This window comes from Halobacterium sp. DL1 (assembly GCA_000230955.3).
GTDB lineage: Archaea > Halobacteriota > Halobacteria > Halobacteriales > Halobacteriaceae > Halobacterium.
Window position 1 is genome coordinate 222,519 of sequence record CP007060.1, and the last position, 108,589, is coordinate 331,107.

Here is a 108,589-nt window from a genome sequence, read left to right on the forward strand (position 1 = left end):
TCAAGGAGAACCGCGACGAGATTCTCGACCTCCTCGCCGCCGAGTCCGGGTCGACGCGCACGAAGGGGATGGCGGAGTTCTACACCTCCGTCGGCATCACGGGCGAGGCCGCCTCCTTCCCCACGCGGATGTCCGGCGACCGCCGCGACTCCACGGTCGCGGGCAAGGAGAACATCGTCGTCCGCGAACCGAAGGGCGTCGTCGGCGTCATCTCCCCGTGGAACTTCCCGCTGAACCTCTCCATCCGCGCCGTCGCCCCCGCCATCGCCACCGGCAACAGCGTCGTCCTGAAGCCCGCGACGAACACACCCGTCACGGGCGGCCTGCTGCTCGCCAAACTGTTCGAGGCCGCCGGCCTCCCCGAGGGCGTGCTCAACGTCGTCACCGGCCACGGGTCGGAGGTCGGCGACCGCATCGCCGGCCACCCCGAGGCCGACGTCGTCGCGTTCACTGGCTCCACTGAGGTCGGCAAGCAGGTCGCCGGCACCGCCGCCACGAACCTCGCGACGCCCGCGATGGAGCTCGGCGGCAACAACGTCCACATCGTCACCGAGGACGCAGACCTCGACCGCGCCATCGACGGCGGCGTCTTCGGCTCTTTCCTCCACTCCGGGCAGGTCTGCATCTCCGTCAACCGCCACCTCGTCCACGAGGACGTCTACGACGAGTACGTCCACCGACTCACCGAACGCGCCGAGGAACTCCCGACTGGGACTGCCCACGAACCCCAGACCGTGGTCGGCCCCATCATCGACGAGTCCCAGCGCGACCAGATCCTCGACTTCGTCGAGCAGACGGTCGACGCAGGCGCCACCGTCGAAACCGGCGGCGGCCACGACGGCCTCGTCGTCGAACCCACGGTCCTCTCGGACGCCACCAACGACATGGCCGCCGCGTGCAACGAGCACTTCGGCCCGGTCGCTCCGGTCATCCCGTTCTCGGACGACGACGAGGCCGTCGAGATGGCCAACTCGACTGACTACGGCCTCTCCGGCTCCGTCCACTCGGGCGACGTCGGGCGCGCCCGCGACATCGCCGACCGCATCGACACCGGGATGATTCACATCAACGACCAGCCCATCAACGACGAACCCCACGTCCCCTTCGGCGGCGTCGGCGACTCCGGCATGGGCCGCTACAACGGCGAAGCGGTTCTCGAAGAGTTCACCGAGCAGAAGTGGATCAGCGTGCAGCGCGAGGAGCGGGACTACCCGTTCTGACGCACGTTTTACGCTGCGCTCGGCGGCCTCCGGCCGCCTCACTCGGTAAAACCTGCACTAAAAGCACTCCTCCTTCGGTCCGCTTCGCATCCCTCAGTCGTCGGCCTGCGCTCCCTCGCTTCGCTCGTTCGCGCAGTGAACCGCTTCGCTCGGGTCCGTTGGACCGCTCGCTTGCGGATGCTGGCCGTTGACGGCTGTTCCACCGCCTGGTTCCTGCGCAGGTTCAAGTACGAGAGCGGGACCAACCCGGACTATGCACTGAATTCGGCCGCAGGGCGTCAGCGGTAGTGCGACCATCGCCCTGCGAACCGCCGGGTCGCCTGCTCGCTCCTACCGCCTCGAAGCCGGATTCTCCCGGGAAGCGCGTCAGCGTCGCTGCTCGGTCGCTTCGACGGGTTTTTGAATAGCGCCCGACTCGTTTCACGCATGGCTACGTTCCAGGTCGTCGTCGCCGACCCCGAGTCGGGGCGAACCTACCAGCGCGAGGTAGACGGACAGGACGCGAACCGCTTCCTCGGTCTCGACATCGGTGACGAGGTCGACGGCGAGGCAGTCGGCCTCGACGGCTACACCGTCGAGATCACCGGCGGCAGCGACGCCGCCGGCCGACCGATGCGCCCGGACGTCGACGGCGCCGGACTGCAGGACGTCCTGCTGTCGGGGGGCCCCGGCTTCAAGCCGACCACCGACGGCGAGCGCAAGCGCGTCAGCGTCCGCGGGAAGGAAGTCTCCGACGCCACCGTCCAGCTCAACGTCGCCGTCGCCGAGCGCGGCGACGAGTCCGTCGCCTCCCTCTACGGTGAGGGCGAGGACGAGGAGGCCGACGAGGAAGCGGCCGAAGCCTGAGTAACGCCACGCTTTTTCGCGGCGGTCGCGTACCCGGTGTCGTGAGCGACTACGACGCCTATCTCGCCGGCGACCGAACCGACCACGTCGCGCTCTACCTCTCCGAATCCTACGTCTCAGACGTCGACTCACTCGCCGACCGTGACGACGCCGAGCGCGTCGGGGAGGGCGTCATCCTCGTCGTCGACGGTGAACGCGGCCGCAGCGTCTTCCAGACGATCACGGGGATGGCCGCGATGGAGTTCGGCTCGACAGCGATGGACAACCCCGGCCAGGTCGACGCGGACCTCGTCGGCGGGGACTGCCCGGCGGCCGACGACGACTCCGAGGACCATCACGCCGAGTTCGTCTTCTCCTTCGCGGAGGCCCAGAACGATGAGGTCGGCGGACTCTACGCCGAGGGCGACGTCATCCACGCCTACGTCTACTGTTCCTGTGGCACCGCGTACTCCGAGAAGTGGGTGGCCGGGGAGCGCTGATGGCCACCGTCGTCGCCGTCGGGAGCGCGGTGCTCGACCGCGTCTACGGCCTCTCGAATCTCCCGGAACCCGACGGCGGCGCGTTCGTCCGCGACTACGAAGAGCGCGCAGGCGGCGTGGCCGCGAACGTCGCCTGCGCGCTCTCGGCGCTCGACCACGACGCGAGCGTCGTCTCCCGGGTCGGTGACGACGACGCGGCCGACCGCGTGTTCGCTTCGCTGGCCGATTGGGGCGTCGACGTGTCGGGCGTCCGCCGAGGCGACGACGAGTCCTCGTACTGCCTGATTCTCCGCGGTCCTGACGGCGACCGGATGATCGTCGCGGGCGGCGACAGCGTCCCGCAACTCCGACTCACGGACGCCGACCGAGAGCGCTGTCGAGACGCAGACTGCGTGTTCACGAGCGCATACGCCCCCGACGTGGTCGTCCGTGATCTTGTAGAGATGCGACAGACCGGCGAGATTGCGGCGCTCGCGTTCGACCTCGCCGGCCCGATTTCGGAACTCGAAGGCCGGGGCGCGACCCGCGAGACCATCGACGCAGCGGCGACGGCCGCGGACCTGTTCGTCACGAACGAGGTGGCCGCGCGCTCCTATCTGGACTGCGACCCGAGCGCGGCCGTCGAGTCGCTGTCCCGTGCGGGCGCCGACCGGGTCGCTGTGACTGTGGGAAGTGACGGCGCGTACCTCGGCGACGGCGAGGTGGTCCAGGTCGACGCCCACGAGCGCGCCGTCGTGGACACCACCGGCGCCGGCGACGCGTTCACCGCGGCGCTGATTCACGCGTGGCTGCTCGGCGACAGACCGGCAGAAGCAGCGGGAGAAACGGCCGCCGCGGCCGCCGCGCAGAACTGTACTGCGGCGGGCGCACGGGGTGCGCTCGCTGTCCGTGACGACCTCCCCGACTAGCGGGCTTCCTCGACGAGGCGCCGGACGCGCTGCTCGTCGACGGATGCGGTCGTCTCCTCGTTCTCCTTCAGCGCCGTGCCGACGATGACGCAATCCGCGACGTCCAGTGCCTCGCCGACCGTCTCCCTTGTCACGCCGCTGCCGACGAACACCGAGGCGTCCGTGTCGAGTTCGTCGCGGGCCGCCACCACGTTCCGGAGGTGGTCGAGGCTCGTCGCGTGGCCGGTGCCGCTGCCGCTGGCGACGAGGCCGTCGGCCCAGCCGCGCTCGACTAATTCCGCGACCTCCTCGGAGAGCGGTCGCTCCGCGAGTGGGGCGGAGTGTTTCACGTCGACGTCGGCGAGAATCGAGACATCCGCGCCGAGGCGCTCGCGGAGGCGGACCGTCTCGGCCGCCGCGCCGGTGACGATGCCCTGGTCGGTGAGGCGCGCGGCGGCGTGGACGTTCACGCGCACGAACTGCGCGCCGGCCGCGGCCGCGACGGAGACGGCGGCGTCGGCGTCGTTCCGGAGTACGTTGACGCCGAGGGGGAGATTCGTCTCGCGGCGCAGGTCGGCGGCGAGCGCGGCCATCGACGCCACGACGTGTTTGGGGACGTCGTCGGCGTAGAACGGCGCGTCGCCGAAGTTCTCCAGCATGAGAGCGTCCACGCCGCCCGATTCGAGGCGACGTGCGTCCCGCAGCATGGCATCCCTGATGGCTTCCCGGTCGCCGTCGAACCCCGGGGCGCCGGGGAGCGCGTCGAGGTGGACCATCCCGACGACGGGACGGCCAGCATCGAAGTCGAGGCTCATACCCCGGGCGACGGCTGGTGTCCGGATAAACGCGGCGGGCTAGTCGTCGGCCGGTTCGTCCTCGAGGTTGCGGAACGCGTCGAGGATGACCTGCTTGGTCGTCGCGCCCTGGGAGGTCCAGTGGTTCGCGTAGTCCATCATGTCCTCGTAGATGTCGGGCTTGCAGCCCGCGGCCTTCGGGTGACCGCCGCCGTTGACCTGGCGGGCGACCTCGTGGGCGCGCTCGAAGCCCTCGGTGCCGCGAATGCTCGCGCTCCCGGAGGGCTTGACGACGACAGCGGCGTCGGCGCCCTGCTCGCGGAGCGCCTCGGCAACCTCGTTCTGCGAGCAGCGGCCGTACGTGACGCCGACCGTCCACTCGTCGATCTCCTTCATCGCCGCGCGGGCGACCGCCCGGTCGATGAGGTCGTTCTTCTCGACGCGGCGCTCCGCGAGGAACTCCAGGACGTCCTCGGGGAGGTCGGCGCCGTGTTCCTGGACGGTGTCCATGTACTCCTCGGCGTCCGTCCAGTAGGAGTAGTCCGCCAGATCGTCGCTGCGGGGGTCCTCCTTCAGCCAGAGGTCGTGGTCACGGGTGACGACGGCGAGTTCACGGAGGTACTCCGGGACGTCCCCGTCGAGGCTCCGGACCGCGACGTCGGCGGTGCACTCCTCCTCGGAGTCGCCGACGACGAGGTCGACGCCCGCATCGCGGACGGCGTCGGCCGTCTCCTCGGTCCACTGGTGGTGGTCGAACCACCGGACCTCACTGGCGTGCTCGACGGCGTACGCGAGTTCGTCGTCGACGTACCGGAACTTGTCCGGGCAGAGGTCGCAGACGAAGATGCGACAATCGTCGGCGCCGAACTCAGCAGCGCGGCGCAGGCCGTCCTCGATCTCGTGGGGGCCGGCGGGCACGAGCGCCGCCTCGCCGTACACCTCGCGGATGGTGGCCGCACACGCCAGGCCGTCGGCGTCGGGGTCCGCCACCACGACGACGTTCGCGCCCTCGATGCGCTCTCTGATCTCCCGGTCCTTCTGCTCCTCGCGGACGTCGTCCGGGACGAAAAAGCCCTTTCCGGGCAGCAGTGACTTGCGTTCGAGCGGCAAGCCCTCGTCCTCGATGACCCAGTCTTCCATACCGGCAGGTGGGCCGGACGCGCAAAGAACCCCGCGATTGGGGGCGAACAGTCGCCGCTCAGGTTCCGAGGTGCCACTCGCCGCGACCCGTCCCGCCACCGTAGTGGCGGTCGGCACCGAGCAGGTCGTCGCGCTTCCACTGGAAACTGGTCCGGTGGTCGTAGGCGATGCTCCCCTCCGTCTGCAGGCCGCCACAGCCGGTGAGCGCGCTCCTTGCACGCGCGTTCTTAGGCGTCAACTCGATTTCGAACGTGCTCCGGGTCGTGTCCGAGACGTTCGCGACCTGCACGCCGTTTCGCGTGTGCGCGTTCGGGAAGACGTCGTGGAGGCGCTGGTCGTCCGGGAAGTCCGCCTCCCTCACGCCATCCTCGACGGCGAACCCGTCGTTCGCCTCGGCGTGCAGCGTCGTCCGCAGGCGGACGTACTGGCCGGTGTCCTGGTGGCTGACCGACGCGACCGTCCGGGACGCGTAGGCCTCCCCCTCGTCGAGGCGACCGACGACGTTCGTGGCACCCGCGTAGTCGTACAGCTCGTCCGCCGATGACTCCGGGACGAACGTCTCGCACTCGGGGACGCGCCCGACGAGCGCCCAGCCGAGCGGGTCGAGGACCGGGTCGTCCCAGCCGCCCTCGTCGACGAACGTGTACGTCTCGACGGTCTCGTTCCCCGGTACCGCCACGACCACGCTGACGGGGCGTGCCCGGACCGCCTCGACGCCGAACGTGTACTCCTGGCGGACGCTCTCAAGCAGCCCCACCATCGCGTCGAAGCCACTCCCCGTCGCGAACGCCACGGGCCTGTGCGTGCGGAACGCCTGTACGAGGGTCGCCCGGTCCGCACTCGGGGTGGCGAGCACGGCGTCCGCGTCTTCGAGGGTCTCTGCGATGTTCGGTGGGGTCGGCAGGTCGTCGGTGTCGCCCGCGAGGTAGACGGCGTCGTTCTCGAGGGCCTGGCTCGTGTCCTCGCTCAGGCCACTCCCGGTGTTCACCTCGGGGTGGCCGCTCCCCAGCGCGTTACAGCCGGCGAGTGCGGCGACGCTGGCGGCACCCGCGGTCGCGAGAAAGCGGCGTCGGTTCGTGGAGGGCATCGTCGCAGAACTCTTCGCGGAACCGGAATAAATCTCCTGTTAGGTCTCTGCCTCGAGTTGGCGGACCGTCAGCACGGGAACCGGGCAGGTCCGAACGACGCGCTCGGCGACGCTCCCGATGAAGAAGCGGTTCTCGCCGTGCCGGCCCCGGGTCCCGGTGGCGACCACGTCCGCGTCCACGTCCCGGGCGTACTGGCTAATCTCCGCGGGTGGCCGCCCCTCGCGGACCGCCGTCGTGACGTTCTTCTCTGCCGCCTCGGCCACCTTCGCCACCGCGTCCTCGCCGCGCTCCGCGAGGGCCGCGTGCATCTCGTCGCGGACCGCCTCGGGCGCGGTCTCCACCTCGCTCTCCTCGAGGACGTAGAGGGCGTGGACCGCGGCGTCGAACCGCGTGGCGACGTCGAGGGCCACGTCCACCGCGCGCCCGACGCTCTCGGAGCCGTCGGTCGCGATGACAACCGTCTCTATCATAGGTGGTCGTTCCGGGCCGGACACCTTAAAGCCACACGCGGAGCGCTTTAGTAGCCCCGCGGCGCAGTCCAATCCATGAGCCTCGAAGTGGACACCGTCCTCGTCCCGGTGGACGGCACGGAGGCCTCCGCCACGGCCGTCGAGTACGCCGTCGCCGTCGCGGAGCGCTACGGCGCCGACGTGCACGCGCTGTACGTCCTCGGCGAGACCGTCACGCGGAGCATCGACGCCGGCAACGTCGCCGAGGAAGAGGTCGTCGAGGACACGAACACGTTCCTCGCGGAGATAGCGTCGTTCGCGCCCGAGGAGGTCAGCGTGGACTCCTCCATCGCGTACGGCTTCTCCACGTCTCGGAAGCTTCAGCACCCGGGGAGCGTCATCCTCGACTGCGCGGACGACGTGGACGCGGACTTCCTCGCCATCCCCCGCGAGGGGCTGCGCGGCGACGCGGGCGACGTTCTCGAGAAGGCCGCCGAGTACGTCCTGCTGTACGCCAGCCAGCCCGTCCTGTCAGTTTAGTTTAGACGAATCGACATCTCCATCTCGAAGCTCTCCGCGGACGCCGTCTCGAAGCCCACCTTCTCGTACAGCGCGACCGCCGGCCGGTTCCACCGCTCGACGGTGAGCCAGACGTACTCCACGCCGTGTTCCTGACCGTGACCGAGCAGCGCCTCGATGAGTCGCGTGCCGACGCCCGCGCCCTGGTAATCCTGGTGGACGAAGATGGCGAGCTCGTACGTCGACGCCGAGTCCGGCACGAGCGTCGCGTGGCCGGCCACGATGTCGCCGTTCCACGCCAGCACGTCGAAGCCCTCCCGCGCGAGCAGCGTGTCGAGCCACTCCCGGATGCGCGTCTCGCCGACCGGTGGCACGCCCTGGGCGCGGTCCGCCGGGTCGAAGGTGGCGTACATCTCCACGACCGCCTCGAACGCCCTCTCCGCCGGTGGTGGATCGCTCTCGTCGTGCGCCGGTGCCGCGCCCGGGGGGACCGGTTGCTCGTACGCCCCCACCTCGACCGCACGCCCCTCGCCGTCGGTGAACGAGACGGGTGGTCGCGGGAACTCGGCGGCGACCGTCTCGGGGTAGACGCGTTCGCCCACCATCTTATCGCACCAGTTTCACGGACACCCGGGAGTTCAACAGCACGAACTCCGAGATGTGACCGAGTCGTATCTTCCCCATCGGACTCCGCTGGCCGCCGCCCAGCACGACCTGGTCGAACCCCTCGGACTCCGCGAGTTCCACGATGGCGCTCCCCGGGTCTCCGGAGAGGCGGCGGACGTCCACCGGGAGCCCCGCGTCCTCGAGTGCGGCCCTGGCGGCGTCCACCAGCTCCTCGGGGACGCGGTCGCTCTCGGGGTTCTCCACGACCGCGACCATGAGGTCGTCGCCCGCGTCCACGGCGCGCGCGACGGTCTCGTCGAGGGCGTCCAGGGAGTCGTCGGCGCCCCCGATTCCCAGCAGCACGTTCATGCTCGGAGTGTCACCACCGTCGGGCAAAAGCGTTCGGTAGCAAGCCGCCTACTCGCTGCCCGCTCCCCGCTCGTCGCCCGACTGCTCCACTGCGGGCGGGCGGACCGCGATGATGCCGTAGCTGTGGACGGTCAGCGTACAGCCGGCGTACTCGAAGGAGACGTGGACGTCGCTCGCCGAGGCGGAGCGGTCTCGCCGCTCGACCAGGTTGTCGAGGGCCTCGGGGTCGATTACGTCGTTGAGCGTCGGTAGCTCCGTCGGCCCGGTCTGCGTGACGACCGCGACCGTCGCGACGACAGCCATGCTCACCGACTCGGTGTTCCCGTCGAAGGACGCTCGATACGTGTCCGTCTCCGGGCTGTAATCGACCGCTTCGCTCCGTTCTATCGAATCGACGTCGAGCTCTGACACATCGGGGGGAGCCGGAGGAGGGTCGTTTGCCACAGCGGGCGTAGGGAGGTTGGGGGGATATACTTTGTTTAGGAGCGATTTGATAGCTTGTGGAATCCGGGGGGCTGCTCTGCTGTTCGCACCGTCCAGTTCGCTCGCTGTCGGCCACTGTGCGTGGGTCACCGGGTCTTCCGTGGTGGGTCTCCCCTATCATCGGGTTGCAGTGGCAAGCAGAACTGACTCCGAAACGTGCGTGGAACTCCTACCCGTGTCTGTAGTGGCGGGTTTCGGAGCGGTCCGTTAGTAGCGCGCAACTCGGGTTCACAGCTATGAGAAACGGTAACCAGGACCGATATCGACGTGGACGGGGCGAGGGTCGGGACCGGGAGGAGCGCCAGCCAGCCCGGGCCCAGCAACGCGCGGAACGGGGACAGGTCCCCCGCCAGAGCGGCCGACGGCACGACGCCCGACGCGGAGCACAGTGGCAGGGCGGCCAGGCAAGCCCGGGCGACGAGCGACGGGAGGGGGGTCGGCGCTGGCACCGCCAGCAAGGCAGTCCACCACAGGCCGGTCAGTCAGGCGGGCAGCAGCCAGGTGCTTCTGGAGGAAACGGACCGCCGACCAACTCGGGCCCACGGGGCCAACCGCGCGGCCAGGGTGTCGCGGGCGGACACTCCCCGCAGGGCCAGCAGCCAGTCGAGCAGGGCGAGTTCCACGGGCAGCGAGGCGACCAGTGGCCCCAGACTGGCGGCGGCCAGCAGCGCGGTGGGGGCGGGCAGCACCCGACAGGAAGCGGCCCGAATCACCAGCAGGGCGGCCCACAGCACGGCCAGCGACAGCGACGACAGCAGCAGTCGGCCCGGCCACCCGCCGACCAGTGGAGCAACACCAATGCGGAGCGAGGCGGTCAGCAGCCCGGGCGGCAGTCCGGCGGTCGAGCAGGAGTCAGCGGCGGCGGAAACCACGTACGGAACCAGCAGCGCGACCAGCCGAGCCAGTTCGTCGACCCCCAGGGCGGCCAGCGGAGCGCTCCCCAGCAGGTCGGTCGGGGGCGCGGCCAGCAGCGGGCCCCCAAGCTCTACCGGGTCCCGTTCGAGAACAACGACGAGGAGGCGGATGGCGACCAGCAGGCGGAAGACAGCCAGACGCCGGCCCGCGACGAGCGGGGCCGGTTCACGAGCAACTGACCGCGAAGGTCGCCGTTCTTGGTTCTCCGCGCCTGACGGCTCGCTTCGCTCGCCGTTCGGACTGGCCGAGGGTCCTCGCGCCTCGCGGGTCGCTTCGCTCACGGCTGGCGCCGTTCGCGTTCTCGTGGCCTCCCGCTGGTCGGCCACGCACTCCCCGCTCGGACAGGCCGAGGATTCTCCCTCTGCTCGAACCCTCGCGCCCGACACGCTTTTGCGACCCCCCCGGCAATCCCCGGGCATGCCCGAACAGCGTGCTCCGCCGGCCGAGTGGGACCTCGCCCCCGCGGTCGAACCGGTCGTCGAGGCGTCCGCCCCCGAACCCGACTCCGACGTGCCGCGGGACGTCCGGGAGTACAAGCGGTTCTCGAAGATGGACGGCGCGCAGTACGACCGCGTCAACGAGTTCCTGCGGGACCGCACGTACATCACCGCCCGCGAGTGGGCCATCGCGCGGCTCTGTGCCGACTTCCGCACGGAGACGGGCGTGGAGATGACGAAGATCGGGGAGAACCTCCCGGAACTCGTCCCGTTCATGACCGACACGTACAGCCCGCAGGCCGTCAACCAGGCGCGGTCTGCGTTCGAGGACAAGGTGCGGAAGGCCGGCGCGACGTTCCTCTACGGCGCGATGTGTGACTTCTTCACGGCGGACGAACTCGACGACCTGATGTACGAGGTGACGGAGGTGGCGAAGTTCCTGCTGGAGGTCGAGGGCGTCGACCTGGCCGTCGAGGAGGAACTGGCCGCCGAGGAACGCATCTCGACGGTGATGCGGGACGTGCGATCGGCGAGCGACGAACTCCGCCACGACGGCACCGAGTGCCCGAACTGCGGGCACGAGTTCGGCGGCGACTGACGCGCGGTCCGCGCCACACTTTCTGCTTACGCTTCGGGGAGGAACAGCGACGGGTCTTCGTGGGTGAACGTGAGCACGCGGCGTTCGTCGAGCGGTCGGACGTGCGTGCGCACCTCGCCCTCTTCCTCGACCATCTCCACGAACTCCTCGTGCTCGGTGGGGCTGAAGTACGCGGGGTAGAGCACGGCCGTCTCCGCCTCCGGGTCCTCGAGCGCGACGACCACGTAGACGGTGCCGGCGGTGTCCGCGCGGAACACCTGGGCGTTGTCGAAGCCGCCGGCCTCGTCGAACGCCTCGACGGCGGGGTCGAACTCGTTGTCCGGCGCGAGCAACTCGATGCCCGTGCGGTCGACGTCGCCCGTCAGGATGGCGACGTCGCCCGGGTGGATCTCGTGAGCGTCCCAGCCGCGCTCGCGGTACTCCGCGGCGGTCGCGGCCATGTCGTCGACGACTTGCTCCCAGCGGGGCATCGCGTCCGCCGCGGGGTTGTCGGGTTCCCCGATGGGGTCGGAGTCGTTGGGCATGCGTCGTGAACCGGCAGCCACCCGCAAAAGCCTTCCTTCTCGGCCGGTGGTGCGGAAGCTATATGCCTCCCGTGTCACCAGTTTGTGGCAATGAGTGGTCTCCTCTCCATCTCGAATCTACGGACGCAGTTCGACACGGACCGCGGGGCAGTGAAGGCGGTCGACGGCCTCGACCTCGACATCGAGGAAGGCCAGACGGTCGGCCTGGTCGGCGAGAGCGGCTCCGGGAAGAGCGTCACCGCGCTCTCCGCGATGAAACTCGTCGACGACCCGGGAAGCGTCGTCGGCGGCGAGATGACGCTGAACGACCCCGGCCTGGCCGCCGAACTCGCGGCGGACCACGCCGGCGCCGTCGCTACCTACCCTTACGACCTCGTGGCTGCGTGCCGGGAACTCGCCGGTGACCTGCGCGGGGACGCCGAAGTCGGGTCGATGCCGGCCGAACTCCGTGGCATCGCCGAGGACCTGGCGGCCCGCGACGACCCGAACGACCTCGCGGCGGACCTCCGCGAGTTCGCCGACCGGCTGGACGACGGCGACGACCCCGACGAGGTCGGCGCCGAACTCGACCACGCCGTCGCCGACGCCCTCGACGGCTTCATCTTCGTCGAGGACGCCCGGGTCGCGTCCGTGCCGGACAGCGACGTCGACCCGTCGGCCGACCCGTGGGACGTCCTTCGGAACCGCGAGAACGGCCCCGAGAACGTCTGCCTGGAGGGCGCCCGCATCGACCTCACGACAGCGCCCGAGCACGTGATGCGTGACATCCGGGGCGGGGAGATGAGCATGATCTTCCAGGACCCGATGACGTCGCTCAACCCCGCGCTCACCGTCGGCGAGCAGATCGCCGAGAGCCTGCGTCTCCACCGCCACGGCGGGAAGAAGAAGGACTCGTGGCTCAACGGCATCCGCGAGGCGCTCTCCAGGGGTGACACCGACGAGGAGATCGTCCAGGAGACCGTCGACATTCTCGACGAGGTCGGCATCCCCGAACCCGAGGCACGCCTCGACGAGTATCCCCACGAGTTCTCCGGGGGGATGCGCCAGCGCGTCCTCATCGCCATCGCGCTCGCCTGCCGCCCGAAAATCCTCATCGCGGACGAGCCGACCACCGCACTGGACGTCACCATCCAGGCCCAGATTCTCGACCTCATCAACGACCTCCAGGACGAGTTCGGGATGAGCGTCCTGTTCATCACCCACGACCTCGGCGTCGTCGCGGAGACCTGCGACCGCGTCGCCGTGATGTACGCCGGCGAGGTCGTCGAGGAGGGGCCGGTGGACGACATCTTCCACGACCCCAGCCACCCGTACACGTACGCGCTCCTGGAGTCCATCCCGCGGGAGGACACCGAGCGCCTCCAGCCCATCGAGGGCAACGTCCCGGACCTCATCGACCTCCCCGACGGCTGCCACTTCGCGCCCCGCTGTCCGTGGGCCCACGAGGAGTGCACCGAGGGCGAGATTCCGTACCTCCAGCACGGCCCGGAGGACGTCGACCACCGCTCGAAGTGCGTCCTCGAGGAGTTCGACACCACCGAGTACGGCGCCGAGCGGGGGATGGCCGCCGAGTCCGAGACGTTCACCGGCGAACCGCTGATGCACGTCGAGGACCTTCGGAAGTACTTCTCGCGCGCGGACGGCTGGCTCGACCGGTGGCTCGCCGACGAGCCCCAGACCGTGAAGGCCGTCGACGGCGTCGACTTCGACATCTACGAGGGCGAGACGCTCGGCCTCGTCGGCGAGTCCGGCTGCGGGAAGTCGACCACGGGACGATCCATCCTCCGCCTGCTGGAACCGACGGACGGCCGCGTGCTGTACGCGGGCGAGGACGTCGCGGACCTCGACGACGACGAACTCCGCGCGAAGCGCCGGGACATGCAGATGATCTTCCAGGACCCGCTGTCCTCCCTCGACCCCCGGCAGAGCGCGGGACAGACGATCATGGAGCCGCTGAAGATCCACGGCCTCCCGGAGAGCGACCCCGCGGTCACGGCCCGCGCCGACGTGACCGTCGAGGGCATCCAGCGGGACGCGGTCACGGTCGACGTCGCGGACGACGTCGACGCGCTCGTCACCAGCACGGACGGAGAGGCAGTCGTCCCGGTCACTGTCACCGTCACTGGCGACGAGGTGGACGTCGACACCGCGACCTACCTGGACGTCGACACCACCGTCACGCGTGAGGACGGCCGCGTCACGGGCGTCCGCGTCGACGTGGGGGCAGGGGACTCGAAGCGCGCGAAGCGCCGCAATCGGGTCGCCCAGCTCCTGACGGCCGTCGGCCTCGAACCCGCGCAGTACGACCGCTACCCCCACGAGCTCTCGGGCGGGCAGCGCCAGCGCGTCGGCATCGCCCGCGCGCTCGCGGTCGACCCCGACTTCATCGTGGCCGACGAACCGGTGAGCGCGCTCGACGTGAGCGTGCAGGCCCAGATTCTGAATCTGATGGAGGACCTCCAGGAGGAGTTCGACCTCACCTACCTGTTCATCGCCCACGACCTCTCCGTCGTCCGGCACATCTGCGACCGCGTCGCCGTGATGTACCTCGGCAAGGTCGTGGAGACGGCGCCCACCGAACTGCTGTTCGACGACCCGAAACACCCGTACACGAACGCGCTGCTCTCCTCCATCCCCGACCCGGACCCACGGGCCACCAACGAGGACCGCATCCTCCTCGAGGGCGACGTGCCGAGCCCCATCGACCCGCCCTCTGGCTGCCGGTTCCGGACGCGCTGCCCGGAGGTCATCCCGCCCGCGGAGATGGACGTCGACCAGGACGTGTTCCGCGAGGTGATGGACCTCCGGGAGGCCGTCGAGAACCGCGACATCCCGCTCGACGCCGTCTGGGAGGACGCGACGACCGACGGGCCGGACGCCGGCGGCGAACCGGCGGAGGCCCAGGCGGACGGAGGCCGCGAAGCCGACCGCGAGGCGTTCGTCGAGGAACTGTGGGACCGCGAGTTCAGCACCGACCCGTCGGGTGAGGTCCGCGACGTCGTCGACCGGGCGTTCGACGCGCTCGCCACCGAGGACTGGGACGAGGCGGCAGAGATTCTCCAGGAGGCGTTCGAGAGTCCCTGCGAACTAGAGGAACCGCCGCTGGAGGGCGACCAGCAGACGGTCGCCTGCCACCTTTTCGACGACCACGCCGGGTAACCTGGGCCCAGCCGCCCCCTTTTAGCCAGCCCATACCATGTTAATCGTTATCGTATTTAGTCGTTGGTGCTCGTCCAGTATTCTCCGGTATTATTAAGTGAAGGACACCTGCATACCCAAATTGGCAGGCGATAACGTAAGCCGACGAAGCTTCTTGAAGGCAGCGGGGACCGCCACGGTCGCCGCGACATCGACCGCAGGTTGTACCAGTCTCATGGGCGGCGACGGCGGTGGCGGCGGGACACTCGTCTACTCCCGCGGCGACCACCCGAGCAACTACGACCCCCAGCAGACCACCAGCGGCGAGGTGGCGAAGGTCACGAACCAGGTCTTCGACACGACCGTCGACTTCAAGCCGGGCAGCGGTGGCGCGCTCACCGACGGCCTCGCCAAGGAGTGGTCCCTGGACGGGAAGACGGCCACCATCACGCTCAAGGAGGGCGTCAACTTCCACAACGGCGAGGAACTCACGTCCGCGGACGTCCGCGCGACGATTCGCCGCTTCATCGACGAGGACTACAAGTATTTCCTCGGCGAGAACCGCTCGGGCTACTCCTCGGTCACCTTCGGTGACTGGATCGCGAGCATGGAGGAGAGCGGCAAGTACGAGCTCACCATCAACCTGAGCCAGCGCTACGCGCCGTTCGTCCGGAACCTCGCGATGTTCGCAGCCGCCATCCTCTCGAAGGCGCAGATCGAGTCGGTGGGCGAGGGTGCGGACGCCCAGGCCGAACTCGGCACGGACCCGAAGGGCACCGGCCCGTTCGTCTTCGAGGAACTCGACAACGACAACGAGCGCATCCGGTTCACCGCGCACGGCGACTTCTGGGGCAAGGGCCCGAAGGTCGACGAACTCATCATCAAGACGATCAAGTCCAACCAGACGCGCGCCCAGGACCTCATCAACGGTGACAGCCACCTCACCGACAACCTCAGCGCGCAGGCCATCCAGCAGATCGACAACTCCGACTCCGCGTCCTCCAAGCTGAAGGACGGCATCAACGTGGGTTACATGGCGTTCAACCAGTCCCGGAAGGAGGCCTTCCGGAAGCCGAAGGTCCGCCGCGCCATCAGCTACGCAGTGGACACGAAGGCCATCGTGGACTCCATCTACCAGGGCTTCGCGTCGCAGGCCGACCAGCCGCTCCCGCCGAACGTCCTCGGTCACAACGACGACCTGGACCCGTACCCCCACGACCCCGACGAGGCGTCCCAGCTCCTCGAAGAGGCCGGCGAGACGGATCTCACGTTCGAACTCGCGACGTTCTCGAACCCGCGTGGCTACAACCCGAGCCCCGTCGCGACCGCGAACCAGATCAAGTCGAACCTCGAGGAGATCGGTATCACCGTCGAGATCAACCAGTTCTCCTCGTTCGGCCCGTACATCGACTACACGTACGGCGGCAAGCACGACGCGGCGCTGCTCGGCTGGTACACCGACAACGCCGACCCGGACAACTTCCTCTACGTGCTCCTGCACCCCGGCGTGTCCGTCGACGACGTGCCGAGCGGCCAGGACTACGTGAGCTGGGATACGAAGGCCAACGCCTCCAACATCTCCGCGTGGGCGAACACGGACTACATGGAGCTCGTCAACCAGGGTCAGACGACCTACGACGAGGGCGAGCGTGAAGACCTCTACCTCGAGGCGACCAAGCTGGCCCACGAGCAGGCCCCGTGGGTGTACCTCGACTACGCACAGACCACGCGTGGCGTGCACGAGTCGGTGAAGTCCGACACGTTCATCGTGAGTTCCGTCGGTCAGCCGTACCTGGAACTCGTCGAACTGAAGTGAGGTCGCGGGGGTAACCCCGGACTCACCGCCGTCGCGAAGTAACGTTCATACGGCCGGACGTCTCACGTCCGGATACTAACTCATATACATGGTCTCGAAGCGGTTCATCCTGAAACGGCTACTGTTGCTCGTGCCGGTACTGCTCGGCGTAGCGACGTTCGTCTTCGTCATTCTCCACCTCTCCGGTGGTGACCCCGCGCGGGTCATTCTCGGGCAGCGTGCGTCGGACGCACGCGTCCTCGAGTTACGCCAGAACCTCGGCTTGAACGACCCCCTCTACGTCCAGTACGGTCGCTTCCTGCTCGACGCTGCCCAGTTGGACTTCGGCCAGTCCTACAAGGTCGCCCAGGGCCAGTCGGTCCGCAGCGTCCTGGCCTCGCGGCTCCCCATCACCATCGAGCTCGCGCTGTACGGCCAGGTCATCGGCCTGCTGATCGGCCTGCCGCTGGGCGTCATCTCCGCGGTGAAACAGGACTCCATCGTCGACCACCTTGGTCGCGTCGGCGCGCTGTCGGGCATCTCCATCCCCATCTACTGGTCGGGCCCGATGCTCATCCTGCTGTTCTCGACGTTCCTCGGCATCTTCCCGGCGAGCGGCCGCATCGACTCGACGATGTTCCTCGCCGACCACTGGACGCTGTTCGGCACGGAGCTGCCGCTCACCGGCATGGTCACCGTCGACACGCTCCTGCTCGGGCGGCTCGAGGCGTGGTTCTCGGCGGTCCGGCACATGTTCCTGCCGGCGGCCACCATTGGCATCTACTCGCTCGCGCTCATCTCCCGCATGATGCGGTCGTCGATGCTGGAGGTCGTGCGCCAGGACTACATGCGGACGGCGCGCGCGAAGGGCCAGGGCTCGAAGATCACCATCATGAAACACGGCTTCCGGAACGCCCTCATCCCGGTCGTCACCGTCATCGGTATCCAGTTCGGCACGCTGCTCGGCGGCGCGGTCCTCACGGAGACGGTGTTCAGCATCAACGGCATCGGGACGACCATCGTCGCCGCCATCAACGCGACCGACTACCCGCTCGTTCAGGGCGCGGTTCTGACGTTCGCGCTGCTGTTCACGCTCGTGAACCTCGGCGTCGACATCACCTACAGCTACCTCGACCCCCGCATCCAACAGTGAAATGAGCACGGAAACGACCGAAAACCCGACCGAACCGGCGGAGCGCGGCCTGCTTGACCGCCTACGCTCCTCGCAGTTCCTCTCGGAACTGTTCTCGAACCGCATCGCGCTCACCGGCATCGTCATCATCGCCACGATGGTGCTCGTGGCGCTGTACGCGCGCGTCTTCCTCGACGTCGGTGTGCTGGCCGACTCGCGACTCGGCGGCACGATTCCGGACCGCGCACCGCCGGGCTGGGTCGGCCCCGCGCCGGCGGACACGTACCTTTTCGGCACCGACGCGGCCGCCCGCGACATCTTCAAGCGGACGCTGTACGGCGCCTGGATTGCGATGAAGTTCGGCACCATCGCGGTCGGCGTCTCGACGGTCGCCGGCATCGCGCTGGGAACGGTCGCGGCGTACTACAGCGACCTCACCGACAACGTCATCATGCGGACGATGGACGTGCTGCTGGCGTTCCCGTCGCTGCTGCTCGCGCTCGCGCTGGTCTCCATCTTCGGGGCGGGGCTCTGGAAGGCCACCGCCGCGCTCATCCTCGTCTACACGCCGCGGTTCGCCCGCGTCGTGCGCGGCGCCGCGCTGAAAGTGCTCGAGGACGAGTACATCGAGGCGACGGAAGCTCTCGGCGCGACGGACCCGCGGGTCCTCGTTCGGCACGTCGTCCCGAACTCGCTGGCGCCCATCACGGTGCAGTCGACGCTGAACTTCGGGCTCGCCATCATCGACATCGCGGCGCTGTCGTTCCTCGGCTTCGGCGCGCAGGCCGGCATGCCGTCGTGGGGGAAGATGCTCGCGAACGGCGTGTCGAACGGCCTCCTCACCGGGAAGTGGTGGATGTCCGTCTTCCCGGGACTGTTCCTGGCTATCACGGTGCTGGGCTTCAACCTCCTGGGTGACGGGATGCGTGACGCCCTCGACCCCCGGATGCGGGAGACCGTCGACTGACCGATGCAGGAGGGCGTCGAAGCACAGGGCCGCGACTGGGGGTTGCTCGCCCGCTTCGCCGCCGCCGGCTTCGCCGCCGCCTTCCTCCTCTTCTACGCGCTCGTCTTCGCCCTCGGCTACGCGCCGCGGTCAGCCAGTTCGCTGGCGTTCCCTCTCGCCGCGATTCCGTTCGCGTTCGGCCTCCTCGGCTGGTCGGCGGTGCTGCTGTCCGGCGAAGCCGTCGAGAACTACTCCAGGGAACTCGGTCTCAGCGAGGGCTGGACCGTCGAGAGCGGGCGGCAGGCGATGGCCGTGCTTGTCGTCTTCGGACTCGGTGGCATGGTGGGCGCCGCCGTCGCTGGCGCGCCCTACGGCGTCTAACCCCGAGGGACCAGTTCACTCCCGGACGTTTTCGCCGTCGTGGTCCGCGAACGAGTCGCCGTCCCAGACGACCGTTCCCCGGACCATCGTCCACTCCGGGAACACCCCCTGTTCCCCCTCGAACGGCGTCCACTCGCAGTTCGAGTGGAGGTCGGCGCCTCTGATCTCCCGGGAGTCCTCGGGGTCGACGAGCACGAGGTCGGCGTCCCGGCCCGCCTCGACCCTCCCTTTTTGCGGCAGGTCGAAGATAGCGGCGGGGTTCGCGGCGGTCACGTCCCGCACGCGCTCGTGCGTGAGTTCCCCCTCGCTGGCAGCCTGCAACAGCAGCGGAAGCGCCGTCTCGACACCCGGAACGCCCGACGGCGCGTCCCAGATACTCGCCTCCTTCTCCCCGCGGGTGTGGGGCGCGTGGTCGGTCGCGACCACGTCGATTCGGCCGTCGGCCAGTCGCTCGAACAGCGCCTCCTGGCGCTCCTCGCTGCGCAGCGGCGGGTTCATCCGCCCGAACGTTCCGAGTTCGTCGAGGTCATCCCGCGAGAGGAAGAGGTGGTGTGGTGTCGCCTCGCAGGTAGCGCCGCCCGCGTTCGCCGCGTCGACGCCCTCCGGCGTGGAGGTGTGCGCGACGTGGACGGTCGCACCCGCCTCGTTCCCCACCCTCACGGCGCGCTCGACGGCGGCCTCCTCGGCCTCGGCGGTGCGGTAGGCGCTCCAGGCGTCGGCGTCCTCGCGCTCTTTCGCCGTCGTATCGAACAGGTCGGCGTCCTCCGCGTGGACCGTGACGACGACGTCCTCGCTGGCCGCAATACCACAGGCCTCGCGGAACAGTTCGGCCTCGATGCCCATGTCGCCCGTGGAGTCGGCGAGGAACACCTCGCCGAGCGCGAACAGCGGCCGGTCGAACAGCGTCTCGGGGTCCCAGTCGGCCGTCACGCCGCCGTTGATGCCCCAGTCGACGAGTGAGTCGGCGGCGAAGTCGGCCTTCTCGTCGAACGCCGCGCCGGTCACCGTCGCCGGGTCAGTGTTCGGCTGGTCGACGACGGTGGTGACGCCGCCCGCCGCCGCGCTACGCGACCCCGACCCCCACGTCTCCTTGTGGCCGTAGCCCGGCTGCCGGAAGTGGACGTGGACGTCGATCATCCCCGGGAGGAGTAGGTTGCCGGCCGCGTCGACGAACGTCTCACCGTCGAGGCTCTCGCCGACGGCGTCGATGCGTCCGTGGTCGCCGACGCGCACGTCCCGCGTCCGGCCGTCCGCGAGCGTGGCGTTCCGGATAACTTTCATACGCGGACTCTCTCGGCAGCGCGCCTAAGTGCTGCGGACCCACCGAACGTCCGGGTCGGCGTCCCCGACGAGCGCGTCCTCCAGTTCGTCGCGGACGCGTTCGGTGTCGCCGCCGCTGGCCGCGACACTCCCCACGGATTCGGGGTCGAAGGCCACGCCGAGCGCCGGGTAGACGTCTGCGAGCACGCGCGCTATCTCCTCGTGGTCGTCGACGACGAGGACGCCCGAGGTGAGCGCCGCGCCCTTCGTCACGCGCTGGGCGACGCCCGCCAGTTTCCCGTCTGCGGAGACGGAGTGGTCGCCCGGGCAGAACGAGTCCGGTGGTTCGCCCTCGCTAGCGTCGACGCCAACGGCGTCGAGGGCGTCGACGACGTCCGCGACCATCGCGTCGTAGCGCTCGCCCAGCCCTGTCCGGACGTCCGCGACTGGCTCGATGCGCGCGAACGCCAGCGTCGTCTCCGTGTACGCGACGGCCCGCCCGCCGACGCCGCGCTCCTCCGGCGGGAAGCCGTGCTCGCGGGCGGCCGCTCTCGCGTCGTCGTAGCCGTCCTCGTTCGCGTCCCGCCGCCCGAAGGCGAGCTGCCGGCCCGGCGCCCAGACGCGGACCGCGGGCTCCCCGTGCTCGCGCACGAACTCCATGAGGTCCCGGGTCGCCTCCCGGTCGGCTTCGCGGTCAGCGGCACGCCCTCGCAGAACTCGCATTACCCCTCCCTACGGACCGACGCCCGTAACTCTACTCGGTTCCAACCCGGCGCATGGTCACGCTGGACGGCGACGTGCTCCGCCGGTACCCGCGCGTCTCCCGCTACAACTCCCCGTACCCCGCTCACGACGCGGGGTGTGCGGTGGACCTGTATCCGGACCGCGTGGCTGACCAGCGGGAAGCCACGGAATGGGCGAGTAGCGCGGAACGAAGCTCCGCGGACCATTCGAGCGGGCGGAGCCCGCGAGAAGACGGTGAAACCGCGAGCAACGCTGCCGACCGGAGGGAGGCCGCGGAGCGAGCGCCGAGTCCCGTCGCTGGCGATGTCGTCGAAACGCGGACCGTGCGCTGCCCCGAGAAGCCGTACGCCGAGGACACCGACCACCTCGTCGTCGTGGACACGGGCGCGTACCTCGCGCGGATGCTCCACGTCGACCCGGCGGTCGAACCCGGCGACACCCTCGCGGTGGGCGACGACGTCGGCCGCCTCGTACGCTCGGGCTTCTTCGCGCCGTGGGTCGACAACCACATCCATCTCGGGTTCCGCGAGCGCGACCAGAACGCGGTTCGCGCCTCCGGGTCGCTCCCTCTCGACCTCGGGCTGTCAGTCGAGTCGGCTCCCTGGGACGGCCGGGGACGCGTCGTCGAGACGGGGGAGACCTGGGCGCGACTCGACGCCCCCGAGCACCCTGCGCCGGGCGAGACGTTCGCGGGGCTGGCGGCCGACGACGGGGGAGTCCTCGACGGCGGCCTCCCGCACTACGAGGCCGGCGGGGCGACGGGTGAGGCCGACCCCGTCTCGCTGCTCGGCACCGTCGTCGGGGACCGCATCGACGACCGGACCGTGGCGTGGCGGGACGTCACGCCGACCGCGAACGGCGACCCCGTCCGGGGGCTGTCGCTGTGGCTCGGCGCCGAGACTCTCGGCCTGAAACTCGTCTGCCCCGGCCACGATCTCTCGGTCGGCGACCGCGTCGACGTGGGGTTCCGAGACCAGTAATCTCCGCCGGCGGCCTACGCGGTCGCGTCCGTCTCGGCTTTCGCGTCGACGTCTACGTCGTACCCCTCGGTGTGGAACGAGCCGAGGCAGTTGTAGAGACCGCGCTCGTAGATGTCGGGGACCTTGCTGATGCCGAGGTGGGAGCCGATCTTCGCGTCCGCCCAGTAGGCGCTGTGGGGCCCCTCGAAGAGTCGGCGCAGCAGGCGGGGATCGACGTCCATCTTCACCCAACCGTCGTAGTCGTCGGTGTCGACGTCGTGGACGACGTCGTACCCCTCGCCGTTCATCGACAGTTCGAGGCAGGCGTCGTCGACGAGCGGAATCAGCACCGTCGTGTCGCTTTCGAAGCCGATGCTCTCGCGCTTTCCCTCGAGTTTCTCGTAGGCGGGGGGGAAGTAGGCCTCCAGCTCGTCGAGGGTCGGCATCGGGTCCGCCTCGTAGTCGAACGAGCGCTCGGCGAGCACCTCGCCGATGTACTCCTGCCTGGCCTCCTTGTCGAGTGGCTCGAACGGCGCGGACACCTCCCCCGCGTCGAGGTCGACGTACTCGCCGGTGTTCAGGAAGACGCACTCGTGTTCCTCGCTCGTGTGCTCGTCGAAGAACGCCTTCGCCTGCTCGCGGGGCGGGTTCGCGGTGTACTGGTTCAGGTCCGCGAGGTCGCCCGCGAGGACGTACTCACCGGCGAACGGCATGTAGTAGTCCGGTTCGAAGAGGTCGACGAAGTTGAGCGCGAGTTCGTGTTTCTCCTGGATGACCCGGTCGCGCTCGGAGATCATCTCCTCGTGCGTGTAGTTCGTGACCGCCTGCGGGTAGAACTGGGCGGCGCTGTACTGGTGACAGAGCAGGTCGACGCTCCCGTAGTCCTCCTTGACCTGCTCGCAGGTCGATTCGACGAGGGGGTAGGGGCAGTCGTTGGTGTTCACGACGACGTGGTCGCCGTCGTCGATGACCGCCATCGAGTCGACCTGGGTCGACCCCGTCTTCTCGGCCTCCGTGTCGTACCACGTGCAACCGAAGAAGTTCCCGCAGAGCTCCGGGTCGCAGCCGTCCGCCGCGAGCACGTTGATGTGGACGTCGCCCTTCAGTTGCGTGCGGTCGTCGTGGGCCAGTTCGATGACCTCGAAACCGAGGTCCTCGATGGCGTCACGGAGGTAGTCCCAGCGGTAGTCGTGGATGAGGACGGGGATGTCCGTGTCCATCCGGCGGAGCGTCGCGGGGTCGAAGTGGTCCGGGTGGATGTGCGAGATGTAGATGTAGTCGAGGTCGTCGAAGTCCTCGGGCCCCTTCGCCGGTTCCGGGTAGTGGCACCACGATCCGTAGTACGCGCCGTCGACCAGCCACGGGTCACAGAGGATGTCCGCGTCCTCGGTCTCGATGTGGATGGCGGCAGACGACAGGTACGTGACTTGCATACGTCCCGTTGAGGCCGTGTCGGGGCTTTGTTATCACTCGGGTACCACCCGGCAGGCGGAGACAGAACAGCCGTTATCGTCGGGCTTCGATCGGGTAGCGCTCCACTACGAGCGCGGTCCCAGTAGGCCCTCTCTACCGCGAGCTATCGGGGCTACGAGGGCGCTCAGGCGAACTCGACAGTCGCCCGTTCGACGCGCTCCCCGAACAGCCAGTCGGCGTGTTCGACGGCGTACTCGTGGTGGTCGGCTTCGATGAAGCCGACGGCGTCCTCGACGACCACCGGCCGGAAGTCACGGAGGCCGGCGGAGCTGGCGGTGTGGAGCACGCAGACGTTCGCCAGCGTGCCACAGAGCAGCAGGTCGTCGATAGCGTGGGCGTCGAGGTGGCCCTCGAGGTCAGTCTGGTAGAACGCGTCGTAGGTGTGCTTCTCGACGACGTGGTCCTCGTCGCGGACGTCCAGGTCGTCGTGGAGGTCGGCGTCCCACGTCCCCTCGACGACGTGCTCGCCCCAGCGCTCGAACTCGTCGTAGTAGTGGTTGCCGTCGAACTGCTCGGGCGGGTGGACGTCCCGCGTGTAGACGACGCTCGCTCCAGCGTCGCGCGCCCGCGAGACGAGGTCCGTGACGGGGTCGAGGGCTTCCTCGCTGGCGGGTGCGTGGAGGCTGCCGTCCGGGTGGCAGAAGCCGTTCTGCATGTCCACGACGACGACTGCGGTGCTGTCAGGGTCGACGTTCATGTCCGGGCGTTCGTCCGGAGCCACAAAAGCAGTTGTGCGAACCGGTCTCGCTGCGTCCGGTCAGGCGACGGCGTCGCCGAAGTACGCGCTGCCGCCGCCAGCGACGGCCGCACCGACCCCCATCAGGACGCTGTTGACGAGCACCTGCGCGTAGTCCAGGGAGATGGCGGACTGCCCCTCTATGCTCGGCGCCTGGGAGACCGCCAGAACGTCCGTGACGAAGACCAGGAAGACGGTGCCGACGAGCACGCCCGCGGCCGTCGCGATGACGGCCTTCCGCGTCGTCGCCTCGAAGTGGAGGCCGACGAGGATGCCCGCGCCCCCCGCGACGGCCAGCGCCACGTACGGCGCGACGCCGATGGCCGTGTTGACGAGGCCGAGTTTGTACTGCTGGCTGGACATCTGCCCGGAGAGTCCCGCCGTGTTCGGGGCGCTCCCGAACGCACCGAGGAGCACTACCATGACGCCGATGCCGGCACCGACGAAGGCCATCGCGCCGGCCACCGTCCGCACGTACTGCTTCACCGCCGGCTCCTGGAGCACGTCGGTCACCGACTGCTGGTCAACTCCCTGCACGCCCGAGGCGTCAGCCGCAGTCGCGCTCGGGGCCGCGCTGTGCTCGTCCCGTTCGCTCTGTGAGTCTGACATCACCTGCGACACTCTCCTGTCAGGAGTTAAACCCCCGGGTCGGCGGGCAGCGCCGACGCTACACTGCTTCGACTGTGCGCAGGCTTTTACCTCCAGCAGCCCACAGTTGTACGCAATGGCACGCCGCATTCTGGCCGTCGGCCTGGTCCTCCTCGTGGTGCTCGCTGGCTGTCAGTCCGTCTCGTTCTCGGGCGATACCACCACGGACGTGGAGACCACCCAGCAGGCCGACCAACCGACGACCACCGCGACCAACGGGTCGACCGACGAGTCGGAGTTCGACTTCGCGGACCCCGAGTCGGACGTTCTGGGGTGGGAGAACGGTCTCTGGTACAACGAGTCGATAGGCGTCAGCGTCGAGGACGGCCTGAACGACTCCGAGCGGAACGCGACCATCGACCGCGCGATGGCGCGCGTCGAGCAGATCCGCGGCATCGAGTTCGAGAAGCGGGTCCCGGTCGAGGTCATCTCCCGGGACAAGTACCGCGAGCAGTACGCGGACACCGGCGACGCCAGCGACGCGCTGCGGACGTTCGACGACACGAAGTTCGAGGCGCTGTTCCTCGTCGGCGAGAACGAGGACTCCATCGAGGTCCAGGAGTCCAACCGCGGGGAGAACGTCCTCGGCTTCTACACGCCGAGGGACGACCGCATCGTCATCATCTCCGAATCGTCGACGCCGACCATCGAGGAGACGACGCTCGGCCACGAACTGGTCCACGCCCTCCAGTTCCGGAACTTCGACGCGAACTTCTCCTCGCCGACCCGTGACGCGTCGAACGCCCACAACGGCCTCATCGAGGGCGAGGCGCGCTTCGTCGACACCCGGTACAGCAACAACTGCGGGGCCAACTGGAGCTGTGTCAGCCCGCAGGCGGGCGGCGGTGGCGGCGGCGGTGACCTCCACCTCGGCATCTACATCATGAAGTACTTCCCGTACAGCGACGGTCCCGGCTTCGTGGAGCACTTCTACGAGCAGGACGGCTGGTCGGGCGTCGCGGACCTCTACTCGAACCCCGCGAAGACCTCCGAGCAGGTCGCCCAGCCCGAGAAGTACGGCACCGACCAGCCCGCGGACGTCAGGCTCCCCGACCGCTCGTCGGCCGGCTGGGAGCGGGTCACCGTCGACGGCCGGGCACCGTACGGCGAAGTCGGCGTCGGCGGCCTCACGGCCATGCTCGCCTACCCGGCCTACCACGAGGGCCGCCAGGGGGTCGTGCTCAACCCCCAGGAGTTCCTGAACATCGAGGACGGTTCGGTCGACCGGAGCGACCCGTTCGACTACACCACCACGCCCGTCGAGGGCTGGGACGGTGAGCGGATGTGGATCTACGAGAGCGACGACGGCGAGACGGCGTACACGTGGCGCATCGCCTGGGACTCCCAGCGCGACGCCAAGCAGTTCGCGGAGACCTACCGCAACCTCCTCCAGTACTGGGGCGCCGAACAGCGCGACAACGGCGTCTGGCGCATCCCCGAGGGGGAGAGCGAGTTCGCCGACGCGTTCCGCGTCACCGTCTCCGGCGACACGGTGACTATCGTGAACGCGCCGACCGTCGACCAGCTCGGCGACGTCCACGCGAGACAGTAGGCGAGCCTTTTTCGCCCGTGCCGCAGTAGCCCCAGCTATGCACGCTCACAGGGAGGTCCAGTCGTGACCTTCGACATCGTCGGCCCCGACGCCATCGCCGACGGCCGCGCGACCGACGCCTACTTCCAGCGGACCGAGGCCACGCTCGACCACGCCGGAAAGAACCCTCACGTAGTCGCGGAGGTGACCGCCGACCAGTTCCCGACCGGCGAGTTCGAACTGTTCGCGGGCGCGAAGGACGCCGCCCACCTCCTCGAGGGACTTCCCCTGGACGCCGACGCGCTCCCCGAGGGGACGCTGTTCGACGGCGGCCCAGTGATGCGAATCGAGGGCCAGTACCGCGACTTCGCGCGCTACGAGACGTCGCTGCTGGGCTTCCTCTCGCACGCCTCCGGCGTCGCCACCGCCGCTCTCGAAGTCCGGCGCGCCGCTCCCGACTCGCAGGTGTTGAGCTTCGGCGCGCGCCACGTCCACCCCTCCATCGCCGCGATGGTCGAACGCTCCGCGCTGCTGGCCGGTCTCGACGGCTTCTCGCACGTCGCCGCCGGGGAGATTCTCGGGCGGGAGGCCGGCGGCACGATGCCACACGCGCTGCTCATCTGTTTCGGGCGCGGCAACCAGGAGGCCGCGTGGCGGGCCTTCCACGAGGCCGTCCCGGCGGACGTCCCGCGCGTCGCGCTCTGTGACACGTACTCCGACGAGAAGGACGAGGTGCTGCGCGCCGTCGCGGAACTGGGCGACGACCTCGACGCCGTCCGCCTCGACACCACCGGGTCGCGGCGCGGCGACTTCCGGCACATCGTCCGGGAGATACAGTGGGAACTCGACGTGCGCGGCCACGGCGACGTCGACGTCTTCCTCAGTGGCGGCCTCGGCCCCGAGGAGATCCGGCACCTCCGGGACGTCGCGGACGGCTTCGGCGTCGGCAGCCACGTCTCGAACGCCGACCCCGTTGACTTCGCGCTGGACATCGTCGAGGTGGACGGCGAACCAGCCGCCAAGCGCGGGAAGCTCTCGGGGAAGAAGGACGTCTACCGGACGCGGGACGGCGGCCACCACGTCGCGCTCGCAGGCCGGCCGGGCCCGACGGACGGCTCGGCGCTCATGGAACCGCTCGTCCGCGACGGCGAGATCGTCCAGGCGTTCGACGTGGACGCCGCTGCGGCGCGTGCGGTCGACGACGCAGAAACTGTCGGCTTCAGGCAGTGAGCTCTTCGACCGGCTCCTCCTCGGCGTCCGTCTCCCGGAACACCTGCCCCTCGAACAGCGTAACCATCACGTCGTCGTCCTCCCACGCGCCGTTCGGCAGGCCGGCCTTCCGGCACGTCCGGTCGAGATACTCGTAGACGCTCCAGTCGTTCTCCACGGGGAGTGTGGGATACATCCAGCCGTGCTGGCCGTCGCCGTCGATGGCGACGCCGTGGACACCGAGGTCGATGTCCTCGGCCGGGTTGTCGGTCAGCACGAGGTTCGACACCGTGCAGACGGAGACGCGGAGATTCGGCAGTTCGGCGGCCTCCACCTCTGAGCCACACGACGCCTCGCTAGCGGCCTTGATCGACGCCTCGACGATGGCGTGGCCGAGCTGCTGGGAGCCGTTCCCCAGTTCGCGGGCGGAGTCCTGTGCGCCCGCACAGCCGCGGAGGCGCCCACGACCCTGCGTCGACTCGAGGCGGACGAACGCGCTCGTGCGGTTGTAGAACGCGTCCCGCATGCTCCCTGGCTGCTCGCGCTGTCCGTTGCGGACGAACGCCTCGACTGATTCTCTGGCTAGTTCGACTGTCCGAGCGCCGTCCTCGAAGGAGAGTGTTACTGACTGGGCCTCGGCCATTATGCAACGTGTTACGGCAAGGATTAACTTGAACTCTTCCCTTGTCAGCAGACCGCCGCTCGCGTTACGTTCCCGTTATCTGACCGCGCCCCACCCCGAGAAGAACGCAGTACGGGGAGACGAAAGACGTGGCTACCGACTGGCCGGACCAATGATTCCGGGTTAATTGACGTGAACGTTTCTCCGCAGCGTCGAAGAGTGTTTTCGACAGTCCGCGAACCTCGGACGACCGAACCGCTTAACGCGGTCCCGGGGCTAGAGTGGGTGGGCAGAGGGAGCCCGGCTCCCGTGCCGCGAGGCATGAGGAAAGTCCCCCCACCAGTCGGGCGGGCGGCCGGACGCAAGTCCGGGACGGGAGACCGTCGGCACTGGAACAGAGACGACACGTCCCTCCCCGACCGATGAGGCGTGCGACCCGACCCGGAAGGGAAGGAAGCTAACCCGCCGAGGGTCGCGTGGTCGGCTGATGCCGACCACGTTACGAGCGAGCGGCGCCAGCCGCGAGCCACCGTGAACGGCGCAAGCCGTTCACCAGACGGGAGGGGACCGATGGAACGGCCAATCCCCGCCGGTGCAAGTCCGCGTGCGCAAGGTAGCCCGACGCTATCCGAGAGGATGCCGCGCGGACGCTCAGCCGAATGCCGGGCCGAACAGAAGGGGGCTTACTCCCCTCAGCTCGTACTTTTCACCCGTGAGCGACGCTCACGGACAAAAATATACGCTAAAGAGACCGCACAGCGACCGCTATCGCGCCGTGTTGCCCGCGGTGTCCGCGGTAGCGATGGCCGACAGCGGCGACGCGCCGCCGACGATGGCGCCGGCCGTCAGCACCGCAGCGGCCAGCGTCACGAAGTCCGGACTCGGGTCGAGGTTCGCGAGTGCCGCGCCCGCGTCCACGATGAAGATGGTGATGAAGAAGCTCACGACTGCGAGCACGAGCAGGAGTACGACCGCGATGATACTACTGGCGAGTTGACCGAACGAATCGAGAAATCCCATTGTAACTTACCTCGAACGGTGCAAGCCACGCAACCCTGATAAAACGATGTGTAGTCGATACGGGAACAGTGACACGTCGAAGCGTCACTGCTCTCGCCGCAACATCGACGTCAGAACTACGTCTGGAACCCGTCTTCCCACCGGAACGTTCCGTCGCGCTGCACGACTTCTCCGTCGACCTCGATGTACGAGTCCTCGCTCATGTCCGTGATCATGTCGACGTGGACGGCGGAGTCGTTGGCCTCGTCCTCGTGGCCCTCCGGGTAGTTCGACTCGTAGGCGCGGCCGAGCGCGAGGTGGATGGTGTCGCCCATCTTCTCGTCGAAGAGGATGGAGTCGGTGAACTGGTCGATGCCGCGGTTCATCCCGATGCCGAGTTCGCCGAGGCGCCGGGCGCCCGCGTCCGTGTCGAGGATGTCGCCGACCACGCTCTCGTTCTCGGCCGCCGAGTAGTCGACGACTTCGCCGTCTTCGAAGGTCAGGTGGACGTCCTGGACGCGCTCGCCGCGGATGGTCATCGGCACGTCGAAGAACACCTCGCCCTCCGTGGCGGCGGGCGCGGTGAACACCTCGCCCGAGGGGAGGTTGTGGGAGTCGTAGGCGACGGAGGCCGCGGAGTTCACGGCGACGCGGTTCTCGATGCTCATCGTGAGGTCGGTGTCCGCCTTGACAACTCTGACCTCGCTGCCCGCGTCGAGGACGTCCTTCATGTTCGCCATCTCGTCGGCGAGGGACTCCCAGTCCCGCAGGATGGCGTCGTAGGCGAACGCCTGGTACTCCTCGTAGGACATGTTCGCTTGCTGGGCGAGCGACCGCGTCGGGTGGACGGTGCCCACCCAGTCGGTGTCCATGTACGCCTCCCGGATGCCCTGGCGGGCCTTCGACTGGGCTTGCTGGGTCTCCGGGGGGATGTCCGACCCCTCGCTCGCGTTCCGTCCGCCGCCGATGGAGAGCACGACGTCTGCGTTCTCCATGAGCGCGAGCAGGTGGTCGGGGTCCTCCTCGAAGTCGCCGTCGTGGGCCAGCGCGTACGCCCGACCCACCTCGCTGGAGGCGTAGGACGTCTGGAGGTTCGCGCCGCGCTCCCCGACCTTCTCGGCGACGGCGACGGCCAGCTCGTGGCTGTCGGGGCCGACGTTCAGGACGACGTTGTCGCCCTCCTCGACGCGCGCGCTCCACCCTACCAGTACCTCGGCGTGTTCCTCGACGCGGGGGTCCATACCGCAACCGTCGCACGTGGCGGCCAAAAGCTGTCGGATGTCGGTCGGCTACGGGGGCTACTCGCCGCCGGTCACTCGCCGTCCGGGGTCACTCGTAGACGAGGACGGTGCCGAACGACGTCTCGACGACGGCGACCTCCTCGCCGGAGGCCGCGCGGTACTCCTCGTCGACAGTGAGCCACTCGCTGTCGAGGTCGAACGCCTGCCCGTCGGACTCGACCGTGACGGTGTCCCCGGAGTGGATCTGTGCCTGTATCTCCGCGGGGTCGGCGGCGTCGAGGGCCGCCATCACTGCGCCCGCGTCGCTCCGGAACTCGGGGCCGATCTTCGAGTCCTCGCCGTCGACGTCGACGGGGACGAGTTCGATGTCCGGGCGCCCGGAGGCGAGTTTGATGGGCGCGTTGACGGTCTCGCTGAGGTCGTAGGTGTCGAGGTGGCTGTCGTCGCCGTCGAAGTAGAGTTCGATGCGGTCGAGGTCGGCGTTCAGCGGCATCCCCTGCTCGGACTTCCACGCGCGGATCTCGCTGGCCGTCTCCGCGATGCGGCGGCCGGCGACCTCCGCGTCCTCGTCGAGCAGGTCGACATCCGGCCACGCGGCGCTGTAGACGCTCCCCTCGGTGCCGGGGAGGCTCGTCCAGATCTCCTCGGCGGCGTGCGGGCTGAACGGCGAGAGCATCCGCACGACCGCGGTGACGGCGGTGTAGATGGTCTTCTCGGCGGCGTCGCGTTCGCCCGGCCGGCCGTTGTACAGCCGCCCCTTCACGAGTTCGACGTAGTCGTCGGCGAGGTCCTCCCAGACGAACTCCCGGAGGCGGCGGAGCGCGGCGTCGAAGCGGTAGTCCGCCATCTCGCTCTCGACGTCCTCGCTCACGCGGGTCAGCTCCGAGAGCAGCCAGCGGTCGGCGTCCCGGTAGGCGGGGTCCGCGATGTCCGGGGTGTCCTCGTCGAAGTGTCCCTCGGCGAACTTCACGATGTTCCACAGTTTCGTGAGGAACCGGGAGGCGGACTTGACCTCCTTCCACTGGAACTGGACGTCGCTGCCCGGCTGGCCGCCCAGCGCGAGCGCCTGCCGGAGCGCGTCCGCGGAGTACTCCGCGATGGCCTCGTCGGGGGTGACGGCGTCCCCGCTGCTCTTGGACATCTTCTTGCCGTCGGGGTCGAGCACCATCCCGTTGATGAGCGCGTCGTCCCAGGGCTTCTCGTCGGTGAGCGCACCCGTCCGGAGCAGCGTGTAGAACGCCCACGTCCGGATGATGTCGTGGCCCTGCGGCCGCAGGCCGACCGGTTCGAACTCGTCGAGGTCGATCTCCTCGGGCCACCCGGAGATGTGCAGTGGCGTGATGGAGGAGTCCATCCACGTGTCCATGACGTCGCGCTCGCCGGTCCACTCGTCGGCACCGCACTCGGGACAGTCGTCAAGCGCGGGGCCCTCCTCGGTCGGGTCGACGGGGGTCTCCGCTTCGCTCGCGATGTGCCAGTGGCCACAGTCGTTGCACTGCCACGCGGGAATCGGGGTGGCGAAGACGCGCTGCCGGGAGATGACCCAGTCCCACTCCATGCCCTCCGTCCAGTCGACGAGGCGGTCGTGCATGTGCTCGGGAATCCACTCGACCTCAGCGCCCTTCTCGAGGACGAGGTCCTGGTCGACCTCCACGAACCACTGTTCCTTCGAGAGAATCTCGATGGGCGTGTCGCAGCGCCAGCAGGCACCGACGTTCTGCTCGGTGGATTCGGTGTCGCCGAGGCGGCCCGCGTCGTCCAGGGCGTCCGCTATCTCGTCTTTGGCCTCGTCGATGTCGAGGCCCGCGAACTCGCCCGCGAGGTCGTTGAGGTGGCCGTCCTCCGTGAACACCGGTCGGAGGTCGAGGTCGTACTCGGCCCACCAGTCGACGTCCTGCTTGTCGCCGAACGTGCAGATCATCACCGCGCCGGTGCCGAACTCGGGGTCGACGTCGGCGTCGGCGACGAGTTCGACCTCCTGGCCGAACAGCGGCACCTCGAAGGTGTCGCCGATGCGGTCCTCGTAGCGCTCGTCGTCCGGGCTGACTGCCATCCCGACGCAGGCCGCGAGCAGTTCCGGGCGCGTGGTGGCGATCTCGATGTCGTCGTTGCCGACGCCGTCGAACGTGACGTAGTACAGCGTCCCCTGGCGGTCGACGTTCTCGACCTCCGCGTCGGCGATGGCAGTCTCGCACCGCGGACACCAGTTGACCGGGTGTTCGTCCCGGTAGACCATGCCGTCGTCGGCCATCCGGACGAACGACTCCTGGGTCTTCCCCCAGTACTCGGGGTCCATCGTGCGGTACTCCGCGTTCCAGTCCTGGGAGAAGCCGAGTTCCCGCATCGTCTGTTTCATCCCGTCGATGCGCTCCTCGGTGTGCTCGACGCACATCTCGCGGAACTCCTCGCGGGAGACGTCCGTGCGGTGGATGTCGTGGTTCTCCTCGACTTTCACTTCCGTCGGGAGGCCGTGGCAGTCCCAGCCCTGCGGGAAGAGGACGGCGTCGCCCTGGAGGCTGCGGAAGCGGGCGACGAAGTCGATGTACGACCACTGGAGGCCGTGCCCGAGGTGGAGGTTCCCCGTCGGGTACGGCGGCGGCGTGTCCACGATGTAGCTGGTGTCGGCGTCGCTCGGGTCGTACTCGTAGACGTCGCTGCCCTCCCACTCGTCCTGCCACTTCGGTTCGATACGGTCGGGGTCGTAGCTGTCCGGAAGTTCTGTCATGACTGTCTGGGTCGTCGGTCGCCTGGCTCTGTGTGTGAAACGCGTCGTTCGCGAGAAAGGAGCTTACACACGTACTACGGCGATACCGACGCTCATACCTTGTGAGAGCGGCGGGTCGCTGATAAATGTTCCCGTCCCGGGTCGAGCGATTCCGTGCCCTAAGGGCCCCACACCGAGTGGTGTGGAACCTGCCCGTGGTTTAGGCTCGCCAAAAAACCGACGGACTTTTATTATTTAGGTGAGCCTAAACGAGTATGCGACGACGTACGTTCATCAAGACTGGCGGTGCAGCGACCCTCGCGGGACTGCTCGCGGGCTGTGCGAGCCCCGCCGAGGGCGGCGATACCGACTCCGATTCGGGTTCCTACTCCGTCTCCATGACGCCCGTCGGCGAGGTGACCTTCGACAGCGTCCCCGAGACGGCCGCCGTCTACATGCCCGGCTACGCCGACATGGTCGTCGCGCTCGGTCACAGCGACGCCGTCGCATCCGTCGGCCAGAAGGCCCGGTTCAACACCGACTACTACGACGAACTGGACGGCGTAAGCGTCGACGAGTCCGGGATGGTCGACCTCGTCGAGAGCGGCGTCACCCGCGAGACGCTGCTCGGCCTCGACGCGGACGTCCACCTCGTGGACCCGAACTGGCTGCTCAACGTCTTCGACAGCGTCGACCAGGACGACATCGACGTGCTCGAGGAGCGCAACGGCCCGTTCTTCGGCAACACCATCTTCCGGCGCACCGACGCGTGGCACGACTACGACTACTACACCCTCTACGGCGCCTTCGAGAAGGTCGCCCAGGCCTTCCAGGAGACCGAGCGCTTCGAGTCCTTCCGGTCGCTCCACGACGACTTCGTCGGGGGCATCGAAGCGGACCTTCCCAGCGAAGGGCCCCGGGCCGCGCTCGTCTGGGGCGGGGAGAACGAGCCGACCTCGTTCTCGCCGTACCACCTCAGCGGCGAGGGGTCGAACAAGAAGCCGTTCCACGACCTCCGCGTCCGGGACGCCCTGAAGGAGGCCGGCGTCGGCGCGCTCTCGACGGGCAACCGCTCGAAGGTCGACTACGAGACGTTGCTCGAGGTCGACCCCGAGGCGCTGTTCGTGCGCGGACACGAGGACAAGAGCCGCGCGGAGTTCGAAGACACCGTTCTCTCGTTCATGCAGAACCACGAGACCGCGAGCCGCATCACCGCCGTCGAGAACGGCGACGTGTTCCGTGGCGGCCCCATCTACCTCGGCCCCATCGAACACCTCTTCGTCACCGAACGGTTCGCCACCGCGCTCTACCCCGACAGCGTCGAGGGCGACCGCTTCGACCGCGACGAACTCGCCGGCGTGATTTCCCCGTAGACGGAACGCTTTTCAACTCTTAGGCCAGCCTAAAAGACAAGCAACGCTCGCCGGGACCGTCGCCGCGCCAGCCGGTTCTCGTCGACGGAACTCGCCCCCCGCAACACCACGACTCCCACAATCGATGTCACGACGCCACCGCCTCCGCGAAACGTTTCTCCCCGAGTTCGACGCCACGCTCGCCTCCATCGTCGTGGGGAGCACCCTGCTCGTCGTGGCCGCAGCCGTCGTCCAGGTTCGGTACGGCAGCTTCGACATGCCACTCGAGACGGCCGTGCGCGCGCTGTTCGACCAGGCCGTCTGGACGGACCTCCACGTGTTCGCGACGCTGGTGCTCGGTGAAGACGTCGCGCGGACGGTCGGCCTCTACAGCGACCTCGGCCACCTCACCGACGCCACCATCATCGTCTGGACCGTCCGCCTGCCGCGGGTCGTGGTCGCCGCGTTCGTCGGCCTCAACCTCGCCGTCTCGGGCGCCGTCTTCCAGGCCATCACGCGCAACGAGCTCGCCAGCCCGTACATCCTCGGCGTCTCCTCGGGCGCCGGCCTCGCCGTCGTCTTCACGCTCGTCTTCTCCGTCGGCGCCTACCTCCTCCCGCTGGCCGCCGTCGCCGGTGGAACCGCCGCGTTCCTGCTCGTCTACGCCGTCGCGTGGCGCGGCGGCACCACGCCGGTCCGACTCGTCCTCGCGGGCGTCGTCGTCGGCACCGTCTTCAACAGCCTCCAGACCGGGCTGTTCTACTTCATCGACAGCAACGGCGTGATGCGCCTCGCCGTCGAGTGGCTCGCGGGGTCGCTGACCGGCGTCGACTGGACCGAGGTCCGAACCGTCGCCGTCCCGACGCTGTTCGTCGTCCCGGCCGCGCTGGTGAGCGCGCGCCAGCTCGACGTCCTCCTGCTCGGCGAACGCACCGCGCGCTCGCTCGGGATGCCCGTCGAACGGATGCGCTTCCTGCTGTCGGCGCTCGCCATCGTCGCGGCGTCCGCGGCCGTCTCCGTCGCCGGCCTCGTCGGCTTCGTGGGGCTCGTCGTACCCCACGCCGTCCGCACGTTCGTCGGCAGCGACTACCGCCGGCTGATGGTCGGGTCCATCTTCGCCGGCCCGGCGCTCGTCGTCGTCGCCGACGTCGTCGGCCGCCTCGCGCTCGGCGGCACGCAGGTCCCCGTCGGGGTCGTCACCGGCCTCATCGGTGGCCCGTACTTCCTGCTGTTGCTGCGGCGCACGGATTCGTTCACGGAGTTCTGACCAATGCCAGACATCCCACTCGTCTCGACCGACGCGGAATCGACGACCGAATTCAGCCACGAGGAACCCGTCGACGACGCGGCGCTGCTCGCCTCCGGAATCGAACTCGGCTACGGCGACGGCACCGTCGTGGACTGTGAGGACCTCGTCGTGCCCTCGGGCGAGGTCACCGCGCTCGTCGGCCCGAACGGCTCCGGGAAGTCGACGCTGCTCAAGGGGCTCTCGGCGGAACTCGACCCGTCGGCCGGCACCGTCCTCCTCAACGGCCGCGCCGTCCAGGAGCGTTCTCCGAAGGAGCTCGCCCGCGAACTCGGCCTCCTCGACCAGGAGAACGACGCGCCCGGCGGCCTGACGGTCGCCGACCTCGTCACGCACGGCCGCTACCCCCACCGGGGCTTCCTCGACCCCATCACTGAGACGGACCGCGAGGCCATCGAGCGCGCCATCGACCTCGCGGGCGTCGACCACCTCCGGGAGACACCCATCTCACAGCTCTCTGGCGGGCAGAAGCAGCTCGCGTTCGTCGCGATGACGCTCGCCCAGGACACCGACGTCCTCCTGCTGGACGAACCCACGACGTACCTCGACCTCCACCACCAGCTCCGCGTGATGGAGGTCGTCCGCACGCTCAACGAGGAGCGCGACGTCACGGTCTGTGTCGTCCTCCACGACCTCCAGCAGGCCGCGCGCTTCGCGGACTACCTCGTCGCGCTCCACGACGGCGCGGTGTACGACTGGGGGCCGCCCGAGGACGTCGTCACCGAGCAACTGCTCGCGGACGTCTTCGACGTGGACGCCGTCGTCAGCTACGACGACGAGCCACGAATCGTGCCGCGGAAGGCAATCGACTGACCGCGACTACTCCTCGAGTTCGGCGACGCGCTCCCGGAGCGACGCGACCTCCCGCTGCAACTCGCGCCGGGTCAGCAGGTCGTCGTCTTCGACGGTGACCACGACGACGGCGTACACTGCTGCTGTGGCCACGACCGTGCCGGCGACAACGACCGTCCACGCGGGGACGGCGACGTCGAGCAGGAGGGCGAGGGCAGCGTCGTTCAGCAGGACGACCGCGAGGACCACTGCGAGCGTGCGCATGGTCGTCGTCTCGAACGAGTCGCCTGAAGCGTTGCGGTTTCTGGCGGCGGTACGTCGCCGTCCTGCCCGCGCTGGACCGTAACGGACTTTGGCGATCACCGTATTTCGAAACGTAATGGGAGCGACGGAGGACAGCGTCTTCGACCAGTACCGGGACCGCGTCGAGAAGCCCCTCCAGCGCCTGTTCCGGGAGTACGGCGTCCCCGAGTGGGAGTACTTCGCGCTCGGGATGGTGGCGAACGTCGTCGCGCGGGTGGCCAGCCTCCTGCCCCCCGTGGTGCTCGGCGCCGCCATCGACAGCGTGTTCACCGGGGACTCCCCCTACGACCTGCCGCTCGCGCCCGCGGGCTGGTTCCCGGCCACGGACGCCGCGCAGTTCGAACTGTCCGCCGTCCTCATCGGGGCGTCGTTCGTCGTCACCGCCGTCTTCACGTACGCCTACGGCGTCGCCGCCAATCTCTTCGCCCACCGCGTGATGCACGAGGTGCGCACCGACTCCTTCGCGAAGATGCAGAACCTCGACATGACGTTCTTCGACGACAAGCAGACCGGCGAGGTCATGTCGGTGCTGAACAACGACGCCTCGAACCTCGAGGTGTTCCTCGACAACGCGCTGCAGAACTCCGCGCGACTCGTCGTGATGCTCACGGGCATCACCGCCATCCTGCTGTACGAGAACGCCCAGCTGGCGGTCGTCACGCTCACCGCCATCCCGCTGATGGTCGTGCTCACGTCGTGGTTCATGAAGCGCGCCGAGCCGCGGTACGAGCGCCAGCGCGCCGCCGTCGGCAACCTCAACACGCGCCTCGAGAACAGCCTCGCGGGCGTCGAACTCGTGAAGACGAGCGCCGCCGAGGAGTACGAGACCGAGCGGGTCTCGGACGCCTCCTATCGGTTCTTCCAGGACACGATGGACGTCCTCCGCCTCAGCTACGTCTACCGCCCGGGGATGGAACTCCTCGCGGGCATCTCCTTCGCGGTGACGTTCGCCGTCGGCGGCTTCTGGCTGCTGTACGGTGCCCCCGGCCCACTCACGGGAAGCCTGTCGCCGGGCGCGTTCGTCACGTTCATCTTCCTCACGCAGCGCTTCGTCACGCCACTCGCGGAGGTGTCGAACATCGTCGACCAGTACGAGAACGCGAAGGCCTCCTCGGCCCGCGTCTTCGGCCTGATGGACGTCCCGGCGAGCGTCACCACCGCGCCGGACGCCACCGAACTCACCGACGTCGAGGGCCGCGTCGAGTACGACCACGTCACGTTCGGCTACGATGACGACGAGGACGTGATCCGGGACGTCTCCTTCGACGCCGACCCCGGCGATACCGTCGCGCTCGTCGGGCCGACTGGTGCCGGGAAGTCCACGCTCTGCAAACTCCTCCTTCGCATGTACGACGCCGACGACGGTGCCATCCGCGTCGACGGCAACGACGTCCGCGACGTCACCCTCGAGAGCCTCCGCGAGCACATCGGCTACGTCAGCCAGGACACGTTCCTCTTCGACGGCACCATCGCGGAGAACGTCAAGTACGGCCGCTTCGACGCCGACCGGGACGCGGTGGTCGCGGCCGCGAAGGCCGCCGAGGCCCACGAGTTCATCCAGAACCTCTCCGAGGGCTACGACACCGAGGTCGGCGAGCGCGGCGTCAAACTCTCGGGCGGGCAGCGCCAGCGCATCTCCATCGCCCGCGCCGTGCTCCAGGACCCCGAGATTCTGGTCTTCGACGAGGCCACGAGCGACGTCGACACGGAGACCGAACTCCGAATCCAGGAGAGCCTGGACGAACTCGCCGCCGACCGCACCGCCGTCGTCATCGCCCACCGCCTCTCGACCGTGCGGGACGCCGACCGCATCCTCGTCGTCGAAGGTGGGGAAATCGTCGAGCGCGGCACTCACGACGAACTGCTGGACTCGGGTGGCCGGTACGCGGACCTGTGGGGCGTACAGGCCGGCACACTCGACCGCTGACGGCGTTTCCGGGTCGAATCGAGTCGACGGCGGGTCGTGGTACCGCGACTCTCGGAAGCGTTATCCCCGAACCGGCCCTACGGTAGGTTGTAATGGCAGAAGGCAAGGTTGACTTCTTCAACGACACTGGCGGCTACGGTTTCATTTCGACTGACGACGACGACGTCGACGACGACGAGGACGTGTTCTTCCACATGGAGGACGTCGGCGGCCCGGACCTCGAAGAGGGTCAGGAAGTCGAGTTCGACATCGAATCGTCCCCCAAGGGACCGCGCGCGACGAACCTCGTTCGTAACTAATCGGATTTCCCCCGTCGCCTAGCGACGGACTGAACTCCGTTCTTTCACAGTAACAGTCTCGTAGCACGTGCTACGGCTGTTCACTGTATCCACGACTACTTCGAGTGGCATCACCGTCGGACTCTTCCCACAGTGAGCACTCGCTCGCGGGTCACTCCGCTCACGGCTGGCGCTGTTCGCCTCTCGTGGCCTCCCGCCGGTCGGCCACGCGCCCCGAACCACGCAACCGCAACCACTACCTACTGCGCCCGGCAGTTCACGGTATGGAACTGGGAGTCGTCGGCCTCGGCCGCATGGGGCGCATCGTCGTCGACCGCTGTCTCGACGCCGGCCACGACGTGGTCGCCTTCGACATCGACGCGGACGCCCGCGAGGACGCCGCGAGCGCTGGCGCGACCGCCGCCGACTCGCTGGCCGCGCTTGCCGACGAATTCGGCGACGAGAAGCGCGTCTGGCTGATGGTGCCCGCGGGCGACCCCGTGGACGCCGCGCTCGAGGAACTCGCGCCCCACCTCGGGAGCGAGGACGTCGTCGTCGACGGCGGCAACAGCCACTTCGAGGACTCCACGCGCCGCGCGGAATCCCACGAGTTCGCCTACCTCGACTGCGGCACTAGCGGCGGGCCGGCGGGCGCCGAACTGGGCTTCTCGCTGATGGTCGGCGGCCCGGAGTGGGCCTACGACGAACTGATGCCCGTCTTCGACGCCGTCGCCACGGGGCCCGAGGGCCACGACCGCATGGGGCCCGCGGGCAGCGGGCACTACGTGAAGATGGTCCACAACGGCGTCGAGTACGCCCTCATGCAGACGTACGGCGAGGGCTTCGAGTTGCTCCACGAGGGCCGCTACGACCTCGACCTCGAGGCCGTCGCGCGAACGTGGAACAACGGCGCCGTCATCCGGTCGTGGCTGCTGGAACTCTGCGAGGAGGCGTTCCGCGAGGAGGGCGGCGACCTCGGCGACGTCGCCGACCACGTCGCCGGCGGCTCCACTGGAACGTGGACGGTCCAGGAAGGCCTCGAACAGGAGGTCCCGCTGCCGCTCATCTACCAGGCGCTCGCCGAGCGGTTCGGGTCGCGTGCTCCCGAGGAGGGTCGGTTCTCGCGGCGGCTGGCGAACCGGCTGCGGTACGGATTCGGCAGACACGAAGTGAAACGGGAATAGGCGTAAGAGGCGCGACTACCAGTCGTACTCGATCTCTGCGGCGACCCGTTCCGCGACCTCCCCGCCACACTCCTGGCCGACGAGGTGGAGCGCGAGGTCGATGCCCGACGTGACCCCGCCCGCGGTGAGCACGTCGCCGTCGTCGACGAACCGCTCGTCGCGGACCTCGACGTCGTAGTCGGCGAGATCGCCCTTCGCCGACTCGTGGGTGGTCGCGGGCCGGCCGTCCAGCAGGCCCGCTTCTGCGGCGAGCATCGCGCCCGTGCAGACGGTGGCGATGCGGGCGCCCGCGTCGTGGAGGGTACCGAGGCGTTCCGGGAGCGTCCCGTCCTGGACCTCTGCCCACGCCCCGCTGTCGCCTCTCTCGTTCCACCCGCCGCCCGGAACGAGCACGAGGTCCGGCGTGCCCAGAAGCACGTCGTCGGGTTCCACGCGGAGGCCGTGGCTGGCGGTCACGCGCTCGCTCGGGACGAGCGTCCGCAGCGTCGCGTCGACGTCGCCGCCGAAACTGGCGGCGGCCCGGAACGCCTCGTAGGGAGCGACCGCGTCGAGTTCGTCGAAGCCCTCGTACAGCAGGATAGCGACGTCCATACGAACGCGTTCGGCGCGCGCCCACAAAACTCGCCCGAAGGCGGCGTAGCGCAATCACAATACTGTTAAACACCGCTTCCGTACCGCCGAACATGGTTGACACACTCGGGCTGGCGCTCGGGCTCGGGATGGCGCTCACGCTCGTCGGGCTCCACTTCTTCAAGGGCACGTCGAAGCCCGTCCCGGAGGACATCGCACAGGAGGTCCTCGAGCGGCGCGCCTCCACCGTCCCGGAGACGGACTTCCCGGAACCGTACAACCGCTCCATCGGTGGCGGCGGTGGTGCGGGCGCGGTCGCCGGCGCCGGCGCGGAGGGCGAACTCGAGGAGAGCGAGGAAGCGGACGAGGGCTTCGACCCCGAATCCATCCCGGAGGACGACGTCGAGTACTACGAGATCGAGTTCGTCAAGGAGGGCGAGACGATCGAGGTCGGGAACAACGAGAACCTCCTCGACGCGGGCGAGGAGGAGGGCTGGGACCTCCCGTACGCCTGCCGGCAGGGCCAGTGTCTCTCCTGTGGTGGCCGCGTCGCCAGCGGCGACGACGCCAGCGAGTTCATCCGCCACTCCAACAACGAGACGCTCGGCGACGACGAGATCGAGAAGGGGTACATGCTCACCTGCACCGCCTACCCCACCCAGGCGTTCTCCCTGGAGACCGACGAGACGCCGTAACCGGCAACGCGCACCGCTTGCCGCATTTTTCGAAGTCGGAGTTTTCAAATCCTCGCGCATACTGAGCGCCTCTAGTGACCGACACCCGCTCTCCAGACTCCATCACCGACGGTGCCCTCCTCGGCCCGATGGTCCGGCTCGCGTGGCCGATCGTCGTGATACAGCTCCTCCAGGTCGCCTACAACCTCGCTGACACGTTCTGGCTCGGCCAGCTCTCGGGCAACGCCGTCGCCGCCATCAGCATCGCGTTCCCGCTCGTGTTCTTCCTCATCTCCGTCGGCGGCGGCTTCACGACCTCTGGGTCCATCCTCGTCGCGCAGTACACCGGCGCGGACAGCGAGACCTCCGCCGGCAAGGTCGCCGCACAGACGCTCGGCTTCGTCGTCACGATCTCGACGATTCTCGGCGTCGTCGGCCACTTCGTCACCGGCGACATGCTCGCGCTGCTCCCCGCAGACCCCGAGACCGCCCGGGTCGTCATCCCGATGGCCGCCGACTACATGCGCGTCTTCTTCCTCGGGATGCCCGCGCTGTTCGGCTTCTTCGTCTTCTCCTCGCTGATGCGCGGCTACGGCAACACGCGCACGCCGATGATCGTGATGCTCGTCAGCGTCGTCGTGAACGTCGTCCTCGACCCCATCCTCATCTTCGGGTTCGCCGACAACCCGCTGTTCTCGATGCTCGGCGCCGGCGCCTTCCAGTCCTCGTTGTACGCCACCACCGGCTTCGGCGGCATGGGCATCGAAGGCGCCGCCGTCGCGACAATCTTCTCGCGGTCTGTCGCCGCCGTCCTCGGCATCTACGTGCTGTTCTTCACGACCGCCGGCCCCGTCATCGAACTCGGCCACTTCGTCCCCGACTTCTCGATGGTATCGAAGATCGTGCGCGTCGGCACCCCCAGCGCCGCCGAGCAGTCCACCACGGCGCTCGCGATGATCACGCTCACGGCGATGGTCGCCTCCTTCCCGCCTGCAGTCGTCGGAGCGTTCGGTCTCGGCAACCGCCTCATATCGCTGGTGTTCCTGCCGGCGATGGGGCTCGGCCGCGCCACCAACACGATGGTCGGTCAGAACCTCGGCGCCGAGCAGTCCGAACGCGCCGAACGCGCCGTCTGGCTCGCCGCGAAGTTCGCCGCCGCCGTGCTCCTCGGCATCGCCGTCGTCGCCGCCGTCTTCCCGCGCCCCATCGTCGCGGTGTTCCTCGGCCCCAACACGGAGCACGCCGCCGCCATCATCGAGTACGGCAGCACCTACGTCCGCATCCGCGCCGTCGAGTTCGTCTTCATCGGCGTCCTCCAGGTGCTGCTGGGCGCGTTCCGCGGCGCCGGCAACACCAAGACGGCGATGGCCATCTCGATGGTGACGCTGTGGCTCGGCCGCGTCCCCACGGTGTACTTCTTCGCGTTCGTCCTCGGCTGGGGCGCCACCGGCATCTGGGTGGGGATGGCTCTCGGGAACATCGTCGGCGCGCTCGTCGCCGCGCTCTGGTTCACCCGCGGCACGTGGAAGGAGTCCATCGTCGACCGCACGCCCGAACCGGTCTGACTCACAATCGTTATACGGTCGCTCGCACTACGTGGGCCCGAGGGCGCGTAGCTCAGCGGACAGAGCACTTGGTTCCGGACCAAGATGCCGAGGGTTCAAATCCCTTCGCGCCCGTGCAGCGAGTTCTCGAACGAAGTGAGAGTACGAGCGAACCGGCACGAAGGATTTGAAGTAGAGAACGGCGAGTGTAGCGAGGCGTTCGCGTGGTTCAAATCCCTTCGCGCCCGTCGTCGATTTTGGGTTGGAACCCGAAAGCAAGCGACGGGGTTGGGGTGGCGAGACACGCAAGACCTGTCCTTTCGTTCGAGGAGTGTGAGATGAGAATCCGCAGGGAGGTCTCGGAGTGTTCCCGACGTTCGTTAGTTGGGACGGCCGGTAATTGGGTGTGCGAGCTTAGTATAGGGGCTACCAATACACCGAGGATATTCTAATCCGGTTCAATAGGGGCACATCGAGGGGCGACCACACCGTTATCCGATTCCATCGCCTACTGAGAGATATGCCAGATGACGAAGAGCGACGCGAACCAGAGCGGAAGCGCGAGGAAACACGTGACCGCGACCGTGAAGACGGAGCAATGGACGGCGACCCTGACAAGCGGCTTGGTGAACTTGACAACGCACTCGAAGCCGAACAATATCCGGCCACGACGAACGAATTGGTCGAGGCCTACGGCGACTACGATATCGAAACCCAACACGGGACGAAAACCCTCGAAGAAGTACTTGCCTCGACGGACGACCAAACGTTCGACTCTCCTGATGACGTTCGAAGTCGGATACTGGGATTGATACACCGGTAGGGAATGCGCCCAATCATCTCCTCCCCCCACTGGTCGCCTCCAAATATGAAGAGATAGCCGCTACATCCACGGATTGGAGTCGAACTGGAGTTCTTTGATGATGAATACGTCCTCTGTACGTAGCGATTCAGTGTCCGGTCAGACTACTATTCTGAGACGGCCGAAATCGGCCGTCTCACGGCTGCAAGGCTGATTCGTTCGCCGTCGGACGAACGTCCTTCACGCCCGTTTCTGTAACGAACGAGCGCACGAACAGAGACACCCTCAGTACTGCCGGAGAACGGCCGAAACAGAAGCCTGAAGTAGAGCCACCGATTGAAATCGTGTGCGGGCTCGTAGATCAGCGGTAGATCGCTTCCTTCGCAAGGAAGAGGCCCTGGGTTCAAATCCCAGCGAGTCCATATTTCTCCCGGGCCGACGCGCCGAGCGACCGCTGTGTCGCTCGGCCGTCGTCGGCGAGTGTGGCGCGACCAGGCTCGGATTTGAAGCCCTGTCAGTCGCGCGCAGCGAAGCGAGCACGTCTGACTCCGGGTTCAAACCTCTGGAGACCTGTGGTCTCCCGACCTTCGCGGAGTCTCCGGCTTCGCTCACTCCCGACGAGTCCACTCCCGTTCTCGACCGCGTAGCGACCGCTACGGCGTCGTGAACGTGAACGTGTCGCGGGCGCCCGTGGGGTTGACGACGACCCGCGTGTGGGCGCCGTCGGCGAGCGTGACGTTCACGCGGACGCGAAGGAGGCTCCCCGGGCGCCACTGGTCGTCGTCGAGGACCGTGGTCCGGACGTCGGACTGGTGGTGGCCGTTGACGAGGGCCGTGACGTCGGCGGCACCGCTCGGGAGGGTGCTGGCGCCGACGTTCTTCACGTAGACGGTGAGCGTCTCCGAGGCGTTGTCGTAGACGGCGTTCGGACTCTCCGGGTCGCTGACGATAGCGATCTCGGCGTCGGTCTGCGCGCTCTCCGCGCCGCTGCTCTCCTCGATGGCGTTGCCCAGTCGGCTCGCGCTCTGGGTCATAGTGCCGGCGAGCACCGCGGCGACGAGGATGGCAGCGATGAACAACACGAGGTGGGCGGAGGACACCGACGCCATCAGCGCCACCCCGTGGTCGGACCGCGTGCCATTGTCGTCCCCTCCCGGGCGAGACGTTTCAATGTTCGTTCCGTGGGCCGAGGCCCGACCGACCCACGCTACTACGTGTCAAGATTTATGTTGGTGGGGGGGAACGTGTTGTCAAGCAGTCATGCGAGGGGAGGGAACCGAGAACGCTTCGAGGCACGTCCTCGTCGCACGAACGGGGGAGTCGACCGCAACGCCCGGCACGGGGGACGCGTCCAGCGTGCTCGGCGTGACGCACGAGACGGACGCGGAGACGTGGCTGGGGCGCTGGAACGGGGACGTCGAGCGTGCGGCCGTCGTCAGCGTCGGGGAGCGCTCGCGGTCCACGGCGAGTACGAGCACTTCCGGGAGTCCTATCACCGCGGTGACGGGCATCGTCGAGACGGTGCCAGACGAGTCCGACGTGGGGGCCGTCGGCAGGCTCGTCCACGAACACCTGTCAGCGTGGGCGGAGGGCGAGGAGACGACAGTGTTCCTCGACGACCTCGAAGCCGTCGTCGACAACACGTCGACGGAGACGGCGTTCCGGTTCGTCCACGCCGTCCTGTCGTGTGCTGACGAGACCGGTGCGCGTGTGGTCGCGAGGTTCGACCCTGAAGCGTACCCGCCCCACGTCGTCGAGACGTTCGCCGAACTGTTCGACGACGTGCGGCGCTAGAGCCAGTTCTCCCGACGGAAGTAGCCGACGAGTATCGCGGCCATCAGCGCCATGCCTAGCATAACGGCCGGGTAGCCCATCTGCCAGCCAAGTTCGGGCATGTTCCACGGACCGCCGTCGAAGTTCATCCCGTAGATGCCGGCGACGAACGTCAGCGGCAGGATGATGGTCGCGACGACGGTGAGCGTCTTCATCACCTCGTTCGTGGACATCGACAGCGCGTTCAGGTAGATGTCGCGCGCGCCGCTGGTGAGGTCGCGGTACGTCTCCGCGAGGTCCACGAGCTGGACGAGGTGGTCGTAAACGTCGCGGTAGAACTTCTCGGTGTGCTCCTCGACCTGCTCGGGGTCGCCGCGGGCCAGGGCGCCGACCGCGTCCCGGGTCGGCCACAGCAGGCGGCGAACGGACAGCAGGTCCCGCCGGAGGCTGTTGATGCGCGCGAGGACGTCCTCGCCCGTGGCGTCCATCACCTCGTCTTCGACGGCCTCGATGTCGTCCTCTATCTCATCGAGGATGCCGTAGTAGTCGTCGACGATGCGGTCGATGCCGCGGTAGGCGGTGAAGTCCGCGCCGTAGGAGAGTAGCCGCGGGTCGTCGCGGCCGACGCGCTCCCAGACGGCGTCGAGTGCGGGCAACCGCTCGGGTTCGACGGTCACGAGCCAGCCGTCGCCCAGGAAGAACGCGACCTGCTGGTCGCGGAGTTCGTCGGCGAACGCCACGTCGCCCCGGCGGAGCGTCGCGGCCTTCAGGAGGACAAACGTGTGGCCGTCGAACTCCTCGACCTTCGGCCGGACGTCGCCGAGTACGTCCTCGATCTCGAGGTGGTGGAGGTCGTAGCCGTCGGCGACCTCGTCGAGTTCCGCCTCGGATGGGTCGGTGACCCGCACCCACGTCGTCCCACCTTCGTCTCGGGCCGCAATCGGGTCCTCGCGCTCGGCGTGGGTCTCGTCCGCGTAGACGACGGTGTCGACGGTCACGCCCCCACCTCCACGTTCCCCCCGATGCTCGCGAGCGTGATGCCGACGATGACGGCGGTCACGCTGAACGCCCGCCCCGGGTAGGGGGTCGCGGTTCCCACGGCGTAGCCCGCGACGCCCACGGCGGTGACCGCCAGGCCGAGCGCTCGCAGTCGGTCCATACCCCCTCCCTCTCCGTGGACCGTGAAAAAAGGCGACCCTGCGCTACCCGAGCCGTTCGTCCTGGTAGCTCCCGTCGTACGCCCCCTCGTGGTCCGCCGTCGAGAGCACCAGCTGGGCGACGCGGGCGCCCTGCTCCAGTTCGACGTCGTGGTGGACCTCCAGCAGTCCCTCGCCCTTCCCGGTGTAGCCGGCGTCCCAGACGGCGGTGTTCAGCATACAGGAGTTCCGCATGAGCGACGACCGCGGGTAGAGGAAGCCGACGTGCTCCTCGGGGATGGAGATGGTTTCGGCGTACTGGAGGATGTAGCCGCCCGGGGACAGCGCGAAGGTGTCGCCGTCGTCGGCGTCCGGCTGACACGGTTCCCGCTCGCCGATGGTCTTCCCGTCGCGGCCGACGCGCCCGGGTTCGCGCTGTTCGAGGACGGCCTCGACGGTGAGGTCCACGCCGTTGGGCTGGACCTGGGCCTCGCTGACAGGTTCGACGTGCTCGGCGACGAACGCTCCGCTCTTGAACATACGCCGACTCCGCGTGCTGGCCGGTTAGCGGTTGTGTTGTGGCCCGAACGTGGGTATCGTCCACACACACACCAATTTAGGAATACGGCTCCGTATTAGGCGATTACTGCGGTTCCGAAACACGCGGGATTTATAGGCACAGAAGGCCCATCTTCGCACGCTATGGGACAGACGCTCACGGAAAAAATTCTCGATGACCACCTCGTCGAGGGCGAACTGACGCCCGGCGAGGAGATCGGTATCGAGATCGATCAGACGCTCTCCCAGGACACCACTGGGACGATGGTCTGGCTGCAGTTCGAGGCGCTGGAAATGGACGAGGTCCAGACGGAGCTCGCGGCGCAGTACTGCGACCACCAGACCTACCAGTTCGACTTCAAGAACACCGACGACCACCGATTCCTGCGGTCTGCGGCCGGCACCTACGGCGCGTACTTCTCCCGACCGGGCAACGGCATCTGCCACAACGTCCACAAGGAGAACTTCGCGGCGCCCGGCAAGACCCTGCTCGGCTCGGACAGCCACACCCCGACGCCGGGTGGGCTCGGCCAGCTCGCAATCGGCGCGGGCGGCATCGACATCGCGGTCGCCATGGGTGGCGGCCCCTACTACGTCGAGATGCCCGAGGTCGTCAACGTCCGACTGGAAGGTGAGCTCCCCGAGTGGGCCACCGCGAAGGACGTCATCCTCGAGATGCTCCGCCGCCTCTCGGTGAAGGGCGGCGTCGGCAAGGTGCTCGAGTACACGGGTCCGGGCGCGGAGTCGCTCTCGGTTCCCGAGCGCACCACCATCACGAACATGGGGACGGAACTCGGTGCGACCTCCTCCATCTTCCCGACCGACGAGACGACGAAGGAGTGGATGGCGAACTTCGACCGCGAGGACGAGTACGTCGAGCTCACGCCGGACGAGGACGCCGAGTACGCCGACGAGATCGTCGTCGACCTCTCGGACCTCGAACCGCTCATTTCGGCGCCGTCGATGCCCGACAACGTCGTTCCCGTCCGCGAGGTCGCGGGCGAGAAGGTCGAGCAGGTCGTCGTCGGCTCCTGTACGAACGGTGGCTACGAGGACATCCTCCCGGCCGCGAAGATGCTCGAGGGCCGGCAGATCAACCCCGGCACCGAGATGATCGTCGCGCCCGGTTCGAAGCAGGCCTCCGAGATGCTCGCCCGCCAGAGCTGGACCGCGGAGATGATGGCGGCCGGCGTCAACTTCTCCGAGGCGACGTGTGGCGCGTGTATCGGTATCGGTCACGTGCCCGCCTCCGACTCGGTCTCGCTGCGGACGTTCAACCGCAACTTCGAGGGGCGCTCCGGCATCGAGGACGACTCCGTCTACCTCTGCTCGCCGGAGGTCGCCGCCGCGGCCGCCCTCAAGGGCGAAATCGTCGACCCCCGCGACCTCGCCGACGAACTCGGCGACCTCGAGGCCCCCGGCTTCGAGATGGGGACCACGTACACCCCCGGCTACGGCGAGGGTGACGTCGACATCATCACGCCCGACGAGGCCATCGACGACGACCTCATCAAGGGCCCGAACATCTCCAGTGTGCCCGTGAAAGAACCCATCGACGCGGACGTCTCCGGCGAGACGCTCCTGAAGATGGGCGACAACATCACCACGGACCACATCATCCCGGCCACCTCCGACATCCTCAAGTTCCGCTCGAACATCGAGCGGCTCTCGGAGTTCACGCTCTCGCGCATCGACGACACGTTCGCCGAGCGCGCGAAGGCCGCCGGCAGCGGCGTCATCGTCGCCGGCGAGAACTACGGCCAGGGCTCCTCCCGCGAACACGCGGCGATGTGTCCGATGTTCCTCGGCGTCGAGGCGGTGCTCGCACAGAGCTTCGCCCGCATCCACAAGGCCAACCTGTTCAACTTCGGTCTCATCCCCCTCGCTATCGACGAGGAGACCTACGACCGCATCGAGCAGGGCGACGACATCGAGATCGTCGACGACGCCCGCGCGGGCGTCGAGTCCGGCCAGGAGGAGTTCACCATCCGCGTGAACGACGACTGGGAGGCGACCGCACACCTCGACGCCTCCGAGCGCGAGCGCCGCACGCTCGCCGCCGGTGGCAAGCTCTCGCTGACGAAGCAGCGCCACGGCGACGACAGCGGCGCCGCATCCGCCGACGACTAACTCTCCCGTTTCTTTCTTTCGCCGCGATCCCCAGCCGCTGCCACAGACACTTTACCCGCGGTCCGCCTAGCGGCGAGCGTGACGCCAGCCCAGTCCGCGGACGCCGCGTCCTCCATCAGAGAGGCGACCCGCGCGGACCTGCTGGACGTGTTCCGCATCGAGCAGTCCGTCTTCCAGCAGCCGTGGCCGTACTCCGGCTTCGAGCGCCAGCTCGACACCCCGGGGTTCCTCGTGAGCGAGGCCAGCGGGGACGACGACCCGGCCGCCATCGTGGGCTACGTGGTCGCCGACACAGTCACGAGCCACGGCCGGCCGCTCGGTCACGTGAAGAACCTCGCCGTCTACCCGGAGCGCCGCGGCGAGGGAATCGGCCAGGCGCTGCTGGAGCGCGCGCTCGCGGTGCTGTCGAGGACGGGCGTGGTGAGCGTGAAACTCGAGGTCAGGGAGACCAACGAGGCGGCCCGCGGCCTCTACGAGAAGTTCGGCTTCGAGTACCTGCGGACGCTGTCGGAGTACTACGCCGACGGCGAGGACGCCCACGTGCTGGTGGCGGATGTCCGCGACCGTGACTCGTTTTAGGCGGTAGCCCCACCCTCCGGGTATGGGCTACGAGTGTCCGGTCTGTGCCTCCGAGGAGGCCGACGGCGAGCACCTGGCGAACCACCTCGCGTTCACGGCGCTCGTGCGCGGCGGCGACCACGAGGTGTTCCTCGACGACCACGTCCCGGACTGGGCGGACCGCGACCCGGAGTCGCTGGCGCCCGAGGTGACCCCGCACGCGACCGAGACGGAGACGGAGCCGTCGAGCGAAGCGCACGGCCACGACCACGAGATGCCGGCCGTCGAACGGACCGGGAGCGCGGACGTCTCGGGGGAGGCCGCGGAGGTTCTGGAGGAAGCGCAGCGGCTGACCGAGCGGATGCAGGGCGAGGACAGCGAGGACCGCGAGGACGAGCGCAGCGAGTCCTCGGAGTGAGCGAGGGGGGAGTGAAACAACCCGTGAGCCGCGAAGACGAGGGAAGCGAGCCCTCGGAATGAACGAGCGGTGACCGCAGGGAGCCGCGAAGAGGAGGGAAGCAACTCCGACTCCGCAGAGTCCGAAAGGGAGTAGGGCGTGGCGGACGCTCCGGGAACTATGACCGAGACACGCGGCCTGCTCGCCCCCGAGACGGAGGCCGAGGTGCGCGAGCGCTTCGAGGCGGTGGGGATGCCAGCACAGACAGTCACCCGCGAGATAGCGCGCGCGATGGAGTTCCCCAAGGAGGAGTACGACGAGCGCGTCACCGGCGACGTGGTGGCGACGGCGCGGGACGCGCTGTTCGCGTCGCTGCTCGAAGTCGAGGTGGGCGACCGTGAGGAGTTCGAGGCCGCGAAGAGCGACTACCCGGACGCAGAGGTCGTCGAGAACGGGAGTACGGAGGTCGACGGCGTCGCCTGGCACCACGTGCCGTTCGCCGACACGCTGGTGGCGACGACGTTCCAGGAGGAACCGGACGCCGCGGTGGCGACGCTGCAGCGCATCGCGTTCGGGAAGTTCTACCGCGACGCGCTGTAGTCGGCACAGCACTCCTCGAAGTCGGCGTCCGGCGCGCGGCACTCGCCCGTGCAGGGGTGGTCGATGTACTGCTTGAGCGCCATCGCCGTCTCCTCGGTGAGCGCCTGGCCGATGTGTTCGGCGTCGGCCTCGGGGAGCTGGAGGTCGTCGGTCGCGAAGTTCTCCACGAGACAGCGCTTCCACATCAGCTCTCTCGTGACCGACTCGCCTGCCTCGGTGAGCGTGGCTCCCTGGTAGCGCTCGTAGTCGACGAGGCCGCGGTCGGCGAGCATCCCCATCCGCTCGGTGACGGTCGCGGGGTTGACGTCGAGGCGGTCGGCGACCTCGCCGGTCTTCGCCGGGCCACCCGACGTCGCGCTGGCGAGCAGGATGGCGCTCAGATACCGTCCCGCGCTCTCCGAGACCTCGACACCACTCATCGCGTGAGTGTCCGCCGCTCGCAGGGATAAGGCTGTTCCCCGCGGAGCCGTACAACGTTTTGCGCGCGGCGCCGAACGGCTACCCATGGACGACCACGAGTGGCCCGTCGTCGCCTCCGAGACGGAGTACGAGACGGGCTGGTACGACGGCGGCTACGACCGCGTCGAACAGCCCGACGGCACCGAGAAGAGCTACTACTGGGTGTCGCTCCCACCGGCCGTCGTCGTGGTGGCGGTCCACGACGGCGACGTGCTGTTCGTCGACCAGTACCGGCCGACCATCCGCGAGCAGTGCCTGGAACTGGTCGCGGGTATCGTAGAAGAATCAGCGGCGGAACCCGAGGGGCAAGCGCCCGACGAGGGCAGGGAGTCCTACGTCGCGGCGGCCGCCCGCGAGCTCCGCGAGGAGACCGGCTACGAGGCCGAGGAGATCCACTTCCTCCAGGAGTTCTACACGGCGACGGGCGTGCTCCGGCACAAGCGCGGCATCGTCTACGCGGAGGGGTTGACCGAGGTGGGTCAGGAACTGGGCGACAACGAGTTCCTCACCGTGAAGCGGATTCCCGTCGAGGACGCGGTGCACGCGGCCCGCGAGCTACCGGCTAACGACGCGACCATCGAGGGGCTGTTGCTCGCAAAGGCCGACGGCTACCTGTAGCCGAGCGCGGCCGCGAGCATCGGGTCGCGGTGGTCCGGGTCGACGTCCTCCTCGTCCTCTTCGAGCAGGTGGGTCGGAACGTAACGCGTCTCCTGTTCCATGCTAACGGATAGCACTCGAACGCCCTTCGATGTTTCGGCGACCGAAAGCCGTAACGCCGCGGGCCACCACACTCCGGCCATGGACGGCGAGCTCTCCGCGGACGACCTCGAGGCGCTGCTCGACGACGGCGACGTACGCGTCGTCGACATCCGCCGTCGCGCGGCGTTCAAGCGCGGACACATCCCCGGCAGCGAGTGCATCCCGTTCCAGGAACTCCCGCAGTCGGTCGACCGCCTCGACGGCGCCGGGCGCGTCGTCACCGTCTGCCCCCACGGCGAGTCTAGCGTGCAGGCCGCCCGCCTCGTCGCGTCCTACGGGGGGCTGGCCGACGACGCGCGTGTCGAGAGCCTGGCCGAGGGACTAGTCGGCTGGTCGGGCGAGCTTGAGACGACCGACGTGGACGGCGAATCCACTCCCGACGCACCCTTCTGAGAACGACGGTCCGACCGCTCGGCTGCGACGTGCCGACGCGAGTCGAGAGAGAAGTGAGCCGCCGACGTGCGATTCAGGCGACGTTGAAGCCCTTGTCGCGGAGGAAGTCCTCCACGCGCCCCGAGTGGTTGCCCTGGAGTTCGATCTCGCCGTCCTCGACGGTGCCCCCGCAAGCGAACTTGCTCTTCAGATCCGAGGACAGGCTGTCGAGATCGACGTCCTTCGGGTCGAATCCTTCGATGACGGTAACCTCCTTTCCGTAGCGGCGCTCGTCGATGCGGATTTTGATTTGCTGGGACTCTTTGGCGACGTCCTCGCAGACGCAGAGTTCCTCGGGCAACCCGCACGTCGAGCAGACTTCCGACATTACACGTTGGCGTACGAAATCCGTCTATTAAACACTATCGCCAGGGTTCGGGGAGGCGGCTGTATTCGGCAGCCAGCGACCGCGCGAGGCGTTTCGCCTCGGCAGCGTCCTCCTCGTCGACCCGTCCCGCGTAGCGGGCCCGTTCGCGCAGGTTCGCGACGCGCTCGGCGCGGTCGCCCGCGCGCACGTCCACGACGTAGTTCCGGACCGTCTCTCCGGCGTTGCGCGGCCGGTAGCGCTTCCCGAGCACGTACTCGACGCGCTCGAAGGCGGCCTCGACCTCCTCGACGGGGTCGCCGGTGTCGGGCAGCCACCGCAGCCACAGCGCGCGGTACGCCCGGTCGGCCAGCCCCGTGAACCGGAGGACGGCGGTCAGGCCGACCAGGAGGACGGCCCAGACGGCCAGCGTCGAAAGTGGCGGCAGCGTGGGGCCGTCGTCGCTCCCACCACTGCCGTCCAGCGCCGGCGCCGTCACGTTCACGACGTTCGAGCCGTTCCGCTCGTTGGCACCCGCACCGTCCTGGAACGCCTGCGGGTCGCTGGTCGCGCGCAGGGGTTCGTCCGCAGCCAGGTCGCTTGCGGTCCCCGTCGGCGTCGTCGTGGTGGCCGGCGCCCACGTGCCGTTCTCGCTCCCGGCCGCGTCGACGCCTTCGACGCCGTTCTCGCGGGCCGTCTGGACGCGGTCGTCCTCGGCGGACGTGCGCTCGGTGGCCGGCGTCGGGTCGAAGCGTATCCAGCCCCGGTCCGGGACGTACACCTCGACCCACGCGTGGGAGTCGACACCGCGGACGACCCACTCGTCTTCACCGACGCGCTGCCCCTCGGTGTAGCCGGTGACGAACCGCGCGGGCACGCCCTGCGAGCGCAACATCACGACCATCGAACTCGCGTAGTACGTGCAGTAGCCGATCTCGCGGTTCAGCACGAAGTCGTTGACGAGGTTCCCCCTGGAGCCCCGGGCGTCCAGGGAGTACTCCTTGTTCGCCTCCAGCCACTGCTCGATGGCCGTCGCCTGCCGGTAGTTCGAGTCCGCGTCCTCCGTGATGCGGTCCGCGAGGTCGACGACATTCTCGCTCGTGCTGTCCGGTAACTGGAGGTAGGTGTCCCGGACCGCCTGGGGCGTCTCGCCTCTCGCGTCGGCGAGGTCCGACTCCGCCGGCGTGGGCGTCCGACTCGACACCGTGTAGCTGTCGCCCGCGCGGAGGGTCGGCCCGGACAGCAGGAGACCGGACTCGGTGATGGTCGCGTCGACGCCGCTGACCGACTGCGGGACCGGCGCGGACGGCAGCAGGTCGAGGGTCCGCTTGGCCGTGATGCGGTGTTCGATGCGCTCCCCGGTCGGCGGTGGCGCCCCCTTGTCGGTGCTCACGTCCGCCGTCTGCACCCATCCGTTGCCGGTGAACCTGTCGTAGACGGACGCCCTGTAGTACGACGGCTCGTCGGACTCGACGACGAACTGCACCTTCGGGTCGAGGCGGAGGCTCCCACCGACCCCGACGTAGCCGTCGGCGCTCACGAGACTCCCCGCCGACGCCGTCGTCGACGACGGAACGAGCGGTGACCGGCCGCCGGGGACCGCGGTGACCGTCGCGGAGCCGACGATCATCAACGCGAGCACCGCGGCGAGCACCTGGGTCTGCCGGGCGCTCGCGCCGTGAGCGGCGAGCGTGCCGAACCCGACGGCGCCCGTCACCGCCAGCACGCCGACGAGCGTGGTCGTCGTGGTGCTGTCGCCGGTCAGCACGAAGAACCCCAGTGCGAGCGACGCGACGCCGGCCGCCCGGGCGTACTCGGTGCGGGCCGTGAAGTACGCGGCGAGGAACGTCGGCGCGGGCGCGACGGCGACGGCCCACACGCCTGCGGCGGGCATCCGCATCACGGAGTAGCCGGTGAGCAGCGCGACGGTGTCCTGGAGAACCCGCGACGGGGAGAGCACCGCGAAGTACGCCGGCGGCACCGCCAGCAGGTAGAACGCGAGGCCGCCGACGAGCAGCGTGGACGCGAGGCCGAAGGCGTACTTCGACGGGAGCGCACGCAGGACGCCGGCGAGCACCACCGAAGCGACGACCGCGGCGAGGAACGTCGGCGTATCGCCGACCACCGTCACCACGTCGTAGAGCACGGAGAGGTACGCCCCCACGGCGATAGCGATGCACGCCGTCGCCGCGGCCCTGCGGCCGGAGACGCCCGACAGGTCGAGGTCGACCCGTCCGAGGCGAGCGGTGCTCACGCGGACACCTCCGCCGCCGAGGTGCGGCCACCGACGAACTCCTCGTAACGGTGGTCGTCGTCGCCGACGGTGACCGAGACGTGTTCGCCGCTCCGCGGCGCGTGGACGACGATCTCGGCCTCGGCCTTGTGGCGCTGCCGGAGTTTCCCCCCGTCGAAGTCCGCGAGCACGCCGAGCACGCGTCGGCGGTGCGGGTCGCCGTTCGCCGGGTCGAGGCCTCCGGACTGCGTGACGATACCGACGCTGATGCCCGCGTCGAGCAGGTGGGTGGCGATGCTCGCGGCGGCCTCAGCGACGGAGTCCTCGCGGGGGCCCAGCGCCTCCGCGGCGATGGTGACGCGGTCGGTCGCCCCCTCGCCCGCGTACTCGGTGACAGCGAGGCCGTTGGGCTGTTTCGCGCTCACCTTCCAGTTGACGTCGCGGAGCGGGTCACCGCGCTCGTACTCCCGGACGCCCGCGAACTCCTCGCGCTCGTCGGTGATGCCGACGTAGCCGGTGAGCAGCGTCGCCGTGTCCGACAGCGCGTGGACGCGCGGGAACACCGTGACGAGCTGGGCCTCGCCGCCCCTGAACTCCACGGTCCAGAGGCCGAACGGGTCGGTGGCCTCCACGAAGCACGGGCCGACGGCGTGGACGCCGCGGGCCGCGAGCGTTATCTCGTAGGTGAGCTGTCGGCCGTCCGTCTCCGTCTCGAGTCGGCTGTCGCCGCGGAGGCCGTCGCCGAGCGCGTCGGTCACGGTGGCGGGGTACGACCGGTCGGCGTCGACGTACAGTTCGACGCGGCGGCGGTCGCCCTGGTGGCCCTCCCTCGGGGTGATTCGCTCGATGTCCGGCTCCGGGAACGACCAGACGTACAGCCGCGTAGCTGCGAGGAGCGCTGCCGCGGGGACGACCACGGCGTTCAGGCTGCGCCCGCCGAACGCGTAGCCGAAGACGGCGCCGAGCAGGACTGCCGCGAGCACGGCCTGCCCGCGGCGGGTGAGTGTCGTCGCCATCTCACTCCGGGTCGATGGTGTCCAGCGCCCGCTGGACGAGGGTGCGTGCGGGCTCTCCGCCGAGCGTGCCGCCGGATTCCGCGCGGATGCGGTGGGAGAGCACCGACGGGGCCTCGGCCTGCACGTCGTCGGGCACCACGTAGTCCCGGTCGTCGAGGATGGCGCGGCCCTGCGCGGCCTGGAGGAGGGCGATGGAGCCACGCGGACTGACGCCGAGGGCGGCGTGGTCGCGGGTGTAGCGCGCGAGTTCGGTGACGTACTCCTTGACCGGGCGGCTCACCGCCACGCTGGCGGCGACGGCCCGGGCCTGCTGGAGGTCCTCGACAGTCGCGACGGCCTCGATGTCGTCGATGGGGTGGCCGCCGACGACCCGGTCGAGCACCTCGACCTCGTTGTCGCGGTCCGGGTAGCCCAGCCGGAGTTTCTTCATGAACCGGTCGAGTTCGGCGACCGGCAGTTCGTAGGTGCGGTCTCGCTCGACGGAGTTCTGCGTGGCGATGACGAGGAAGGGGTCGGGGAGGGCGCGCGTGTCGCCGTCGGCGGTCACCTGCTCTTCCTCCATCGCTTCCAGGAGCGCCGACTGGGTCTTCGGCGGCGCGCGGTTGATCTCGTCGGCGAGCAGGACGTTCGCGAAGACGGGGCCGGGTTGGAACTCGAACTCCCGGCTCTTCTCGTTGAACACGTTGACGCCGGTGACGTCCGTCGGGAGGAGGTCCGGCGTGAACTGGACGCGACGGAACTCGCCGTCGAAGGAGCGAGCCACGGACCGAGCGAGCATCGTCTTCCCGACGCCGGGGACGTCCTCGAGGAGGACGTGACCGCCGCCGAGAACGGCGGTCAGCACCTGGACGACGGCGTCGTGCTTGTCGACGATGACGGTCTCGATGTTCTCGACGACGCGGTGGGCGAGGTCGCTCGCCTCCGAGACCGACATCTGGGCGGCCCCCTCGGTCTCGGTCCGCGGGTCCGCGACAGCGTGGGTATCGTGGGCATCTGTCATAGTGTGTGGGAACCTACCGCAACTGGTCGGCTGTGGAACGGTAGGTGATGAGACACTTGTATGTCTATTGGTCGCGCGCGTCACTGCCGGTTGTCCACCGCTTGCAGGCCGTACAGGCGCGCTCGTCGCCGTCCTGCCAGCGGCGCGTGGCCGACTCGCCACACGCCGTACAGCGGCCGTCGCCTGACCAGGAACTGGTCACCGCGACCGGGTCGACGGCGCCGGCGCGCTCGTCGGCGAACGAATCGAGGGTCGGTTCCTCGGACACGCCCATGCGTAGGAGCGCCACGGCCATAACGCTCCCGGAGCATCTAAGGCACCGGCGCGAGGAGTTCGCCGTATGGTCTGGGTCATCGACAACGTCGTCTCGCTCGCCGAGAACTTCGCGACTGCCGCCGGCGTCGACCCGCTGTCGACGGTGCTCATCCTGGTCGGCGTAGCGCTCATCCTCCTCAGCTCCGCCGTCTTCGGCGGGCTCGCGACCGGCGGTATGCTCGAAGGATTCGTTCCCGACACCGCCTTCGAGCGCCAGCGCCGCGAGCGCGACCGGACGTAAAACACGCTTCTCAGACGCCAGCGTCGTCGAACGCCGCCGCCAGCAACCCGACCGCCGTCTCCCGGTCGGGGCCGAGCGGCGACCCGGCAACCACGCTGTCCACGTGGTCGGTCACCGCCGACAGCTGCTCGGCGACGTCCTTGGGGTCGCCCGCCAGACAGAACGCCTCGAGCATCCCGTCGGTCACCAGTTCGAACGCCCGCGAGAACTCGCCGCTCTCTATCTGCTCGCCGATCTCCGAGGCGCGCTCGCGGTCGATCCCGTGGCGGTCCAGCACGGGTGGCGCGGCGCCAGCCGCGATGAACGCCACGGGCGGCCGTGCCGCAGCAAGCGCCTTCTCGGCGTCCTCGGCTACCGACACCGAGGCGAACGCCGCCACGTCGACGTCTCCGGGGGCGACGCGGTCCTCGACGCCCTCCGCGACCCGGTCGGCGGACCACGCCAGGTCCCGGGGGTGGCTCGCGTTCACCAGCACGCCGTCGGCGTGCTTCCCGGCCATTCGAAGCATGTGCGGTCCCTGCGCGCCGACGTAGACGGGCACCTCGCCGACCTCGTAGTTCAGGCCGGCGTCCCGCGCGACGAACGTCCCGTCGTGGTCGACGCGCTCCCCGGCCCAGAGGTCCTGGGCGACCTTGAACGTCTCCAGCACTCGGCGGAGCGGCCGGTCGCGCTCGAATCCGAGGTTCCGCAACGTGGACGCGTCGCCCGCGCCGACGCCCAGCACCGCCCGCCCACCGCTCACCTCGTCGAGGGTCGCCACCTGCGAGGCGAGTTTCACGGGGTGTGTCTCGTAGGGGTTCGCCACACCGGGCCCAACGAGCACGTCGTCCGTCGCCGCGGCTACGCGGTCCAGCGCGACGAACGGGTCGCGGTTGTTGTAGTGACACGACGCGAACACCGCGTCGAACCCCGCTCGCTCCGCTCGCTCTCCGAGCGCCGCGACGTCGGTGACAGGAACCTCGGGCGTGAGCTCAATCCCGCGCATACTCCCACCCCCGGAGCGCCTGCCGCACGAAGTCCCCCTCGACCTCGCGGTACAGTTCGTCGCTGCCAGCGTGGTCGCCGAACTCGAACTCCCGCACGACCACCACGGGCGTACCGCCGTCGCCTTCCCCGGAGACGAGGTTCGCCGTCGCCGCAAGTTCGTCCACGACGCTCTCGACGGTCACCGCGAGCTCGTGGCCGTCACGGTCGGTCTCCCCCCGCCAGTCCCGGGACGCGGGCATCCCCACCCACCCGAGTGCGACGCCGCGCTGGCCGTGCCGGAACGGCCGCCCGGACGTGTCCGTGACGACCACCGCGACGTCCGCGTCGAGCTTCGACTGGATTCGTTCGGCGCTCTCCGACGGCCGCTTCGGCAGGAGCAGGATGTCCGCATCGCCGGTGTTCGAGCGGTCGATGCCGGCGTTGACGCCGACGTGCCCGAACCGCGTCTCCGTCAGTAGGAACGGTGCCTCCATCAGTACGTCCGTCGACTCCTCGAGGACGGCCTGCGCGAACCGGGGGTCCTTCTCCTCGCCAGTGACGTCGGCGAGGCGGTTAGCTATCTCCCGGGCGCGCGGCCCCGCGGGGAACGACGAGAGGCGGGCGGTCTGCCCCTCGGACTTCGAGACGACGGTGCTGGCGACGCAGACGACGTCGCCGTCGGCCAGCTCCGCTCGCTCGGCGATCAGCGAGGCGAGTTCGTCGCCCGGCCGCACCTCCGGCAGTCCCGGCACCGCGAACGCGTGCATACCCCCGACTTCGACGCCCCCGGCAAAAGTCCCGACGGTACCGGAGCCCCCTCACTCCCAGCGCGGGGTCACGTCGATAGCGTCCTCCTCGACCTCGAGGAGAAGCAGCGACGGTTCTTCGGCGGGGTCCGCGCCGGTGGCGCTCCCCGGGTTCAGCATCCGGACGTCGTCGGTCGTCCAGTCGCGAAGCCTGTGGGTGTGCCCCGAGATACCGACAGCGTTCGGGTCGTCGCGCTCCTCGCGCACCGTCTCGCGGACGCGCTCCTCGTAGCCGTCCAGCGGGCCGGTGCCGTGGACGACGACGAACTGGACGTCCTCGACCCACAGCGTCTCCGTTTTGGGGAGGCCGAGGCTACGTGGGTCCATGTTCCCGCGGACCGCGACGAGGTCGTCCGCGATGTCGCGAATCTCGTCGTAGGCCGCCTCGCTGTCGAAGTCCCCGGCGTGGACCACGAGGTCCGCGTCCTCCAGTTCGTTGGCGACGAAGTCGGGCAGTTCGTCCGCGCGGGACGGGATGTGGGTGTCGCTGACGACGACTACTTGTCTCATAGTGGACCGTTCGAGGCCCACGGCCAAATAGCTTCGAGCGCTTGACGGGGCGGCCCGGGAGTGAAAGCCTCTTTTCCCAGGGCTTCCTACGGACTCGCGGGCGACGGTGACGAGGAGTTACCCCCTCCGAGCCCCTTGTGACGAGGCCTTTCTCCCGAGTCGCCCGCCTCCGGACGACGCGTAGCCATTGCTCCGGGTTGGCGAACAGGTGGCGTCACTGCGCGCGGACCGGTCCACCGCCGCTTCGCTGCCCGGCCCACGTCGGCTGTCAGGTCACGGGGCGGGTTGGTCCCGGCTTCACACTTAAAACGCCGCACCAGCGTCCGGCGACCGAGCGGAGTCGTTCGAGAGAGCGAAGCTCTCTCGTGATGACGAGAGACGCTTACGGCGTCTCTCGAACCACGTAGCGGAGTGAGGGAGGAGTGCTTTTGGTGGAGCTTTTGCCGAGGGCTGGCTTCGCCAGCCCACAGCGCAAAAGGTCCGCTAGAAGAACTGCTTCAGGTCGTCGCGCTTCGCGGCCTCGAGGTGGGTGCGGACGGCCTCGTTGAGTGCCTGGATGTTGCCGGTCTTGGCGGTGATGGGGGCGATGGTGTCCTGCCACTGTTTCCACGGCGGGAGCAGGCCGAGGCGGTCTGCGATGTCGTCCAGCCGTTCGTCGCGGTCGTCGACCTTGTCCATCTTGTTGACGGCGACGACGGGCGCGATGCCGAGGTCCTCGAGCAGGTAGAACAGTTCGACGACGTGTGGAATCTCGTCGTCGCCGGAGTGGCGGTCGATGATGTCGACGGCGGCCTTCCCGTCGAGGACGAGCACGCCGACCAGGATGTCGTCGGCGTTGGCCTCGAGGTAGTGGACGATGTCTGTCTTGATCTGCTCGCGGTGGTCGTCCTCGACGCCGGACATGAACCCGAAGCCGGGCAGGTCGGTGACCATGAAGTCCTCGCTCGCCCAGTCGAAGTGGTTGGGCTGGCGGGTGACGCCGGGTTTCTGTCCCGTCGGTACCTTGTGCCCCGTAATCTCGCGCATCAGCGTCGACTTCCCGACGTTCGACCGGCCGACGAGCACGACCTCGTCGCTCCGGTCCGGTCGGTTCTCGAACATACCCAGGGTAGCCAGCGGTCGGGGTTAAACCTCGCGTCCGAGCCCGAGACGTTTCACTCCACTCCCCGTTCGCTCAGCCCGAGACGCTTCGCTTCGCTCACCGTCTCGCGGACGCTCAAACGCTGCTTTGAGTCCTGGGGAGGTTAAAGCAGTAGGCCGCCGAAGGGGTTCATGTATGCGACAGAAAACACTCCTGCTAGCCGTCCTCGGCTCCGCGCTGCTCGTCAGCGCCGGCGTCAGGGGCGCGCTCATGCTCGGCAGTGGCCCCGCTTCCGCCAGCCAGCCCGACCAGTCCCAGAAGTCCATCACCGTCTCCGCGAACGGCGAGATCGAGGCGACGCCCGACCAGGCCATCGTGCAAGTTGCCATCGTCGCGACCGGCAACGACTCCACGGCCGTGCGCGAGGAACTCGCCTCCGACGCGCAGTCGATGCGGACGGCCCTCGAGGAGTACGGCCTCGACAGCGACGCAATCCGCACCGCGCACTACGACATCCGCCAGGAACGCGAGCGGACGCCCGAAGGCGTCGAGGAGGGTGACTACCGCGGCATCCACGCCTTCGAGGTCACGCTCGACGACACCGACGCCGCCGGCGAGGTCATCGACGTCGCGGTCGACAACGGCGCCGACCAGGTCAACGGCGTCTCCTTCACGCTCTCCGAGGACAAGCGCGAGGAACTCCACAACGAGGCGCTCACCGAGGCGATGAGCAACGCCCGCGACCGCGCCGACACGCTCGCGGCCGCCGGCGACCTCTCCGTGACCGAGGTCCACACCATCGTCTCCACCGAGACCCGGTACCACGACTACCGCGTCGAGACGGCGTACGCGAGCGCTGCCGGCGACAGCACCTCCATCGAGGCGGGCGCGGTGACCGTCACCGCGAACGTCCACGTGACGTACAACGCCACCGCCGCGTAACGAACTGCGAGCGACCCCGGGACGAACCGGGGTCGGCAACGCTCATGAACGTTTTTCCCCCGTCCCGCTCAATCGACTGTCGTGCGACTCGTACAGGTGACGATTCCGACGGGCAAACGGGGCGCGGTCCTGGATACGCTCGACGACGAGGGTATCGACTACGTGGTTACCGAGGAGACCAGCGGCCGCGAGTACACCGCAGTAGTCCACTTTCCGCTCCCGACCGAAGCCGTCGAGGATATCCTCGAATCCCTCCACGACGTGGGGCTCGCCGAGGACGCCTACACGATCGTCCTGAACGCCGAAACCGTCGTCTCCCGGCAGTTCGACGCGCTCTCCAAGCGCTACGAGGAGGAGTCCGAGAAAGGGGGGCACATCGCCAGACAGGAACTGGTCGCCCGCGCCGACGAACTCGCGCCAAAGTGGCGGACGTACTTCGTGTTGACGCTGGTCAGCACCATCATCGCGACGGCCGGTCTCCTCCTCGACTCTCCGGCGACCGTCGTCGGGTCGATGGTCATCGCGCCGCTGCTGGGTCCCGCGATGTCCGCGAGCGTCGGCACCGTCGTCGGAGACAACGACCTGTTCCGGCGCGGCGTCCGCCTCCAGTTGCTCGGCGTCCTGCTGTCGGTCGTCGGCGCCGCGGTGTTCGCCTTCCTCGTGAAGGAGGCCCACGTCGTGCCGCCCGGCCTCGACGTCGTCGAACTGTCGGAGGTCCGGGAGCGCCTCCGGCCGGACTTCCTCTCGCTCGTGGTGGCCCTCGGCGCGGGGGTCGCGGGCGTGTTCAGCCTGATGACCGGCGTCTCCGCCGCGCTCGTCGGCGTCGCCATCGCCGTGGCACTCATCCCGCCAGCCGCCACCGTCGGCATCGGCATCGCCTGGGGGATTCCGACGCTCGCCATCGGGTCCGGCATCCTCGTGCTGGTGAACGTGCTCTCCATCAACCTTGCCGCGCTCGTGGTGCTGTGGTACTCCGGCTACCGACCCGAGCGGTTCTTCCGGGTGGGACAGGCCCGCGCCGCGCTGGTCAAGCGCGCGGCGGTCCTGGTGTTCGCCATCGCCGTCCTGTCGGCGTTCCTCGGCGGTGTCACGTACGCCTCCTTCCAGTCCGCCTCGACGGAGCAAGCGGTCAAAGCCGGCGTCGAGGACCTGACCGGCGCGCCACAGTACGAGGGCGTCACGCTGCTGGACATGCGCTACGAGTACGAGTCCGGCCTCGTCGTCCAGCACCCCACGGAGGTGGTGGTGACCCTCGGGGTGCCCCCCGGTAGCGACTACCCCGGGCTCCCGGCCACGCTGAACGAGCGCATCGACGCACGCGCCGGCCGCAACATCACCGTCGAGGTCCGCTACGTCCAGGTCGCGCGCGTCGAGTGACGGACGCTCCGCGGCAGTGACGCGCTACTCCTCGAACGGCAGTTTGGGTTCGAAGCCGACAGCCTCGATTGCGGCTTCGAGCGCTTCTTCGACGCCCTCGCCGGTCTCCACGCTCATGTAGCAGTCCGCCTCCACCTCGTCGGAGAGGTCGGTCTTGTTGCAGACCGTCACGAGTGGGACGTCCGGGAACTGCGCGGCGACCTCCGCGCGGAGCGCGCGCTGGTCCTCGAGGGGGTAGCCACACGTCCCGCTCGGGTCGAGGAAGAAGAGGATGACGTCACCAGCGTGCGCGAGCGCGGAGACGGCCTGGTTCTCGATCTGGTTGCGCTCGTCGGCCGGGCGGTCGAGCAGCCCCGGCGTGTCGACGATCTGCCAGCGCACGCGCTCGTGCTCGAAGTGCCCGACGCGGATGCCCTTCGTCGTGAACGGGTACTCCGCGGTCTCGATCTTCGCACTCGACACCGCGTTGACGAACGACGACTTCCCGACGTTCGGGTAGCCCGCGACGACGACGGTCGGGTCGTCGGGTTCGATGGTGGGCAGGTTCTTCAGCGCGTCCCGCGCCTGCCCGACCGCCTCGAGGTCGTCGGCAACCTGGTTCATCACCGACCCCATCCGCGCGAACGCCTGCTTGCGAATCTTCCGGGCGCCGTCCGTGTCGTGGGGGAGTTTCCCCATGTACTCCCGGCCGAGGTCGTGGGTCTTCGAGGCCGCCCACGATATCTCCGAGAGGTGCTGTCGGAGCGCGTCGATACCCTCGTCGCTGTCGTACTCCTTGCGCAGGATGGCGTCGGCGAGTTCGTAGTAGAACGGGTCCACCTGGTCGAAGTCCGGCCACTCCGTCACCACGTTGTGGAGGTTGTCCCCGAGGATGTTCGAGGACGTCTGCAGCATCGACTCCTGGGCCTCCCGGCCCCCCTTCGCCCGCCCCGAGCGCGCCGCCCGCGAGAACGCCTTGTCGAGGAGTTCCTCCGACGTGGGCGTCGTCGGCAGGTTCTCGAAAATCATGCTCGCGAGTAGGCAGGCGACACGTAAAAGGCCACGTATCGGCGGCTGTGGGGCTTCTTCAGGTTCACTCGAGGATGTGGTTCTGGAGAGCGCTCTTCGAAAGCCCCGAGGCTACGAACTCGGGGGACTCGCTGTGCTCCTCGCTCCGCTGCGGTGCTTGCGTCGTCCGCCGTCGTTCGTAGCCTCGCCCCTTTCAGTCCACCCGCTACCGGGTGTCGAACAGGGACTGACGGACTGAACGCCCAGTCGGTCGTACACGACGCTTTTGGCCATAGAGTCCCTCTACTCGGATATGACAAACTGGCGCGCGGTGCTGGTCGGGTTCGCCGTCGAGTTCGTGTTCGGCGTGTTCGCGTTCGCGCTGCCCGGCATCGGCCACGCGGCGGCGGGGCTCGCGGGCGGCTTCGTCGCGGGCTGGATGGCTGGCGGCGGCCTCTGGCGCGGCGCCTGGCACGGCCTGCTCGCGGGCGCGATCGGCGGTATCATCGTCGCCATCATCATCGTGCTGTTCGGCCTCGTGCTGGGGGCGACTGGGCTCGTGCCCGCGGGCTTCCTCGGCCTCGGTATCGGTCTCATCGCACTCGTCGTGTTCCTCCTGCTCGCTATCGACAGCGCCATCGCGGGCGCGGTCGGTGGCTGGCTCGTGGAGCGCTAGGCCAGGAACGAACGCAGTTCCTCGGCGAACTGTTCGGGCGCGGTCTGGACGCCGAGGTGGCCGACGCCCGATAGCTCCGCGACCGTCGCCGTTTCGACGCGGTCGGCGAGTTCGAAGACGGCGTCCCGGAGGTGGTCGGGGCTGTGCTCCCCCGCCAGGAGCAGCGTCGAATCCGGAACGTCGGGGTCGCCGAGTTCGTAGCCTTCGACCACGCGGGTCTCCCGGACGACCGTCTCGGCGAGTGGCGTGGCGCGCGCGACCAGTCCCGGGTCGAACTCGTGGATGTCGCCGGCCTCCCGGAAGAACAGCTCGATGGCGCCCTCGCGGTCGCCGTCGTCGAGGCGGGCCTGCAGTCGGTCGGCGAGGTCGTCGCCGCGGTGGTCGCCGACGAGGACCGCCGGCTCGTAGAGAACGAGGTCGTCGATGTCCAGGTCGCCGGCAGCGGCCAGCGAGACGAGACCACCGTAGGAGTGCCCGACGACGACGGGGTCGCCGTCGACCGCGTCCACGACGGCCCGCAGGTCTGCGACCTCGCGGCCGAGGTCGTACTCGTCGGCGTCGGCGCTCGCGCCGCGGCCGCGGCGGTCGTAGGTCACCACGCGGAACTGGTCGGTGAGGTGCGGCCGGAGCGCGCGCCAGCTCCCCTTCGTGGTGCTCCCGCCGTGGACCAGGACGAGTGGGCGACCGTCGCCGTACGTCCTGTAGCCGATTTCGGTATCGTCGGCGGAGACCACTGAGTCCATGGGTGCGTCACTCCCGTCGCTCACCGTGAAAATCAATCGGTTCCCCCGCAGTCGCGGCCCGTCAGCGACGCGCCCGGAGTTCGTCCAGCAGGTCCTCGACGTCCATGTCGTGTTCGGCGAGCACGACGAGCATGTGGTAGACGACGTCGGCGCCTTCGTGGGCGAGTTCGTCGGTGTCGCCGTCCTTCGCGGCGAGCAGGAACTCCGTGGTCTCCTCGCCGAGTTTCTCGAGGGCGGCGTTCTCGCCCTTCTCGTGGGTGAACAGACTCGCCGTGTAGGAGTCCTCCGGGAGCGTCTCCTTGCGGTCCTCGACGACCGCGAACAGTTCGCGGAGTACGTCGTCAGCGTCCCCGTCGCTCACCGCTCTAGCACCTCGCGGATGTCGTCGAGGTCACCGAACGCCTCGGGGTCGCGGCGCCCCTCCTCGAAGACGTCCTCGGCGACCTCGATGGGGGCGTCGGTGCGCGCGACCAGCGCCAGCGAGTCGCTCGGGCGGGCGTCCACGACCGCGTCGCCGCGGGGGGTCTGGACGTGTAGGTCGGCGTAGTAGGTGCCCTCCTCGACGCGCGCGACGACCACGCGGTCGATGCGGCCGCCGAGTTCCTCGACGAGGTCGAGCGTGAGGTCGTGCGTGAGCGGCCGCCCGATGTCCCTCGCGTCGAGACCGCGGGCGATGCTCGTCGCCTCGTCGAAGCCGATGAAGATGGGGAGGACGTCCTCTTCGTCCTCGACGCCGACGAGCACGACCGGCAGCGCGCCGTCGGGCGTGCCGGCGACGCGGACGCCCTCGATGTGTGCGTTCATGACGGGACCACCACGAGGAGCGTCAAAAGACTGCCTCCTCCCTGGGGAAGAACGCCAGGTCGTGGATTCGCGAGTCGTCGGTCAACTCGGGGTGGAAGGAGGTGCCGACGACGGGGCCGTCCCGCACCGCGACCGGGTCGCCCTCCCAGGTCGCGAGCACCTCGACGTCGTCGCCGACCTCGGCGATGAGCGGCGCGCGGATGAACACGGCGGGGAACGGGTCGTCGAGGCCGTCGACGTCGAGTGGCGCCTCGAAGGAGTCGACCTGCCGGCCGAACGCGTTCCGGTCGACCGTGGCGTCGATGAGGTCGAGGGTGTCCACGCGCTCGTCGTTCGCGTCCGCGGAGGCGACGATGAGGCCCGCACAGGTCGCGAGCACTGGTTTCCCGGCGGCGACGTGGTCTCGTATCTCCTCGTCGATGCCCTCGCGGGCGAGCAGCCGCGAGATGGCGGTCGACTCGCCGCCCGGCAGCAGGAGGATGTCGCAGTCGGGCACCACGCCGCTCGTCCGTATCTCCACGACCTCGGCGTCCTCGCCGTGGGCGTCGGCCGCGCGGCGGATGGCGTCGGCGTGCTCGGAGACGTCGCCCTGTACCGCGACGACCCCAGCGCTGACAGTCATGGCTACCGGTAGGTGTCTGCGGGGAAAAAGCCTCTCGCTACACGAAGAACTGCAGGAGCAACACGACGACGCCGAAGAACGCGCCCGTGGCGACGACGGAGCGCGGGTCGATCTGGATTGCGTTGGGGTCTTCCGAGTCGAAGTACCGGACGAGGCCCGCACTGGACATCAGTCCGCCGGAGTCACTACTCATGTTCGTCCATCCTCGCCGCGGTGGCCTAAACCTTTCGTGTGGCCGCACTCCCGGCAATCACCGAGCCGTGAGAAACCCTTATGCGCCGGGCGCGGCAATCCCCAGTAGACCGATGACAGTCACACTCAAGGACTTCTACGCGGACTGGTGTGGGCCCTGCAAGACCCAGGACCCGATCCTGGACGACCTCGAGGAGGACTACGACAGCGTCACCTTCGAGAAGATCGACGTCGACGAGGCCGAGGACGTCGCCAACGAGTACCAGGTTCGGTCGATTCCCACCATCGTCGTGGAGAACGACGACGGCATCGTCGAGCGGTTCGTCGGCGTCACGCAGCGCGAACAGCTCGAGGACGCCCTCGACGACGCGGGCGCCTGAGCCGGCCGCCTGAGCCGGCCGCCGTTCTTCCCCGCAGCCGCGACCACCGCCCAGCGGCCGCACTCTCTCAGCCGACGCTGGCCGAGCAGTGACCCTGGCCGTGTGACGGCCGTGGGGTTCCGGTAGGCTATTGTACGCGACGCGTCTCCCCGTGGATATGTTCTGGCTGCCGCTCGTGGCCGCGAGCGGGACGCCGGCGGTGACGCCCCAGATGCTGGTCGTCTTCGCCGTCGTGCTCGGGGCCCTCGTGCTGTTCGTCACGGAGTGGCTCCCCATCGACGTCACCGCCATCCTCGTGATGGTGGTGCTCATCGTGCTCGGCGACTGGACGCAGGTGTCGACCCAGGAGGGCATCTCCGGCTTCTCGAACAAGGCGACGGTCGCCGTGCTCGCGATGCTCATCCTCAGTTCGGGGGTGAGCCGGACCGGCCTCGTCCAGATTATCGGCCGGAAGATGGCCGCGTTCGCGGGCACCAGCAAGCGCCGCCAGCTACTCGCGACCATCGGCGCCGGCGGCCCCGTTTCCGGGTTCATCAACAACACGCCGGTCGTCGCCATCCTCGTCCCGGTCGTCTCGGACCTCGCGCACAAGGGGAAGACGAGCCCGTCGAAGCTGCTCATCCCGCTGTCGTTCGCCTCGATGCTCGGTGGGATGTTGACGCTCATCGGGACGTCGACGAACCTGCTCGCCAGCGAGACGGCCGCCCGCCTCGGCGAGTCACAGGGCATCGAGAGCCTCCACGCGTTCTCGATGTTCGAGTTCACGCAGCTCGGCGTCCTCGTCCTCGTCGTGGGGTCGCTCTACCTGTTCACGGTCGGCTACCGGCTGCTCCCCGAGCGCGTCCCGCCCGAGGACGACTACCTCACGGAGTACGAGATGAGCGACTACCTCGCTGAGGTGGTCGTCGGGGAGTCCTCGCCGCTCGTCGGGAAGACCGTCAGCGAGGCCATCGACGTGGACCGCTTCGACGCCGACGTCCTGCAGCTCGTCCGCGGCGACGAGCGGTTCATCAGGCCCATCGGCCAGAAGGTCATCCGACCGGGGGACGTCCTCGCCATCCGCACCGACCGGGACACTCTCGGCGGCATCTCGTCGGTCGACGACCTCTCGCTGGTCGGGACCCCGGAGACGGAGGACGAACTCGAACCGACGACCCAGGAGGAGCAGGCGCTCGTCGAGGTCGTCATCCAGTCGGGGTCGTCGCTCGTCGGGGAGACCCTGGCCTCGGCGTCGTTCCGCAACCGCTACGACGCGAACGTGCTGGCGTTCCGCTCGCGCGGCGAGACGCTCCACGAGCGCATGGACCGCGTCGAGATGCGCGTCGGGGACACGCTGCTCGTCCAGGCGCCTCGGGACAGCATCGACCGCCTCTCGACGAGCCAGGACTTCATCGTCGCCCACGAACCCGACGAACCCGACTACCGCAGCGAGAAGATTCCCCACGCAATCGCCGTCATCGTCGGCGTCGTCGTCGCGGCGACGGTGACGCCGCTGCACATCGTTACCACCGCGCTCGGCGGCGTCGTGGCGATGGTCGCCCTCGGCGTTCTCCGCCCCGCGGAGGTGTACGACTCCGTCGACTGGAACGTCATCTTCCTGCTCGCCGGTGTCATCCCGCTGGGCATCGCGCTCGAGCAGACCGGCGCCGCCGCGCTGCTCGGGTCGCTGGTCGCGTCGACGGGCACCGTCCTCCCCGCGGTCGGCGTGCTGTGGGTGTTCTACGTCTTCACAGGACTAATCACAGGCGTCATCAGCAACAACGCGAGCGTCGTGTTGATGATTCCGGTGGCCGTCGAGGCGGCCGTCGACATCGGCGCGAACCCGTTCGCGTTCGTCCTCGCGGTGACGTTCGCCGCCTCGACGTCGTTCATGACGCCCGTCGGCTACCAGACGAACCTCTTCGTCTACGGCCCCGGCGACTACCGCTTCGGGGACTTCTTCCGGGTCGGCTTCCCGCTCCAGATGCTGCTCTCCGTGGTCACCGTCGCGGGCATCGTCGCCTTCTGGGGGCTCTGACGCGGGCGCCCGCCGTCAGAACGACCGGGTCACTCGAATTTGACGCCCACGTCGTGGAGCCCCTCGTTGTTGATGGCGAGGTTGATGAGCAGCGGCGTCAGCGACTCGACCTCGGCGGCGTTCGCCAGCGGTCCGGCGTCGAGCGCCCGGAGCCCCTCGATGCCCGACGCGAGGTCCGCGACGTTCCGCTTCGCGTCGCCGTCGTCCCCGACCACGAGCGTGTCCAGGTCGAGTTCCACGTCGAGGTTCGCGACGCGGTCCGCCGAGAGGTTGTGGAACGCGCCGACGACGGCCACCTCGTCGGGCGCGGCGTCCACGACCAGCCTGGTGACGCTGCCCGCCTCTGGCGGGTTGTAGCCGAAGCCGCCCTCTCGCTTCTTCATCCCGACCGCGGGCGAGACCAGCAGCGTGTCGTCGTCGAGTCGGTCCGCGATCTCGTGGACGAGGTCCGCGACGTGGTAGGCCGGCACCGCCAGCACGACGACGTCCGCGCGGTCGGCCGCCATCGCGTTCTCGAACCCCGTGATCTTCTTCTCGACGCCGCGGCTGTCGAGTTCGGTCTCGTACCCCTCGGCCTTCGCCCGCGCCTTCTCCGGGTCCCGCGAGCCGATGACGACCTCGTGGTCGGTGTGGTAGGCCCACCGGAGCGCGAGCGCTTCGCCGATGTCGCCGGTTCCGCCGAGTAACGCGATTCGCATACTCGTGAGTCGCCGCGCACGCGAATAAGGATTGGTGGTACCGGCGGCTACCGACAAGGGGCGGCGCGCTGGTCAGTCCGAGTCGAGAATCGCGGGCAGGTCGTTCACGGAGTCCAGCACGCGGTCGGCGTCCGCGTCGTCGTACTTCCGCCGCCCCGAGTCGCCCGTGAGCCCGCCGGTCAGCACGCCCACGCCGTAGTAGGTCCGCTCGGCGTCGGCCTCCCGGGCGTTCACCGCCGTCTGCACGTCGTCGAGCGTGTCCCCGACGAACACCACGCTGTCGGCGTCCGTGCGCTCGGCCAGTTCCACGAGCGCCCGGGGGTCGGGTTTCCCCTCGTCCCAGTCGTCCATCGTGAACCGGCGGTTCTCGGGGACGTCAAGGCCGGCGCGGTCGAGCGCGATGGTCGCCTCGTCGGCCGGCCGACCGGTCAGCACGCAGACCGGGTAGCGCTCGGTCAGCCACTCGACCGTCTCTGGAGTGACCAGCACGGATTCGTCGTTGATGTAGCCCGGGGTGTCCAGTTCAGCCTCGCCACCCTCGAGCTCCTCGTACAGCGCCGACCCGAGGTAGAGCTGCTGGAACACCTCGCGCAGGCGGTCCGGGTCCCACTCGTCGAAGACGCGTTCCGCGGTGTCCGAATCGAGGCGCGCGCGTACGACCTCCTCCGCGCCGGCGAGGCCGCCGCCGCGCTCGGCAATCTCGTCGGTGAACGCGACCACGTCGCCGTCGTACCCCTCTCGCTTACTGAGCACGAACAGCGCCGCGGCGTCGGTGAGCGTCCAGTCGTTGTTGAACCCGCCCGCGTCCTTGAACTGCTGGACCGCGGCCTTCTCGATGGTGTCCCCGTAGACGTGCTCGACGGACTCGACGATGGCGCGCCGGTAGGAATCGGCCACGTCGACGAGCACCCCGTCGATGTCGAGCACGACTGCCTCGACTTGCATGCCCCCACCGAGGCCGCCCGGCGAGAAGTCAGTTACGCGTCCGCGCGACGAACAGCGTCCCCGTCTCGACGGTGCGCCGGTCGACGGGCACCGCCGGCTGGTCGCCGCCCAGGGTCGTGAACAGGCACGCCGCGTCCGCCCGCTCGGCCACGTCGAGGAGCGCGCGGTGGAGCTCCGGCGGGCAGTTCAGCGCGTACACCGCGTCGGCGTTCGCGTACACCGCCGGGTCTGGGTCGGTCACGTCGTCGACGACGAACCGGACTCCGTCGGGGACCTCACGCTCGTGGACGTCCGTCGCCGTCACCGCGTGCCCGCTCGCCGCGAGCGTCGCCGCCACGTTCGGGCGCCGACCGATTCCGACCTCGACCAGGCGGTCGAACTCCGCGAGCACGTCGGCGACGTTGGGTGGTTTCCCCACGCCGGGATGTTTATGTCTCGCGGCGTTTAACGTCACCTCATGCGCGTAGACATCGTCCCCGTCGGCGACGTGCCCGCGCAGGTCAAGCGCGAGGCCTCCTCGAGCCTCCGCTCGGTCTACGACTGCGACGTGGTCGTCGCCAGCGAACAAGAGGTTCCCCAGGGGGCGTACGACGACGCGCGAAGCCAGTACCGCGCCGCGGAACTCATCGACCTCGCGACCCGCGTCAGCGACGGCGACAAGACCCTCGCCATCACCCCCGAGGACCTCTTCTACCGCCGCCGCAACTACGTCTTCGGCCTCGCGTACCTCGACGGCCGGGGCTGCGTCGTCTCCACCTACCGGCTCCAGACGTCGAGTGACGGCGGCTTCTCCGAGCGCCCCGCTGCCGACGTCTTCGACGACCGCGTCCGCAAGGAGGTCGTCCACGAACTCGGCCACACGCTCGGCCTCGAACACTGCGACAACAACCGCTGCGCGATGAACTTCTCCCCCACCGTCCGGGAGGTCGACCGCAAGGAGGAGAACCTCTGCGGGAGCTGCCAAAGAACCGTTTTCTGACGGACCTTTTGCGCTGCGGGCTGGCTTCGCCAGCCCTCGGCAAAACCTCCACCAAAAGCACTCCTCGCTCACTTCGCTAGCGCTCCGTTCGCTCGTCGGCCTCCGCTCGTTCGCGTCGCTCACTCGCGGAGTGAATCGCGGCACTCGGGTTCTTCGAACCGCTCGCGCCGCGAATGCTACAGTTTGCTGGTTAGTTCTGCTGTAGCTTCTCGGCGCACCCATCCGAGAACGGCCGGAATCGCCGGCCAGCCGGGCGTCCGCCCGGCTAGTAGTCGAGAAGTGACGCCGAAACGTTCGGAGAAAACGCTACTGGGGGTGTTTCAATCGCCCACAGGGAGGGGTCAGCGAGGGGCGAGAGACCGACTCCGAGCGGTCCGATACCGGGAACGTCAGTGCCGTTGACCGGTGGCGTCACCGTGGGGCCGGCTCCGGCCCCCTCACTCGCGTTTCCCGCTGCCACCGTCGTATTCACAACCGTCGTGGTGGCTGGCCCGTCAGTGGACGGGCCGTTTCCCGCTCCCGGCCCACCGGTAGCGGGTTTGCGGGACTCGTTGACCGGCGGTCCCGCGATGTCGCGGGCTATCGCCGCCATCTCCGTACCGGTGAGCTTGTCGGCGTCCGCCTGGATGCGGCCGAGAGCCGCGGTGTCGACTCCCCTCGACGCCAGCACGTCGGCGGGCAGGCCGCGCGCCGTCTCAGTGGTCCGGTTCGAGAGCCGGCGCACGGTCCTGATCTCGGTGGCTAGCTGCGCCATCTCCCCCCGGAACTGCCCGAGGGAGATGTCACCGTTCTGCCTGGCGTCGAGGAGCTCCTGCTTGCGCTCCCGGAGTTCGGCGAGCCGTGTCGTCAGGTCCTCGCTCTGCTCGGCGACGACCGCCGCCTTCGAGGCGTTCGAGTTCGCCGCGGCGACGCGGTGGCCGAACGTCCGCTCGGCCACCTCGCCGGCGACTTCCGCACCCTGAACGTTGACGACGCCGGCCAGCCGAGCGCCGGGCGCCGTCTCGTTCTCGCTCTCGTTGGTCTCGGTATCGTTCTCCTGCACGTCGAACGTCGCTGCCGTGGTCGACGTCACCGACGTCTCGGCCACCGACCCGGCGGCCAGCGGCGCGCCGGTCGCCACGACGACGAGTGCAGTCACCAGCAGTACGGTCGCTCTCATCTCGACCAGTCCTTGTGGCCTCCCGCCCTTATACCCGGGCGACCGTGCGGGCGACTTGTGTGGGATTAACGCCGATTAACTCGGGTTAAGAGATCGGGTTACAGGAGCTCAGTCGCCGTCTAACGGCAGAATAGGGATCGGGTGTCAGTTCGTGTAATAGTACTCGCCGTCGCGCTTCTGTTGTTTGTCCAGCTGGCTGCCGGGTTTGTTGATGCGCGGGCGGCCGAGGTTCTCGTCGCGGCGGAACGTCACGTCGAGGTTCGCGAGGAACTCGTTCATCCCCGAGCGCATCGCCTGCGGGGTCGAGGCGCGGCCGTGTTGAGCGGGCTCGCCGTCGAACACCATCAGGCGGTCGGCAGCCAGGTCGACCATGTAGATGTCGTGGTCGATGACCATCACGGTGGTCTCGCGGTTCTCCGCGAACCGCCGGATGGCGCGCGTGGCGAGCACGCGCTGCTCGACGTCGAGGTGCGCCGAGGGCTCGTCGAGGAGGTAGAGGTCGGCGTCCTTCGACAGCGTCGCGGCGATGGCGACGCGCTGGCGCTCCCCGCCCGAGAGGTCCGTGAGGTTCTGCTCGAGGATGCGCTCGAGCTGGAGCGGGTCGCCGATTTCGGTGTTCCAGTACGACGTGCCGAAGTCGTCCGTGATGGAGGAGAGGAACGCGTCGACACGCATGTGCTGGTCGGCCTCCACGTACTGCGGCTTGTACGCGATGTCGAGGCCGACGTCGAGGTCGTCGTCGGCCTCCCCGCCGACGGTGGTGGGTTCGAGGTCGCCCGCGAGCAGTTTCGCGAACGTCGACTTCCCGATACCGTTCGGCCCGACGACGCCCAGCACCTCGTTGCGGTGGATGTCGCCGCCGTCGACGGTGAGCGTGAACTCGCCCTCGCCGTAGGACTTCGCCATGTCCGGGTAGGAGATGAGCGTCTCCTGGCGGGAGGCGGGCCGCGGCGCGTGCTCCTCGAACGTGATGGCCTCCGGCCGGATGCGCATGTTCTCGTTGTCGAGGTAGCCCCGGAGGTACTCGTTGATGCCGTTGCGCACGCTCTTCGGCGTCGTGACGACGCCGTAGACCGAGGGTTCACCGTACGCGACGTGGATGGAGTCCGCGAGCATGTCGAGGACGGCGAGGTCGTGTTCGACCACGAGCACGGCGCGGTCCTCCTCCTCGGCGAGTTCGCGGACGATGCGCGCCGCGGTGACGCGCTGGCCGATGTCGAGGTACGGCGTGAGTTCGTCGACGAAGTAGAAGTCCGCGTCGCGAGCGAGCGTCGCCGCGAGCGCGACCCGCTGGAGTTCACCGCCGGACAGCGAGTCGATGGACTGGTCCATCACGGGGCGGATGGAGAGCCGGTCGACGAGGTCGTCGAGGACGTCTCGCTCGTCCGTACGTTCGAGGAGTTCGCGGGTCGTGCCGCCGAACTGCTCGGGAATCTGGTCGACGTACTGGGGCTTCTTCGCGACGCTGATATCGCCGTCGCGGACCGCCGCGAGGTAGTCCTGGAGCTCGGTGCCGCGGTAGGCGTCGATGACCTCCTCCCAGTCGGGTTCGTCCTCGTGACGCCCGAGGTTGGGGGTGATCTCGCCCGCGAGCACGTTCACGGCGGTCGACTTCCCGATGCCGTTCGGCCCGAGTAGTCCCGTGACTTTCCCGGGTTCGGGGACCGGGAGGCCGTACAGCGAGAAGGCGTTCTCGCCGTAGCGGTGGGTCGGGTTGTCCTCGAGTTCCTGCGGGAGGTTGATGATCTCGATGGCGTCGAACGGGCACTTCTCGACGCAGATGCCGCAGGTCTCCCCGAGACAGATCTCCTCGGAGATGCGGACCTGGTCGGGGTCGCCGTCCTCGGCGTCGTCGCCGCGGAGCGTGATGCACTCCTTGCCCGTCCGGTTGGGCGGGCAGTAGTTCGCGCACTCGTAGTTGCAGCGGTCGGGCTGACACCTGTCCAGGTCGACGACCGCGATGCTGTCCTCCGCCATCGTTACAGGCTGACGCCCTCGGAGAGGAGCACGCCCCACGTGATGAACCAGAGCGCGAAGGTCATGAAGAGGACGTAGACGTGGTCTTTCGCCGAGAAGTCCGAGATGTCGACGCCGAACAGCCGCATCAGGCCGAGTTCGACGGCGACCACGCCGAACATGACGAGCAGCCCCGTCCTGCTCGAGGGGTCGGTGACGACGGCCTCGGAGAGGAAGGCCGCCGCGACACCGCCCAGCGTGGCGATGGTGGTCACCTTCAGGCTCCGCTGGTGGGAAGCCTTCGGGTCCACAGTCTCTGTCATACCAGTTCCTCCGGGAGCCTCTGTCAAAAGGCGTTCGCTTGCCGTACGCGAGCGTCCCGGCGAGGGGAGCCAGTCGTGGCAGACCCTCCCGCAGTTTTAAGCGCCTGGGGTGTTTCGATTCGTAATGATGGCTGAAGACGACAGTGTGCTGGAGGACCTCCCACCGAGCGCGAAGCTCGTGTTCAAGGTACTCGAGTACGACGGCCCCCTCACGCAGAAACGAATCGTCGAAGAGACCATGCTCTCCGCGCGTACCGTCCGCTACGCGCTCGAGCGACTGGAGGACCGCGGCGTCGTCGACGAGGACATCTACTTCGCCGACGCCCGCCAGAGCCTCTACCAGCTCACCTGCGAGACCGACGACGCCAACGCCGAAGCCGACGCGGAAGCCGCCTAACTCTCTACGCCGACAGCCAGTTCTTCGCTACCGCTCCCCCAGTCGGCAGTGACTCGCTCCTCGTTCTCGCCGTAGATGGGCACCCGAACCTCGACAGTACCCCGCTCTCCGGGCGCGACGTCCACCGCTCCGACGTCGTAGCCGCTGGTCGACTGTGACGTCGCCGCTGCGCGGAACGTTCCGGTGGTGCCGCCGCTGTTCTCCGCGGTCACGGTGACAGCCGCTTCGCTCCCCTTCTGGACTGTGTCGGGCACCGATGCGTCGGTCACCGCGAACTCTGCGGGGTCCGCCAGGAAGTCGAGTTGGGACGCGTCGAGTTCGACGTCCCCGACGGCGCCACTCGCCGCGTTCACGGGGTCGGGAAGCGCGTACGTGACGATGGAGCGTTCGTCCGTATCACGCTGGGAGAAGACGGCGTCCGCACCGACGCTGCCGGCGACATCGCTGGCTGGGTAGTGTGACTGGCCGTCCAGCGCGAGTCCCTGGTGGTGTTCGTCGGCGACGAGCGCGAAGACGAACAGGGGGCCGCTCCCCGTCACCGTGTACGCGTTGAAGTGCGACCCGGCGTAGAGGTACGTGAACGACCGGCCGACCCAGACGTCGCCGACGGCTGGAACCGACGTGGTCGTCGTCGTTTGCGTGGTCGATTCGTCCGTCGTCGTGGACGGCTCTGTCGTCGAGCGCTCCGTCGTCGGTGTAGCAGAGTTGCCCGCACTGGTACACCCGGCGAGCGCCGCAGAGGAGAGTCCTGCAGCGGACGCGAGGAACTGTCGTCGTCGCATTGCCCGAGTCGACTCGGCCGTCCGACAAGTGCTTTCGGGCCTGCCGGACCGTCTCGCGGCCGTTCCTACTCGTTGGGGACGACGGAGACCATCTCCTCGCGGTCGATGGCGCGCTCGAGTTCCTCCGCGATGGCCGACCCGCGGGAGACCTTGATGTCGCCGCCGCGGCCGACCGTCGCCGTGAACAGATAGTCGCCGTCGGCCTGCACTTCCACCGTCTCGCCGGAGCGCTCGCCCTGCAGCGGGAGGATGATGTGACGCGAGGTGATTTCGGGCGTGACGATCTTGCCGGCGGGTTCGGCGCCGCCGCCTCCCCCACCGCCACCGCCGCTGTTACTGCCCCCGCCCGCCACCTGGCCGGGGCGCTCGTCGAGGGTCCGCACGTCGATGCTGATGCCGAGGCGGTTCTCGATGTCCGAGATGCGGCCGCCGCCCTTCCCGATGACGTGGCTGATCTCGTCGTCGGAGACGTACACCACGGCGTCGTTCGGGCCGCGGATGTCCACCTCGACGGGGCCGCGGGTGGCGGCCTGGATCTCCCGTTCGACCTCCTGTTTCGCGAGGCGGTCGACGCCGGAGTCGGAGCTCCCGCTTTCGCCGTCCAGGGGCACCGTGACGACCTGGCGGTTGAACGTGTAGATCTCGTAGGCTGGAGTCTGGGTGGCGAAGTCCCGGACCTGGATGACCGGGCGCGCGAGGTCCTCCTCCATCAGGCCCTCGGGCACCTTCACCTCCGTCGTCACGTCGTAGACGGTCTCCACGTCACCCTCCTCGATGTAGACGACGGTGTCGACGATCTGGGGGATCATGCCGAGTTCGACGCGGCCGACGAGGCGCTGGAGCGCGTCGATGGGGCGGGTGGCGTGGACGACGCCGACCATCCCGACGCCCGCGAGGCGCATGTCCGCGAACACCTCGAAGTCGTCGGTCTTCCGCACCTCGTCGTAGATGGTGTAGTCGGGGCGCACCATCAGCAGCGAGTCCGCGGTCTTCGCCATGTCGCCGCCGAGTTCCGTGTACTGCGTGACGTCCTCGCCGACCTGGAGGTCCCGCGGCTTCTCCATGGTCTTCACGACGTTGCCGGCGTCGGAGAGGAACTCCGCGACGGCCGTCGCGAACGTCGACTTCCCGGCACCCGGTGCGCCCGCGATGAGCACGCCGCGGTCCCGCTCGAGCAGGCGCTCGCGGAGGTCGTCTGCGTGCTCGTAGTCGTCCATCGTCGTCTTCACGATGGGGCGAACGGCCGTAATCTCGATGCGCTCGGAGAACGGCGGTTCGGAGACGGCGATGCGCATGTCCCGCACCTGCGCGATGGTCATCCCCTCCTCGGAGAGTTCGACGAACCCGTCGTCGGCGCGCTTGGCGGTGCTGATGATCTCGTTGGCGTGCTCCTTCAGCGCGTCAGTGTCGAGCACTTCGTCGCCGACGTCCTGGTAGGTGATGTCGCCGACCTCGCCGCGCTTGGCCTTCGGCACCAGGCCGTCCTTCAGGTGGACGCTCATCGTCAGGTCGTCGAAGTACTTCTCGACGGCGAGCTCCCCGAGGTCGTACTCGAGGGGTTCGAGGTACTCCACCTCGATGCCCTTGCCCTTCGCGACCTCCGCCTGCACGATGTCGCTCGTGACGAAGACGGCGTCGTACTCCGCGGCGACGTCCCGGATGATGGCGTCGATGGCGCCCGCGGAGGCCCGCTTGATGTCGTCCTCGCCGGCGCGCTCGCCGACGTACTCCACCTCGATGTCGCCGTCGTCGGCCAGCTCGACGAGGCGCTGGAGCTCTTCGAGTCCGTCCCAGCCGGTCTGCCGGCCGCTGTTCGCCTGCGCTTCGATCTCGCCGACGACCGCCTCGGGTACGTACACCGTGGCGCCCGCGTAGTCGCCGTCGGCGACCCGCTGAGAGATGCGGCCGTCGACGACGACGCTCGTGTCGGGAACGACGTTCATTGGCTGGTGGTAGTCCCGGCGCACGGATAAGGGTGTATAGACGGGGGCGCACCCCCAGCGGACGACGCCGGGGGCTAAGTTCCCTCGTCCCCTCGTTCCGGTGTGAACGTTCGAACGCTGGCCGAGCGACTCGTCTCCATCCCGAGCCACGAGGACGAGGCGGCCGCCGGCGACGCCATCGAGTCGTGGCTCCGCGAGCAGACGGACGCCGACGTGACCCGCGACGACGCGGGCAACGTCCTGGCGTGGCGCGAGCGGGACGCCGACGGCCCGTCGCTCGCGCTCGTGGGCCACCACGACGTCGTGCCGCCGGATGAGCGCCAGACGACCGACGATGGCTACGTGGTCGAGGAGCGCGAGGACCGCCTCTACGGCCGCGGCACCGCGGACATGAAGGGCGCCGTCGCCGCGATGCTGCTCGCCTTCGGGGACGCCGACCCCGACCGCCCGCTCGCGTTCGCCTCGTTCGTCGGCGAGGAGACCGGCGGCGAGGGCGCCCGCTCCGCCATCGACGACGGCTTCGCGCCCGACCGGGCGCTCGTCGCCGAGGGCTCGACGGGCTACTCCGCTCCGGGGGTGCTCGACGTCGCCGTCGCGCACAAGGGTCGCCGCGCGAGTACCGTGAGGGCGACCGGCGAGGCCGCCCACGCCAGCCAGCCCGAAGCGGGCGAGAACGCCATCTACCGCGCCTGTGACGCCGTCGACCTGATTCGAAATCTCGACGCGCCGAGCGCCGAGGTGTTCGGGGAGACGCTGTCGGGGAGCGTCGCCGTCACCGAAATCGAGGGCGGAACGGCGTGGAACGTGCTGCCCGAGGGCTGCGAGGTGACCGTCGACGAGCGCACGGTCCCCGGCGAGCGCGCGGCGGTCGAGGAGGTGGAAGCCATCGAGGGCGTGACGTGGACGGTGGACCAGGACCTCCCGCCGATGGCCTGCGACGACGAATCGTTCGCGGACGACGCGCTCGAGGCTGTCCGCGCGGTGCAGGACGGCGACGGCGAGCGCGTGAGCAAGCCCCACGCGACGGACGCCGGGTGGCTCGCCGACGCCGGCGTGTCGTGTCTCGTCTGTGGCCCCGCCGAACCCGGCGAGGCCCACACCGCCACGGAGAGCGTCTCACTCGACGTGCTCGAGCGCTGCCGGCGCGTCTACGAGCGCCTCGCGAGCGCGTAGGCCGAACGGTGGCGCCCGATTGCGGACGGCAACCCTCTTGGGCCCACAGGGAGACGTGGGCGTATGGCGACAGAGGCTACGACGGAAGCCCCGGAAGCGTACGACGCCCTCCTCGACCACTACGAGCAGCTGTCGAACGTCAACAGCGCGAACATGCTGCTCTCCTGGGACCAGGAGGTCATGATGCCCGAGGGCGGGACGCCCGCCCGCTCCCAGCAGAAGTCCGCGCTCTCCTCGCTCTCCCACGACCTGCTCACCGAGGACAAGGTCGGCGATTGGCTCGACGAACTCGCCGAGGCCGACCTGACGGACGAGCAGGATGCCGTGGTGCGCGAGATTCGACGCGAGTACGAGCGCGCCGACCGCGTCCCGAACGACCTGGTGGCCGAGATATCCGAGAAGACCTCCGAGGCGCTCCCGAAGTGGAAGGAAGCGAAAGAGGAAGACGACTTCTCCATCTTCGCGCCCATCCTCGAGGAACTCATCGAGTTGAAGAAGGAGTACGCGGCGCACATCGACGACGAGGCCGACCCCTACGAGGTGCTGTTCGCGGACTACGAGCCGTACCTCGACCTCGAGACCGCCGAACGGGTACTCGAACGTCTCCGCGAGGAACTCGTCCCGCTAATCGCGGACATCCGCGAGAGCGACGTCGAACTCGCCGACCCCTTCGAGGGCGACTTCGACGTGGACACCCAGGAGGAACTCGCCCGGGACACCCTCGACACGCTCGGATACGACTGGGAGCACGGCCGCCTCGACACCGCCCCGCACCCGTTCTCGACGGGGAACCAGTTCGACGCCCGGGTCACCACGCGGTTCGCCGAAGACGACCCGCTCGGCGCGCTCACCTCGACCATCCACGAGTTCGGCCACGCGCGCTACACGCTCGGCCTCCCCCGTGAGCAGTACGGCAACCCGCTCGGCGAGTCCCGAGACCTCACCGTCCACGAGTCCCAGAGCCGCCTCTGGGAGAACCACGTCGGGCGCTCCCGCGTCTTCTGGGAGAAGTTCCTCCCCGCGATGAAGGAGCGATTCCCGCAGGTCGAGGACGCTACCCCCGAGGACGCCTACGAGGCCGCCAACGAGGTGTACGAGGACAACCTCATCCGGGTCGAGGCGGACGAACTCACCTACCACATGCACATCATCGTCCGCTTCGAGATCGAGCGCGAACTCATCGAGGGCGACCTCGACGTCGCGGACGTCCCCGAGCGCTGGAACGACAAGTACGAGGAGTACCTCGGCATCCGACCCGAGACCGACGCGGAGGGCTGCCTCCAGGACATCCACTGGAGCCACGGCTCCTTCGGTTACTTCCCGACGTACTCGCTGGGCAGCGTGCTCGCCGCCCAGATTTACGACGCTCTCGAAGCCGACGTGGGCGACGTCGAGGCGAAGGTCCGCGAAGGCAACTTCGACGTCATCGCGGAGTGGCTCGAAGAGAACGTCCACCAGCACGGCGCCCGCTACACCACGCCCGAACTCGTCGAGGAAGCCACCGGCGAGGAGTACAACGCCGACCACTTCGTCGACTACGTCACCGAGAAGTACGCGGAACTGTACGACCTGTAAGTCGGCTCGTTCGCGTTCGTCTTTCTGACTGCTGATTCGACGGTAGTGTTCGACGACAGCAGAAAGCCCTCGCGCAGTTGCGGTCCCGCGACTCGCTTTGCGCGCTCACTCCGTTCGCGTGCTTGCGTCGTCGGGGTTCCCGCAACTGCGCTCGCCCTTTCGATCCGCCAGGGGACTGACTGTGTCACCGGCTGAGCCACTTCCTCGCACGGTCACCGAAAACTTATGCCCGAACCCGCGGGGAGTTCTCGTATGCCCGGTCCAGTGTTTCTCTCCGGCGACAGCGTGACCCTCCGACCGCCCGAGTACGAGGACCTCGACGCGATTCGCGAGTGGATGAACGACCCGGCCGTGTGGCGGCCCGCCCTCGACGCGAAGCCGATGAACGCCGACCTCGCCGAGGACTACTTCGAGCGCGTGCTCGTCACCGAGGACGACGTCCACGTCACCGTCTGTGCGGACGACGAGCCGGTCGGTCACGCCAGCCTGACGACGAGCCAGTACGGGCCGACAGCGACCGAGCGCGCCCGCAGCGTCGAACTCGCGTACCACCTGGGCGCCGACCACCACGGACAGGGGTACGGCAGCGAGGCCGCGAGCCTGCTCGTGCAGTACGCCTTCGAGGACTGGAACATGCGCCGGGTGTTCGCCCGGGCCGGCGCGTTCAACGACGCCTCCATCGGCCTCCTCGAATCGCTCGGCTTCGAGAAGGAGGGTGCGCGCCGCGAGGCCGCCTACTACCGCGGCGACTACTACGACATGCTCACGTACGGCCTGCTCCGCGAGGAGTGGGAGAGCCGGTAGTCGTCGAAGTACCCCGTCGCTCTTCCGACGAACCCCGTGTCGGGCTGTTTTTCCTCCTCCCGGCCCCATTGTCGGGTATGCGCGCAGCCATCTACCAGGGACCCGGCGACATCACCGTCGAGGAGGTACCGAAACCCGAAATCGAGGCGCCGACGGACGCCGTCGTGCGCGTCACGCACACCGCCGTCTGCGGGTCGGACCTCTGGTTCTACCGCGGCGACAGCGACCGGGAGGTGGGGTCGCCCGTCGGCCACGAACCGATGGGCATCGTCGAAGACGTCGGCGAGGACGTCACGTCGGTCGAACCCGGCGACCGCGTGCTCGCGCCGTTCTCCATCAGTTGTGGGGAGTGCGAGTTCTGCCGGAAGGGGCTGTACACCTCCTGCGTAGAGGACGAGTCTTGGGGCGGAGACAACGGCGGCGCGCAGGGCGAGTACGTGAAGTGCCCGTTTGCGGACGGCACGCTCGTCCGGGTGCCCGACCGGCACGCCGACGACGAGGACACGCTCGAATCGCTCCTGCCGCTGACGGACGTGATGGCGACCGGCCACCACGCTGCCGTGAGCGCGGGCGTCGGCGAGGGCGACACTGCGGTCGTCATCGGCGACGGTGCGGTGGGACTCTGTGGCGTGATCGCGGCCCAGCGCCTCGGTGCGGAGCGAATCGTCGCGATGGGCCACCACGAGGACCGCCTCGAACTCGCCGAGGCGTTCGGCGCGACAGAGACCGTCGCCGCCCGGGGCGAGGACGCGGTCGAGCGCGCACTGGAACTCACCTACGGCGGCGCGAACCACGTGATGGAGTGCGTCGGCGCGGCCGCCGCGATGGACACCGCCATCTCGGTCGCGCGGCCGGGCGGAACGGTCGGCTACGTCGGCGTCCCCCACGGCGTCCAGGCGGGCGGCGGACTCGACGTCTTCTCGTTGTTCACGGACAACATCACGCTGAACGGCGGCGTCGCACCTGTCCGGGCGTACGTCGAGGACCTGATGGCCGACGTGCTACAGGGTACGCTCGACCCATCGCCCATCTTCACGAAGACGGTGGGCCTCGAGGGCGTCCCGGAGGGCTACCGCGCGATGGACGAGCGCGACGCCGTCAAGGTCATGGTGAAGCTCTGACCGGCCGGTCGGCGCCGCTGCGTTCCAGTTTTCCGGTGGGCGAGGTTTGACGTACTGACAGGATGCAGTGGGGGTGTATGGCGACGAACACCCCCGAATCGGCGGCGTCCGAACCGGACGCCTACGAGGCCCTCGAAGAGCGGACGAAGCGACTCTCCTACCTCGGCGACGCCCGCGGCGTCCTCGGCTGGGACCAGCGCGTGATGATGCCCGAGGGCGGCGCGCCAGCCCGCGGCAAACAGCTCTCGGCGCTGATGACGGTGAGCCACGACCTGCTCACCGACGACGAGGTGGGCGAGTGGCTCGACGAACTCGACGGCCGCGACCTCGACGACGACCAGCAGGTGCTCGTCCGGGAACTCCGCCGGCGCTACGAGCGCTCGGACAGCGTCACCAGCGACCTCGTCGCCGAGCTGACGGAGACGCAGTCCGACGCACAGCAGGTGTGGGAGGACGCCAAGGCCGCCGCCGACTTCTCGCAGTTCGCGCCCACCCTCGCGGACCTCCGGGACCTCCACGTCGAGCGCGCCGAACAGATCGACCCCGGGACGGACCCCTACGAGGTGATGTTCGAGGACGGCGAGCCGTACCTCCCGCTGGACCGCGTCGAGGAGATATTCGACACGCTCCGCGAGGAACTCGTCCCGCTCGTCGCGGACATCAAGGACAGCGACGCGGAGTTCACGTCGCCGTTCGCCGGGGAGTACGACGACGACACCCAGATGGGGCTCTGCCGCGAGATCGTCGACCGACTGGGCTACGACTGGAATCGGGGTCGCCTCGACACCGCGCCCCACCCGTTCATGGTCGGCCCGCAGTTCGACGCCCGCATCACGACCCGGTTCACGTCCGACGACCCCGTGGACGCGATGCTGTCGACCATCCACGAGTTCGGTCACGCGAGCTACCAGCACGGCCTCCGCGACGACGCCTACGGCCTGCCGCTCGGCCAGTCCCGCTCGTCGGGCGTCCACGAGTCCCAGTCGCGGTTCTGGGAGAACCACATCGGGCGCACGGAGGCGTTCTGGGAGTACGCCGTGCCGTTCGTCAACGAACGCCTCGGGACCGACGCCGACCCCCGGGCGGCCTACGAGGCGGTCAACCGCATCTACCCGGACAACTGCATCCGCGTGGAGGCGGACGAACTCACCTACCACATGCACATCATCCTCCGCTCGGACGTCGAGAAGGCGTTCGTCTCCGGCGACCTGGCGGTCGAAGACGTCCCGGAGCGGTGGAACGACCTGATGGAGGAGTACCTGGGCATCCGTCCCGAGACCGACGCGGAGGGCTGTCTGCAGGACATCCACTGGACGGGGGGCTTCGGGTCCTTCCAGAACTACACTGTGGGGAGCGTGCTCGCCGCCCAACTCGACGCGACGATGCGCGAGGACCTCGACGTCGACGGCCTGGTCCGCGAGGGCGAGTTCGAACCCATCCGCGAGTGGCTCACCGAGCACGTCCATCGGCACGGCCAGCGGTACACGACCGACGAACTCGTCGAAGTCGCCACCGGCGAACCGCTGACCGCGGACTACTTCGTCGACTACGCCCGCGAGAAGTTCGGCGACCTCTACGACCTGTAGCGGTCGGCGGCCGGAGACAGCCGGACCTGTCTCCCCGATAGCTTGAAGTAGTGGTGTGTCAAAGCATACCATGTATGTCGAGCGCATCGACTCCGGACGACGACTCCCTTCTGGACGACTTCCTCGAACAGCGCGGTCACGAGACGGCGACCTGGGAGCGAAGCTACAACAAGAAGCAGTGTCCGGAGTGCAGTGGACTCCACGACGTAGACGCCACCGACTGTAGCGTCTGCGGGTGGGCGCCGTAACCCGGCGGTCCGTCGAACTCGCGTCAGCACCACATTTTCCGCCGACTCCGTCCCACTAGCCCCGGCTATGCGGCGCTCGCGCCGCTGCCGAGCACGACGATAGCGGCGCCGACGACGACCAGCACGGCGCCCGCGACGACGCCCCGCGTGACGCGCTCGAGGTCCCTGAGGAGCACCGCCGCGAACACCGTCGTGAACAGGGGTGCCGTCGCGGCCAGCGGGTCCACGACGGCGACGCGACCGAGTTCCAGCGCCCCGAACAGCGCCAGCAGGGCGACGGCGGTCAACGTCCCGCTCCCCGCGAAGTAGGCGTACGTCCGCCGTGGCGCCGAGAAGATGTCGCCCCTGGCCGCGTACGCGCCGTAGCCGGCGAGCGCCACGAGCGCACCCGCCTCGTTGAGCGCGACGGCCTCCAGCAGCGTCACGTCGCCGAACGTCCGGAGGCCGTAGGCGCGGGCGACGTTCCCCACGCCGAAGAAGAACGCCGCGGCGAGCGGGAAGACGAGGTCCCGAGGGTCCCACCCGGCGAGGTCCCCACCTTTCGACAGCGCGAGCACGACCAGTCCCGCGACCAGCACGAGGATACCGGCGCCGACAACGGGTTCGACGGCCTGCCCGAGGAACCCCGCGGCGAGGACGCTGGCGAACAGGGGCCGGGCACTGATGCCGGCGGAGTTGATGCTGGCGCCCACGCGGTCGACGCCCGTGAACGTCGCGAGGCGACCCAGGGCGGTGCCGACGAGCCCCGCGCCGAGGAAGACGGCGGCGGCCGCGGGCGTGACACTGGAGAACGCGTTCGTCCCCTGCAGGACGAGGAGGGCGCTGGCGAAGAGGGTCGTGTCCACGACGACCACCGTCAGCGACGCCTGCAGGCTCGACCCGCCGCCCGCCATCCCCCGCTTCGAGAGGACGGGACTGAACCCCCAGAGCACCGCCGGGACGAGTGCGAGTGCGACCACTGCCGTATCTACCATCTGTCTCGGACCACGTGACTGTCGCCAAGAACCCTTGTGGTCGCGGTAGGGGCCCGCAGACCGCTGCCGCGGCCAGCACACATAAGACGCGCGACGAGTAATGTGGGACGAATCCATGCCGGAGTGCCAGAACTGCGGTTCTTTCGTGACAGACGCCTACGCGCGAGTGTTCACGCCAACCGACCAGGGCGAGCCCCGCGTCTGCCCGAACTGCGAGGACAAGATCCGGGACGGTGCAGACGTCCGGGAGGCGCGTTCGACGCGCCGGACCTGACAACCGCGTGGAGCCGGGGCCAACGAGCGATTTTTCGGCATTGTCTCCGCCGATACTGCCGGATAGTCGGTGGCTACGCCGGGTTCTGGCCGCGGATGCTGCGTCGCTGATTCGGAGCCTGGTTCCGACAGAACCGCGGTCGTCGGCCGCCGTCGTCGCGTAAGGTCGGCCTGTCCGGATGGTGCGCAGCGCCGTCCACGCTCGCGCAACCGCCGACCTGTTGTCCGGTTTTCATTAGGCCGGGCAGCATCTGGCCAGTAGAATTTCAAGCGGTTTATACAGGTTCGGCTCCTTTAGTACTACAATGACGGACTCGGAGCCGGAAGTCACGCGGCTGTTCGGTGGTCCGGGGAGCGGCAAGACGACCGCGCTCCTGGACCACGTCGAGGAACTTCTCGAGGACGACGATGTATCAGTTCGGGACATCCTCGTCGTGTCGTACACACGCGCCGCCGCGGCCGAGGTTCGCGACCGGGGCGCGGAGCGACTCGACGTGAACCCGCGGTCGCTGCGGGGGAACGTCGCCACGATGCACGCCAAGGCCTACGAACTGCTCGGGCTCTCGCGGGGCGACGTCGTCGGCGAAGACGACAAGGAGGACTTCTGCGAGGAGTACGGGATTCCCTTCGAGGACGAGTACTCCTCGGGTTCGCGGCGGACTGCCCGCTCCACCACGCTCGGCAACAAGGTCATCGCCACCTCCCAGTGGCTCCAGCGAACCGGCCGCGACGTCTCGGACTGGTACGACGTCCCGTTCCGCTGGAACGACGAGGAGGTGCGCCTCCCGCCGGAGATCGACGACAACGCCCAGACGGGCAACAAGTACACGCCGACGTGGCCCTCGACGGACGAGCGCTACGACATCCCGGAGGCCATCCGGGCGTGGCGCGCGTACAAGGGCGAGAACGAACTCGTCGGCTTCGCGGACATGCTCGAACGCGTGAAGCAGCGCTCGCTGCTCCCCGACGTCGACTACCTCGTCATCGACGAGTTCCAGGACATCACGAGCCTGCAGTACGAGGTGTACGAGGAGTGGCGCCCGCACATGGAGCGCGTGCTCATCGCGGGCGACGACGACCAGGTCGTCTACGCGTGGCAGGGCGCGGACCCCGAACTCCTCCTCAACACCCACGTCACCGACGACGTGGTGCTGCCGAACTCCTACCGGCTCCCCTCGCAGGTGCTCAAGGTCGTCCAGCAGGAGATCAGCCACATCGAGACGCGCCAGGAGAAGGACCTCAAACCCCGCAAGGAGGGCGGGAGCGTCGAGGCCATCGACAGCCCGTCGATGCTCGACCTGGTGCGGAACGTCCGCTCGACCGTCCAGCAGTCCGACGACGAGACGGTGATGGTGCTGTTCCGCGCCCGCTACCAGCTGTTCGACTTCGTCGACGAGTTCATCGGCGAGGGCATCCCGTTCAAGGCGCTCACCGACCAGCGCATGTGGACCGACCGACTCCAGCAGTACATCTCCGCCGTCGAGGCCCTGGAGAACGACAACCCCATCGACGGGCTGCAGGCCCGCCGCCTGATGGACATGCTCCAGGACTCGGCGTTCGGCACCCGCGAGCGCAACGACCTCCGGGAGGCCATCGACGAGGCCCAGGGCGAGGACACGGACCTCACGGACCTCACGTTCACCGCGGAGTTCATCCGCGACTACGTCCCGTTCGTCCCCGGCCCGACAGCCGCCGCGGACATGCTCCGGAAGGTCACGCGCTACCAGCGCAAGAGCATCGACGCGTACTTCCAGGGCGACTACCGCGGCATGGACCCCGAGCGCGTTCGCGTCGGCACCATCCACTCCGCGAAGGGCCGCGAGGCCGACCACATCTTCCTCTCGACGGACCTCACCGAGAAGGTCGTCGAGCAGATGGCGGCCACCGCCGACCCCGAGGACGTCCCGGAGGGCATCGAGTTCACGAGCAAGACCAGCCCCGTCCCGATTCTGACGGACAACGAGCGCCGCGTCTTCTACGTCGGCATGAGCCGTGCCCGCGAGCGCCTCGTCATCCTCCAGAACCTCATCGGCGGCGCCCCGACGCTGCCCATCGACGTGCTCCTCTACGGGGAGCAGACCGGTCAGACCCTCGAGGACGCCCTCGAAGCCGACACCCCGGTCCAGCTCCCGTGAATGCGGACGGCGGCACTCGACTCCGCGCTCGCCGACGCGGGCGCTGACGCCTTCGTTTTCGTCGGTCCACCCGGCGACCCGCTCGTCCACTACCTGAGCGGCGCTTCGCTCCCCTATCGCGCGGCAGTCGTCTACGCCGGCCGCGTCGCCGTCGTCCCCGAGCGACCGCTCCCCGGCCGCGTCTCCGTCCGCGAGGACGTGACTGTTCTCGACGCCGAACCGACGCCCGCCGAGCGCCTGCCCGGACTCGTCGGCGACTCGGTGCTCGCGCCGCGGACGCTCCCCCACGACGCCGCGCTCTACCTCGAAGGAGAGGGCGTCGACGTGACCTCCACAACCGCCCACCAGCGCGCGAGAGCCCGGAAAACGGACGCCGAACTTGCGGTCGTTCGCGACGCACAGGCCGCCGCCGAGGCGGGGATGGCCGCCGCCGCGGCACTCCTCGCTGGCGCGGACGGCGACCCGCTGGCGGACGACGAGGGTGAGGTGACCGCCGAGCGGGTGCGCCGCAGCGCGAACACAGCGATGGCCCGCCAGGGCGCGACCCCCGAAACCGCCATCGACGCCGACGGCGCGCTCGCCGCGGCGGACCCGGTCCCGGTTCGCGTCACCCCGCGTGTCGGTGGCTACCACGGCCTGCTCGCGCGGACGTTCGTCGCGGACAGCGACGGCGGGTGGGAGCGCCGCGCCACGCTCGCCTGTGAGTACGCCGTCGACGCGGGGATGGACATCGTGGACGCGGGTGAGACGACCGTCGCCGCCACGGAGAGCGAGGTGCTCGCGGAACTCGGGTCGTACGGCTTCTCGCCGGAAGCGGGCACCGCGAGCGTCCACGGCGTCGGCCTCGAAGCACGGGAGTCCCCGACCGACGACGCCACCGTCGACGTCGGGTCGGTGCTCGCGTTCGCCCCGGAACTAGACGACGAGGGCGCGGTGTGGGTCGCGGACCTCGGCGTCGTCACCGGGGACGGCGTCGAACGCGTCGGCGAGTTCCCGCGCTCTGTGGTGCCCCAGGCGGACTACTGACGGTCGTCCTCGGGGTCCTCGGCGACGGCGTCGACGGTCTTCTGGACGGCGAGAATCGGGATGTCCGTCGGCGTCGTGACGTAGCGCTCGAACAACAGGATGGTAGCCCCGAACCCGAGGAACACCCAGCCGGTGGGGTCGCCCGCGAGCAGCGTCTCGACGCCGAACAGCACGGCCGGCGCGGCGAACGCGAGCGCGACGGCGAGCGTCACCATGTCGAGAATTCGCACGTTCGAACGTGGGCGCTCGTGACGGATAAGCCTCTCTCACCACGTGCGCGCCGGCAGGAGGTCTGCCACGGGAACGGCGCCGACGTCGCCCTCCTCGGTGCGCACCACGACGCGTATGTCGTCGCCGTAGTCCGCGAGAAGTTCGCGGCAGACGCCACACGGCGGAATAACATGGAACGACTCGTCGTCGCCTCGGGGGTGTTCGACGGCGACGACGCGGTCGAACGAGTGGTCGCCGTCGGCGACGGCGCTTCCGAGCGCTCCGGGTTCGGCGCAGGTGGAGGCGCGGCCGACGCTCGCGGGGAGGCTGGCGGCCGTGTAGACGCCGCCGTCGCTGGTTTCGACGGCGGCCGTCACGATGTGTGCGGCGTCCTCGAACCGGCCTTCCTCGGGCGGTGAGAAGGCGTCCCTGGACGCGTCGACGGCGGCGTCGACGAGGCGTTCGTCCGCGGCGGTGAGTGGCGCGAGGTCCATACGTTGGTCTCCACGTGGGTCGGCAAGTGCTTTCGGCCGAAACCACAACACTTTCGTTACGCGTATCGAATCTGGTGGTGTGTTCACCGGAATCGTCGAGGAGACGGGCATCGTCGAGGACGTGGTCGACGGCGAGGGTGGCCGTCGCCTCCGAATCAGCACCGACGCGCTCACCGACTTCACGCACGGCGAGAGCATCAGCGTCGGCGGCGTCTGCCTCACGGTCGAGGAGCACGGGTCGGACTGGTTCACCGCGTTCACCGCCACGGAGACCCTCGAGAAGACCTCCCTCGAGACGGTGGGGGAGAGCGACCGCGTGAACCTCGAACGCGCGCTCCCTGCGGACGGCCGCCTCGACGGCCACATCGTGCAGGGCCACGTCGACACCACCACCGAAGTGGTTGACGTCGAGTCGGTCGGCGAGGACTGGACGTACACGTTCGCGCTCCCGGCGGGCCACGAGCAGTACGTCGCCCAGAAGGGGTCGGTCACGCTCGACGGCGTCAGCCTCACCGTCGCCGCCGTCGACGACACCGCGGGTACGTTCTCCGTCGCCATCGTCCCCACGACGTACGACCTCACCACCATCGGGGAGCGCGACCCCGGAGACAGCGTCAACGTCGAGGTGGACGTGCTGGCGAAGTACGTCGAGCGCCTGAACGGCTACTGACTGTTCCCCGACCCCTCGGTGGCCGTCGTCTTCTCCCCGGGGCCCTCGTCGTCGGCGTCGACGGCTTCGTGGTCGCTGGCCCCGGTGCGGACGTAGGCGTCCTGGTAGGCCGACAGTTTCCGGTAGAGAACCCAGAGGAGCGCCCCGTCGTAGAGTATCACGAACGCGATGAACCCGAGGCCCGTGGAGACGTTCAGCGTGCCCGTGATGCTCGCGAGGTTCGTGACGAGGGTGTTGTACGTCGCGTGGATGACGGCCGCGATGAGCAGCCCCTTCACGACGATGGGGCCACGGTTCTCCTGGTTGAACTTCGCCAGCCCGAGGTAGTAGCCCGCGAACGCCGAGTAGATGACGTGCCCGGGGCCCGCGAACGTCCGCACGGCCGCCGTCTGGAGCGCGACGCTATCGAAGATGGCGCCGCTGGCAGCCTGTGAGGCCGTCAGCACCTCTCGACTGATGTAGAGCGCGTTCTCGACGGTGGCGAATCCCAGGCCCGCCATCGCGCCGTACACCGCGCCGTCGACGACGGCGTCGAAGCGGGTGCTCCGGTAGGCGTAGAGGCGGATGGCGAGCCACTTCACCGTCTCCTCGACGGGGCCGACGATGAGGAAGAAGAACAGCGCCGGTGCGAGCACCGCCAGCCAGCCCGGCGCCCCCTCGCCCGCGAGTCCGAAGAAGAACCCGGAACTGATGCTGTTCAATACGGCGGCGAACCCGGCGAACAGGAACCCCAGCGCGAACGTGACGACGAGCAGTTCGAGTGGCTCGCGTTTCGTCACGTCGGCCTTCCAGATGAACAGCGCCAGCCCCAGCGCTGGCACCACCGACAGCAGCACGTAGACGGCGATGATGGGGCGGTCGACGAAGACGAGGCCGACGGCGGCCGCGAACTGCGCGAGGATGATGAGCAGGCTGAGCACGACGACGGTCGCCCGCGCCGTCGTCGTGAGCGCGCTGTACAGCCACACCGACACGCGGTCGAGCAGCGTCCGCTCTTCCCACGTCACCACGTCGTAGAGGTCGTCGCCGTTGCCCCCCGCCCGCTGGACGGGATCCGTCTCATCTGCCATACACGTGCGTTCGGACTCCCGGCCCTTCTGTGTTCCCGCACGAATCGCCTTATATGCCATTTGTTACCTATAGGGCCACACTTATGCTCGGCATCGGGCTCCCCCACGCATGGCATTCAGTCCCAGCCGCGGTCTGCTCTACTCCAGCCCGCCCGAACCGACACGACAAGACGACCGAGAAGCGAGCGAGGACGACCGAACCGAAGCGTCGACCGACAGCGCGGCCGCGCCGGCCGACGACTGAGGCGGCAACGCTGAAACCCCCGGGAGCCCAAGCACGCGTATGCTCTTCGACCAGCGCACCCGGGCGAAACTCCGGGACGCCGGCCTCTCGCGGGACGACCTCACCGAGATCGAGCGAGCGGTCGCCGAGGAGGCCGCCGCAGAGGCCGACCGCGTGGAGTCCTTCTTCGACGGACGCGACACCATCTACTCCGACATGGACCAGACGCACTCCGCCGCCGAGTTCCCCGAACACGACCTCGACTACGTCGACCTGTTCACGCACAGCCAGGACGTCCGCGGGTTCGTCCGCTTCGGCACCTGGGGAGCGTACGTCGAGGGAGCGCGCGTGCTGAGCGAAGCCGACGGCGACCCCACCGTCGTCGAACTCACGCTCGGCCCGACCATCCACGACCGGGTTCGCTTCGCCGGCGAGCGGGCGGCGCTCGAATGACGCGCGTCCGCGTCCGCGGCATCTACGCGACGGCACTCACCCACCTCTTTCGAGAGGCCGGCCTCGACGTGGTCGCGGCGTCGCCGCCCATCCGCGAGCGCTTCGAGGCCGACTTCGAGACGGCCGAACACGACGCCGACGTCTGGATGACGCCCGACCGGCAGGGCGTCGGCGTCGCCGCCACCCCCGACGCCGCCGAAGCCGTGTTCGCGGTCCTCCGCGACGTTGGCCTCGACACGTTCGTGTGGGCGGACCGTGCGGCCCGCGGCGCAGTGTTCGATGCCGTCGTGGAGCGCACGGTCGGCGGCGGCGCCGTCGTCGACCTGGGTGAGGGTCGGGAGGCGTACCTGCCCTTCGACACCGCCGACAGCCACGTCGAGGAGGGCGACACGCTCCGTGTGCAGGTTCACGAACCGAACCCGCCGTGGGGCCGCGACCGGCCGGTGATCGGCACCGAGATTCGCGCGCCGGGCGGGGTGGCGACGCTCGAACGCGGCGTCGACGCGCTCGTCGCGGGGACGCCGGGGGGCGGCGCGGACCACGAACTCGCCCGGACCACGGAACTGCTCGACCCGGACCTCCCCGACAACTGGGGCGTCCGCTGGGAGTACGACGCGGAGGACGCAGACATGAGCGCGCTCGGCGACGCCCTCGACACGGTCGCCGACGTCGCCGCCGACCTGGAGGCCGCGCTCGCCGACGCGCCCGACCCCGGGGACGATGCGCCGCGACTGGTCGCCGCCCCCGAGGAGACGGCCTGGGCGTGGTTCGGGCGCGACTCCCGGTTCGCGCTCGACGACCGCCGCCGCGAGGTGGCCCCGACGATGGACGGCCACCACCGCGTCAAGGCCGGCAGCGAGACGGCCAGCGGCGCGGTCGACTTCGCGGAGTCGCTCGGCGTCGAGACGGGGTCGTTCCCGTTCGACGCGGTGACCGACCAGTTCGGCCCCCGCGAGGGCGACACGGTGGCGCTCCGGCACGGCAAGCCCGACGGCCGACGCATCACGCTCGGCCGGGGCGAGGTCACCGACGTCGACAGCGAGAAGGGGAGACTCTCCGTCGAGCGGGAGATGACGGCCGGTGGCGTCTACGACGAGCTCGACGTCGAGCGCGAGGCGGGCGACGTCGCCACCACCCGGTTCACGGAGGGGAACTGGTGGTACCCGACCGTCTACCGCGCCGACGACGGCACCGTCAAGGGGACCTACCTGAACGTCTCGACGCCCGTCGAGGTGTTCCCGAACACAGTCCGGTACGTCGACCTCCACGTGGACGTGGTGAAACACGCCGACGGCACGGTCGAGGTCGTCGACGAGGACGAGCTACAGGACTGCGTGGACGCGGGCACCGTCTCCCCGGAGCTCGCGGAGCGGGCGCTAGACGTCGCCGAGCGCGTGCGGCGCGCCGTCGAGAACTAGAAGTGGCTGTCGGAGTCCGGACTGCCCTCGCCGCGCCCGCCGCGCCCGCCCTCGTTGCGGTCGACGCCCATGAAGCTCTCCGGCTGGTCGCCGCCCCACCCGCCGCCGTCGCCGTCCGTGAACCGCACGACGACGTCGTTGACTTCGTCGAACTCCGCCGCGAGGTCCATCTTGATCCGCTGGGCGGTCCGGGGGCTGATACCACACCCTGAACAGGCGCCGCCGAGTTCGACGATGACTTCGCCGTCCTCGGGGTCGGCCTTCCGAATGGCGCTCGTTCCGCCGTGACTCCGGATGATCGGCATCTGGGCCGTGAGCCACGTCTCGACGCGCTCGTGGAGGTCCCCCGCGCCCGCTGTCTCGCTCATGAGCGAGCCTACGCGCCCGAGGTGTGGTATACCTTCGGTTAGTCGAGACGCCGCCACGCCGCCAGCGCGGCCGCCGACGCAGCCGACAGTCCGGCGACCACGCCGAAGCCAGGGACGCCGACGCCGGAGTCGCTGCCTTCGGGCACCTCGGTCGTGGTGTCGCCGACAGCCGACGTGGTCGTGCTCTGGGCTGCCGTGGTCGCGGTGCTGTCGCTGCCCGAAGTCGTACTGCCTCCGGCCGTCGTGGTGGGCGTCTGGGGGGCCATCGACGGCGGATTCGCCTGCTCGCCGGCGCGGTTCGGGAAGGTGTAGACGCCGGAGGGGTAGTCGCCGCTGCCCGCACGGTTGCTCGTGACGAACGCGTCTCCGGAGAGGTACTGTGCCGTCCAGAAACTGGCCTGTTCGGGTTGGCGCCACCACGCCAGTTCCTCGGGGTTCGTGGGGTCGCTCACGTCGAAGAGCTTCACGCCGCCCCGGTACCACGACGTGTAGAGGCGGTCGCCGCGGAGCTCGAAGTTGTGCGATGTGGTCCACGTCCCCTGCTGGGTCGCGTCCGGCGTCTCCGGCGGTTCGACGAACGCCACCTTCTCCGGGTTCTGGGGGTCCGAGATGTCCCAGAGGTCGATGCCGCCCGGCCCGCCCTGGTTCTCCGTCTCGGCGACGTCCCAGGCCTCCGCGCCGGAGCCCAGCAGCGTCGCGTCGTCGTTGACCGTGACGTAGTGGGAGTTGCCCGGAACCTCGACGCCCTCGACGTAGGGCTGTTCGAGGTTCTGGAGGTCCGTCACGTCGTAGTGGCCGAAGTGATTCACGTACTCCGGATTCGCGGGGTCACTGACGTCGACGAGCCACGTGCCGGCGTCCCAGTGCGCGATGTACAGCGTGCCGTCCTGGACGTAGAGGTCGTGGTTCGACCGCACGAACCAGTTGACGGTGCGCCACCGGTCGTCGTGGTCGACGATGGACCAGCGCCCGACCTCCTCGGGGGTGGCGCTCACGTCCACCATCACGACCGGGTTGTTCCGCTGGTCGTTCGCGGTGAGGTACGCCACGTCGCCGTCGAGGTAGGCGTTGTGGATGGGAAAGTCGGTTTCGTGGAAGCCTGTGCGCTCCGGGCTGGCGGGGTCGCTGACGTCGTACACCGCCATCCCCTGCAGTATCTCCTGGCTGGACCCGTTCGCCGGACCGACGACGATCAGCGTGTCGCCGTCCACCTTCACGTCGTAGATCTGTCGGAGCGGGCCGTTCTCCCGCTCAGAGAGGAGGAACGACGCCTCGGAGAGCACCTCGGGGGTGGCGGGGTCGCTGACGTCCACCGTAGCGAACCCGTCGGTCGTGGCTGCGTAGGCCGTTTCGCCGTCGACCACGACCTCCTTGGTCGCCTCGATGGCGACGTGGCCGAGCGGCTCGTAGGAGTCCTGACTGTCGGCGGTCACCGCGCTACTCACCAGTGGGAGGGCTGCTGCGCCCAGGGCGCCGCGCAGCACGTCGCGTCGTCGCATGGGACTCTCTCTGGGTGGGCCGTGCAAAAGTCCTGCGCCGAGTTACGGGGCCTGCGAGCGGTGCCCTACGGCGGCCCGCGCCGGGTCCCGACCCAGACGGTTCCCGGACCGCCGACCCGGCAGGTGGCGGTCGCGTCCTCCAGCGCACTGATTCGCTCCACGCTCACGTCCGCCCGGTCGTCGAAGGCGACGACGTGGTCCGCGGACACGACCCGGTCCTCGCCGGCGGCGACGTCGACGCGCTCGACGCGCCCGCGGCCCGCGAGGAACGCGGTTCCCTCGCCGGAGAGCATCGTCAGGAAGAGGCCGTGGCCGCGGTCCGGCGCGTTGCCCACGCGGTCGGCGCCGATGCGGACGCCGTCGGTCGCCGCGAGGAACGCGGTCCGTGCGGCCGCCACGCGCCGGTCACCGACCTCGCAGGCGACCAGTTCGCCGTGGTGGTCGGGCGCGAACCGGGCGTTCGTCTCGCGCTCGGCCGTGAGACGGACCGGCGTGCGCTCGCGCTTTCGGGCCGCGTTCGCCACCGTCCTGAGGACGCCCTCCCTCGCACGCTCGATACGGACGTCGCCGGTGTGGTCGACGAGCGACCCGGCGGCCGCGAGCAGCGAGTCACCGGCGTCGAACGAGACGTCCAACACGCCGTCCTCGACCGTCGCGTCCATCAGTGGTCGTCGCGCACGAAGGTCACTGGACACGGCGCCGACAGCAACACGGACTGGGCGGTGCTCCCGAAGACCGCCTTTCCGGTCGGCGAGCGCTTCCGGCCGCCGACGACGGCGAGGTCCGCGTCCGTGTCCTCGACCAGCGTCACGACGTCGCCACCCGTCCGCTCTCGCGGTCTGCCACCGACGCGTCGGTCGAGAGGCGCGCCACCGACACCGTCGCGTCCATCGGTCCCGCGAGGTCGGCCGTCGTCGCCGCTAGCCTATCCACGCGGTCCCGATTCCCGGGCCCGACTACGACCAGAATACGCTCGATTGCCATGGGGCGAGGTTGCCGGCGACCTCCATAAACATATGGCCGCGTCGCGAGTACGTCCAGTATGCTCGAACCCGACCTCGAGGGCCACACCGCGCTCGTCACCGGGAGTTCCGGTGGACTCGGCAGCGCGCTCGTCCGCTCGCTCGCCGCCTGCGGGGCCAGCGTCGCCGTCCACTACCACTCCAGCGCCGACGCCGCCAGCGAGACGGCCGACGCGGCGCGTGACGCGGGCGCTCCCGAGTCCACCACCGTCCAGGGCGACGTCACGGACCCCGACGGCGTGGACGGTCTGTTCGCGGACGCCAAGGACGAAGTCGGCACAGTGGACGTGCTCGTGAACAACGTCGGCGACTTCGCGCCCGCCCACTGGGCCGACTTGAGCGTCGAGGAGTGGAACCGCGTGCTCCAGACGAACCTCACGGGCACCTACCTCTGCTCGAGGCGCGCGCTCGACGGCATGCGCGACCAGCAGTGGGGCCGCATCGTCAACATCGGCTACGCGTCCGCGGAGAAGGGGCTAGTCTCCCCGAAGAACTTCCCGTACTTCGTCGCCAAGCAGGGCGTCCTGATGTTCACCCGGATGCTCGCCGCCGACACCAAGGACGACGGCGTCACCGTCAACGCCGTCTCACCCTACGTCATGGAGAACTCCGACGAGTTCCCGGAGGACGCGCCCCGCGGCCGCTGGGCGTCCTTCGAGGACGTCGCGCAGGCCGTCCGGTTCTTCTGCGACGAGGATTCGGCGTACATCTCGGGGGAGAACATCGAGGTGGACGGCGGGTGGCTGCCGGAGGACGTCTGAATCGCTGGCTGGAATCAGTCAGGCGTCCTCGTCCGACGCCCACGGCCCGATTCCTGCGACGTTCCCGAGCAGCCAGCCGGCGAACAGCGGGACGAGGATAGCCAGGCAGCCGAGTCCGACCCACCGCGCCGGCGGCGGTTGGGTCGCGAGGTAGACGAGGTACGCCGTCCCGGCGAGCGGGAGCAGTCGGCTGTACCCGGTCCCGAAGTCCGCGTTCATGCGCTGGCTTGCACCCGGGGACTGAAGAACTCGTCTCTGTGCGACCGTTCGCCGCGCTCGGTTACGGGGAACGACACGCCTTTCTCGCCGGGCCGTGTGACCGACGAGCATGCACGAGCGAGCCGAGGAGTTCGCCGAGCGGGCCAGCGAGGAGCACGACCTCGACGTGGACGTCCACGAGTTCGACGAGGGGACCAAGACCGCCGCCGACGCCGCCGACGCCATCGGCTGCGACGTCGCGCAGATCGCCTCCAGCATCGTCGTGGTGGCCGACGACGACCCCGTGGTCGTCGTGACGAGCGGCGCGAACCGCGTGGACTTCGGGAAGGTCGCTGTGTACCAGGACGCCAGCGACGCGCGGATGGCGGAGGCCGACGAGGTGAAGGAGGCGACCGGCTGGAGCATCGGCGGCGTGCCGCCCATCTGCCACGAGAACGGCGTCCCCGTCCTGCTCGACGACACGCTGCTCGCCCACGACGAGGTGTGGGCGGCCGCGGGGACGCCGACCGCGGTGTGGCCCATCGAACCGGAGCGACTGCGGGAGCTCTCGGGCGCGGAGCCGGCGGACGTCGCGGAGTAGCGCCGACGCCGTCTTTTTCTGTCGACCGGCCGAACGCAGCGTATGGACGAGGCCGACCTCCACCCGCAGGCCGAGGCGGCGCTGGAACGCCGCCGGAAACTCGGACTTTCGTCGCTCCGGGACGTCGGCGTCCGGCGACTCCGCTGGCTGGGTCGCCTGATGAACTGGTGGCAGAACCGCAACCCGCCCGCGGTCGGGCGGACCGTCGAACGGTCGATTCCCGGACCCGACGGCGACCTTCCCATCCGAATCTACCGGCCGCACGGCGACGGGCCGTTTCCCACGGTCGTCTTCTTCCACGGCGGCGGCTACGTGCTCGGGAGCCTGGAGAGCCACGACCTGCTCTGCCGGCACCTAGCCCGGGAGTCCGGCGCCGTCGTGGTGGCCGTGGACTACCGACTCGCGCCCGAACACCCGTTCCCGGCGGCCGTCGAGGACGCCTACGCCGCCGTCGAGTGGGCGGCCGCCAACCCCGACGCGCTCGCATCGGACGGCAACCTCGCCGTGGTCGGAGACAGCGCGGGCGGCGCCCTCGCGGCCGTCGCGGCGCTGATGGCCGCCGAGAAAAACGGGCCCGACATCGACCACCAGGCGCTGCTTTACCCGGGCGTCGGCATCGAGCGGGACCAGCAGTCGGTCCGGGAGCACGCCGGCCGGGTCCTCTCAGAGGACGACCTTGAGTGGTTCCGGGAGTGCTACTTCGGGAGCGAGGTCCACGAGCGAAACCCGTACGCCGACCCGACCAACGCCTGCGACCTCTCCGGCGTTCCGCCTGCGACCGTCGTCACGGCGGGCTTCGACCCGCTGCGGGACGGCGGCGTGGCGTACGCCGAGCAACTCGAAGCGGACGGCGTCCCTGTCAGGCACGTGGAGTACGACGACATGATCCACGGGTTCGCCACGATGTTGTCGTCGCCTGACCTCGACCGCGCTCACGAGGCAATCGCGGACGTCGCTGGCGACCTCCGGCGCACGTTCGGCACCGCGTAACACGCTCGACGAGCGACCCGGCGGCGGGAAACCGGCGTTCTTGGAGTCCGGCGGCTACTGGTTCTCGAGGGCGTCGATGACGCAGGCCGCCGCGACGACGGCTTCCTTCGGGACGTTGCTGGCGTCGTCGATGGTGACGGTGTACGTGTCCCGGAGGGAAGACTTGCCGTCGATGTCGCCGACGTGGCCCCCGCTGGCGTCGCGTATCTCGTACTTGTTCGGGAAGAGGTTCGCGAGGTCGACGAGGTGCCGGAGCATCGAGAGCAGTTTGCTCTTGGACTCGATGGTCGCCAGCGCGTCCCCCGTTTCGGGGTCTCTGACCGTCCAGTTCTCGACGAACAGCGAGAGGTCCTCGTCGAGCGAGACGACGGCCTCGCCGGTCGCGTCGTCGATGACAGAGTAGTTGCCCGCGACGTCCAGGATGCCACCCGCCTTCACAGTGAACGCCGCGTCCCCGTCGCCGGTGACGAACGGGAACTCCTCTTTCATCTTGAACAGCTTCTGCTTCGCGCGGAGGACGACATCGCCGGCGGCGTCGCGGACGGCGTACTTGTTCCGGATTAGTGACTGCTTGACCACGTAGCGGTCGTCGTCGAGGTCGACCGTGGAGATGTCGTAATCGCTAGCGGGGGACATACAGCGAACTGTCGCGTCCTGCCGCATAAGGATTCGTGGCGACGGCCGGGACCGACAAACCTTCACCCCCACACGCGGTAGTAGACTCCTAATGAGAGACGAGTACATCGAGGTCCGCGGGGCCGAGGAACACAACCTCAAGGACCTCGACGTGAAGCTGCCACGGGAGTCGTTCAACGTGGTGACCGGCCTCTCCGGGTCGGGGAAATCGTCGCTCGCGTTCCAGACCATCTACGCCGAGGGCCAGCGCCGCTACATCGAGAGCCTGTCGGCGTACGCCCGGAACTTCCTCGGGCAGATGGACAAACCCCAGGTGGAGTCCGTCGAGGGACTCTCCCCAGCCATCTCCATCGACCAGAAGAACGCCGCGAACAACCCCCGCTCGACGGTCGGCACCGTCACCGAACTCCACGACTACCTCCGCCTGCTGTACGCCCGCGTCGGCATCCCACACTGCCCGGAGTGTGGCCGCGAGGTCGGCGAGCAGTCCGCCCAGCAGATGGTGCGGCGCATCCTCGAACTCCCCGAAGGGACGAAGCTGAAGGTGCTCGCGCCGGTCGTGCGCGACCAGAAGGGCGCCTTCGAGGACCGCTTCGACCAGTTCGTCGCCGAGGGCTACTCCCGCGTGGAGGTCGACGGCGAGGAGTTCGACCTCGCCTACGACCGACCGGACCTCGACGAGAACTACGACCACACCATCGACGTCGTCGTCGACCGCGTGACGGTCAGCGACGACGCCCGCTCGCGCATCACCGACAGCGTCGAGACCGCCCTCGAGGAGGCCGACGGCGTGCTGAAGGTCGTCGTCCCCGACCCGAGTGAGGACCTCGAACTCGGCGGCGCGACGGCGCGCTCGACGGGCGACCTCGCGGACGAGGCGGTCGACGACAGGCTGGTCGTGGAGTTCTCCGAGGCGCTCGCGTGCACGCACTGCGGCATCGACATCAGCGAGATCGAGACCCGGAGCTTCTCGTTCAACAGTCCCCACGGCGCCTGCCCGGAGTGCGAGGGCATCGGGAACACGAAGGAGGTCAGCGAGGACCTCGTCGTCGTCGACCCCGCCAAGCCGCTGAAGGACGTCTTCGAGGCGTGGAGTTACAACCGGTCGTACTACCGGACCCGGCTGGACGCCGTCGCCGAGCACTTCGGCGTCTCCGTGCGCACGCCGTTCGAGGACCTCGACGAGGACGTCCAGGACGCGTTCCTCTACGGCACCAGCGAGGACGTCGTGTTCAAGCGGAACACGAAGAACGGCGTCCGACGGAAGGAGAAGCGCTTCGAGGGCGTCATCCCGAACCTCGAGCGCCGCTACGTGGAGACGGATTCGGACTCCACCAGGGACCACATCGAGAAGTACATGTCCGTGACGACGTGTCCGGCCTGCGACGGGACGCGCCTGAAGCCGTCTTCACGGGCCGTGCTCGTCCAGGGCACCTCCATCACGGAAGTGAACCGGATGAGCATCGGCGACGCCCTCGAGCACTTCGAGGGGATGGAGGCGGGGATGGACGAGCGGGACACGAAGATCGCCGAGGAGATCCTCAAGGAGATCCGCGCCCGCCTCGGGTTCATGTCCGAGGTCGGCCTGGAGTACCTCACGCTCGACCGCGAGGCGTCGACGCTCTCGGGCGGCGAGAGCCAGCGCATCCGCCTCGCCACGCAGATCGGTGCGGGCCTCGTCGGCGTGCTATACGTCCTCGACGAACCGAGCATTGGCCTCCACCAGCGCGACAACGACCGCCTGCTGAACACCCTCGAGGAGCTCCGGGACCTCGGCAACACGCTCGTCGTCGTCGAGCACGACGAGGAGACGATGCGGCGCGCGGACAACGTCGTCGACATGGGACCGGGGCCGGGCCGCCACGGCGGCGAAGTCGTCGCCAACGGCACCGTCGCGGACCTGATGGAGAGCGATGAGTCGGTCACGGGCGACTACCTCGCGGGCCGCAAGCAGATTCCCGTCCCCGAGGACCGCCGCGGCTGGGAGGACAGCCTCACCATCGAGGGCGCCCGCCAGCACAACCTCCGGGACCTCGACGTAGATGTCCCGGTCGGCGCGTTCACCGCCATCACCGGCGTCTCCGGCAGCGGGAAGTCGACGCTGATGCACGACATCCTCTACAAGGGCCTCGCCCGCGAGATGAACGACAACACGAGCGTCGACCCCGGCGAGCACGACGCCATCGAGGGCATCGAGAACGTCGAGAAGGTACGGCTCATCGACCAGTCGCCAATCGGCCGCACGCCGCGCTCGAACCCCGCGACGTACACCGGCGTCTTCGACTACATCCGCGAGAAGTTCGCCCAGACGAAACTCGCCAAACAGCGCGGCTACGAGAAGGGACGGTTCTCGTTCAACGTGAAGGGCGGGCGCTGTGAGGCCTGCGGCGGGCAGGGCACCCAGAAGATCGAGATGAACTTCCTCTCGGACGTCCACGTCCCCTGCGAGGAGTGCGGCGGCGACCGCTACAACGACGAGACCCTCGAGGTGACGTTCAAGGGCAAGACCATCGCGGACGTCCTCCAGATGTCCGTCGAGGAGGCTCACGACTTCTTCGAGGCTGACTCACGGCTCGGCCGCCGGCTGAAGCTGCTGATGGACGTCGGCCTCGACTACATGCGCCTCGGCCAGCCCTCGACCACCCTCAGCGGCGGCGAGGCCCAGCGCGTCAAACTCGCAGAGGAGCTCGGCAAGAAGGACTCCGGCGACACGCTCTACCTGCTCGACGAACCGACGACCGGCCTCCACAGTGCCGACGAGCGGAAACTCATCGAGGTGCTCCAGCGCCTCACCGACCGCGGCAACAGCGTCGTCGTCATCGAGCACGAACTCGACCTCGTGAAGAACGCCGACCACATCGTCGACCTTGGCCCCGAGGGCGGCGAACACGGCGGGGACGTCGTCGCCACCGGCACCCCCGAGGAAGTCGCGCGCAACGACGACAGCCACACTGGCCGCTACCTCCGGGACAAACTCACGGCCATCGACCTGGAGGGCCCGCGTTCGGACCGCGAGAAACCCGCGAAGGACCAGGAGAAGGCTGCTCCGAAGGCGGACGACTAGCTGGGGCCGTCGCCGGCAGGACTGCCGGGGATGTCGGACCTACTCCTCGAGGCCGGAACAGCCGACGACGGCGTTCTGGGACTCGTCGTACTGCAGCACGCCCAGTTCGTCGAGCTTCGGGAGGTGGACGTGGTGGAGGCGGACCCGGAGCTTCGCCGGGTCGTCGTCGCTGCCCCACGACTGGTCGGTGACCAGGTCGGTGAGATCGGACACCGACAGCGGGAGGTCTCCGTCTTCGACGACGGCTAGGAGGCGTTCACGGCGGCGTTCGAGGCACAGCTCTCGCTTCGACCCGAGGCGGGTGGACTCGGCGGTATCCTTCGTCTCCATCTTCTGTTCAATCACACGATAACCACACAAAAAGGGATTACGGCAGTTTCCGTCCAACTGGGACGGTGGACCGTACGTTCTCGGGCCGCTTGCCAGCCCCGAAGGCTTTAGATCGGGCGATCCGAAGCCGCGGTCATGTCGCGCTGGCGTCGCGTCGTCCGCCGTGAACTCGCTTGCTACCGCGAGGAGACCGGATGGCGGGTCGTCGAACTGCAGGAACTGTACGACCAGCTACTGCCGGTGCTTCGTGCGGAGTTCCCCGACAACGCGAACCGTCGAGCGAAACTCCGACAAATACTCCAGCAACTCGGCGAGCGTGGCGAACTGGAGTTCATCGACGGCGACGGAACCTACCGGATTCTCGAACTCGGTGCTCCGGCGGACGTGGCAGACGACGCGACCGACGGCGAAAACGACTGGTCCTATGAGGCCAGCGAGTACGAGACGACGGTCGGCGCCCGCTCGCTCCCGGCGGCGTTCCGTGACGCGGTGCTCGCGCGTTACGACACCACCTGTCCGGTGTCGGGCGTGGACCACCCCCGACTGCTCGACGTCGCGCACGTTTTGCCCTGGAGCGACTACGAGTCGCTGCGCACCGACCCCGGGAACGTCGTCGCGCTGGACAGGACCCACCACGCGGCCTTCGACGCGGGGCTGTACACGCTCGACGCCGACTGTCGCCTCCACGTCTCCCCCGAGTTCGAGACCGAGAGCGCGCTGCTCCGGCAGACGCTACTCGAACAGGAGGGAGACCGCGTCGACGTCTCCGAGGGTGCGCTCGACCCGGCGAACCTTCGCGAGCGAAACCAGTCCCTAGACTGGTGGTGAGCGCGTCGGCGCCACACGAGGGGAAGACATTTGCTCGCGGCCGGACAATTCGGAGGTAATGTACGACTTCGCGGTCGTCGGCGTCGGTCCCGCCGGAGCGAGGTTCGCGCGGCGGGCCGCCGAGCGGGGGTACGACGTGGTTGCCTTCGAGTCGGGCGAACTCGGGAAGCCCCTGGCCTGCTCCGGGCACGTCAGCCTCGACGTCTGGGAGTACGTCCCCGATAGTGCCCGCGAGGACCTCTTCCAGAACGCCATCCGGGGCGCGCGCTTCCACCTCGGCGGCGCGGACTCCGAGGCCTACCCGTTCTACAAGGACACCGCGATATCGAACGCCATCGACCGCGTGCAACTGGACAGGGTGCTCGCCGACGCCGCGCGGGACGCGGGCGCCGACGTGCGCGAGCACCACACCGTCACCGACGTGCGGGAGAGCCGCGAGTCGGTCGAACTCACCGTCCGGGGCCCCGATGAGACGTTCGACGTGGAGGCGAAGATGGTCGCGGGAAGCGACGGGCCGCGCTCGCGGGTGCGGGACGCGCTTGACCTCCCGGAACCCGGGGAGTTCCTCCACGGTGCGCTCGCCTTCGACCCCGAGCCGGACCACGAGGACTTCGTCGACGTCCACCTCACCGTCCCCGAGTTCTTCGCGTGGCGCATCCCCCGCGGCGAGGGCGGCGTCGAGTACGGCCTCGCGGCCGCGCCCGGCGCGGACGTCCCGACACTGTTCGACGAACTCGTCGCCGACTACGGCGTCGACGTCGAACACCGCTGCTCGGGCCTGATTCCCATCGGTCCAGCGGACACCGTCACCAGCCACCGCGGGTTCCTGGTCGGCGACGCCGCCGGCCAGACGAAGCCGTTCACGGGCGGCGGCATCCTCTACGGTATGACCGCCGCGGACTGCGCCGCCCGCGAAATCGACCCGGACCGACCGTCGACGCTGGCCGGCTACGAGCGGGCGTGGCGCGACGAACTCGAACGCGACATCGCGCTCGGCCACCTCGTCCGGCGGGGCTACTCCGCGCCCGAACCGGTCCAGCGCGCGGGGATGGGACTGTTCGAGGGCGAGATCGGCGTCCACATGGACCGGCCGACGAGCATCTTCTCGGCGGCACAGCTACGCGCGCTGCTGCGATAGAGGACCTGAGCCGGTCAGTCGTCGTACGACGGCAGGCGAGCGGAGCGCTGCCCGCCCTCGACGAACGGCAGGTCGGCGAGCGTCGCGTCCACCGTGCCGTCGTCGGTGTCCACGGTCAGGTCGCCGCTCACGTCGTAGTCGACGACGGCGAGCGCGAGGGGTTCGTCGCGCATCGGGCTGACCGCGGCCCGCGTCACCTCGCCGACGCTGCTCCCGTCCGCGTGGACGTTCGCGCCCGCGTCGGGGAGCGCGTCGGGTTCCAGGCCGACCAGCCGGGAACTCGGGCGGCCGCGGTTTTCCACCTTCGAGACGATCTCCTGACCGACGAAACAGCCCTTCTCGAAGTCGACGGCGTTGCGGAGGCCGAGCACGTTTGGCACCCGGTCGTGGAGTTCGGTCTCGAACAGCGGCGTGCCGGCCTCCAGGGTGAGCGTCTCCCAGGTGCGCCGGCCGAACGGCGTGGCGTTCAACCCCCGGACGAGCAGCGTCTCGAAGACGTCCCTGGCGCCGTCGGCGTCGCAGACGACGAGGTATCCCTCCTCGCCCGCCAGGTCGTCGTCGCGGACGACGGTGACCCCGGCCTCCATCTCGCCGCGGACGAACCGGAGTCGTTCCTCCGGTGGGCTCCCGTGGTGGAGCACGCTCGCCACCTTCTCGGTCGCCTTCGGACCGTGGACGCCGAACGTGCCGAAGTCGTCGGTCGCGAGGCGCACCTCGACGTCCTGGACGAACGTCCGGTCGCTCCACTCCTCGGCGACGTCCGCGCCCTCGCCGACGGGGAGGAACAGCAGGAGGCTGTCGCCCGTGGCAAAGACGTAGCAGTCGACGCGGATGCGGCCCTGGGGGTCGAGGAGCAGCGCGTAGCAGCCCTCGCCGTCGTCCGTCGGTACGCGGTTGGTGACCGTGTCGTCGACGAACGCGTGGCGGTCCTCGCCGGTGACGACGAGCACGTCGAAGGCGTGTTCGGTGACGCCGACGACGTTGCGCACCGCGCGGTGCGTGCGCTCGGGACGCCCGTACTCCTCGGGGACCGCCGTGCCCCCCACGTCACGGAACGTCGCGCCGTGGGCCTCGTGGCTCTCCCTGACGACAGTCATTGCCCGAACGTGGGGCGCTCGGCGGGGTAAAGCCACCGCATCGGCGCCCGGCCTCAGAGCCCGATCTTGCGGAGAATCTCGTCGAGCCACGTCGGCTCCTCCTCCGGGTCGTCGTAGTCGGGAACGACGCACTCGTCGACGGTGATGACGGTGCGGTCGCCGTCCTCCTCGGCGGCGATGAGGTCGTCGGCCTTCAGCGACCCGAGCGCCGCCTCGAGGTCGTCGATGCCCGCGTCGACGTGCGAGCGCAACTCGAAGACGGTCATCCCCCCGTTCGTCCGGTCGACGAGCGCGTCGAGCACCGCCACCTCCGTCTCGTCGCGGTCGCGATACTCGCGCTTGGCCTGCATACGTCCACGAACACGCGCCGGCGTCTTATCGGTATCCCCGAACGGTAGCCTTTTGCCGGTGGCCCGGATACGACCCTGCCAATGGGTCTCAGGTGCTCCCTGCTCGGACACGATTACGGCGAGTCGTTCGTCGAGCGGGACCGCGAGGAGCGGGGCAACGAGGTGGTCGTCACGGAGCGCGAACTTCGGGAGTGCGCGCGCTGCGGCGCGGAGAACGTCACGACCGAGAACACGGAGGTACGAACCCTCGAACCCGACCGCTCCGCGGACGCGAGCGCCGGCCAGTCGCGGGAGTCGGAGCCGACGCCGTCGCAGGAACCGGCGGCGTCAGAGGAGTCGACGCCATCACAGGAACCGGCACCCGAACCGACGGAGTCCACGGCGGACGCCACGGACGACGAGTTCGGGTCGCCGACCGACGCAATAGAGCAGGCTGAGGCAGGCACCACGACCACCACCGACGACGCCGAGACGGACGACGACGCTGTCATCCTGGACGCGGACGCCGACGACAGCGACCCCCGTAGCGAACAGTGGGACGAACCCGCCGACCCCGACGTCGAGCCGGGCGTCGACGACGCGGTGCCCGAGCCGACTCCCGACCCGGCGGACGAGGACGTGGAGTTCGTCGAGTCCAGCCCCGACGGAACAGACGCCGGGCCCGCCGCACAGCCTGACCCCGAACCGGACCACCAGCCCGCCGCCGGCGCAGGGACGGCCGGCGCCGAAGCGGGAGCGACGAGCCAGTCGGCGAGCGGGACCGACCGGGCGCCCGGCGAGTGGCCGGAGACCGACGGCGAAGACGAGGGCTTCGACGCCGGCCCGGTCGGCGAGACGGAGCAGACGGCGGAGTTCCAGTTCGGCGAGGACGACGACGAGGAGTTCGTGGCGACCGACACCGGGTTCACGAGCGCCGGGCCGATCGACCAGTCGGACTCCGACGACCTCGACTTCGCGCTGTTCTGCCCGGAGTGTGGGTTCGAACGGTACGCCGCGGGCTCGAGCCTGCGCGCCGGGGACATCTGCCCGGAGTGCCAGCGCGGCTACCTCGCCGAGGAGCGCTGACGAAGGGATTAAACCCCTCGCTGTCTTTCTCGCCTTCATGAAGGAGTACAAGATGCGGCGAGGGGAGTACCTCGAAGAGCGAATGCCCGACCTCGAAGCCGAAATCGAGGAGTTCTTCGGTGCGGCTACGGCCACCGAGGAGTTCAAGGGCAGCGACCTCTACGTCGTCGAGGACCCCGAGAACCCCGTCTTCGACCGCATCGTCGCCGGCGCGGTCGAGTACTCCGGGAAGAAGGACAAACTCGCCGTGGACTTCGTGGAGCGCCCGGCCGAGGACGTCATCGCCGAGGGGAACGCCGACGCCGCCGCAGATGCCGTCGACGCGAAGAACGACTTCCTCTACGACGCAACCGGCCGGGACGCGAAGTCCCGCCGCGACTCGATGAAGC

122 protein-coding genes, 2 tRNA genes and 1 other RNA gene (2 of these 125 only partly in view) are annotated in these 108,589 nt (G+C 68.8%); 61 read left to right on the forward strand and 64 right to left on the reverse strand.

Translation table 11 applies throughout. The features are described from left to right. The 4 genes from HALDL1_02675 to HALDL1_02690 form a co-directional block, all read left to right on the forward strand. Positions 1–1,220 carry the 3' portion of an aldehyde dehydrogenase gene (locus HALDL1_02675; GenBank protein AHG02648.1) on the forward strand. It extends 250 nt beyond the left edge of the window, so the window shows 1,220 of its 1,470 coding nt (coding positions 251–1,470); its start codon lies off the left edge, out of view; the stop codon is at positions 1,218–1,220. A 426-nt stretch (positions 1,221–1,646) separates the two neighbouring features. Then, positions 1,647–2,066 carry a 30S ribosomal protein S6 gene (locus HALDL1_02680; GenBank protein AHG02649.1) on the forward strand — a complete coding sequence of 140 codons (420 nt, stop codon included), beginning with the start codon at positions 1,647–1,649 and terminating at the stop codon, positions 2,064–2,066. Positions 2,067–2,107: 41 nt separating this feature from the next. Next, on the forward strand, positions 2,108–2,545 hold the full coding sequence (locus HALDL1_02685; GenBank protein ID AHG02650.1) for a hypothetical protein: 438 nt from the start codon (positions 2,108–2,110) through the stop codon (positions 2,543–2,545). After that, a complete protein-coding gene (locus HALDL1_02690) occupies positions 2,545–3,453 on the forward strand; it encodes a sugar kinase (protein AHG02651.1) in 909 nt (302 codons plus the stop codon). Before HALDL1_02685 ends, HALDL1_02690 begins: the two co-directional genes overlap by 1 nt. Here HALDL1_02690 and HALDL1_02695 read toward each other — a convergent pair. The 4 genes from HALDL1_02695 to HALDL1_02710 all read right to left on the reverse strand — a co-directional run bounded on the left by HALDL1_02695 (position 3,450) and on the right by HALDL1_02710 (position 6,924). Next, positions 3,450–4,247 carry a phosphorybosylanthranilate isomerase gene (locus HALDL1_02695; GenBank protein ID AHG02652.1) on the reverse strand — a complete coding sequence of 266 codons (798 nt, stop codon included), beginning with the start codon at positions 4,245–4,247 and terminating at the stop codon, positions 3,450–3,452. The genes HALDL1_02690 and HALDL1_02695 overlap by 4 nt on opposite strands. A gap of 39 nt (positions 4,248–4,286) precedes the next feature. Beyond that, positions 4,287–5,366, reverse strand: a complete 1,080-nt coding sequence (locus HALDL1_02700; protein AHG02653.1) for a RecJ-like exonuclease — start codon at positions 5,364–5,366, stop codon at positions 4,287–4,289. Positions 5,367–5,424: 58 nt separating this feature from the next. Next, positions 5,425–6,354, reverse strand: coding sequence for a hypothetical protein (locus HALDL1_02705; protein ID AHG02654.1), 930 nt, complete (start codon positions 6,352–6,354; stop codon positions 5,425–5,427). 138 nt (positions 6,355–6,492) lie between these two features. After that, a complete protein-coding gene (locus HALDL1_02710; GenBank protein AHG02655.1) occupies positions 6,493–6,924 on the reverse strand; it encodes a universal stress protein UspA in 432 nt (143 codons plus the stop codon). A 75-nt stretch (positions 6,925–6,999) separates the two neighbouring features. On the opposite strand from HALDL1_02710, the gene HALDL1_02715 reads away from it, so the two are divergent. Beyond that, the gene (locus HALDL1_02715) at positions 7,000–7,443 is read left to right on the forward strand and encodes a universal stress protein UspA (protein AHG02656.1); all 444 of its coding nucleotides are present in this window, start codon (positions 7,000–7,002) and stop codon (positions 7,441–7,443) included. Here the strand turns inward: HALDL1_02715 and HALDL1_02720 are convergent. From HALDL1_02720 to HALDL1_02735, 4 genes are all read right to left on the reverse strand, one after another. Continuing rightward, complete coding sequence (locus HALDL1_02720; GenBank protein AHG02657.1) at positions 7,440–8,027, reverse strand: protein N-acetyltransferase; 588 nt, start codon at positions 8,025–8,027, stop codon at positions 7,440–7,442. The two genes, HALDL1_02715 and HALDL1_02720, sit on opposite strands and share 4 nt — an antisense overlap. Position 8,028: 1 nt before the next feature. Beyond that, positions 8,029–8,397 (reverse strand): universal stress protein UspA, encoded by a 369-nt coding sequence (locus HALDL1_02725; GenBank protein ID AHG02658.1) that lies wholly within the window; start codon positions 8,395–8,397, stop codon positions 8,029–8,031. 48 nt (positions 8,398–8,445) lie between these two features. Continuing rightward, a complete protein-coding gene (locus HALDL1_02730; protein ID AHG02659.1) occupies positions 8,446–8,808 on the reverse strand; it encodes a hypothetical protein in 363 nt (120 codons plus the stop codon). A 554-nt stretch (positions 8,809–9,362) separates the two neighbouring features. Then, entirely contained in the window at positions 9,363–10,121 is a 759-nt protein-coding gene (locus HALDL1_02735; GenBank protein AHG05099.1) for a hypothetical protein, read from the reverse strand. A gap of 91 nt (positions 10,122–10,212) precedes the next feature. On the opposite strand from HALDL1_02735, the gene HALDL1_02740 reads away from it, so the two are divergent. Beyond that, the gene (locus tag HALDL1_02740) at positions 10,213–10,830 is read left to right on the forward strand and encodes a hypothetical protein (GenBank protein AHG02660.1); all 618 of its coding nucleotides are present in this window, start codon (positions 10,213–10,215) and stop codon (positions 10,828–10,830) included. A gap of 26 nt (positions 10,831–10,856) precedes the next feature. On the opposite strand, the gene HALDL1_02745 is transcribed toward HALDL1_02740, so the two are convergent. Continuing rightward, positions 10,857–11,354, reverse strand: a complete 498-nt coding sequence (locus HALDL1_02745) for a hypothetical protein (protein ID AHG02661.1) — start codon at positions 11,352–11,354, stop codon at positions 10,857–10,859. Between the two features lie 90 nt (positions 11,355–11,444). Here HALDL1_02745 and HALDL1_02750 point away from each other — a divergent pair, with 90 nt between their 5' ends. The 5 genes from HALDL1_02750 (at position 11,445) to HALDL1_02770 (ending at position 18,746) form a co-directional block, all read left to right on the forward strand. Further along, positions 11,445–14,513: a peptide ABC transporter ATP-binding protein gene (locus HALDL1_02750; GenBank protein AHG02662.1), complete on the forward strand. Its 3,069-nt coding sequence runs from the start codon at positions 11,445–11,447 to the stop codon at positions 14,511–14,513. A gap of 112 nt (positions 14,514–14,625) precedes the next feature. Next, a complete protein-coding gene (locus HALDL1_02755) occupies positions 14,626–16,308 on the forward strand; it encodes a peptide ABC transporter substrate-binding protein (GenBank protein AHG02663.1) in 1,683 nt (560 codons plus the stop codon). An 88-nt stretch (positions 16,309–16,396) separates the two neighbouring features. Beyond that, a complete protein-coding gene (locus HALDL1_02760; protein AHG02664.1) occupies positions 16,397–17,440 on the forward strand; it encodes a peptide ABC transporter permease in 1,044 nt (347 codons plus the stop codon). 1 nt (position 17,441) lies between these two features. Then, the gene (locus tag HALDL1_02765) at positions 17,442–18,386 is read left to right on the forward strand and encodes a peptide ABC transporter permease (GenBank protein ID AHG02665.1); all 945 of its coding nucleotides are present in this window, start codon (positions 17,442–17,444) and stop codon (positions 18,384–18,386) included. 3 nt (positions 18,387–18,389) lie between these two features. Next, positions 18,390–18,746, forward strand: coding sequence for a hypothetical protein (locus tag HALDL1_02770; GenBank protein AHG02666.1), 357 nt, complete (start codon positions 18,390–18,392; stop codon positions 18,744–18,746). A 15-nt stretch (positions 18,747–18,761) separates the two neighbouring features. Here HALDL1_02770 and HALDL1_02775 read toward each other — a convergent pair whose 3' ends face one another. Next, entirely contained in the window at positions 18,762–20,027 is a 1,266-nt protein-coding gene (locus tag HALDL1_02775; GenBank protein ID AHG02667.1) for a dihydroorotase, read from the reverse strand. Between the two features lie 24 nt (positions 20,028–20,051). Then, positions 20,052–20,729 (reverse strand): biotin/lipoate A/B protein ligase, encoded by a 678-nt coding sequence (locus HALDL1_02780; protein ID AHG02668.1) that lies wholly within the window; start codon positions 20,727–20,729, stop codon positions 20,052–20,054. A 53-nt stretch (positions 20,730–20,782) separates the two neighbouring features. Between HALDL1_02780 and HALDL1_02785 the strand changes: the two genes are divergently transcribed. Beyond that, positions 20,783–21,730, forward strand: coding sequence for a hypothetical protein (locus HALDL1_02785; GenBank protein ID AHG02669.1), 948 nt, complete (start codon positions 20,783–20,785; stop codon positions 21,728–21,730). Positions 21,731–21,744: 14 nt separating this feature from the next. Here HALDL1_02785 and HALDL1_02790 read toward each other — a convergent pair whose 3' ends face one another. From HALDL1_02790 to HALDL1_02800, 3 genes are all read right to left on the reverse strand, one after another. Continuing rightward, positions 21,745–23,142, reverse strand: a complete 1,398-nt coding sequence (locus HALDL1_02790) for a Zn-dependent hydrolase (protein AHG02670.1) — start codon at positions 23,140–23,142, stop codon at positions 21,745–21,747. Positions 23,143–23,306: 164 nt separating this feature from the next. Further along, positions 23,307–23,879: a cysteine hydrolase gene (locus HALDL1_02795; protein ID AHG02671.1), complete on the reverse strand. Its 573-nt coding sequence runs from the start codon at positions 23,877–23,879 to the stop codon at positions 23,307–23,309. Between the two features lie 60 nt (positions 23,880–23,939). After that, a complete protein-coding gene (locus tag HALDL1_02800) occupies positions 23,940–24,527 on the reverse strand; it encodes a hypothetical protein (protein AHG05100.1) in 588 nt (195 codons plus the stop codon). 115 nt (positions 24,528–24,642) lie between these two features. On the opposite strand from HALDL1_02800, the gene HALDL1_02805 reads away from it, so the two are divergent. Together HALDL1_02805 and HALDL1_02810 are read left to right on the forward strand one after the other, a co-directional pair. After that, positions 24,643–26,118 carry a hypothetical protein gene (locus HALDL1_02805; protein ID AHG02672.1) on the forward strand — a complete coding sequence of 492 codons (1,476 nt, stop codon included), beginning with the start codon at positions 24,643–24,645 and terminating at the stop codon, positions 26,116–26,118. Between the two features lie 63 nt (positions 26,119–26,181). Next, on the forward strand, positions 26,182–27,327 hold the full coding sequence (locus HALDL1_02810; protein AHG02673.1) for a nicotinate phosphoribosyltransferase: 1,146 nt from the start codon (positions 26,182–26,184) through the stop codon (positions 27,325–27,327). Here HALDL1_02810 and HALDL1_02815 read toward each other — a convergent pair. After that, complete coding sequence (locus HALDL1_02815; protein AHG02674.1) at positions 27,317–27,949, reverse strand: hypothetical protein; 633 nt, start codon at positions 27,947–27,949, stop codon at positions 27,317–27,319. The genes HALDL1_02810 and HALDL1_02815 overlap by 11 nt on opposite strands. Before the next feature lie 267 nt (positions 27,950–28,216). On the opposite strand from HALDL1_02815, the gene HALDL1_02820 reads away from it, so the two are divergent. Beyond that, an RNA gene (locus HALDL1_02820) (archaeal RNase P) lies at positions 28,217–28,626 on the forward strand. 67 nt (positions 28,627–28,693) lie between these two features. Here HALDL1_02820 and HALDL1_02825 read toward each other — a convergent pair. The 3 genes from HALDL1_02825 to HALDL1_02835 all read right to left on the reverse strand — a co-directional run bounded on the left by HALDL1_02825 (position 28,694) and on the right by HALDL1_02835 (position 32,893). Then, positions 28,694–28,948 (reverse strand): hypothetical protein, encoded by a 255-nt coding sequence (locus HALDL1_02825; protein AHG02675.1) that lies wholly within the window; start codon positions 28,946–28,948, stop codon positions 28,694–28,696. 116 nt (positions 28,949–29,064) lie between these two features. After that, a complete protein-coding gene (locus HALDL1_02830; protein AHG02676.1) occupies positions 29,065–30,168 on the reverse strand; it encodes an aminopeptidase in 1,104 nt (367 codons plus the stop codon). 88 nt (positions 30,169–30,256) lie between these two features. Further along, positions 30,257–32,893, reverse strand: a complete 2,637-nt coding sequence (locus HALDL1_02835) for a valyl-tRNA synthetase (GenBank protein ID AHG02677.1) — start codon at positions 32,891–32,893, stop codon at positions 30,257–30,259. Positions 32,894–33,147: 254 nt separating this feature from the next. Between HALDL1_02835 and HALDL1_02840 the strand changes: the two genes are divergently transcribed. From HALDL1_02840 to HALDL1_02850, 3 genes are all read left to right on the forward strand, one after another. After that, on the forward strand, positions 33,148–34,245 hold the full coding sequence (locus HALDL1_02840) for a ferrichrome-binding protein (protein AHG02678.1): 1,098 nt from the start codon (positions 33,148–33,150) through the stop codon (positions 34,243–34,245). A gap of 124 nt (positions 34,246–34,369) precedes the next feature. Beyond that, the gene (locus HALDL1_02845) at positions 34,370–35,491 is read left to right on the forward strand and encodes an FhuG (GenBank protein AHG02679.1); all 1,122 of its coding nucleotides are present in this window, start codon (positions 34,370–34,372) and stop codon (positions 35,489–35,491) included. Between the two features lie 3 nt (positions 35,492–35,494). Beyond that, on the forward strand, positions 35,495–36,343 hold the full coding sequence (locus tag HALDL1_02850) for a ferrichrome ABC transporter ATP-binding protein (GenBank protein AHG02680.1): 849 nt from the start codon (positions 35,495–35,497) through the stop codon (positions 36,341–36,343). 6 nt (positions 36,344–36,349) lie between these two features. Here HALDL1_02850 and HALDL1_02855 read toward each other — a convergent pair whose 3' ends face one another. Beyond that, positions 36,350–36,586 (reverse strand): hypothetical protein, encoded by a 237-nt coding sequence (locus tag HALDL1_02855; GenBank protein AHG05101.1) that lies wholly within the window; start codon positions 36,584–36,586, stop codon positions 36,350–36,352. 115 nt (positions 36,587–36,701) lie between these two features. Between HALDL1_02855 and HALDL1_02860 the strand changes: the two genes are divergently transcribed. The 3 genes from HALDL1_02860 to HALDL1_02870 all read left to right on the forward strand — a co-directional run bounded on the left by HALDL1_02860 (position 36,702) and on the right by HALDL1_02870 (position 40,014). Beyond that, positions 36,702–38,552, forward strand: coding sequence for a multidrug ABC transporter ATPase (locus HALDL1_02860; protein ID AHG02681.1), 1,851 nt, complete (start codon positions 36,702–36,704; stop codon positions 38,550–38,552). A gap of 92 nt (positions 38,553–38,644) precedes the next feature. Continuing rightward, positions 38,645–38,851 (forward strand): cold-shock protein, encoded by a 207-nt coding sequence (locus tag HALDL1_02865; protein AHG02682.1) that lies wholly within the window; start codon positions 38,645–38,647, stop codon positions 38,849–38,851. Between the two features lie 263 nt (positions 38,852–39,114). Then, on the forward strand, positions 39,115–40,014 hold the full coding sequence (locus HALDL1_02870) for a 6-phosphogluconate dehydrogenase (GenBank protein AHG02683.1): 900 nt from the start codon (positions 39,115–39,117) through the stop codon (positions 40,012–40,014). 15 nt (positions 40,015–40,029) lie between these two features. On the opposite strand, the gene HALDL1_02875 is transcribed toward HALDL1_02870, so the two are convergent. Beyond that, complete coding sequence (locus tag HALDL1_02875; protein ID AHG02684.1) at positions 40,030–40,605, reverse strand: thimanine synthesis protein ThiJ; 576 nt, start codon at positions 40,603–40,605, stop codon at positions 40,030–40,032. 92 nt (positions 40,606–40,697) lie between these two features. Here HALDL1_02875 and HALDL1_02880 point away from each other — a divergent pair, with 92 nt between their 5' ends. From HALDL1_02880 to HALDL1_02890, 3 genes are all read left to right on the forward strand, one after another. Further along, entirely contained in the window at positions 40,698–41,279 is a 582-nt protein-coding gene (locus HALDL1_02880; GenBank protein ID AHG02685.1) for a (2Fe-2S)-binding protein, read from the forward strand. A 128-nt stretch (positions 41,280–41,407) separates the two neighbouring features. Continuing rightward, positions 41,408–42,823, forward strand: a complete 1,416-nt coding sequence (locus tag HALDL1_02885; protein AHG02686.1) for a multidrug transporter MatE — start codon at positions 41,408–41,410, stop codon at positions 42,821–42,823. A gap of 41 nt (positions 42,824–42,864) precedes the next feature. Beyond that, a tRNA-Arg gene (locus HALDL1_02890) sits at positions 42,865–42,937 on the forward strand. A gap of 373 nt (positions 42,938–43,310) precedes the next feature. Here HALDL1_02890 and HALDL1_02895 read toward each other — a convergent pair. After that, positions 43,311–43,523 (reverse strand): hypothetical protein, encoded by a 213-nt coding sequence (locus tag HALDL1_02895; protein AHG05102.1) that lies wholly within the window; start codon positions 43,521–43,523, stop codon positions 43,311–43,313. Between the two features lie 431 nt (positions 43,524–43,954). On the opposite strand from HALDL1_02895, the gene HALDL1_02900 reads away from it, so the two are divergent. Then, positions 43,955–44,026, forward strand: a tRNA-Ala gene (locus tag HALDL1_02900). Positions 44,027–44,257: 231 nt separating this feature from the next. Here the strand turns inward: HALDL1_02900 and HALDL1_02905 are convergent. Continuing rightward, the gene (locus HALDL1_02905; protein ID AHG02687.1) at positions 44,258–44,713 is read right to left on the reverse strand and encodes a flagellin; all 456 of its coding nucleotides are present in this window, start codon (positions 44,711–44,713) and stop codon (positions 44,258–44,260) included. Positions 44,714–44,864: 151 nt separating this feature from the next. On the opposite strand from HALDL1_02905, the gene HALDL1_02910 reads away from it, so the two are divergent. Beyond that, the gene (locus tag HALDL1_02910) at positions 44,865–45,398 is read left to right on the forward strand and encodes a hypothetical protein (GenBank protein AHG05103.1); all 534 of its coding nucleotides are present in this window, start codon (positions 44,865–44,867) and stop codon (positions 45,396–45,398) included. Here HALDL1_02910 and HALDL1_02915 read toward each other — a convergent pair. Genes HALDL1_02915 through HALDL1_02925 form a run of 3 tightly spaced genes read right to left on the reverse strand, consistent with a single transcriptional unit; the run spans position 45,395 to position 47,053 of the window. Beyond that, positions 45,395–46,375: a magnesium transporter gene (locus HALDL1_02915; GenBank protein AHG02688.1), complete on the reverse strand. Its 981-nt coding sequence runs from the start codon at positions 46,373–46,375 to the stop codon at positions 45,395–45,397. The two genes, HALDL1_02910 and HALDL1_02915, sit on opposite strands and share 4 nt — an antisense overlap. Beyond that, positions 46,372–46,536 carry a hypothetical protein gene (locus HALDL1_02920; GenBank protein ID AHG02689.1) on the reverse strand — a complete coding sequence of 55 codons (165 nt, stop codon included), beginning with the start codon at positions 46,534–46,536 and terminating at the stop codon, positions 46,372–46,374. Before HALDL1_02920 ends, HALDL1_02915 begins: the two co-directional genes overlap by 4 nt. Before the next feature lie 43 nt (positions 46,537–46,579). Next, entirely contained in the window at positions 46,580–47,053 is a 474-nt protein-coding gene (locus HALDL1_02925) for a deoxyuridine 5'-triphosphate nucleotidohydrolase (GenBank protein AHG02690.1), read from the reverse strand. A 162-nt stretch (positions 47,054–47,215) separates the two neighbouring features. Between HALDL1_02925 and HALDL1_02930 the strand changes: the two genes are divergently transcribed. The 4 genes from HALDL1_02930 (at position 47,216) to HALDL1_02945 (ending at position 50,756) form a co-directional block, all read left to right on the forward strand. Beyond that, positions 47,216–49,201: an aconitate hydratase gene (locus tag HALDL1_02930; protein ID AHG02691.1), complete on the forward strand. Its 1,986-nt coding sequence runs from the start codon at positions 47,216–47,218 to the stop codon at positions 49,199–49,201. Between the two features lie 78 nt (positions 49,202–49,279). Beyond that, positions 49,280–49,780 carry an alanine acetyltransferase gene (locus tag HALDL1_02935; protein AHG02692.1) on the forward strand — a complete coding sequence of 167 codons (501 nt, stop codon included), beginning with the start codon at positions 49,280–49,282 and terminating at the stop codon, positions 49,778–49,780. Positions 49,781–49,802: 22 nt separating this feature from the next. Next, complete coding sequence (locus HALDL1_02940) at positions 49,803–50,177, forward strand: hypothetical protein (protein ID AHG02693.1); 375 nt, start codon at positions 49,803–49,805, stop codon at positions 50,175–50,177. A gap of 159 nt (positions 50,178–50,336) precedes the next feature. Then, a complete protein-coding gene (locus HALDL1_02945) occupies positions 50,337–50,756 on the forward strand; it encodes a hypothetical protein (protein AHG02694.1) in 420 nt (139 codons plus the stop codon). Here the strand turns inward: HALDL1_02945 and HALDL1_02950 are convergent. Further along, positions 50,738–51,175, reverse strand: a complete 438-nt coding sequence (locus tag HALDL1_02950) for a Fur family transcriptional regulator (GenBank protein AHG02695.1) — start codon at positions 51,173–51,175, stop codon at positions 50,738–50,740. The genes HALDL1_02945 and HALDL1_02950 overlap by 19 nt on opposite strands. Before the next feature lie 85 nt (positions 51,176–51,260). Here HALDL1_02950 and HALDL1_02955 point away from each other — a divergent pair, with 85 nt between their 5' ends. Beyond that, complete coding sequence (locus HALDL1_02955; protein AHG02696.1) at positions 51,261–51,833, forward strand: NUDIX hydrolase; 573 nt, start codon at positions 51,261–51,263, stop codon at positions 51,831–51,833. Here the strand turns inward: HALDL1_02955 and HALDL1_02960 are convergent. After that, positions 51,824–51,934, reverse strand: a complete 111-nt coding sequence (locus tag HALDL1_02960) for a hypothetical protein (GenBank protein ID AHG05104.1) — start codon at positions 51,932–51,934, stop codon at positions 51,824–51,826. The two genes, HALDL1_02955 and HALDL1_02960, sit on opposite strands and share 10 nt — an antisense overlap. A 79-nt stretch (positions 51,935–52,013) precedes the next feature. Between HALDL1_02960 and HALDL1_02965 the strand changes: the two genes are divergently transcribed. After that, positions 52,014–52,367, forward strand: a complete 354-nt coding sequence (locus HALDL1_02965) for a rhodanese (GenBank protein ID AHG02697.1) — start codon at positions 52,014–52,016, stop codon at positions 52,365–52,367. 73 nt (positions 52,368–52,440) lie between these two features. On the opposite strand, the gene HALDL1_02970 is transcribed toward HALDL1_02965, so the two are convergent. The 5 genes from HALDL1_02970 to HALDL1_02990 form a co-directional block, all read right to left on the reverse strand. Next, entirely contained in the window at positions 52,441–52,734 is a 294-nt protein-coding gene (locus tag HALDL1_02970) for a translation initiation factor SUI1 (GenBank protein ID AHG02698.1), read from the reverse strand. A 34-nt stretch (positions 52,735–52,768) separates the two neighbouring features. Continuing rightward, entirely contained in the window at positions 52,769–54,964 is a 2,196-nt protein-coding gene (locus tag HALDL1_02975) for a transglutaminase (protein AHG02699.1), read from the reverse strand. Then, on the reverse strand, positions 54,961–55,959 hold the full coding sequence (locus HALDL1_02980; GenBank protein AHG02700.1) for a hypothetical protein: 999 nt from the start codon (positions 55,957–55,959) through the stop codon (positions 54,961–54,963). Before HALDL1_02980 ends, HALDL1_02975 begins: the two co-directional genes overlap by 4 nt. Position 55,960: 1 nt before the next feature. Continuing rightward, on the reverse strand, positions 55,961–56,959 hold the full coding sequence (locus tag HALDL1_02985; protein ID AHG02701.1) for a magnesium chelatase: 999 nt from the start codon (positions 56,957–56,959) through the stop codon (positions 55,961–55,963). A 64-nt stretch (positions 56,960–57,023) separates the two neighbouring features. Next, positions 57,024–57,233: a hypothetical protein gene (locus HALDL1_02990; protein ID AHG05105.1), complete on the reverse strand. Its 210-nt coding sequence runs from the start codon at positions 57,231–57,233 to the stop codon at positions 57,024–57,026. A 66-nt stretch (positions 57,234–57,299) separates the two neighbouring features. Here HALDL1_02990 and HALDL1_02995 point away from each other — a divergent pair, with 66 nt between their 5' ends. Then, the gene (locus HALDL1_02995; protein AHG02702.1) at positions 57,300–57,515 is read left to right on the forward strand and encodes a hypothetical protein; all 216 of its coding nucleotides are present in this window, start codon (positions 57,300–57,302) and stop codon (positions 57,513–57,515) included. Between the two features lie 10 nt (positions 57,516–57,525). On the opposite strand, the gene HALDL1_03000 is transcribed toward HALDL1_02995, so the two are convergent. The 4 genes from HALDL1_03000 to HALDL1_03015 form a co-directional block, all read right to left on the reverse strand. Then, the gene (locus HALDL1_03000) at positions 57,526–58,500 is read right to left on the reverse strand and encodes a 5,10-methylenetetrahydrofolate reductase (GenBank protein AHG02703.1); all 975 of its coding nucleotides are present in this window, start codon (positions 58,498–58,500) and stop codon (positions 57,526–57,528) included. Further along, positions 58,487–59,248 carry a F420-0--gamma-glutamyl ligase gene (locus HALDL1_03005; protein ID AHG02704.1) on the reverse strand — a complete coding sequence of 254 codons (762 nt, stop codon included), beginning with the start codon at positions 59,246–59,248 and terminating at the stop codon, positions 58,487–58,489. The genes HALDL1_03000 and HALDL1_03005 overlap by 14 nt, the downstream gene beginning before the upstream one ends. A gap of 51 nt (positions 59,249–59,299) precedes the next feature. Continuing rightward, positions 59,300–59,797: a phosphoesterase gene (locus HALDL1_03010; GenBank protein AHG02705.1), complete on the reverse strand. Its 498-nt coding sequence runs from the start codon at positions 59,795–59,797 to the stop codon at positions 59,300–59,302. 483 nt (positions 59,798–60,280) lie between these two features. Next, positions 60,281–60,898, reverse strand: coding sequence for a GTP-binding protein (locus HALDL1_03015; protein ID AHG02706.1), 618 nt, complete (start codon positions 60,896–60,898; stop codon positions 60,281–60,283). A 175-nt stretch (positions 60,899–61,073) separates the two neighbouring features. On the opposite strand from HALDL1_03015, the gene HALDL1_03020 reads away from it, so the two are divergent. Next, on the forward strand, positions 61,074–61,820 hold the full coding sequence (locus tag HALDL1_03020) for a hypothetical protein (GenBank protein ID AHG02707.1): 747 nt from the start codon (positions 61,074–61,076) through the stop codon (positions 61,818–61,820). A gap of 81 nt (positions 61,821–61,901) precedes the next feature. Beyond that, a complete protein-coding gene (locus HALDL1_03025; GenBank protein ID AHG02708.1) occupies positions 61,902–63,197 on the forward strand; it encodes a hypothetical protein in 1,296 nt (431 codons plus the stop codon). A gap of 24 nt (positions 63,198–63,221) precedes the next feature. On the opposite strand, the gene HALDL1_03030 is transcribed toward HALDL1_03025, so the two are convergent. Beyond that, positions 63,222–64,205: a GTP-binding protein gene (locus tag HALDL1_03030; protein AHG02709.1), complete on the reverse strand. Its 984-nt coding sequence runs from the start codon at positions 64,203–64,205 to the stop codon at positions 63,222–63,224. A 292-nt stretch (positions 64,206–64,497) separates the two neighbouring features. Between HALDL1_03030 and HALDL1_03035 the strand changes: the two genes are divergently transcribed. Next, entirely contained in the window at positions 64,498–64,860 is a 363-nt protein-coding gene (locus HALDL1_03035; protein ID AHG02710.1) for a hypothetical protein, read from the forward strand. On the opposite strand, the gene HALDL1_03040 is transcribed toward HALDL1_03035, so the two are convergent. From HALDL1_03040 to HALDL1_03060, 5 genes are all read right to left on the reverse strand, one after another. Continuing rightward, positions 64,857–65,603 carry an alpha/beta hydrolase gene (locus HALDL1_03040; protein ID AHG02711.1) on the reverse strand — a complete coding sequence of 249 codons (747 nt, stop codon included), beginning with the start codon at positions 65,601–65,603 and terminating at the stop codon, positions 64,857–64,859. The two genes, HALDL1_03035 and HALDL1_03040, sit on opposite strands and share 4 nt — an antisense overlap. A 61-nt stretch (positions 65,604–65,664) precedes the next feature. Next, positions 65,665–65,964: a phosphoribosyl-ATP pyrophosphatase gene (locus HALDL1_03045; protein ID AHG02712.1), complete on the reverse strand. Its 300-nt coding sequence runs from the start codon at positions 65,962–65,964 to the stop codon at positions 65,665–65,667. Continuing rightward, positions 65,961–66,407, reverse strand: a complete 447-nt coding sequence (locus tag HALDL1_03050; GenBank protein ID AHG02713.1) for a hypothetical protein — start codon at positions 66,405–66,407, stop codon at positions 65,961–65,963. The genes HALDL1_03045 and HALDL1_03050 overlap by 4 nt, the downstream gene beginning before the upstream one ends. Before the next feature lie 22 nt (positions 66,408–66,429). Next, positions 66,430–67,029: a glutamine amidotransferase gene (locus HALDL1_03055; protein ID AHG02714.1), complete on the reverse strand. Its 600-nt coding sequence runs from the start codon at positions 67,027–67,029 to the stop codon at positions 66,430–66,432. A 37-nt stretch (positions 67,030–67,066) separates the two neighbouring features. Beyond that, complete coding sequence (locus HALDL1_03060; GenBank protein AHG02715.1) at positions 67,067–67,222, reverse strand: preprotein translocase subunit SecG; 156 nt, start codon at positions 67,220–67,222, stop codon at positions 67,067–67,069. Positions 67,223–67,334: 112 nt separating this feature from the next. Here HALDL1_03060 and HALDL1_03065 point away from each other — a divergent pair, with 112 nt between their 5' ends. Continuing rightward, positions 67,335–67,601 (forward strand): thioredoxin, encoded by a 267-nt coding sequence (locus HALDL1_03065; protein AHG02716.1) that lies wholly within the window; start codon positions 67,335–67,337, stop codon positions 67,599–67,601. Between the two features lie 157 nt (positions 67,602–67,758). After that, a complete protein-coding gene (locus HALDL1_03070) occupies positions 67,759–69,618 on the forward strand; it encodes a potassium transporter TrkA (GenBank protein ID AHG02717.1) in 1,860 nt (619 codons plus the stop codon). A 29-nt stretch (positions 69,619–69,647) separates the two neighbouring features. Here HALDL1_03070 and HALDL1_03075 read toward each other — a convergent pair whose 3' ends face one another. The 3 genes from HALDL1_03075 to HALDL1_03085 form a co-directional block, all read right to left on the reverse strand. Beyond that, on the reverse strand, positions 69,648–70,316 hold the full coding sequence (locus HALDL1_03075) for an NADPH-dependent F420 reductase (GenBank protein ID AHG02718.1): 669 nt from the start codon (positions 70,314–70,316) through the stop codon (positions 69,648–69,650). A 72-nt stretch (positions 70,317–70,388) separates the two neighbouring features. After that, positions 70,389–71,261: an HAD family hydrolase gene (locus tag HALDL1_03080; protein ID AHG02719.1), complete on the reverse strand. Its 873-nt coding sequence runs from the start codon at positions 71,259–71,261 to the stop codon at positions 70,389–70,391. 28 nt (positions 71,262–71,289) lie between these two features. Continuing rightward, complete coding sequence (locus HALDL1_03085) at positions 71,290–71,679, reverse strand: hypothetical protein (GenBank protein ID AHG02720.1); 390 nt, start codon at positions 71,677–71,679, stop codon at positions 71,290–71,292. Between the two features lie 39 nt (positions 71,680–71,718). On the opposite strand from HALDL1_03085, the gene HALDL1_03090 reads away from it, so the two are divergent. Continuing rightward, positions 71,719–72,240 carry a peptidase M54 gene (locus tag HALDL1_03090; protein AHG02721.1) on the forward strand — a complete coding sequence of 174 codons (522 nt, stop codon included), beginning with the start codon at positions 71,719–71,721 and terminating at the stop codon, positions 72,238–72,240. 265 nt (positions 72,241–72,505) lie between these two features. On the opposite strand, the gene HALDL1_03095 is transcribed toward HALDL1_03090, so the two are convergent. From HALDL1_03095 to HALDL1_03105, 3 genes are all read right to left on the reverse strand, one after another. Next, the gene (locus HALDL1_03095; GenBank protein ID AHG02722.1) at positions 72,506–73,399 is read right to left on the reverse strand and encodes a hypothetical protein; all 894 of its coding nucleotides are present in this window, start codon (positions 73,397–73,399) and stop codon (positions 72,506–72,508) included. 144 nt (positions 73,400–73,543) lie between these two features. Then, a complete protein-coding gene (locus tag HALDL1_03100; protein AHG02723.1) occupies positions 73,544–75,376 on the reverse strand; it encodes an ATPase in 1,833 nt (610 codons plus the stop codon). Positions 75,377–75,378: 2 nt separating this feature from the next. Continuing rightward, positions 75,379–75,678: a hypothetical protein gene (locus HALDL1_03105; GenBank protein AHG02724.1), complete on the reverse strand. Its 300-nt coding sequence runs from the start codon at positions 75,676–75,678 to the stop codon at positions 75,379–75,381. A 124-nt stretch (positions 75,679–75,802) separates the two neighbouring features. On the opposite strand from HALDL1_03105, the gene HALDL1_03110 reads away from it, so the two are divergent. Beyond that, positions 75,803–76,075, forward strand: a complete 273-nt coding sequence (locus HALDL1_03110; GenBank protein ID AHG02725.1) for an ArsR family transcriptional regulator — start codon at positions 75,803–75,805, stop codon at positions 76,073–76,075. Here the strand turns inward: HALDL1_03110 and HALDL1_03115 are convergent. Together HALDL1_03115 and HALDL1_03120 are read right to left on the reverse strand one after the other, a co-directional pair. Next, positions 76,072–76,857 (reverse strand): hypothetical protein, encoded by a 786-nt coding sequence (locus HALDL1_03115; protein ID AHG05106.1) that lies wholly within the window; start codon positions 76,855–76,857, stop codon positions 76,072–76,074. The genes HALDL1_03110 and HALDL1_03115 overlap by 4 nt on opposite strands. A gap of 65 nt (positions 76,858–76,922) precedes the next feature. Beyond that, positions 76,923–78,800, reverse strand: a complete 1,878-nt coding sequence (locus HALDL1_03120; protein ID AHG02726.1) for an ATPase — start codon at positions 78,798–78,800, stop codon at positions 76,923–76,925. Between the two features lie 102 nt (positions 78,801–78,902). Here HALDL1_03120 and HALDL1_03125 point away from each other — a divergent pair, with 102 nt between their 5' ends. From HALDL1_03125 to HALDL1_03150, 6 genes are all read left to right on the forward strand, one after another. Further along, positions 78,903–79,973, forward strand: a complete 1,071-nt coding sequence (locus tag HALDL1_03125; protein ID AHG02727.1) for a peptidase M20 — start codon at positions 78,903–78,905, stop codon at positions 79,971–79,973. A gap of 63 nt (positions 79,974–80,036) precedes the next feature. Continuing rightward, the gene (locus HALDL1_03130) at positions 80,037–81,548 is read left to right on the forward strand and encodes a carboxypeptidase (protein AHG02728.1); all 1,512 of its coding nucleotides are present in this window, start codon (positions 80,037–80,039) and stop codon (positions 81,546–81,548) included. A 252-nt stretch (positions 81,549–81,800) separates the two neighbouring features. Beyond that, positions 81,801–82,352, forward strand: a complete 552-nt coding sequence (locus HALDL1_03135) for an acetyltransferase (GenBank protein ID AHG02729.1) — start codon at positions 81,801–81,803, stop codon at positions 82,350–82,352. Between the two features lie 77 nt (positions 82,353–82,429). After that, positions 82,430–83,473 (forward strand): IMP dehydrogenase, encoded by a 1,044-nt coding sequence (locus HALDL1_03140; GenBank protein AHG02730.1) that lies wholly within the window; start codon positions 82,430–82,432, stop codon positions 83,471–83,473. Positions 83,474–83,550: 77 nt separating this feature from the next. Then, entirely contained in the window at positions 83,551–85,059 is a 1,509-nt protein-coding gene (locus HALDL1_03145) for a carboxypeptidase (protein AHG02731.1), read from the forward strand. 74 nt (positions 85,060–85,133) lie between these two features. Then, the gene (locus tag HALDL1_03150; GenBank protein AHG02732.1) at positions 85,134–85,307 is read left to right on the forward strand and encodes a hypothetical protein; all 174 of its coding nucleotides are present in this window, start codon (positions 85,134–85,136) and stop codon (positions 85,305–85,307) included. A 65-nt stretch (positions 85,308–85,372) separates the two neighbouring features. On the opposite strand, the gene HALDL1_03155 is transcribed toward HALDL1_03150, so the two are convergent. Continuing rightward, complete coding sequence (locus HALDL1_03155; GenBank protein ID AHG02733.1) at positions 85,373–86,281, reverse strand: hypothetical protein; 909 nt, start codon at positions 86,279–86,281, stop codon at positions 85,373–85,375. Between the two features lie 115 nt (positions 86,282–86,396). Here HALDL1_03155 and HALDL1_03160 point away from each other — a divergent pair, with 115 nt between their 5' ends. From HALDL1_03160 to HALDL1_03170, 3 genes are all read left to right on the forward strand, one after another. Continuing rightward, entirely contained in the window at positions 86,397–86,555 is a 159-nt protein-coding gene (locus HALDL1_03160) for a hypothetical protein (protein ID AHG02734.1), read from the forward strand. A gap of 304 nt (positions 86,556–86,859) precedes the next feature. After that, positions 86,860–88,689, forward strand: coding sequence for a UvrD/REP helicase (locus tag HALDL1_03165; protein AHG02735.1), 1,830 nt, complete (start codon positions 86,860–86,862; stop codon positions 88,687–88,689). Further along, positions 88,690–89,715 carry a hypothetical protein gene (locus HALDL1_03170; GenBank protein ID AHG02736.1) on the forward strand — a complete coding sequence of 342 codons (1,026 nt, stop codon included), beginning with the start codon at positions 88,690–88,692 and terminating at the stop codon, positions 89,713–89,715. Here the strand turns inward: HALDL1_03170 and HALDL1_03175 are convergent. Then, positions 89,709–89,945, reverse strand: a complete 237-nt coding sequence (locus HALDL1_03175; protein AHG05107.1) for a hypothetical protein — start codon at positions 89,943–89,945, stop codon at positions 89,709–89,711. The genes HALDL1_03170 and HALDL1_03175 overlap by 7 nt on opposite strands. 36 nt (positions 89,946–89,981) lie before the next feature. Beyond that, complete coding sequence (locus HALDL1_03180) at positions 89,982–90,419, reverse strand: hypothetical protein (protein AHG02737.1); 438 nt, start codon at positions 90,417–90,419, stop codon at positions 89,982–89,984. A 79-nt stretch (positions 90,420–90,498) separates the two neighbouring features. Here HALDL1_03180 and HALDL1_03185 point away from each other — a divergent pair, with 79 nt between their 5' ends. After that, the gene (locus tag HALDL1_03185) at positions 90,499–91,089 is read left to right on the forward strand and encodes a riboflavin synthase subunit alpha (GenBank protein AHG02738.1); all 591 of its coding nucleotides are present in this window, start codon (positions 90,499–90,501) and stop codon (positions 91,087–91,089) included. Here the strand turns inward: HALDL1_03185 and HALDL1_03190 are convergent. Next, positions 91,083–92,159: a hypothetical protein gene (locus tag HALDL1_03190; GenBank protein ID AHG02739.1), complete on the reverse strand. Its 1,077-nt coding sequence runs from the start codon at positions 92,157–92,159 to the stop codon at positions 91,083–91,085. The two genes, HALDL1_03185 and HALDL1_03190, sit on opposite strands and share 7 nt — an antisense overlap. Before the next feature lie 109 nt (positions 92,160–92,268). On the opposite strand from HALDL1_03190, the gene HALDL1_03195 reads away from it, so the two are divergent. Genes HALDL1_03195 through HALDL1_03205 form a run of 3 tightly spaced genes read left to right on the forward strand, consistent with a single transcriptional unit; the run spans position 92,269 to position 94,253 of the window. Next, complete coding sequence (locus HALDL1_03195; GenBank protein ID AHG05108.1) at positions 92,269–92,403, forward strand: hypothetical protein; 135 nt, start codon at positions 92,269–92,271, stop codon at positions 92,401–92,403. Positions 92,404–92,442: 39 nt separating this feature from the next. Beyond that, positions 92,443–92,835 (forward strand): hypothetical protein, encoded by a 393-nt coding sequence (locus HALDL1_03200; protein AHG02740.1) that lies wholly within the window; start codon positions 92,443–92,445, stop codon positions 92,833–92,835. Beyond that, positions 92,832–94,253: an RNA-binding protein gene (locus HALDL1_03205; GenBank protein AHG02741.1), complete on the forward strand. Its 1,422-nt coding sequence runs from the start codon at positions 92,832–92,834 to the stop codon at positions 94,251–94,253. Before HALDL1_03200 ends, HALDL1_03205 begins: the two co-directional genes overlap by 4 nt. Here HALDL1_03205 and HALDL1_03210 read toward each other — a convergent pair. The 5 genes from HALDL1_03210 to HALDL1_03230 all read right to left on the reverse strand — a co-directional run bounded on the left by HALDL1_03210 (position 94,250) and on the right by HALDL1_03230 (position 97,104). Continuing rightward, positions 94,250–94,621, reverse strand: a complete 372-nt coding sequence (locus HALDL1_03210) for a nitrogen-fixing protein NifU (protein ID AHG02742.1) — start codon at positions 94,619–94,621, stop codon at positions 94,250–94,252. The genes HALDL1_03205 and HALDL1_03210 overlap by 4 nt on opposite strands. A gap of 38 nt (positions 94,622–94,659) precedes the next feature. Continuing rightward, positions 94,660–96,120 (reverse strand): nitrogen fixation protein NifU, encoded by a 1,461-nt coding sequence (locus HALDL1_03215; protein AHG02743.1) that lies wholly within the window; start codon positions 96,118–96,120, stop codon positions 94,660–94,662. A 65-nt stretch (positions 96,121–96,185) separates the two neighbouring features. Continuing rightward, a complete protein-coding gene (locus tag HALDL1_03220; GenBank protein AHG02744.1) occupies positions 96,186–96,782 on the reverse strand; it encodes a hypothetical protein in 597 nt (198 codons plus the stop codon). Then, the gene (locus tag HALDL1_03225) at positions 96,782–96,931 is read right to left on the reverse strand and encodes a hypothetical protein (GenBank protein ID AHG05109.1); all 150 of its coding nucleotides are present in this window, start codon (positions 96,929–96,931) and stop codon (positions 96,782–96,784) included. Before HALDL1_03225 ends, HALDL1_03220 begins: the two co-directional genes overlap by 1 nt. Continuing rightward, entirely contained in the window at positions 96,928–97,104 is a 177-nt protein-coding gene (locus tag HALDL1_03230) for a hypothetical protein (protein ID AHG05110.1), read from the reverse strand. Before HALDL1_03230 ends, HALDL1_03225 begins: the two co-directional genes overlap by 4 nt. A 58-nt stretch (positions 97,105–97,162) precedes the next feature. On the opposite strand from HALDL1_03230, the gene HALDL1_03235 reads away from it, so the two are divergent. Next, positions 97,163–97,903: an oxidoreductase gene (locus HALDL1_03235; protein ID AHG02745.1), complete on the forward strand. Its 741-nt coding sequence runs from the start codon at positions 97,163–97,165 to the stop codon at positions 97,901–97,903. Between the two features lie 18 nt (positions 97,904–97,921). Here HALDL1_03235 and HALDL1_03240 read toward each other — a convergent pair whose 3' ends face one another. Further along, the gene (locus HALDL1_03240; protein AHG02746.1) at positions 97,922–98,122 is read right to left on the reverse strand and encodes a hypothetical protein; all 201 of its coding nucleotides are present in this window, start codon (positions 98,120–98,122) and stop codon (positions 97,922–97,924) included. 109 nt (positions 98,123–98,231) lie between these two features. Between HALDL1_03240 and HALDL1_03245 the strand changes: the two genes are divergently transcribed. Together HALDL1_03245 and HALDL1_03250 are read left to right on the forward strand one after the other, a co-directional pair. Next, a complete protein-coding gene (locus tag HALDL1_03245) occupies positions 98,232–98,702 on the forward strand; it encodes a YbaK/prolyl-tRNA synthetase associated region (protein AHG02747.1) in 471 nt (156 codons plus the stop codon). 42 nt (positions 98,703–98,744) lie between these two features. Beyond that, positions 98,745–99,692: an alpha/beta hydrolase gene (locus tag HALDL1_03250; GenBank protein ID AHG02748.1), complete on the forward strand. Its 948-nt coding sequence runs from the start codon at positions 98,745–98,747 to the stop codon at positions 99,690–99,692. Positions 99,693–99,746: 54 nt separating this feature from the next. On the opposite strand, the gene HALDL1_03255 is transcribed toward HALDL1_03250, so the two are convergent. Then, positions 99,747–100,328: a hypothetical protein gene (locus HALDL1_03255; GenBank protein AHG02749.1), complete on the reverse strand. Its 582-nt coding sequence runs from the start codon at positions 100,326–100,328 to the stop codon at positions 99,747–99,749. 91 nt (positions 100,329–100,419) lie between these two features. On the opposite strand from HALDL1_03255, the gene HALDL1_03260 reads away from it, so the two are divergent. Further along, the gene (locus HALDL1_03260) at positions 100,420–103,392 is read left to right on the forward strand and encodes an excinuclease ABC subunit A (protein AHG02750.1); all 2,973 of its coding nucleotides are present in this window, start codon (positions 100,420–100,422) and stop codon (positions 103,390–103,392) included. A gap of 39 nt (positions 103,393–103,431) precedes the next feature. On the opposite strand, the gene HALDL1_03265 is transcribed toward HALDL1_03260, so the two are convergent. After that, on the reverse strand, positions 103,432–103,722 hold the full coding sequence (locus tag HALDL1_03265; protein AHG02751.1) for a hypothetical protein: 291 nt from the start codon (positions 103,720–103,722) through the stop codon (positions 103,432–103,434). Between the two features lie 135 nt (positions 103,723–103,857). Between HALDL1_03265 and HALDL1_03270 the strand changes: the two genes are divergently transcribed. Further along, positions 103,858–104,550, forward strand: coding sequence for a hypothetical protein (locus HALDL1_03270; protein AHG02752.1), 693 nt, complete (start codon positions 103,858–103,860; stop codon positions 104,548–104,550). Positions 104,551–104,608: 58 nt separating this feature from the next. Beyond that, positions 104,609–105,688 (forward strand): electron transfer flavoprotein, encoded by a 1,080-nt coding sequence (locus HALDL1_03275; GenBank protein AHG02753.1) that lies wholly within the window; start codon positions 104,609–104,611, stop codon positions 105,686–105,688. A gap of 14 nt (positions 105,689–105,702) precedes the next feature. On the opposite strand, the gene HALDL1_03280 is transcribed toward HALDL1_03275, so the two are convergent. Both HALDL1_03280 and HALDL1_03285 read right to left on the reverse strand, forming a co-directional pair. Continuing rightward, positions 105,703–106,785: a glycine cleavage system protein T gene (locus HALDL1_03280; protein AHG02754.1), complete on the reverse strand. Its 1,083-nt coding sequence runs from the start codon at positions 106,783–106,785 to the stop codon at positions 105,703–105,705. 53 nt (positions 106,786–106,838) lie between these two features. Continuing rightward, positions 106,839–107,135 (reverse strand): hypothetical protein, encoded by a 297-nt coding sequence (locus tag HALDL1_03285; GenBank protein ID AHG02755.1) that lies wholly within the window; start codon positions 107,133–107,135, stop codon positions 106,839–106,841. An 81-nt stretch (positions 107,136–107,216) separates the two neighbouring features. Between HALDL1_03285 and HALDL1_03290 the strand changes: the two genes are divergently transcribed. Together HALDL1_03290 and HALDL1_03295 are read left to right on the forward strand one after the other, a co-directional pair. After that, positions 107,217–108,200: a hypothetical protein gene (locus tag HALDL1_03290; GenBank protein AHG02756.1), complete on the forward strand. Its 984-nt coding sequence runs from the start codon at positions 107,217–107,219 to the stop codon at positions 108,198–108,200. Between the two features lie 37 nt (positions 108,201–108,237). Next, positions 108,238–108,589, forward strand: partial view of a hypothetical protein gene (locus tag HALDL1_03295; protein ID AHG02757.1) — the 5' portion only. 44 nt of this gene lie beyond the right edge of the window; only the first 352 of its 396 coding nucleotides appear in the window; its start codon is at positions 108,238–108,240; the stop codon falls past the right edge of the window.

What these genes read in the sequence shown, in the direction of transcription:
- HALDL1_03070 (AHG02717.1), top strand. Translation starts at nt 67,759, where the DNA reads ATGTTCTGGCTGCCGCTCGTGGCCGCGAGCGGGACGCCGGCGGTGACG.
- HALDL1_03095 (AHG02722.1), bottom strand. Translation starts at nt 73,399, where the DNA reads ATGAGAGCGACCGTACTGCTGGTGACTGCACTCGTCGTCGTGGCGACC.
- HALDL1_03110 (AHG02725.1), top strand. Translation starts at nt 75,803, where the DNA reads ATGATGGCTGAAGACGACAGTGTGCTGGAGGACCTCCCACCGAGCGCG.
- HALDL1_03180 (AHG02737.1), bottom strand. Translation starts at nt 90,419, where the DNA reads ATGGACCTCGCGCCACTCACCGCCGCGGACGAACGCCTCGTCGACGCC.
- HALDL1_02860 (AHG02681.1), top strand. Translation starts at nt 36,702, where the DNA reads ATGGGAGCGACGGAGGACAGCGTCTTCGACCAGTACCGGGACCGCGTC.
- HALDL1_02940 (AHG02693.1), top strand. Translation starts at nt 49,803, where the DNA reads ATGGGCTACGAGTGTCCGGTCTGTGCCTCCGAGGAGGCCGACGGCGAG.
- HALDL1_03060 (AHG02715.1), bottom strand. Translation starts at nt 67,222, where the DNA reads ATGAGTAGTGACTCCGGCGGACTGATGTCCAGTGCGGGCCTCGTCCGG.
- HALDL1_02745 (AHG02661.1), bottom strand. Translation starts at nt 11,354, where the DNA reads ATGCCCAACGACTCCGACCCCATCGGGGAACCCGACAACCCCGCGGCG.
- HALDL1_02985 (AHG02701.1), bottom strand. Translation starts at nt 56,959, where the DNA reads ATGACAGATGCCCACGATACCCACGCTGTCGCGGACCCGCGGACCGAG.
- HALDL1_03150 (AHG02732.1), top strand. Translation starts at nt 85,134, where the DNA reads ATGTCGAGCGCATCGACTCCGGACGACGACTCCCTTCTGGACGACTTC.
- HALDL1_02750 (AHG02662.1), top strand. Translation starts at nt 11,445, where the DNA reads ATGAGTGGTCTCCTCTCCATCTCGAATCTACGGACGCAGTTCGACACG.
- HALDL1_02965 (AHG02697.1), top strand. Translation starts at nt 52,014, where the DNA reads ATGGACGGCGAGCTCTCCGCGGACGACCTCGAGGCGCTGCTCGACGAC.
- HALDL1_03260 (AHG02750.1), top strand. Translation starts at nt 100,420, where the DNA reads ATGAGAGACGAGTACATCGAGGTCCGCGGGGCCGAGGAACACAACCTC.
- HALDL1_02720 (AHG02657.1), bottom strand. Translation starts at nt 8,027, where the DNA reads ATGGTGGGCGAACGCGTCTACCCCGAGACGGTCGCCGCCGAGTTCCCG.
- HALDL1_02945 (AHG02694.1), top strand. Translation starts at nt 50,337, where the DNA reads ATGACCGAGACACGCGGCCTGCTCGCCCCCGAGACGGAGGCCGAGGTG.
- HALDL1_03290 (AHG02756.1), top strand. Translation starts at nt 107,217, where the DNA reads ATGGGTCTCAGGTGCTCCCTGCTCGGACACGATTACGGCGAGTCGTTC.
- HALDL1_03165 (AHG02735.1), top strand. Translation starts at nt 86,860, where the DNA reads ATGACGGACTCGGAGCCGGAAGTCACGCGGCTGTTCGGTGGTCCGGGG.
- HALDL1_03035 (AHG02710.1), top strand. Translation starts at nt 64,498, where the DNA reads ATGACAAACTGGCGCGCGGTGCTGGTCGGGTTCGCCGTCGAGTTCGTG.
- HALDL1_02990 (AHG05105.1), bottom strand. Translation starts at nt 57,233, where the DNA reads ATGGGCGTGTCCGAGGAACCGACCCTCGATTCGTTCGCCGACGAGCGC.
- HALDL1_02955 (AHG02696.1), top strand. Translation starts at nt 51,261, where the DNA reads ATGGACGACCACGAGTGGCCCGTCGTCGCCTCCGAGACGGAGTACGAG.
- HALDL1_03240 (AHG02746.1), bottom strand. Translation starts at nt 98,122, where the DNA reads ATGAACGCGGACTTCGGGACCGGGTACAGCCGACTGCTCCCGCTCGCC.
- HALDL1_02830 (AHG02676.1), bottom strand. Translation starts at nt 30,168, where the DNA reads ATGGACCCCCGCGTCGAGGAACACGCCGAGGTACTGGTAGGGTGGAGC.
- HALDL1_03000 (AHG02703.1), bottom strand. Translation starts at nt 58,500, where the DNA reads ATGCGCGGGATTGAGCTCACGCCCGAGGTTCCTGTCACCGACGTCGCG.
- HALDL1_03215 (AHG02743.1), bottom strand. Translation starts at nt 96,120, where the DNA reads ATGCGACGACGCGACGTGCTGCGCGGCGCCCTGGGCGCAGCAGCCCTC.
- HALDL1_02815 (AHG02674.1), bottom strand. Translation starts at nt 27,949, where the DNA reads ATGGCCGAGGCCCAGTCAGTAACACTCTCCTTCGAGGACGGCGCTCGG.
- HALDL1_03195 (AHG05108.1), top strand. Translation starts at nt 92,269, where the DNA reads ATGGCATTCAGTCCCAGCCGCGGTCTGCTCTACTCCAGCCCGCCCGAA.
- HALDL1_03005 (AHG02704.1), bottom strand. Translation starts at nt 59,248, where the DNA reads ATGCACGCGTTCGCGGTGCCGGGACTGCCGGAGGTGCGGCCGGGCGAC.
- HALDL1_03235 (AHG02745.1), top strand. Translation starts at nt 97,163, where the DNA reads ATGCTCGAACCCGACCTCGAGGGCCACACCGCGCTCGTCACCGGGAGT.
- HALDL1_03285 (AHG02755.1), bottom strand. Translation starts at nt 107,135, where the DNA reads ATGCAGGCCAAGCGCGAGTATCGCGACCGCGACGAGACGGAGGTGGCG.
- HALDL1_02795 (AHG02671.1), bottom strand. Translation starts at nt 23,879, where the DNA reads ATGAACGTCGACCCTGACAGCACCGCAGTCGTCGTCGTGGACATGCAG.
- HALDL1_03100 (AHG02723.1), bottom strand. Translation starts at nt 75,376, where the DNA reads ATGGCGGAGGACAGCATCGCGGTCGTCGACCTGGACAGGTGTCAGCCC.
- HALDL1_03170 (AHG02736.1), top strand. Translation starts at nt 88,690, where the DNA reads ATGCGGACGGCGGCACTCGACTCCGCGCTCGCCGACGCGGGCGCTGAC.
- HALDL1_02805 (AHG02672.1), top strand. Translation starts at nt 24,643, where the DNA reads ATGGCACGCCGCATTCTGGCCGTCGGCCTGGTCCTCCTCGTGGTGCTC.
- HALDL1_03120 (AHG02726.1), bottom strand. Translation starts at nt 78,800, where the DNA reads ATGAACGTCGTTCCCGACACGAGCGTCGTCGTCGACGGCCGCATCTCT.
- HALDL1_03105 (AHG02724.1), bottom strand. Translation starts at nt 75,678, where the DNA reads ATGACAGAGACTGTGGACCCGAAGGCTTCCCACCAGCGGAGCCTGAAG.
- HALDL1_03250 (AHG02748.1), top strand. Translation starts at nt 98,745, where the DNA reads ATGGACGAGGCCGACCTCCACCCGCAGGCCGAGGCGGCGCTGGAACGC.
- HALDL1_03230 (AHG05110.1), bottom strand. Translation starts at nt 97,104, where the DNA reads ATGGCAATCGAGCGTATTCTGGTCGTAGTCGGGCCCGGGAATCGGGAC.
- HALDL1_03190 (AHG02739.1), bottom strand. Translation starts at nt 92,159, where the DNA reads ATGGCAGATGAGACGGATCCCGTCCAGCGGGCGGGGGGCAACGGCGAC.
- HALDL1_03020 (AHG02707.1), top strand. Translation starts at nt 61,074, where the DNA reads ATGCGACAGAAAACACTCCTGCTAGCCGTCCTCGGCTCCGCGCTGCTC.
- HALDL1_02855 (AHG05101.1), bottom strand. Translation starts at nt 36,586, where the DNA reads ATGCGCACGCTCGCAGTGGTCCTCGCGGTCGTCCTGCTGAACGACGCT.
- HALDL1_02875 (AHG02684.1), bottom strand. Translation starts at nt 40,605, where the DNA reads ATGGACGTCGCTATCCTGCTGTACGAGGGCTTCGACGAACTCGACGCG.
- HALDL1_02700 (AHG02653.1), bottom strand. Translation starts at nt 5,366, where the DNA reads ATGGAAGACTGGGTCATCGAGGACGAGGGCTTGCCGCTCGAACGCAAG.
- HALDL1_03040 (AHG02711.1), bottom strand. Translation starts at nt 65,603, where the DNA reads ATGGACTCAGTGGTCTCCGCCGACGATACCGAAATCGGCTACAGGACG.
- HALDL1_03115 (AHG05106.1), bottom strand. Translation starts at nt 76,857, where the DNA reads ATGCGACGACGACAGTTCCTCGCGTCCGCTGCAGGACTCTCCTCTGCG.
- HALDL1_02800 (AHG05100.1), bottom strand. Translation starts at nt 24,527, where the DNA reads ATGTCAGACTCACAGAGCGAACGGGACGAGCACAGCGCGGCCCCGAGC.
- HALDL1_02715 (AHG02656.1), top strand. Translation starts at nt 7,000, where the DNA reads ATGAGCCTCGAAGTGGACACCGTCCTCGTCCCGGTGGACGGCACGGAG.
- HALDL1_02885 (AHG02686.1), top strand. Translation starts at nt 41,408, where the DNA reads ATGGTCCGGCTCGCGTGGCCGATCGTCGTGATACAGCTCCTCCAGGTC.
- HALDL1_03015 (AHG02706.1), bottom strand. Translation starts at nt 60,898, where the DNA reads ATGTTCGAGAACCGACCGGACCGGAGCGACGAGGTCGTGCTCGTCGGC.
- HALDL1_03130 (AHG02728.1), top strand. Translation starts at nt 80,037, where the DNA reads ATGGCGACAGAGGCTACGACGGAAGCCCCGGAAGCGTACGACGCCCTC.
- HALDL1_03155 (AHG02733.1), bottom strand. Translation starts at nt 86,281, where the DNA reads ATGGTAGATACGGCAGTGGTCGCACTCGCACTCGTCCCGGCGGTGCTC.
- HALDL1_02995 (AHG02702.1), top strand. Translation starts at nt 57,300, where the DNA reads ATGGTCTGGGTCATCGACAACGTCGTCTCGCTCGCCGAGAACTTCGCG.
- HALDL1_03255 (AHG02749.1), bottom strand. Translation starts at nt 100,328, where the DNA reads ATGTCCCCCGCTAGCGATTACGACATCTCCACGGTCGACCTCGACGAC.
- HALDL1_03030 (AHG02709.1), bottom strand. Translation starts at nt 64,205, where the DNA reads ATGATTTTCGAGAACCTGCCGACGACGCCCACGTCGGAGGAACTCCTC.
- HALDL1_03280 (AHG02754.1), bottom strand. Translation starts at nt 106,785, where the DNA reads ATGACTGTCGTCAGGGAGAGCCACGAGGCCCACGGCGCGACGTTCCGT.
- HALDL1_03080 (AHG02719.1), bottom strand. Translation starts at nt 71,261, where the DNA reads ATGCAAGTCGAGGCAGTCGTGCTCGACATCGACGGGGTGCTCGTCGAC.
- HALDL1_03270 (AHG02752.1), top strand. Translation starts at nt 103,858, where the DNA reads ATGTCGCGCTGGCGTCGCGTCGTCCGCCGTGAACTCGCTTGCTACCGC.
- HALDL1_03055 (AHG02714.1), bottom strand. Translation starts at nt 67,029, where the DNA reads ATGACTGTCAGCGCTGGGGTCGTCGCGGTACAGGGCGACGTCTCCGAG.
- HALDL1_02710 (AHG02655.1), bottom strand. Translation starts at nt 6,924, where the DNA reads ATGATAGAGACGGTTGTCATCGCGACCGACGGCTCCGAGAGCGTCGGG.
- HALDL1_02740 (AHG02660.1), top strand. Translation starts at nt 10,213, where the DNA reads ATGCCCGAACAGCGTGCTCCGCCGGCCGAGTGGGACCTCGCCCCCGCG.
- HALDL1_02695 (AHG02652.1), bottom strand. Translation starts at nt 4,247, where the DNA reads ATGAGCCTCGACTTCGATGCTGGCCGTCCCGTCGTCGGGATGGTCCAC.
- HALDL1_02835 (AHG02677.1), bottom strand. Translation starts at nt 32,893, where the DNA reads ATGACAGAACTTCCGGACAGCTACGACCCCGACCGTATCGAACCGAAG.
- HALDL1_02690 (AHG02651.1), top strand. Translation starts at nt 2,545, where the DNA reads ATGGCCACCGTCGTCGCCGTCGGGAGCGCGGTGCTCGACCGCGTCTAC.
- HALDL1_02845 (AHG02679.1), top strand. Translation starts at nt 34,370, where the DNA reads ATGTCACGACGCCACCGCCTCCGCGAAACGTTTCTCCCCGAGTTCGAC.
- HALDL1_03265 (AHG02751.1), bottom strand. Translation starts at nt 103,722, where the DNA reads ATGGAGACGAAGGATACCGCCGAGTCCACCCGCCTCGGGTCGAAGCGA.
- HALDL1_02850 (AHG02680.1), top strand. Translation starts at nt 35,495, where the DNA reads ATGCCAGACATCCCACTCGTCTCGACCGACGCGGAATCGACGACCGAA.
- HALDL1_02920 (AHG02689.1), bottom strand. Translation starts at nt 46,536, where the DNA reads ATGGACCGACTGCGAGCGCTCGGCCTGGCGGTCACCGCCGTGGGCGTC.
- HALDL1_02785 (AHG02669.1), top strand. Translation starts at nt 20,783, where the DNA reads ATGGTCACGCTGGACGGCGACGTGCTCCGCCGGTACCCGCGCGTCTCC.
- HALDL1_02680 (AHG02649.1), top strand. Translation starts at nt 1,647, where the DNA reads ATGGCTACGTTCCAGGTCGTCGTCGCCGACCCCGAGTCGGGGCGAACC.
- HALDL1_03210 (AHG02742.1), bottom strand. Translation starts at nt 94,621, where the DNA reads ATGAGCGAGACAGCGGGCGCGGGGGACCTCCACGAGCGCGTCGAGACG.
- HALDL1_02925 (AHG02690.1), bottom strand. Translation starts at nt 47,053, where the DNA reads ATGTTCAAGAGCGGAGCGTTCGTCGCCGAGCACGTCGAACCTGTCAGC.
- HALDL1_02840 (AHG02678.1), top strand. Translation starts at nt 33,148, where the DNA reads ATGCGACGACGTACGTTCATCAAGACTGGCGGTGCAGCGACCCTCGCG.
- HALDL1_03205 (AHG02741.1), top strand. Translation starts at nt 92,832, where the DNA reads ATGACGCGCGTCCGCGTCCGCGGCATCTACGCGACGGCACTCACCCAC.
- HALDL1_02865 (AHG02682.1), top strand. Translation starts at nt 38,645, where the DNA reads ATGGCAGAAGGCAAGGTTGACTTCTTCAACGACACTGGCGGCTACGGT.
- HALDL1_03140 (AHG02730.1), top strand. Translation starts at nt 82,430, where the DNA reads ATGCGCGCAGCCATCTACCAGGGACCCGGCGACATCACCGTCGAGGAG.
- HALDL1_03075 (AHG02718.1), bottom strand. Translation starts at nt 70,316, where the DNA reads ATGCGAATCGCGTTACTCGGCGGAACCGGCGACATCGGCGAAGCGCTC.
- HALDL1_03050 (AHG02713.1), bottom strand. Translation starts at nt 66,407, where the DNA reads ATGAACGCACACATCGAGGGCGTCCGCGTCGCCGGCACGCCCGACGGC.
- HALDL1_02725 (AHG02658.1), bottom strand. Translation starts at nt 8,397, where the DNA reads ATGAACGTGCTGCTGGGAATCGGGGGCGCCGACGACTCCCTGGACGCC.
- HALDL1_02790 (AHG02670.1), bottom strand. Translation starts at nt 23,142, where the DNA reads ATGCAAGTCACGTACCTGTCGTCTGCCGCCATCCACATCGAGACCGAG.
- HALDL1_03160 (AHG02734.1), top strand. Translation starts at nt 86,397, where the DNA reads ATGCCGGAGTGCCAGAACTGCGGTTCTTTCGTGACAGACGCCTACGCG.
- HALDL1_03200 (AHG02740.1), top strand. Translation starts at nt 92,443, where the DNA reads ATGCTCTTCGACCAGCGCACCCGGGCGAAACTCCGGGACGCCGGCCTC.
- HALDL1_02870 (AHG02683.1), top strand. Translation starts at nt 39,115, where the DNA reads ATGGAACTGGGAGTCGTCGGCCTCGGCCGCATGGGGCGCATCGTCGTC.
- HALDL1_03010 (AHG02705.1), bottom strand. Translation starts at nt 59,797, where the DNA reads ATGAGACAAGTAGTCGTCGTCAGCGACACCCACATCCCGTCCCGCGCG.
- HALDL1_02960 (AHG05104.1), bottom strand. Translation starts at nt 51,934, where the DNA reads ATGGAACAGGAGACGCGTTACGTTCCGACCCACCTGCTCGAAGAGGAC.
- HALDL1_02905 (AHG02687.1), bottom strand. Translation starts at nt 44,713, where the DNA reads ATGGCGTCGGTGTCCTCCGCCCACCTCGTGTTGTTCATCGCTGCCATC.
- HALDL1_02950 (AHG02695.1), bottom strand. Translation starts at nt 51,175, where the DNA reads ATGAGTGGTGTCGAGGTCTCGGAGAGCGCGGGACGGTATCTGAGCGCC.
- HALDL1_02970 (AHG02698.1), bottom strand. Translation starts at nt 52,734, where the DNA reads ATGTCGGAAGTCTGCTCGACGTGCGGGTTGCCCGAGGAACTCTGCGTC.
- HALDL1_03245 (AHG02747.1), top strand. Translation starts at nt 98,232, where the DNA reads ATGCACGAGCGAGCCGAGGAGTTCGCCGAGCGGGCCAGCGAGGAGCAC.
- HALDL1_02770 (AHG02666.1), top strand. Translation starts at nt 18,390, where the DNA reads ATGCAGGAGGGCGTCGAAGCACAGGGCCGCGACTGGGGGTTGCTCGCC.
- HALDL1_03220 (AHG02744.1), bottom strand. Translation starts at nt 96,782, where the DNA reads ATGGACGCGACGGTCGAGGACGGCGTGTTGGACGTCTCGTTCGACGCC.
- HALDL1_03135 (AHG02729.1), top strand. Translation starts at nt 81,801, where the DNA reads ATGCCCGGTCCAGTGTTTCTCTCCGGCGACAGCGTGACCCTCCGACCG.
- HALDL1_02980 (AHG02700.1), bottom strand. Translation starts at nt 55,959, where the DNA reads ATGGCGACGACACTCACCCGCCGCGGGCAGGCCGTGCTCGCGGCAGTC.
- HALDL1_03065 (AHG02716.1), top strand. Translation starts at nt 67,335, where the DNA reads ATGACAGTCACACTCAAGGACTTCTACGCGGACTGGTGTGGGCCCTGC.
- HALDL1_02930 (AHG02691.1), top strand. Translation starts at nt 47,216, where the DNA reads ATGGGACAGACGCTCACGGAAAAAATTCTCGATGACCACCTCGTCGAG.
- HALDL1_02775 (AHG02667.1), bottom strand. Translation starts at nt 20,027, where the DNA reads ATGAAAGTTATCCGGAACGCCACGCTCGCGGACGGCCGGACGCGGGAC.
- HALDL1_02765 (AHG02665.1), top strand. Translation starts at nt 17,442, where the DNA reads ATGAGCACGGAAACGACCGAAAACCCGACCGAACCGGCGGAGCGCGGC.
- HALDL1_03145 (AHG02731.1), top strand. Translation starts at nt 83,551, where the DNA reads ATGGCGACGAACACCCCCGAATCGGCGGCGTCCGAACCGGACGCCTAC.
- HALDL1_03090 (AHG02721.1), top strand. Translation starts at nt 71,719, where the DNA reads ATGCGCGTAGACATCGTCCCCGTCGGCGACGTGCCCGCGCAGGTCAAG.
- HALDL1_02825 (AHG02675.1), bottom strand. Translation starts at nt 28,948, where the DNA reads ATGGGATTTCTCGATTCGTTCGGTCAACTCGCCAGTAGTATCATCGCG.
- HALDL1_03275 (AHG02753.1), top strand. Translation starts at nt 104,609, where the DNA reads ATGTACGACTTCGCGGTCGTCGGCGTCGGTCCCGCCGGAGCGAGGTTC.
- HALDL1_02760 (AHG02664.1), top strand. Translation starts at nt 16,397, where the DNA reads ATGGTCTCGAAGCGGTTCATCCTGAAACGGCTACTGTTGCTCGTGCCG.
- HALDL1_02910 (AHG05103.1), top strand. Translation starts at nt 44,865, where the DNA reads ATGCGAGGGGAGGGAACCGAGAACGCTTCGAGGCACGTCCTCGTCGCA.
- HALDL1_02780 (AHG02668.1), bottom strand. Translation starts at nt 20,729, where the DNA reads ATGCGAGTTCTGCGAGGGCGTGCCGCTGACCGCGAAGCCGACCGGGAG.
- HALDL1_02880 (AHG02685.1), top strand. Translation starts at nt 40,698, where the DNA reads ATGGTTGACACACTCGGGCTGGCGCTCGGGCTCGGGATGGCGCTCACG.